Source organism: Mycobacterium sp. NGS69 (assembly GCF_059812165.1).
In genome coordinates, this window is record NZ_JCALCD010000001.1 from 1 (window position 1) to 111,554 (window position 111,554).

Consider the following 111,554-nt stretch of genomic DNA (forward strand, 5'->3'; position numbering starts at 1 on the left):
TTCTAAAACAGCACGGTGCCGAAGCGCGGCGAAGAAGGCGCGGACCTGCCGATCGGGAGACTTCCGATCCCTCATAACGGTGTAGCGGCAGACATCGGCGAGGACAATGCCGGCCACGTCGATCGCGCGCACCATGACATGCGCGACATCAGCGCGGATCCTCATCGCTTAGCGTGCTTCCCATACGGGTGCACGCTTCTCGGCGAACGCGCGCGGCCCCTCCTTCGCGTCCTCGCTGGCAAGGAGTGCCTCGCCCTCCCGTGCGACTCTCGCCCACTTTGGTTCCTCGGCTTCGATGATGCGGTCATCGGCTCCGTAGGCCACGCGCTTGCTCGCCTGTACGGATAGCGGTGCATTCACGGCGATCTGCTCGGCGAGCTGCAGCGCATACTCCACCACCGTGCCGTCGGGCACGACCCTGTTCACCAATCCCCAACGTGCCGCCTCGGCAGCCGAAATCGGGTTGCCCGTATACAGCAGTTCGAGTGCGACCTTGCGCGGCAGCTGCTCGACGATACGGAAGACGCCACCCGCACCGGCAATCAAACCGCGCTTCACCTCCGGCAGGCCGAATACGGCCCGCTCCTCCGCCACGACCAGGTCGCTCGCAAGCGCCAGCTCTGTGCCGCCGCCGAGCGCTGACCCGTTGACGGCGGCGATGACCGGCTTGTCGATGAAGTGATGGACGAGTCCGGCGAACCCCCATTCTGGATGGTCCGGATGCAACACGCTCTCGCCGCGCGACAACGCCTTGAGGTCGGCCCCTGCGCAGAACGACTTGTCACCGGCACCGGTCACCACGACCGCCCAGACTGTCGGATCCTGCTGCGCCGCCTCGAGCGCATCACCGACGGCCGTACTAACCGCTTGGTTCACCGCATTGCGGGCGTCGGGTCTGTTGATGGTGATGACGAGGACCCGTCCGGACCTCCGGATGAGTGCCGCATTCGTGGTCACGGCCTCCGACGTTGTCACACCAGCTCCACGATGGTCGCGTTGGCCTGCCCGCCACCTTCGCACATCGATTGCAGCCCATACCTGATGTTGTTCGCCCTCATGTGATGGATCATGGTCGTCAGCAGTCGGGCACCTGAGCCCCCGAGGGGATGGCCGAGCGCGATCGCGCCGCCGTTCGGGTTCAACAGCTTCTCGTCCGCGCCGATCTCGAGCTGCCATGCCATCGGCACCGGTGCAAACGCCTCGTTGATCTCGAACACCCCGATGTCGCCGACGTTAAGTCCAGACTTGCGCAGCGCCTTCTGGGTGGCAGGAATAGGTGCGGTGAGCATCAGGACCGGATCGGCGCCCGCGAGCACGGCGGTGTGCACGCGAGCGATCGGCGTGCAGCCGAGCTCCCGGGCCTTCTCCCCCGACATGATCAGCAGCGCCGCCGAGCCATCCGAGATTTGTGAGGCGTTGCCCGCGTGAATGACGCCGTCCTCCTTGAAGGCCGGCTTGAGACCAGCGAGCGTTTCTACCGAAGTTCCGCGCCGAATACCTTCATCGGCTGTCACGACGGAACCGTCGGCGCGTCGAATGGGCACAATCTGGTCATCGAAAACGTGCGAATCCTGTGCGGCCGCGGCCTTCTGGTGGGATTGGGCGGAGAACTCGTCGAGTTGTGTTCGGCTCAGTCCCCAACGCTCGGCGACCAGCTCCGCTCCCACACCTTGATTTGGGATTCCGTAGCGTGCTTGAAACCGCTCGGGGAAAGGGCCGGCGCCGAATTCGGCCGCAGAACCGATGGTCACCTGGGACATCGACTCCACTCCCCCGGCGACCACGACGTCGTACTGCCCGGCGATCACGCCGGCGGCGGCGAAGTGCAAACTCTGCTGACTCGATCCGCATTGCCGATCGACCGTCACGCCGGTGACCGTGTCCGGCCATCCGGCAGTCAGCGCCGCGGTGCGTGCGATGTCACTGGACTGTTCGCCGATCTGGCCAACACAACCCCAGATCACGTCGTCGACGACGGCGGGATCGACGCCGGCTCGGTCCACCAGCGCGGCGAGTACTTGGGCGGATAGCTCCGCGGGGTGGACGTCGGCCAGCCCGCCGTTGCGCTTACCGACGGGCGATCGAACAGCCTCTACGATGTATGCGTCGACCATGGAATGTGTTCCCTTCTTGCTTTGCGTTGAGGACGCGCCGATTCGATGTTTCTGCGAACGCCATTGCGTCACAGTTGCTTTGAGTGAGGCCAGTGCCCGAGAGCACTGGCAACTCGACGTGACAGGGAGTCAGAACTTATAGGCGCCCGACAGGAGATACTTGGCGATGGTGCGCCGCTGAACTTCTGGCGGACCCTCGCTGATTCTCGACACGCGTGTCGTGTGCCAGCCATGGATCATCGCCGCTTCGTTGCTCAGGCCGATCCCGCCCAGGATCTGCATTGACCGGTCGTACACGCGGTACATCGCCTCGGCGACGAGCGCGTGGCTCATCGCGGACTCAAATCGTGCCTGATCCCCGGCGTCGTGCTTGCGCGCCACGTCGAGCGACGCCAAACGCGAGGTGTAAATGTCAATGCAGTTGTCGGCAAGCATGTTTTGGATCGACTGATGCTCACTCAGGGTCTTGCCGAATGTCTTGCGTACCTTCGCATAGTCGACCGCCTTATCGTTCGCCCACCGGCCCAAACCGATCAGCCGCGCGAGCTTCGTCATCTTCAGCAGGCCAGAGCCCTCCATCGCGACACGGAAGCCCTCGCCAACTTCACCGAGCCTGTACTCATCCGGGATACGGACGTCGTTGAAGGTGAGAATTGCTTCTTCGCCGCCGATTTCGTCGAACACCTTGACGATCGAGTACAGGTCGTATCCCGGAACATCGGTGGGCACGTAGAAGCCCGTCAACCCTCCCTTTCGCGCCGCAAAGCGCTCGCGGTCGGTGATGGCGAACGTGATCAAGAAGTCAGCGGTCGGCGCCCACGAGGCCCATTGCTTGGTGCCGTTGAGCACCCAGTGGCCTCCGTCACGGACAGCGGTGGTGGTCATCATCCAGGCGTCGGAGCCTGCGTCGGGCTCCGACATCGCAAATGATCCCTGTACCTCGCCGCGCAGGAGCTTGGGCACCAGATCAGCCTTAAGAGCGTCGGATGCGTAGGTCCACAACGCCGTCGGACCTGTGCTCGCGTGTGCGAGGACCTGGAAGGCCAGCTGCGTCTGGGGTGAGCCATACCGGTGACAGAGAGCCTCGAATACTTCGAAGTACAGTTCGGCACTCAGCCCGCCGCCGCCGAGTTCGGTAGGGCAGAACATCGTGTAGAAGCCGGCCTCGGCCGAAGCCATCCGTGCAGCCCTACGGGCCTGAACTACCTCGTCGGCGATGCGCCCGTCCTCGCGCCAGTACAGTCGCGGATCATGCAGAGCCGCCTCGATGGGTTGCTGAATTTTCGCGACTTCTCTGTCGATGAAGGCGAATAGCGCGTCACACACCTCCTTGGCGCCCGGAGCGGCGGGCTCGATGTCGTGATTTGTTGCGACGGCCACCTAATCACTCCCTTGGAACCTCGGTCTGGCCCATTTCGGACCAGACCGAGGCAAGTCGCTAATTCTGAAGACAGGCTTCTACGTCGATGTGATACAGGCGGGCGGCATTTTCGTAGAAGATCTTGCGGCACGCGTCCATGGGTAATTCGTTGAGCGTCTCGTCGACCACTTCCCGCGGAGACATCGCGGTCGAGGCCGGCCCGGGAGACAGGCTCGTCGGATGGGGGAAGTCCGTCTCGAACATCAGGTTGTCGGCGTACGCCGCCCCCATGTAGCGCACGGTTTCGCGTTCGAACCAGTAAGTGGTGTAGATCTGGTTGCGGAAGTAGTGGCTGGGAAGTTCGCGGTCCGGATAAGCCTTCGCAGCACCGGAGTTCTTCCAGTTCCAGTCGGCACTCTCGACCAGATAGGGGATCCACCCGAAGCCGCTTTCGACATTGACAAAGTTCAGGCCGGGGTATTTGTGACACACTCCGGACAGCAACAGCTCGGACACGTTCTCGCACAGTCCCATCAAGGACATCGTGGTCTCCTGCGCGTAGTCGGCCGGGCCCTGCACGTCCTTGATCATGCGAACCCAGTCCTCTTCGGTCTGAGACTGGTATCCGACATGGAAGTTAACGGAGAGCTGACGTTCCTCGGCCGCCTTCAGGATCGGGGCCCAGTGGTCTTCCCGCAGGCGCGGCAGGCCCAACTTGTAGGGCTTGGCTATGAAGTTGATTCCGCGGTGCCCATTGTCGTGGCACCGGTTCATCTCCTTGACCGCCTCGTCCAGGTCCCAGAAGGGCAGCGTCGTAAGGCAAACGAACCGCTCCGGAGCAATGGAAGCGAACTCGGTCAGGAAGTCGTTGTAGGCGCGGATGCAATCCAAGACGAGTTCGGGCTCGTTGTAACCCATGAAGGCGTCCATGGAAAACGCCAGCAGGTTGGGGTATGGGATCTCGGCAGCGATCTTGAGTGAGTCCATCCGCTTCACCCGCTCTTTGGCATCGAACGCGGCGGGGTCCGCCGTCTCCGCGGACGGCGGGTGCTTGGGCGGATACTCATGCCACCCCGCCATCGCATAGCCGGACACCCCGGACAGTCGGCGCCCTCCGATGATCCAGATATCTTCCCCCCGACGCTCGTCGAAGACCACCTTGGGAGCAAGCTCGCTCCACTTCGAGGGCAGCCGCGATGTCCACAGATCGGGCGGTTCGCTCAGATGTGTATCGGTATCGATGATCGGGACCACTGGGGCGCTCAATTGAGCAACCTCCTCTTCAGGCAAGGCCAACTGCAGCAGCCAGACGACTTTCTACTATCTAGTCGAAAGTAGCATTTTGAGAAGACCAAGCGCAACAAGCATCCGACGCTGCCGTCGATCCCGGCCGAGCAGCCTCGCTTCAGGGTCCTTGGCCGTGGGTCGCGGCCTACTGCCGCCGCATGCATTCGAGCGGCTGCCGGAGCCCGGTAAGCGACCCATCACGACCGAACACGCCAGCCTCACTATTCTACCCTGTGCTAGATTCTGTTGCCGTACCGAATATTGCCGAAGGCTGCCGTGACTGCTCCGTCGTTCGACCACACACTGCTGCGAGACGTATTCGCCTGTCATCCCACGGGAATCGTGTTCGTCGGCGCCATGGTCGATTCCGCTCCGTGCGGAATGGCTCTCAGTACGTTTGTGCCCGTATCGCTTGCCCCACCCTTGGTTTCGGTGTGCGTGCAGAACAGTTCGTCGACCTGGCCTCGCCTTCACACGTGCGGCCACCTTGGCATCAGCGTGCTGAGCTACGGTCACAGCGGCGCCGTCCCGTCGCTGTCAGCGAAGACCGGCAACCGCTTTTCCGGCGTCACGGCCGTCTCCTCTCCGAGTGGCGCCGTTTTCCTTGGCGGATGCAGTGTGTGGATCGAGGCCGGCCTTTTCCAGGTCGTCGAAGCCGGGGATCACAGCATCGTCATATTGCAAATCACCGACATCACTCGACATGCCGATGTACAACCAGTCGTTTTCTATCGCAGCCGGTGCCATGCGCTGGCCGTCGTCGAAGTGTGAACCACCATCAAATCCGCCGTTCGGCATCAGCAGGAAGGAACATTCATGTCAGGAGTGCAGGACCGGGTCATCGTCGTCACCGGAGCCGGGGGCGGCTTGGGACGCGAGTATGCATTGACGCTTGCGCGAGAGGGTGCCAGCGTGGTGGTCAATGATCTCGGCGGGGCGCGCGACGGCACGGGCGCCGGGCAGAACATGGCCGACGATGTGGTCAAGGAGATCCTGGACGCCGGCGGCCGCGCAGTGGCCAACTACGACAGCGTGGCCGAGCCAGCGGGTGCCGAAAACATCATCAAGACCGCGCTCGATGAATTCGGCAAGATCGACGGCGTCGTCAGCAACGCGGGCATTCTGCGTGACGGCACTTTCCACAAGATGACGTTCGAGAACTGGGACGCGGTGCAGAAGGTGCATCTCTACGGCGGGTACAACGTCATCCGCGCCGCGTGGCCGCACTTTCGCGGGCAGCACTTCGGCCGCGTCGTCGTCGCCACCTCGACCAGCGGGCTGTTCGGCAACTTCGGCCAGGCCAACTACGGCGCGGCCAAACTCGGACTTGTCGGACTGATCAATACGCTTGCGCAGGAGGGCGCAAAATACGACATCATGGCCAACGCGGTGGCGCCCATCGCCGCGACGCGCATGACGCAGGACATCATGACACCGGAGATCTTCGAGCGCTTGACGCCCGAGTATGTCGCGCCCGTGGTGGGCTACCTGATGACGGAGGAGAACTCCGACAGCGCTTCGGTATTCATCGTTGGCGGCGGCAAGGTGCAGCGCGCCGTGTTGTTCCAGACCGACGGCGTGACCTTCTCCGGGGCGGCGCCGAGCATCGACGATGTTGCGGCGAAGTGGGACGAGATCACTGACGTCTCAGCCGCCAAGCTGGCCACCTTCGACGTCGACGCGCTCTAGCTGGACGCCCGAGAGGGCCACCACGGGTCCGACGCGGCGGCCCTCTCGGGCGTTACGCCTCGTAGCCGTCGGTGCCTGCCCGCGCTATCACGACCCGACCGATGACCGAGCGCGCCGACATCCTCAGCAGGAACTCGACCAAGGTCGCCACGTCTTCGGCCGGGATCATTTCCTCGGGCGCGATGCGGCCACGTACCCACTCCGACATGTCGGTGTCGACGTAGGCAGGCGCGATCGCGGTAGCAGATATGCCGGTGCCCGACTCTTCGGCGTTCAGCGTGTCCACCAGCGAGGCAATCGCGGCCTTCGAGGCGCCGTACGCAGCCAGTTGGGCCTCGGCGTAGATGGCGGTGATCGAGGAAAGCACGATGATCTTGGCCCCCTCAGACGAATGCCGAGCGACCGCCGCGCGGAGCATCGGCAAGGCTTCCTGGATCAGGACGAAGGGGTTCCGGAAGTTGACCGCCATGGTCTTGTCGAGTCGCTTCAGCGGGTAGTCGGCGATCAACCCTGCCGTACCGACGCCGGCATTGAGTATCAATGCCGACATGTCGCCGTATTCGTCACGGTGCCGCCGGATCAGACCGACCGGGGCATCCGGATCAGCGATGTCCGCGGCGACGGAAAGTACTGCAGGCGCGCCTAATTCGCGGAGTTCGTCGCGCACCGCCACCAGGGCTTCTTCGTTGCGAGCGGTGATGGTAAGCGCCATGTTCCGCTCGGCCAGGCGCCGTGCGATAGCCAATCCGATCCCGCGAGAGGCGCCGGTGATGAGGGCAGAACGCGCATGCGTGCCGTCGGCCATCACGCTCGACTCGGGGACGTCTCGAACGCGGCGTCGATCTTTCGGAATCGGCGCGCGATCGGCTCGCGGCACTCCTGGTGAGTGAACAAGTACAGCTCGTTGGAACCGATTGCGTCGACGACGATCTTCGCGGCGTCGTGGGGCGACACGATGCGGCCCGCAAATCCAGGGTCGTCGAAGTCAACATCGGAGGCGGCATTCGGACCGCCGAGGTGAGCCGGGCGATTGCGATGCGAGTGCTCGATGTTCGTCCCGACCTTCATCGGGCAGAGCACGCTGACCTTTACCAGCGATTCGCGCAGTTCACGATGCAGCGTCTCGGCGAGCGCCACAACACCGTACTTGGTGACCGAGTAGGGACCCAGTCCTGCATTGGCGACGAGGCCCGCGAACGATGCCGTGAAGATGATGTGCGCACTCCGGGCGGCCCGCACGATCGATGGGAGAAACACCTCGACACCATGAATGGGACCCCAGAGATTGACGCCGATCATCCACTCCCAGTCCTCGTGCGTTGCGTCGACCAGCGGCCCCGTGGCTCCCACGCCGGCGTTGAGGAACAAGATGTCGACGGGGCCGAAGTGCTGACTTGTGCGCGCTGCAAGGCTCTCGACGTCCGCACGCTTGGAGACGTCAGTACGGACTGGCAACACCTCGGTGCCGGCAGGCAGTTCCGCTGCAGCTGAGTTCAAAGCCGCCTGTTCGATGTCGGCCAGCACGAGCTTGCAACCCCGATCCGCCAGACTTCGTGCCGTAGCCACACCGATCCCGCTGGCGCCGCCGGTGATGACGGCGACTTTGCCCCTCAATGATTCACTCGAGCCCATGTGCTGACACCGTCCTTTGCTGGCACCGTGCGTGAACGCTGGGCGATCGGTATCGCGAGACACGCATCGAGAGATCGGTCGTGACCATACTTTCTATATATCAGTAGATTCTAGCTTAGGCTGGTGCGTAGCGACAACGAACTCTCAGGCGAGCGACACTACCGAGACCGTGTTCTTCTGGGCGTCGCTGGGTGGGATGCCGAAAGAGTGGGCGCTGAGACATGTTCAGACGATCGGCACAAAGCTCGCTTCCTTGCTGAAAGACTAAGCGGCGCCCAGACCGCGCAGCACGAAACCCAGCAGATAGTCGACCTCGTCGGTGACGTCTGTCGTCGACTTCTGGTGAAACCGGTCGAGAAGTGCGGCCTCGAAAGCCGCCCGAATCGACCGAGCATCCACCTCCGGACTGCACGCGGTGAAGATTCCTTCTGCTTTGCCTCGGTGAAGTATGGCGGCGATCGATGCCTGATCGGCCGCCATCCCGATTTCGAGTTCGCGCGCATAACCTGGAGTGCGCCGCAGTTCCTCGGAGTAGAAAATCGCCACCCTCTTGCGCTTGCGCGGATTCGACACCAGCTCGAACATGTGCGTCATCCACGACCGCAGGGCCTCCACCGGGGTTTCCGCGCGCGCCACTACCTCGCGCAGTTGCTCCTGCACCGCCTTGCGATCCCTCCGAAACATCTCCAACAGAAGATCGTGTTTGGTGCTGAAGTTCCGGTAGAAGGCCCGCGTGCCGAGACCGGCTTCATCGAGTATCTCGGTGATGGAAGTCAGCGACTCGCCACCGCGATCCAAGCACCGGTAGGCAGCGTCGATGATGTGCTGTCGCTCCGATGAGCGATTGATCGTCCGAGTCTCAGCCACAATGGATTACACCGGCGTCCTGCCATTTCGCGATGGTCGCGTCATCGTAGCCGAACTCCCGCAGTACCGAGGCAGTGTCTGCCCGGCCAGACATCCGCCGGGCGCCCTGATCTCCGACCGACCCGGCCCGACCCGCGACGAAAACCGCGGGGGCGCCTCGAGCGTCAAAACCTCTGCCCCGCGGTCCGCCAGGAACTGCGTGCAGAACGCGCCGGGCGGCGTGGTGGACAGGTCGACGACGCGGATGCCAGCCAGCGTTGTCGTCGGTTCGGGGGCGGCAAGGGCGTCGGAGGGAGAGGGCATTTGACGCGACTCCTTTGAAATGTCGTTTTTCAACCCTGCATCGCATTCTGCACAACGCATGTGGCTTGTGTCGCACACTAACTTGCCCGAGCTGGGGATTCAATCCATCGATCGGTGGAATCGCCGTTGACATGTGGTACCCAGCCTCCTAGCCTAGTGAAAAATGCTTTTTCAAAGCCAGTACCCGGTTGGAGGCAGGCATGACCAAGATCTGGACGAATTCTGGTGATTCACACTTTCTGGAACCCGACGATCTGTGGCAATCCCGGCTGCCGAAGCGGTTGGCCGAGTTGTGTCCGCGTTCGGAGAAGGATCCCGACGGTGAGTACGAGACGGTTTACGTCGACGGTCAGATCTTTCGGCGGAAGTTGCCGTCGTCGGCGATGGTGGCCTTCGTTGAGTTGGCCTCGAGGCCCCAGGGTGTGCGAGATGCCCGGGCGCGGCTCGGCGACTTGGATCAGGAGGGCGTGTGGGGTGAGGTGATCTTTCCGTCGCTGGGTATGTGGGCCTCATCGTTCCGGACGCCGGAGCTACTGAAGGCGTGCATGCGCGCGAGCAACGAGTGGGCGCTTGCGGAGATCTGTGCGGTGTCACCGCGCTATGTGGTCACCGCGCAGGTCTCCACGCTCGTGGTCAACGATGCGGTGGAGGAACTGCAGTGGGCGGCCGGCAAGGGGTTCAAGGCGGTGTTCCTGCCGACGTCGCCGCACCCGAGTGCCCCGGACTGGCACCGCGACGACTGGGAGCCCTTGTGGGCGGCTGCGGAGGAGGCCGGGATGGTGCTCGCGTTCCATATCGGCACCGATCCGGTGCCCGTGGAGGCCGGCAACAGTGTGACCGGCGGCGCGGGTCAGGTATATCGCGGCCCGGGTGGGGCCATCATGAACTACGCCGAGACGACGTTCTCCGGGCAGCGGGCCACCATGAAGCTGGTGGCTTGCGGTGCACTGGACCGGCATCCGAACTTGAAGGTGTTGATCTCTGAGGGCGGCGCGACGTGGGTTCCGTTTTTGGGTGACCGGCTGCTGGAGGGGTATCGCCAGCATCATATGGCGGTGCGGCCCAAGCTGAGCCGCAGCCCGAAGGAGATCCTCTACAGCCAGGTTTACGCGTCGTTCCAGCACGACGAGACCGCGGTGGCGGCCTTCGACCACATGGGATATCGCAACGTGATGTTCGGTAGCGACTATCCGCACATGGAGGGCACGTTCGGCCACACCCAGGACACGCTTAAGACGCTGTTCGACGGGATCAGCGACGAGACACGGCTGCGCATCACCCAGGGCGCGTTCTTCGAGCTGTTCCCCGACGTCCCGCCCGTACCAGCCGAAAGCATCTGAGCTGGTGGGCAATTCGGACGGCCTGCGTGACGTCGCCATCGTCGGAATCGGTGCGACGCCCTACTACAAGCGGGGCGGGTCGTTGCCGAAGACCGTCACCGAACTCGCCGGTGAGGCGATCCTCGCCGCGTGCGCCGACGCCGGATTGTCGGTGCGCGACATCGACGGTTTCGCCTATTACTCAGGTGCCAGTGCCGGGTACGCCGAGAAGATGGACACCGGCGATTTCGTGGAAACTCTCGGCATACCGGAGGTCCGGTTCACCGCGGCGCTGACCTCGGGCGGCGGTGGTTCGGCCGGGGCGATCGGGCTGGCGCGTGCGGCGATTGTCGCCGGCGATGCTTCCGTGGTCGTCACTGTGATGGCGTTGCAGCAGTCCAAACAGCGTCTGGGAGCGGTGTTCTCGGCGATGGAGCCCGACGCGATCAACTCGTTCCTGCAGCCGTCGGGGCTGTTCGGTCCGGGTCAGCTGATGTCGGTGTTGGCGCGTCGGCATATGCATCTGTACGGCACGCGGCGCGAGGCTTTCGCCGAGATCGCGATCTCGACGCGGGCCAATGCGCTGAACCGGCCCAAGGCGATTCACCGGGAGCCACTGACGCTCGACGACTATTTCAACGCGCGGATGATCGCAGAACCGTTGTGCCTCTACGACTTCTGTCAGGAGACTGACGGTGCCGTCGCGGTGATCACGACGAGCGCCGACCGTGCCCGCGATCTGCGCCAGCCACCGGTCCCGGTGGTCGCCGCCGCCCATGGTGGAGTCAAGGAGTGGGGTCGCGCGTTCGCGTGGATGGGTATGCCCGACGAGTACTTCGCTTCCTCGGGTAACAAGCCGATCGCCGAGCGGCTCTACCGCCAAGCCGGGATCACCGCCGACGACATCGATGTGGCGCTGCTCTACGACCACTTCACCCCGATGGTGCTGATGCAACTCGAGGACTACGGATTCTGCGAGAAGGGTGAGGGTGGCGAGTTCGTGGAGAGCGGGGCGATTCGCTATGACGGCGGCTCGATCCCGCTCAACCCGCACGGCGGTCAACTATCGGAGGCCTACATCGTCGGCATGACCCAGATCATGGAAGGAGTCGAGCAGATGCGCGGCACCGCCATCAACCAGGTGACCGACGCCGAACTCGCGTTGATCACCGGGGGGCCGGCCAGTCTGCCGGTCAGCGGGCTGATCCTGGGGCGCGCCGCATGAGCGCGCCCCCCGCCACGCTGGCGACAACCCTTCCCGGCGAGCACGTCCGGATCGCGGTCAACAAACACACCGAACCGTTCTGGCAAGCAGCCAAAGCAGGGCGGCTTGTCGCGCCGCAGTGCGCCGACTGCGGAACCTTCCGGCTGCCACCCACACCGTTCTGCCCGGGATGCCAGTCCACGTCCGTCAACTGGGTTCAACTGAGTGGCGATGCGACCGTCTACAGCTTCGCGGTCGTGCACGGCATTCCCGGCATGCCCGAATTGACGTTGGTACCAGCGGTCATCGACCTGCCCGACGCACCGGGTGCGCGACTGGTGAGCAACGTCGTCGACATCGCGCCGACCGACGTGACGATCGGAATGGCGCTGCGCGTGGACTTTTCGCCCATTGCCGATGGCTGGATGCTTCCAATTTTCCGGCCGTACACCGGAGCCAGTGATGGCTGACGACGAGAACGCCCTGCACGAGAAACCGCTCGAATTTTTCGCCAGTATCGCCAACACCGGCGGTGACTGTGACGGGCAGGCGATCCTGCCCGAGAACGGACACTTCCGAGCCTGGTGCTCGTGCGGCAACTGGAGCGTCGAGGTCGACGACTCCCAAGAGGGTTTGAGATTGGCACGCATCCACACCGGCAGCCCGTCGGACTGACAGGAGAGACAATTCATGGGAAACCTCGAAGGCAGAGTCGCTTTCATCACCGGCGCAGCTCGAGGGCAAGGTCGCGCGCACGCCGTCCGCCTGGCTAGTGAAGGCACCGACATCGTCGGCCTGGACATATGTGCCGACATCGACTCGATGGACTATCCCAACGCGACCCCCGCCGACCTCGAAGAGACGGTCAAGCTCGTGGAGGATCGTGGCCGACGAATTGTGGCCCGCCAAGCCGACGTTCGCGACGCCGACGCCGTCAACGCTGTTGTCCGCGAAGGTGTCGCCGAATTCGGCCGCCTGGACATCGTGGTGGCCAACGCCGGAATCGTGCGACTCAGTGAAGGCTCGAAGCGACGCGAGATCTTCCGGGACATCATCGACGTGAACTTGGTCGGTGTGTGGAACACCGTCGAGGCGGCCATCCCCGCTCTGATCGACGGCGGCCGCGGCGGGTCGATCGTGATCACCAGTTCGAGCGCTGGTTTGAAGGCTACCGGCACCGACCGTGCCGGTGGCCAGGCCTACGCCGCCGCCAAACGCGGTCTCGTAGGTTTGATGCAGGTGTGGGCTAATCATCTTGGCCCGCATTCGATCCGGGTCAACACCATCCACCCAACTGGGGTGGCGACCGGCATGGTGATGAACGAGACGATGGCCAAGCTATTCGAAGGCAACGACGCGGCGCTGGCAGCCATGCAGAACGTCCTTCCGATACAGATCCTGCAACCGGAGGACATCGCGGAAGCTGTCGCATGGCTGGTTTCCGACGCGGCCAAATTCATCACAGGCACCGCTTGGCCCCTCGACGCCGGCTTCGCGGTTCGATAACACACAACGGGAGAGCCAATGATTACGTCGACACTTGCAATGCAGCGCCCGGAAGTCTCGCTGAGGATCGGCGGCGACAAACGGTATACCGCCTCTGGAGGCACCCACCAACACATCAACCCGTGCGATGGGACACCCGACGCCGAGATCCCCATGGCAGGCGCCGCCGAGATCGACGAGGCTGTCGAGGCCGCCCACGGCGCGTTTCTTGGTTGGCGGCAGACCAATCCGGCCGAGCGCAGGCGTATTCTGATGCGCTTTGCAGACCTGATCGAGCAAAACACCGACGACTTCACCCGCCTCGGTACCTTTGACAACGGCACGCCGTCGGGGTTGGTGGGCGGGCTCGTCGCGATGTCGGTCGAGTGGACGCGTTACTACGCGGGTTGGGCCGACAAGATCAGCAGTGACATCGCGTCCTCGTTCCGAACCCACGGTGAGTTCAGCTATACACTCAGTCAGCCTTACGGGGTGATCGGCGTGATCATCACCTGGAACGGCCCCCTCATCTCCTTGGCGATGAAAGTGCCTGCGGCACTTGCCGCGGGCAACACCGTGGTGATCAAGCCGTCCGAGCTCACCCCTTTCAGCGCCAATCTGTACGCCGATCTCGCTGCAGAGGCCGGTATTCCCGCCGGCGTCATCAACGTGGTTCCCGGATCCGCTGAAGCCGGGGCGAGGCTGGTCGCCCATCCGCTCGTCAAAAAAGTCACCTTTACCGGCGGCCCGGATACGGCGCGCAAGATCCTCTCGACCTGTGCCGAGCAGATCAAGCCGGCGGTCATGGAGCTCGGCGGCAAATCCGGCAACATCATCTTCGAGGACGCTGATCTTGACCTCGCCTGCGGCTACGGAACGATGATGTCGGTGGGCTTGATGAGCGGCCAGGGCTGCGCCCTTCCGACCCGAATGATCGTGGCAAGACCGCTCTATGACGACGTCATCGCGCGAGTCTCGGCGATCGCGTCGATGATCAAAGTGGGTGACCCGTTCGATCTGGACACCCTGAGCGGTCCTGTCGTGAATGAAGCAGCACTGGAGCGGATCGTGGGCATGATCGACCGCGCCAAACAGGACGGCGCACGATTGATCACGGGCGGTGAGCGCATCGGCGGTGACCTCGCGGACGGATACTTCCTGCAGCCCACGGTGTTCGCAGACGTCGACCCCAATTCCGAACTGGCGCAAAAAGAGGTCTTCGGACCGGTGCTGTCGATCATGCAGTTCGACACCGAAGACGAAGCCATCGAGATCGCGAACAGCACCCCCTACGGGCTGTCCGGGTGCCTGTTCACGAACAATCTCAAACGCGCCCACCGTGTCGTTGAAGCGCTCGAGACTGGAGAAGTCCTGATCAACGGCGCCATTAACCTGGGGGTGCACCGACCCTTCGGGGGTATCGGCATCAGCGGTATGGGCAAGGAAGGCGGTCGGCAAGGGCTGGACGAGTTCCTGTGGACCAAGAGCGTGAGTATCGCCTAACTAGCCCAAGTATGAGCGGAGACGACTTAGGCACGCCACGTTTCGGCCTGCACCCGTTGCATGGAATTCACGAGCCGACCCAAGGGACGCCGCGACTACTGCCTGGCTCAGTGCGGCGAACCAGCTCCATCGATATGACGCGCAAAACCGGCTCCATAGATCCGGTCTACTTGTCGGGCCGAGCACGCGACGTCAAGACGGCGTGCGACGGCACCACGACGGAGGTGGGCCACGCCCGCCTGGAAGCGACGGTCGAGACTTTCGCTCGGGTCGTTCAGCACCTCGAGGTCGAACCGATCGTTGCCAACATGAATCTCAGTGGGGCGCCGGCGATGAGCGGCTTTCGCGCTGCGGTTGACAAGGCCGCGCCCGATCTGCGGCGACGCCGCGACTTGCGCTATACGTTGCTCGATGATGTCCCCGTCGCCACACTCATCTCCGGTCATGCGCTGTCGGCGTCGGGAGTGCTCGGAGTCGCAGCGAAGTCAGGTTATCTGCCGATCGCCGACCGGTGCGCCGGCTTCGTCACCGGCGGTCTGCTGATGACCTCGTTCGAGGGCGGTGACCCCGCCGTCGTGACCGGCCCGCCGGCCCCTGCGCTCGAGGACCCGGCCGATCCACTCGCCTGGCACGCCATGGCCCCGCTGCCTGTTCACGGCATGCGACGACGGCGCCGACTTGACGTTCAACCCTGCTCGGATAGTTCAAAGGTGTCGATCAGTGCGATGTTTCGCGACAGCTATGTCCGCGCCGACAGCACCGAGACCATCATCCACGAATACACGCTCGATGCATCGGTAGATGCAGACACGGGGGTCATACTGCACTCGCAGGCGATACCCAGAGTTCTGCCTTGGCAGGAATGTCCAGGCGCCGTTGCGAGCGCAACTCGCATCACCGGAATGAGGCTGGACGAGCTGCACTTCCGGGTCCGCCAGGAGCTGGCCGGCACGTCGACGTGCACGCACCTGAACGATCTGCTGCGCAGCGTCGCCGATACCGCGGCGCTGATCCCGCTGCTGAGCACCCCCTGAGAACAACCGGCGAATGGACCATCAATGCCCCTACCTTGAATTTCGACGTCTCCGACGTCATCGGCAGCGAACGGCTCACACAAGCGGCGTGAGCCTTCCTCCCGGCCCAACCACTGGAGGCACCGGCGATCCGGGCACGTCTGGCGGGAGGGTTGTACGACAAGCACTACTGACACATGGAGATTCCCGGTCACACCCGACGTCCAATGGTGAAGTGCCGGTGTAGTTTCTGCGAGACTTGGCGTCCGTGTAGCGGTTCGGGTCGTCGCCGAACTCACCGAGCAGCCACTGATCCATTAGATTGTCGCCAGGCGTCCTCGTGCCCGATAGTGGTTGCACCACAAGATAAGTCGAAGACGGTCCGCCAACAGGTCCCCGACAGCGATGTCTTCGACGTGCGCACCCTCGCCGCGCATCTGGGTTGGGTCGATGGCGCTGCCTCGGGCGCCGGAGAGGCTCGCTAGTAATGTCTTGACAGTTCATCAAATGTTTTGACATTTAACCGTTTCGGGTGTCATCCTGGCGTTACACACGTCACACCATGCGTCTTTCCCCATGAGGAGCGTTTATGGCAGCAGTAACTCCGGCACCGGGCCGGCCGCCCCTCGCTGATTTGCTGGTTGTCGATATGTCCACCACCCTGGCGGGCGCATACACCTCGCAGTTCCTCGCCGATTGCGGCGCCAACGTGATCCTGGTTGAACCGCCCGACGGCAGCTCCCTCCGACAGCTCCCGGGATGGCCCGCGCTGCTACGCGGCAGACGTTCGGTCACCCTCGATGTCCACGAACCTGACGACCGTCAACGACTCTGGCAGCTGCTAGAAAACGCCGATGTGCTCGTGACGACCGCGCGGCCGGCGGACGGGAGCCGCCTCGGACTCACGCCCGAATTGGTGACACAGCGCTGCCCCAGACTTGTGCACGCGTCGATTACCGGGTGGGGGTCGAAAGGCCCGTGGCGAAACTACAAGGGCTGGGAAGCGTTGGTCCTGGCCAAGATCGGCATCATGCACGAGAAGCGTGGCGTCACCCCACGAAGCGGGCCTGCCTACGTCTCGGCCCCCTATGCGTCTTGGGGCGCGGCCCACGCCGCCGTGCAAGGAATCCTGGCAGCATTGATCGAGCGGGATTCGAGCGGTCGCGGTCAAGTCGTCGAATCCAATCTCGTAACGGGCGTGGGGGCGAACGATACCTGGAACTGGTTCCACGAATTAGTGCTCGACCGGTATCCGGGCGCCTTCGAACCAGCGGGCGCGGTGTACGACGAACAGAGCCGCCCGCTGATCCCCCTGGTGTATTCGGTCTTGGCGGCCCCCACCAAAGACGGTCGCTGGTTGCAGTTCGCCCAGGTATCGCCGCGATTGATGCATGCCTGGCTAACAGAGCTCGACTTGTTGACCGAACTTGCGAACCCAAAATGGGAGGGTTTTCCCACGCTACCCACGCAAGAACTGCGCACGGAATTCTGGGACCTGATGATCGAGCGGGTCAGGGCGCGCACTCTCGCGGAATGGCAGCAGGCATTCGATGCAAACGAAAATCTAAGTGCCGAGATTTTCCGCACACCCAGCGAGTCACTGAACCATCCCCAGACTCTTCATCAAGGCCGAGCTGTGACTGTGGACGACCCCGAGCTTGGCCCGGTGCACCAGCCGTCGACGTTGATCCACTCCGATGGCCAGCCACTCACGGCGTTGCATCCAGCTCCGGGCGTAGGACAGCACAATGCGTCGGTGTGGGGGTTGCGCCGGGAGCCGCCCAACCTCCCTGCGGCCGGTGAGGTCGCTGCGGGACTTCCTCTACATGGGACGACGATCCTCGAATTCGGTTCGATGTTCGCCGGGCCCTACGGCGCCACGCTGCTCACCGACCTCGGTGCGCGGGTAATCAAAGTCGAACCGCTCGACGGCGACAACATCCGAAACATGCTTCCGTTCCCGGAGGCTGGTGGTGCAAAGGTGCTGCAAGGCAAGGAAAGCTGCGCGGTCGACTTCACCAAACCAGAGGGGCTCAGCCTGATATACGAGCTGGTAAAGCGTTGCGACATCGTCGTTCAGTGCTTCCGCGGGCAAGCAGCTGAACGAGCCAAGATCGACGAAGCTACGCTCAAGGCGATAAACCCCGATTTGGTAGTCCTGAGCACCTCCGGCTACGGCCTCGATGGGCCATTCGGACATCGACCCGCGTACGCACCGTCCATCGCCGCGGCGTCCGGTCTGGCCGTTCTCGACAGCGGCGACGCAATGCACCCGCCGACCGACTTGGATGACCTGCACCGCACGGCCGCCACGCTGTTCTCCGGCGGAACGATTTCTGCGGTGCAGGCCGACGGTATCGCCGCGCTGGGTGTCGCCTCCGCGTTGCTCGTGTGCCTTTACGCGAAGCGGCGCGGCATCGATATGCACCACACCGAAACCACCATGCTGGGCACGGTTCAGAACGCCCTCATCTGGTCGAACGTCAGCTATCGCGACCAGCCGCCGGTGCCGACAGCCGACGCGGAGTTCCTCGGCCTCACGGCCCTCTACCGGCTGTACCGCGCCGCCGACGGTTGGGTGTTTCTCGCCGCTCCCCTGGCGCGAGAATGGGAACCTTTCGCGAAGGCTATGCAGGCCTACGTCGACCTGCTGGGCGACGAGCGCTTCGTCGATACCGCATCACGGGCACGCAACGACGATGTCTTGGCACGCGTCTTGGAACAGGTCTTCCTGACGAAGACCAAACTCGAGTGGGAGTACGAGCTGACCGCACAGGACGTCGGATGCGTCGAAGTCGCCGACCGCAATTCGGGCATCGTCCTGCAAAGCGACACGTGCCGCGATGCTGGGTACTCGGTGGAAGCTGACAGTCCCATCTTCGACAAACATCTTCGGCTGGCACCGCTTTACCGGTTCTCCCGGTCGTTGACAAAGGCCAGCGGAGGCTGCACCGTGGGTCAGCACACGGCCGCAATTCTGAGCGAGATCGGCATCGACGACAACCAGATCGCTGATCTGCGGTCACGAGGCATCATCGCATGCGGTTAAAGGTGTCGACGGGCTTGCTGCGTTGCCGCGTGAGGCGCTAAGCCGGCGACATCGGCCATGATAGTTGCTCACGCTCGGCTAGCTGTGTGACTGACGGTGGCCGGTGACAGGCTGAGCCTTGGTCTTTTGTAGCAGTCTTTCGTACGGGGTTTGGCCTCCAAGCCCTCCGTGGGGTCGGTGGTAGTTGTAGTAGTCCTCCCACTCTTTGAGTTTTTGGTTAAACAGGCCGGCGTCGTCCTCGACGACACCGTCGAGTAGTCGGTAGAACTCCTCGGCGTCGATGCGGTGTGAACGCTCCACCTTGCCATTCAGCCGGGGTGTGCCCGGGCGGATGTAGATATGGCCGATGCCCTGGTCAAGCACGTGCCAATGGAAGCTGGATTGGAATTCGGCGCCGTTGTCAGTCTGGATCTTCTCGACCTGGAAAGGCAGTCGTGAGAGGACGTAGTCGAGGAACTGGATCGCAGTCTTCTGGTCTGATCGGGGGTAGGCGCGAAGTAGGCGCAGCCGGGTGCAGTCGTCGATTGCGGTGTATTGGTAGTAACGCTTGCGGCGGCCCGCTCCGGTGGTGATCGGCTCGATGAACTTGACATCGATTTGCACATAATGGCCTGGACGCTGCTTCTCGTAGCGCTTCCACCGCCCGGTGTGGCGCTTATAGCGCTGTGAGGCTGGCAGTCGATTCATCCCGAGCCGCTTGAGGATTCGCCACACCCCAGACGCGCTGATATCCACGTCGTGGTAGCGCTTGAGGTACATGCGGATCTTCATTGGCCCGAAGTGGTAGTGCTGACGCAAGTGGATGATCTTCTCGACAACGTCGGGATGAGTGATCGTCGGACACAACAGCGGCGCACTAGATCGATCCTTGAGTCCATCGAGACCTTCGTCCTCGTACCGACGCTTCCACCGGTAAAAGACATTGCGGCTGATGCCGTAATAGCGGCAAGTAGCCGCCACGTTCCCGCTGACCTCGTCAGCGTGCTGTATTACCGCCAGGCGCCGGTTCGCCCGTCTGATCAGATCCCTCTCACTCCAAACACGGTCAGCCATGCAGCTCCTTCCATCAGGAGCTCAGACTGTCAACAACCTCAGTCAGTTTTAGAGCTAGCGCAGCAACGAAGACGCCAATCGTGCTCTGCAGCAGTACTTCTCGAACAAGACCACCCTGAACGCGTATTAGGCACCTCAAATCTCGCCTAGGGCAGCAGCTCTCGCGCACTCGATTTTGGCTCGCCTGAGACAAGGACGACAGACAGACTCGGCGCCGCGCCGACGGTACGCGCGCTCACCGGCGCTATTGATAAGTTTCTAGTAAATGGTAGATTCTAACTCTCGGACGTTTATGCGCGATAACGCAAGGAGGCGTTGCATGGCTGCGGTCGAAGTTGAACCGTCGCGTGGGTGGTCTGTTGCCGCCAAGACGAAGAGGGCGCCGCAGGTCCGCACCATCCCCCCGATCATTGTGTGGGCGACAGTCGGTGCGGCGTTTGTCGGCCTGGCCATCTATGTCGCGGCGAGCTGGATCCTGGGGGGGCGCGCGACGCCGACACCGATCGGTGACCACAACCCCGACCTGGGTAAGGACCTTAGATTCTGCATTGCGTTCCAGGTGTTCACGGTGATCACGGTCGTCGGCACCCTGGTTTACGTAGGACGTCAGTGTATTCGCGAAAGGCGCTTGACGTTTGACGCCATCCTTATCATCGCCTATCTGCTGCTAATCCAATGGGATCCGATCCTCAACTACATCCTGCCGCAGTTCTCATACTCGTCGTTGATGGTGAACTTTGGCTCGTGGACAACCGACATGCCCGGGTGGGTGTCCCCGCGTGGCAACCTCATGCCCGAGCCCACCATCCTCATCGGGGTCGGCTTCATCTGGAGCGCTGCGCTGTGCATGATCGGGTGCGCGTTCCTGCGCAAATTTGTGATGAGGCGGTGGCCACAGACAGGCAAGCTGGGCGTTATTGCGTGGTCGATTGCCTTCATGGCAGTCATGGATCTCAACGAGGTGGCCCTCACCAGTTTGCACGTCATTGCATATCCAGACACCGTCGGCTGGTTGACGCTGTTGAAGGGCACGACGCATCAGTTCCCTCTTTACGAACCGATCGTGTGGGGCGCCCTTGGCTGGGCGCCGTTGATGGTGCTGCGGTTCTACCGCGATGATCGCGGTCAGTCGGTGGTCGAGCGGGGCGTGGAGCGGCTCAATGTATCCAGCAAGACCAAGGCCGCCCTGCAGATCCTGGCCGTCGCCGCCGTGACCAACATCGGGTACTTCGCCTACAACATCGTGTTCATTTGGATTGGCCTGCAAAACGATAACGACAACTGGGAGATGTACCCCTCCCATCTGAGAAATGGGATGTGCGGTCAGGGAACGCCTTATCTCTGCCCGGACCCGGCGCATGGGCGGCCGATACCGACCGGCGGTCAGCCAGGTTCGCCGAACGACATTCCTGGCGACGGCAGCACGTGGGTCGATCTCTACCTAGGCCGATAGCGCCATCGGGTAGAGGGCTACTCCAGCCCTTGGGCAGTCATCGAAGGGGAATAGGACCTCGCGGACGAGTCCAGGATTGCTTCTATGCAAACAACAACGAATCGGTCAACGGCTCCTACGTCGTCGGTTGATAAACATCCTGCCGGAGACGAGCTCGAGGCAGTGCTCGGCGCCTGGCGTCCCGGTTACCTGGGCTGACTAAGCGGCCGACCACTTCCGCGATCATGCGGCGCTCGAAGCTGTCGACCTGACCGGGTCGCCGACGAGTTGACCGTGGCTTGGCGCGGTGTCGGCTCCGGTCGAATCCTGCGCAGTTTCTTCCGGTGGAAAAGTGAGCAGGTTTACGGGGTTGAGTCTCCAATCGTTGAAGGGTGCTCACTTTTCGACCGGAACTACCTGCTCAATTTTCGACCGGAACCGACACGCGGGCGGCCCTGGAGGTGGGCCGCCACGGTCGTCGCGCTACGGAGATGCCTTTCCAGGTTCTCACCGAGCGCGAGTAAACCGCCAACGTCGCCATCGCGAGCACAACTCCTTCTCGAGCTGGACCAAGACCTTCGCCGATCTGCGGCTGTGCGCGGCGATCGTGGACCGTTTGACGTTCGCCAGCAACATCATTGAGACCGGCACCGAGTCCTACTGACTAGCGAATGTCAATGTAAAGGTTCAAGACATGTTGGACGACAAGGGTTCTAGACATCCTTGACGGGTTCAGCAGATGGTTGACGGTCTGGTTTGATGCTCGTTCTGTGAGTGATGAGACTGCCGGCGGTTCGGCCGATTGGGTGACGGAGCACAGGTATCGCGCGGTCCTTCAGGTACTCGACGGCGTTTCCAAGAGCCAGGTGGCACGGGAGTTTGGTGCATCGCGGCAGTCCGTGCACTCATGGGTCGTCCGCTACGAGGCCCTGGGCTTGCCGGGCCTGGCCGATCGATCGCGTCGGCCGTTGACGTCGCCGAACGAGCTTCCGCCGACGGTGGTGGCGATGGTTTGCGAATTGCGGCGAACCTATCCACGCTGGGGCGCTCAACGCATCGCCCACGAACTGACACTGCGCGGTGTGGAAGCGCCACCGTCGCGGTCGAGCGTGTATCGGATTCTGGTTCGACATTGCCTGGTGGCCGCCCAGCAGCAGAACCACAAACGCAAGTACCGGCGCTGGCAGCGGGATGCCCCGATGCAGCTGTGGCAGATCGACATAATGGGCGGGGTGTTTTTGGCCGATGGCCGTGAGTGCAAGTTGGTCACCGGCATCGACGACCATGCCCGGTTTGTCGTGATGACTACCGTCGTCGCTGAACCTGGAGCACGCGCAGTGTGCGCAGCCTTCACCGCAGCCATGGCCGCCTACGGTGTGCCGTCAGAAGTGTTGACAGACAACGGTAAACAGTTCACGGGACGGTTCACCAAGCCGTATCCGGCCGAGGTGCTGTTCGAACGGATTTGCCGGGAGAACGGCATCACCACGCGGTTGACCAAACCCCGCTCGCCGACGACGACTGGCAAGATCGAACGTTTCCATAAGACGCTGCGCCGCGAGCTGCTGGATGCCGCTGGCCCGTTTGCGAGCATCGAGGCGGCCCAGGAGGCGATCGATGCCTGGGTGCACGGCTACAACTACAGTCGCCCGCACCAGTCGTTGGGGATGGCGATGCCGGCGACGGTGTTTCGCCCAGCGCCCATCGACGTGGTCCCTCCGATGCCGGTGGTTACCGACCCGCTGGTTCCCGACGTCGTCGAAGTCATCGTTCCGCCGCGTCCCAAGCAACCCCTCGTGCCGGCGGCAGAACTCTCGCTTGGCGGCTCCATTCACGCCGTCGAGTGGGAGACCGTACTGACGCCACGAGCGCGCCTCCTGCTGCCGGGTGATCAGCAGTTCAAGTTCACCGCTGCGCTGGCCCGACGCGAGGTCACGGTGTGGGCCAGTGACCGCAGCATCCACATCGTGCTCGACAGTGCGGTGATACGCACGCGACCGTCACGGCTGTCCGAACACGACCTGCGGGATCTACTACGGCGCGGTGCACGCATAGCGGGACCAGAGCCAGCGCGCGGCGCCGTCACCGTCGACATGCTGACGACCAGCGCGGTGATCGAAGTCTCGCGCACCGTCTCCCGCGACGGCTGCATCGGGCTCGGCGGCCACAAAGTGCTGTTGGAGTCGATGTTGGTCGGCCAGCGCGTCACCGTGCGCTTTGAGGGCACTCTGATGCACGTGGTGGCCAACGGCAGATTGGTCAAGACGCTGCCCGCGCCGCTGCCGGCGGATCAGCGTGCGGCTCTCCGTGGAGCACGGCCCACCTCTGAGCCCTTGCCGCCGCCAGCGCCCCCGCACCGTGCCATGCGACGCGTGGCAGCCAATGGGACGGTCACCGTCGCCGGCCAACGGCTACGCGTCGGACGCAGCTACCAAGGGCAAACGGTCGCTATCGCCATTGAGGACACCGTCTTTCGCGTCTTCATCGACGGCAACGAGATCTGCACCCACGCAAGAAATCCCGACACCGACATCGCCATCTTCAAGGCTTACCCTCGCCGCCATAGCATCTAGCCGCTACAGACAGATACGCAGACCGAATCCGTCAAGAATGTCCTGAAGCACAAGTGTCAAGCAAGTCCTGAAACCGCACATGGACAAGCGAACGCCCGCGCGGTGCGGGATAAGGCGTGGCAGCAGAATTGTTCGCAGGGTTCGATCAGTTCGGTGGTGAATCCGTTCGGGTGCAGCACCGTAATGGTCAGTGCAACGAAGGAGCGAAGCGGCTCATGTCAGGGCGAAGGCCTAGGTATGTCGAGTCCTGATCCGGGATTAGCTCGTCGGGTCCTTCCGGGGTCTGGGAGCGGCGCACTCACAGTCTGGTTCGGAAGGCGAGAGACCCGCCTACCTGTCTGCGTGGTTATATGCGGGATTGCGGCCGGCGATCGCGGCAAGGATGTCCCCTGGATCGATGCCCCACCGCTGCGGGGCGCGGGGGCTCCACGCCAGCGAAAGGACGTAGGGCGGCGGTGGTTCGCCGAACGGGCGCACCGCGAACGCTGGGTCGTCGAATACCCGCCACGGCCCGCCGGCCTCTAGGCTCAGCGACGGAATCACGGTGCGATGAGTGCGGATCCGGCTTGCCATCGCGGCCACGTCGAGGCTGTCAATGCGGTCGAACCGTGTCACGCTGTGGCAGACCATGAAGTCGTGCAGGTTGTTGAGCACCGAGGGGAACGGCGTATCGGGCGGCAGTGTCACTTCACGTCGGGCGAGGTCCCCCCAGTCGATGTGGTCACGCGCGGCGAGCGGGTCGTCGCCGCGCATGACGAGCACGTAGTCGAAAACGGCCACCTGCTGGTACGGCAGCCCGGCGCAGTCGGACGTCGGGTTCACCAATGCGAAATCCAGCGTGCCGGCCGCAAGCCGGCGCGGCAGCTGGTCCGGTTCAACGAGTTGAACCTCGACATTCGACGTTGTTAGGTCGCGCAGCGCATCCACCGTGCGGTCTAAGACCGTCGGTGGCGAAAGATGAAATGCGCCAACCGTTATCGCGAGCGCTTCATACCCTAACGATCGCGCGTAGTCGCCCAGCGAGTCAGCATGACGCACGACTTCAGCAGCTCGTTCGCAAAGCGCTAAACCCGCGGCCGTCAGGCGCACGTCATGGTGTTCGCGAATGAACAAGTCCACCCCGAGTTCGGTCTCCAGCGCCCGCACGGCGCGGCTGACCGGTGCCGGGGTCAGATGCAAACGCTGGGCTGCCCGGCCGAAGTGCCGCTCTTCAGCGACCGCGACAAAACAACGCAGGTGGCGCAGTTCCATGGCGCCAGTTTGACACTCGACACTCGTCGCGCGCTGCGGTTTACGCAACGTTGGGATGCACAAAACGCACTGGACATCGGTGGCTGCGGTTTGAACAATTTGTGCCATGCCAACGCCATTGACGTTCGAAGTGACGGCCAGTATCGAGACCGGTGAGCGGCTGACCCAGACGGCATGGGCCTTCCTGCCGCCGCGGCCGGCTGGTGCGGTCGCGGCGCTCTTGTGTCTGGCCGGCGGGCTCTACGACAAGCGCTATTGGCACATGCAGATTGACGGGCACCCCGGCTACAGCTTCGGAGAGCACCTGGCCGCCGCTGGCTATATCGTCCTCGCCCTGGACCACCTCGCCGTCGGCGAGAGCACTGACCCAATCGCATCCGGCCAGCTAGGGCTGGAGTTGCTGGCTGCCGGCGACGCGGAGGTGGCCCGGCAGGTCCGTGAAGGCCTGCGCAATGGCGATCTCATCGACGGCGTTTCGCCGCTGGCCGGCCCTCTGGTCGGTGTAGGCCACTCAATGGGCGCATGCCTGACCACGATGGTGCAGGCCAACACCGGTATCTACGACGCGGTGGTGTTGCTCGGGTACGGGGTACAAGTCACCAACATTTACCAAGAAACAACAGATGCCGCCGATCTCGAAAGCCGGGTCCAGCAATCAATGTCGCTGGCTTGCCAGCTCTCGGGTGCCAGTCCGCAGGACAGCCACATGACCGTTCCGCGGTCATATCTTGAGGGCCTGTTCTATGCCGGAGAGGTACCACAGCAGGTGATCGACGCCGACACCGCCGCGCAAAGTCGGGTGCCGGTGCGCGCGGGCGCCGAGGTCGCCACGCCGGGATTCGTCGAGCGCTACGCGCCACAGGTGAATGTTCCAGTGTTCCTAGGATTCGGCGCAGCGATTGACGTGTCGCCCAATTCGTACGCCGAACCTGCCAACTATACGGGCTCTGCTGACGTGACACTGCACCTCGTGCCGAAGTCAGGTCACTGCCACAACTTCGCCAGCCACCGTTACGAGCTGTGGGATCGCATCGCCGCGTGGGTTCCGACGGTGACTTGACGATCTGCTCATGCCGCCGACCGCCGGCCGACGTAAGTGTGCTGCTGGAAGAAAGCGCGGATACAAACAGAGTCCTCCCGCGGGACCTTCTTGCGCATCGAGGAATCGCACGCCGCGCCCGCCATATCGAGCAGTTCGGCCTTGCCCGTGGTACGGCGTCCGTCGGGCCGACTGCGACGATGGCGGGTGCGTCCGGATCTAGGAGCGATCCCTCAAGCACGAGCATCCTCGGATAGGAGCGTCGTCGATCGCCGCGTCGGATGCGCCGTAGCCGGTCCCGTCGGCGTCTTCGGAGGTCTTTGCATTCGCTGTTTCGGCTGCGTCGACTATTATCTGTGGCTCCTCCAATTATCTTGGCAAGAACTAAAAGTCATGAGTTACCACTCTCGAACCAGACCCACCTGGGTCACAGAGGCCACGTGATTGCCGCCCACCGAAGAGCCGGCCCATACAGAACGCCCTGCCTTCCGAGGCACTGGGCGACACCTGCTCGAGGAGCAGCCACTCATCAATGCGGAAGGGGCGATGAAACCATAGACAATGATCGAGGGTGAACGTCTTGATATCGCGATGGGGCTTGATTTGGTGGGGCGTAAAGGCGCTCATCAACAATGTCAGGTCAGCGACACATGTGGCGATGGCACTGTGGACCGCTTGGGGAGCGTCGAAGGGTGCCGATGTCCGCACCCATTGGCGCGACAGCGTGCCCCGGCCGGTTGTCGTGAGAGGTCCGCGCACGTGCGAATCCGGGTACCAGTCGACTTCCAGAGATGACCATCGTCGATAGAATTCCGGCCAGTCCTCGGGAAATGGACGCAGGCCCGCGCCGGCCGACGGAGGACCGTCGACAGCCTCGGCAGCCAGTTGATGCTCTGGTCCATTTTCTGGAGCGTGGAACGCGGCCTGCAGGGAAAGCAGCTGTCGACCCTGCTGCTCGGCTACAACCCGCCGGTTGGACAGCGAGCCGGAGTCGCGCAACCGCTCGACGTGAAATTCAATCGGCGGCCCGATTAGCCCCGTGGAGAGGAAGTGGGTCTGAACAGAGTGCGGGACACGTTTTTCCTCGACGGTCTTGGCCGCTGCCAATAGCGCCTGACCTGCCGCCTGTCCGCCGAAGACCCGAGGCATACCAATGTCGGGCGTGATCCCTACGTAGGAATCGCTTGCGACGAGTCGGACGTCAAGCAGGTCGATCAAGGAGGCGACAGTGGCGACCACTTAACTGCCCTCTCGCAGCTCGGATTTCCGAGTGGCGTGCGCGATGCCCGCTGCGCGTGTACAAGTCACAACACGCCTCCGAGATGTCCGCCCGCTTGCCTTGCAACCTTTTCACGGAGCCCGAATCTACTACAGAGCAGAAAATTACGGTATACCGGCGCAGACGAGATAATCCAACCCTTCCGAATTCGCGTCACCCGGGACTGATCGCCTGCAGCGGCCGATAGCGCAGTTCGCGATGGCGGCAACATGTTTGAGCGTCAAAGGTGGTACCCAGCCTGTCGCCGCCAAGCGTACGCGGGCCTCCATGCGCATCCAGAGATCGAGTGAATACTTTCACGAGGTCGGCGCGTTGCCCATAAGACAGATATATAGTTGGATGATCTAGATGCTGGGCGTGACGGGGTGACCGCGGTATCAGTAGATTCCAACTCAGGCTAGTACAGCGCGACAACGAACTCTCAGAGGCGAGCGGCCACCTTAAGCGATGACGCCTTCCATCTTGAGCTCGCCGAACGTGACATCGTCAACCCCGATCTCGCGCAGGATGGCGTCGGTGTGTTCGGCGAATTGCGGCGCCCGCTTCGACGGAACGGTCGCAACGTCGAACTGAACCGGATTCGCCACCAGCTTGCGCCGAACACCCTGCGCGTCAACGACTTCGATGATCCCACCGTTGGCGACCAGGTCCTCGTCGTTGGCGAGGTCCCAGCTGTCCTGCCACACCGTCCACGCGCCACTACATCCGTTGAGCCGTCGCTCGCATTCGTCGAGGGGATACCGGCCGATCAACTCCGCGACGATCCGACATGCGGAGTGGATATTCTCGGCGATACCGTCGATTGTCGCAAAGCGCTTGTCCGCGGCGGCTTCCGGGCTGCCCATGCACATGCAGAACTCCGACCAATAAGACAACGGGTCGAGCATTGTCAACTGAATGAACCGGCCGTCGCGCGTGCGGTAGCTCGCGACCAGCGGATTGCCTGCCATGGGCGTGTCGAGTTCCACCTTTGGCAGGTGCCCGCCGCTCATCAGCGCCATGTTGACATCGAACTGCGTCGCCCATGCCCCGACGCCCAGCAGTGACACATCGATCACCGACGGTTGTCCGGACATGCGACGCCGGTAGAGCGCGGCGGCCACGCCGCCCGCGATAGCCAGCCCGCCGATGTTGTCGCCATACGCACCGCACGGCATATAGGTCGGCCGATCGGCGAGGCACGGCGTCGCCCCGTCTGCACTTCCTCCCCTCGCCCAAAATGCGGTGGAGTCATAACCCGGCCGGTCCCTGCCAGGACCACGACCGCCGAATCCACTACCCACCACGTAGATGATGTCGGGATTGATGCTCCGAACATCATCGACATCGATACGCAACTTGGACCGGACAACAGGCAGGTGGTTGGTGAGGACGACGTCGCTGCGCCGGAGCAGCGCCTCCAAGATTGGCCGCGCCAACGGGGATGTCAGACCCAGCCCGATACTCCGCTTACCTCGATTGGGTGCCTCGATGTGGGGTGTGAACTGGCTCGATTGCTCTGACGACTCGCCGTGCGACGCCATGAAAAGCTGACGCTGAGCATCGCCCGTCAGCGGATTCTCCACCTTGATGACGTCAGCACCCCAGTCGGCGAGTATGGCACCTGCCGACGGCACGAAGGTGAACTGCGCTATTTCCAGGACTCGTACGCCCGCCAGTGGTTTATCCATATCGACACCCTCTTGATCTCGATCAATTGGTCGCAGATGTTTAGCGACGTCATGTCGTCTGCTGCGAAGTCAAAGCCCGAGGTCACGCCCGATCAGGTCCTTCATGATCTCGGTCGTCCCCCCGAGGATGGTCTGGATGCGTATGTCCGCGTAGTCGTTGGTCACCCGATACTCCCTCATGTAGCCGTAGCCGCCGTGAAGCTGCACGCAGCCGTCGACGACCTTCTTCGCAACTTCCGTGCACCACCACTTGGCCTTCGCCGCCTCGACCGCCGATAGGTCGCCCTCGACGACGGCAGCCAGGCATCGGTCGATGTACTGCTCGGAGACTTCGAGTTCGGTATCCATCTCGGCCAGCAAGAATCTGTTGTGCTGGAAGCTGCCGATCGACTGACCGAACGCTTTGCGATCCTTCGCATATTGCAGCGTCTGACGCCAGGTCTCGCGGGCGCCGGCGATCGCGGAGATAGCAATCGACAGTCGCTCAGAGGGAAGGTTGTGCATCAGATGGTAGAACCCGCGGCCTTCTTCGCCCAAGACATTCGCCACCGGCACCCGAACGTTCTCAAAATGCAATTCGGCAGTGTCGTGTGTTTGCAGACCGAGCTTGTCGAGCTTGCGACCGCGGATGAAGCCCGGCATGTCACGCTCCACCACAAGGAGCGAGAACCCCCGGTGGCCGGCAGAGGGATCGGTTCGCGTCACGACGACGACGAGATCTGCGTTGATTCCCGAGGAGATGAAGGTCTTCGACCCGTTCAGGACCCATTCGTCGCCCTCCCGCACCGCGGTGGTGCGGATCCCGGCAAGGTCGCTACCCGCACCCGGCTCGGTCATCGCAATCGCGACGATGGTTTGTCCGCTAATGATACCCGGCAGCCAACGGCGCTTCTGCTCATCAGTCGCCAACGACTTGAAATACGGGCCAACAACGTCGTTTTGAAGCGTGAGAGCGGGGACGCGGGTTCCGAACTTCGACAGCTCCTCGTTGATCACCGCGTTGAAGCGGAAGTCGTCGCTGCCGCCACCGCCATACTCCTCAGGCATATTGAAGCCGATCAGACCGTATTTGCCTGCGGCGATGAACGCTGATCGGTCAACGATGCGCCGCATCTCCCATTCGTCGGCGTAAGGGGCGACCTCACGTTCGATGAAGTTCTTAGTCGTCGCACGGAGTTGCTCGTGCTCGGCACTGAAAATGAGACGTCTCATCCGATATCCTCTGCGCTTCGTCAGCGGTCCGTCATGCGGCTGTCGCGTAGTTCGTCGGCATGGCCGCCGGCCAGATTTTTGGTTTCTAAACAGATTAGACTAGAGAGTCGAATTTGCCTACGTCCCTCTTCCCTCTTATTCGGCATCCCGCGATCACAAACCACGCCGACGTGCGGCATGCGATGCTCGTGCCTCTCCGCCAACTGTCTCGAGGGGTCCGTGGACCGATGATGAACGTACCGAGTTGGAAGGTCGGGTCCGGCGTCGCAACAGCGCGGCCGGGCCCGCTCTGCGGGCCAGGATCGTGCCGGCGTGCGCCGACGGTGGCAGCAATGTCGAGGTCGCCGATCGCTTGGAGTTGGATCGAAAATTGTTCCAAGTCGCGCAACCGTTTCGCCACCAAGCGCTGCGAAGGGCTGCTCGACGACCCGCGGCCGGGCGGCCCGCTTGGTAGGCGATGAACAGATCGAGGCATTGATCACCGCGAAGCTGGCACCCACTCCACCGGATGCCACGCATTGGTCGACACGGTTGATGACCGATCACCTGGTCCTGTCACAGGCGATGGTGTCGCTGGTGTGGCGGGCCGTCGGATTGGCCCCGCACAAACAAGATTCGTGGAAACTGTCCAAGGATCCGCTGTGTGCGGCCAAGGCGGATTGCACCGTAGGCATCGATCACCTCCACAAACCAGATAATCATTTAGTTATATAGAGGGAGGTAGCCCCATCCTGTCGCTTATAAGATGAGCCCTACACGCGCGTACAGGGACGGAGATGACGATGACAGACCCCTTCAAGAGAACGGCGCAAATGCCGACGGACCGCGACAGGTTGGATGAGGACGATCACGACCTGCTGACGTTCGTGGAGGTCGGTGAACGGCTACGAATCGAAATTGCCTCCGCCCAACGCCACCTTGAACAATGCCGGCGGCTCGGCACTCCGCAAGAGGTTGATTCGGCGCAGACGCGTCTGGATGCGTTACGCGCAGCCGCTCAACGCAACTCCGCGCAACCCATCAACGACGCGAACTTCGAGAAATTCTTCGGCTACCCGGGTAAGGCGCGGCGGAATACGTGCGCCGGCGATGAACCGAACTAATGGCTGGCAGCGGCGAGAACTCACCCGCGCTCGGGCGGCGGGCAGGCTGCACGGCATCGGCAAATTTGATTATGGCCCGACGCGGCGCAAGAACGCGGGAGCTCATCGAGGCAGGAGCTTGACCGCAACGCAAGTCGCGCTGGCGCCAAGGTGCGACTAGCTCACACCGAGCACTCATCGTGACGCGCACTCAGTCGCTGGCCGGCAACGGTTTGGCCGCCTTGAGCGACAGCGGGGTTCCGCCGATGCTGAGCGTGCCCACCCCAGCCTTGGTGACCAACACCTCGGCGCCACCCTCATCGACATAGCGCTTACCCATCGTGCTGCCGCCGGCCAGCGCGGGATCGAGCTCCGCGTGCGATGACTTCTCGGTGTCGAGTAGCACCATCGGCGCACCGCCGCAGCGCAGGTCGTCGATGCTGTCCGTGGCCCGCACGACGATCACCTGGGTGTCGCAGACCTGGCTCTGCAGGCGGGTTCCGTTCTTGATCATGTTGCGCTCCTGGCGTTTTCGGACAATTGTCGGATGATCTCGCGGCGCAGTACCTTGCCAGTGTCCGTCGTGGGCAGTTGGTCGATGATCTCGATGCGGTCCGGGGTGCGTGAGCCCCGTAGCGTTTTACGTACGAACTCGCGCAGTTCTTCGACATCCGGTTCGGCGCCCCGCTCGGGTACGACGACCGCGACTATGATCTGCCCCCACTGCGGGTCGTCCGAGCCGACCACCACGACCTCGTGGACGTCGGGATGCTCGACGAGCACATCCTCCACCTCCGCAGGGGCGATGTTCTCACCACCACGGATGATTGTGTCGTCAGATCGACCACCGATGAATAGGTAGCCGTCGTCGTCGAGCATCGCGGTGTCCCTGGTTGGGAACCACCCGTCGGCGTCGAGAACCGAACCTAATCCTGTGTACCGCGCGGACACCTGTGGTCCCCTTACGAACAACTCCCCAGTCTGGCCGGGCGCCAGAACTGTGCCGTTCTCGTCACGGATCTGAATTTCGATCCCCGGCACCGGCCTGCCAACCGACCCGAGCCGGCGCGCCACGGCCTCCTCGGCCGCGCCGTGTGCCGTACGGTGGTCCTCCGGCGTGAGAACAGCGATGGTAGAGCTTGTTTCGGTGAGTCCATAAGCGTTCACGAGGCCTACGTGAGGCAGCATCGCGATGGTCCTGCGGACCAGCGGCAGGCCCACTTTCGATCCTCCGTACGCGAGAGTGCGCAACGTCGGGAGATCCGTGGGCCGGGCCTTCAGTTCGGTAATGATGCGGTCGAGCATCGTCGGTACCACCGTCGCATTAGTCACCCGCTCGTCGCGCACCAACTGCGCCCACTCTCGCGGGTCAAACTTGCGCAAGTAGACAGTCCGTCGGCCCGCGTAGAGATTCGACAGCGGCGCACCGACGCCGGCGATGTGATAGGGCGGCACACACACCAACGCCGCATCCTCGGCGTCGGCGGAACCAAATTCGACCGTGCCCGTGACGTAACCGGTCAGATTGTTGTGCGTCAGCTCGACGGCCTTGGGCGCAGATGTGGTGCCTGAGGTGAACAAGACGATCGCCACGTCATCAGGATCGGCGAACTCCTCGACCGGTTCCCTCGCCCGAGCGGCTTCGATGAACTCCTCGGACGTCATCACTTGAGTGACCGCGCCGGCGACCAGCTCCACGTATTCTGGGTCCGCGACCACAAGCGGCGCCGGCAGACGCCCGATCAACTGCTGCAAACCCCCAGCGCTCAGACGGTAATTCAGCGGCGTGAACGGGATCGCGGCCCGCGCGGACGAGAACATCAGCAATGGCAGCATGAGCCCGCCGGTGCCGACATAGGCCACGTGCTGAACGCCGGTGGCGCCGATGGCTCCGGCTCCGCCACTCGCGAGCCGGCTCAGTTCCGACGTGGTCAGCCGTGTGTGACGGTCGACCACGGCAAGGCGATCGGGATCGCCGGACACGGCCATCTCGAGTAGCAGTGCAATGCTCAAATGCTTCGACCCTTCGCAAATTAGATATATAGTTATATACTTAGGAGCCGCCAGAGTCCAACCGGCCACCGGTCAAGGGTGCGTGGTAACGCCGCCGCATGGATACCGGGTCTCGGCCGCCGGTTTCGACCATTTGCCGCATCGACCGGCGAAGGCGTCATTGGCGCTCCGTCTCCAGCGATTGCGGCAGCCACTCGACGGACTGTAGCCGCGAGCTAGCGCACCTCGTACCTGAAGTGGCGGACCTCCGAAGTACAGAGGGAGATCATGGGCCGGTGCCCCAGATTCATGGCGGCTACGGCTACATCAACGAATGCGAGGTAGCGAGGCTGTGGCGCGACTTTCGTGTGCGGCGGCCCTGCGCGAGTACCACCGAAATCATGAAGGACCTGGCGGTCGGGCCAATGGGCTATCGACGATGAGCTTGCTCACTGTGTACGGGGCGCAGCGGCTTCGCGCACCACCGTTCAGCTATCCTACAAACAATTAGTTGATTACTACTATCGGTGGAGGATCGATATGGAGGTTACCAACCTTCGCGAGCCGAAGATGGCTGATCGTGTGGCCACCGTGCTGCGCAGGATGTTCATCCGCGGCGAAATCGCAGAAGGAACGATGCTCCCCCCGGAATCAGAACTCATGGAGCGGTTCGGTGTGTCCCGGCCGACGTTGCGCGAGGCGTTCCGTGTGCTCGAATCGGAATCGCTTATCGTCGTCCAGCGTGGGGTACGTGGCGGCGCCCGGGTTACCCGACCGCGACGCGAGACGCTTGCCCGTTATGCGGGGCTGATCCTCGAGTACGAAGGCGTGACGCTCAAAGATGTCTACGACGCGCGAATGGCTCTCGAGGCGCCGATGGTCGTGCAGCTGGCCAAAGGCCGCAACGCGAAAGTGATCGCGGAGTTAGAGCAGATCGTCGAAGCCGAGGAGCAGTTGACACCAGGCAGCGATGCCGCGGTCCGACTGACAGAGTTCCACGCCGCGATCGCACGGCTATCGGGCAACAAGACCTTGCAGATCGTTAGCGACATGCTTCATCACATCGTAGTGAAGGCGAATCGCTCGTTGCAGGCAACCGAAGGTTCTCGCGCAGAGCAGGCGGTCCGTCGATCGGCCAAGACGCATCGGATGGTTCTCGACCTGATCAAGGCTGGGGAGGCTGAGAAAGCCGGCGAGCTGTGGAAAAAGCACCTGCAGAAGGCCGGGGAATTCGCGTTGTCGGGTTCCGAACTTTCCAGTGCGGTCGACCTTCTCGAATGACGGAGGTGAGCCGGGACGCCGACTAACGACATCGCGATCCCGGTCCACCTGCTTCGTCGGTTCGGGATCGAGGTATTGATCGCCGATCAGGACTCCGCCGTTGTTGAGACGTCGATGCCGCTCGCGGGCATGCGCAACTCCTTCACCCAACCGCGGACGATTGCCCCGCTCGGCGTGCTCATCGATGCGGTCAGCGGAATGTGCAGACCGCGATCGGCGCTTCCCCCGTGGTCGCATCCGGACGCCCCCTGAGCACAAGCGGTCGGGGACGACGGCAAACCTGCGCTGACGGCGCGCATCACCGCCTGCGCTAGCGGCTACTTCTGCCCTTTGACCTTGCTGAGGGCGTCGCGGCCGCGTTGAACTTTGGTGATGATGTCGTCGGCGGTGGCCTTCCACCCGAATGGCGAGGCGTCGCGGTTCCGATGCTGACTCCCAACGGTGATCGGCGCGGTGAGCTTGGCAACGCTGCCGAAGGCACTCCAGCGCAGGCGTCTGCTAGTGAACTCCTTCGGTCGGATATGCGCCGTGGTGGGGCACCCGAGTGCGCAGCCGAACGCGCGCAAACACATCTCGGTGAGCTCAGCCCGCGAGATACGCCGCGACTGAGCCCATTTCACACTGGCTGCCCGAACAAACGCCAACCAACCCTCCACCGCAATCTCGGTGGCATCGCGCGCATGTCCCTGCGCGACTAGTTGATCGATCAAGCGCTGGCCCACAACATTGAGCTCTTCGGAGATGATCGCCTGAATTGCCGGGTCATATGAAAGTACGCCGCGGTTGATCGCGACTGCCTCAAAGGGATGATCGAGAATTGATTGGATGTGGGCCTCGAGTCCGATCGCAAGCTGTTCCATCAGCGGCAGCTTTGGATCGGGGCTCACGCGTGCCAGGAACCGGTTGCTGGCGCGCTTTAATATTTCTACGTACAACTCTCGCTTGCTCGGAAAATGGTGATACATCAGCGCTCTAGAGACACCCGCGCGCGCGGCGATGTCCTCCATTAAGACGGCTTCGTACGGCATTTCCGCGAACATCGCGGCAGCGGTGTCGAGCAGCTCTTCACGCCGCTGCTGCGGTTCTAGCCGACGTCGTGTCATGCGACAGCCTCCGCCAGATCAGGCCGCTGACGGCTACCTCTTGACTTCGGAGTAGGCCATCGGCACCACGTCCGTGATGCCGAGTTCGAGATGCTCGGCGAACGGGATCATGCCACCTACGATGGCGACGTTTCTCATGCCCGAACTCCTTCTCGCTAAGGCCAGGCAAGAACGCGCAGGCGTAGTCGAAGATGCCCGCGTGGCCATTCGTCGCAATACCACCGCACCGGACTTGTCCGATCGCCCCGTGCACCACGGCGGCGCGTCCGTGCCGATCGAGATGACGTCGGTCATGGTTGCCTCGCTCCTGTGCGACGAAACCGCCGCGGTCGTCCGCTAAATGGGATATATAGTTATAGCATTTAAGGAACGTTCGGGGCCCGCGGGGCGAGAGGAGCTCAAAACGGTGGACAGGCCGGGTTCTCGCATCCTCAGGACCGCGCGCTGGTGGTGACCGGTGCAAGCCGAGGCATTGGTCGGGCGGTGCCGGTGCGGGCCGAACATGGGTTCAGTTGTCCCGAAACCGAGTTCGCGGTTGCCGTCGCGCGCGTAGCCGTTGGACGGGCCGTCACGCCGGTCACGACGATCGCCCACCAACTTCACGGCGCGATCGGCGTCACCGCCAAAACATCTGTTGTAATCCGCGGCACTGCGCGCACAGGGCTGGAGCAACGATTATGGAACGACCGTCGGCTACGCGCGTCGGCTCGGACGGATGGCCCTGAATGCCGCCGAGCCGTGAGACCTGGTAATCGGCAATTTTTGACCGGTGCAACTCGGAAGGAGAGCAGTGACAGTCGAGAAATTCAACGGTGCGTCCGCGATCGTCAGTGGAGGCGCGGGCGGCCTCGGTGAGGCCACGGTGCGGCGATTGCACGCCGAAGGCCTCGGCGTAGTGATCGCCGACCTGGCCACAGACAAGGGCAAGGCGCTAGCTGACGAGTTGGGCAGCCGTGCGACCTTCGTCAGTACGGACGTGACGAGCGAAGACTCCGTCAAGGAAGCGATCGAACAGGCCAACCAACTCGGCCAGCTGCGGTATGCCGTGGTCGCGCATGGTGGATTCGGCGTTGCACAACGCATCGTGCAACGCGACGGCAGCCCGGCCGATATGGCCGGCTTTACTAAAACCATCGATCTTTATCTCAACGGGACCTACAACGTCGCTCGGCTCGTCGCCGCGGCCATAGCGGCCGCGGAACCGCAGGCCGACGGCGAGCGAGGCGCGTTGGTGCTCACGGCGTCCATCGCTGGTTACGAGGGACAGATCGGTCAAACCGCTTACGCAGCAGCGAAAGCCGGTGTGATCGGATTGACGATCGCCGCTGCGCGCGACCTCAGCTCCGCCGCCATTCGGGTGAACACAATCGCTCCGGGGACGATGAAGACGCCGATCATGGAGTCGATCGGAGAAGAGGCAATCGCGAAGTTCGCCGCGAACGTGCCCTTCCCCAAACGCCTCGGGGCTCCTGGTGAGTTCGCCGACGCTGCGGTCTTCCTGCTGACCAACGGGTACGTCAACGGTGAAGTGATGCGCCTTGACGGCGCACAACGCTTCACTCCGCGTTGACTTCTCGCGGAGCCGACGCTTCCCGATTGCGCCCGAGTCAATGAATTATCGATATAGTTGGATGTTTCGTGGCTTGGCGCGCAGCATCCATTCGTGGCGCGCCTCACACCGTGCCCGCCCGCGCGGCACCTTCGGGTTAACAGAGACCTGCTACCAAGCGGCTCAAAGCGAGATCGCCAACACTTTCCTATGGTCGGTGCTTGGTCGGTGGAGCCGCGACACGCCGTGGTTTCGCTTAGCGTTTACTGGCACTAAATGGCCACTTCAAATGCCCTTTCGGTGCCTCAACCATACGGGCTTGCAGGCTCTCCTAAAGCCGGTGTCGCAGGTTCGAATCCTGCCGGGGGCACTTTTGCCGGGGGCACTCTTGTCGTGTATGACCTCGGTTGATGCGTGACAGTTCGTCTTCGGCTGATGCTTGACAGTTACTTCGGCTGATCCTTGACACTCCCAGAATGAGGGAGGTCGATTCATGGGCGATCTGGACCAGAAACGCGAACCACCCCGTCTTGCCTGGCTTTCCAGTCGATGACCCTGCTCCTGAAATTAAGCTGAAGAAACGTCCCTGCCGTGCAGGTTTTCAGGTTGGCTTCAGATTCGCTTCCTATGGTCACCGCGTCCAGCGGTTCATGCATCAAATCGATCTGAGGGGCCCATCTTGACGATCGCTGTAGTCGACCCTGCACGCACTGCAGCGTCAGATGAGGCTCCCGCGGCAACGGGGCCGGCAATGGCACGTCGCCGATGAGTTTCTTGGTTTCGCCGCCGGAGGTCATTTCATTGTTGCTGCATGCGGGTGCGGGCTCGGCGCCCATGCTGGCGGCTTCGGCGGCGTGGGATGGGCTCGCCACCGAGTTGGGTTATGCGGCGGAATCGTTCTCGGCGGTGACGTCGGGGTTGACGTCAGAGATCTGGCAGGGGCCCACGTCAGAGGCGATGCTCGCGACCACGGCACAGTACACGGGGGCGTTATCCGCAGCGGCAACTCAAGCCCAAACCGCTGCCACGCAGGCCCAATCAGCGGCCAGCGCTTTCGAATCCGCCCTGGCCGCCACTGTGCACCCAGCGTTGGTGGCCGCCAACCGAATCGCGTTGTTGCAGCTGGTGGTGTCGAATCTGTTGGGGCAGAACGCGCCCCTGATCGCTGCCCTGGAAGCCGACTATGAGCAGATGTGGGCCCAGAACGTCACCGCGATGGTCGGCTACTACGGCGGAGCATCCGCAGCGACCGCGCAGCTCACGGCGTGGTCGGAAGTACAGGACTTGCTGGCTCAGGTATCAAGCGCAATCGCCGACGGCCCCATCGGTGCGGTGCTCAGTTCGGTCGACTCGGCGATCAGCAGCAGCCCGGTGGGTGGGCTACTCGGCGACGCTGCGCAGACCGTCAATAACGATGTCGGCCAAGCCGAGCAAGCGGTCATCGATGTCGTGAACGAAACCAGCGAGACCTTGATCGGGCGTCCGTTGCTCAGCACAGGGTCGTCGGGCTCGACCGGTAGTGCGGCCACGACCAGCACGACGACCGCGGTCACCACCACATCCACGAGTGCCACGGTTCCCTTGACGGTCAACGGATCCGAGGCGATCGTCTACGCCTCCGTCGGCAACGGATCGAGCGTGCCTTTGCTGGTCGACACCGGGTCGACGGGCCTGGTTATCCCCTACCAGGACATTGGGGGAATCCTCGGCCTGTTCAGCTACGGCCTCCCTACGGGCTTTGGTATCGGGGGTTATAGCGGGGGGTTGGACTATCTCTACGTCACGTTGAACATGCCAATCAATTTTGGGGGCGGACTGGTGACCAACGCGACCCCTGTCGACGTCGAGCTCTTCGCGTGGCCCACGTCTCTTGCAGCCCTGGAGACCAACGGTTTCTCGTTCCAGACGTACTTCGCCCACGACGGCGTGACCGGCGTTCTGGGAATCGGAGCAAACGCGAGCGGCCCGAGCACCAGCGTCCCGACCCAGTCGTTTTCCAACTCGTCTTACAACGAGGGTGTGCTGATCAACGAATCCGCCGGCACGCTGACATTCGGTCCCGCCCCGACAACTTTGACCTCCATCGCCACGGTCACCGGTGCGCCGATCACCACCCTGGAAGTATCGGTCAACGGCGGCGCACTCCAAACCGTTTCCGCAATCATCGATTCCGGCGGTGTGGAAGGAACCATCCCGTCATCACTACTCGGCAGCGCGGGAACCGGATCAACCATCGCGGTCTACACCAGCAGTGGCCAGGAGCTGTACTCCTACGCCTTGGACTCGACCTACTACCCGACAGTGACCTCGGGAGGGTCGATGAATACCGGGTATCTACCCTTCGCCGACTACGCGGTGTACATCGATTACGCCGCTGACACGATGACCTTCTACGAGTGAGGGCGGGGTGATTCGAATTATCGAATTACCAAGTGCTGGACGGTATTAGTAGGCACCGGCGAGTGCAGGCTGTAGCCTTCGCCGACCTCACTGCTGGCCCGGGAGCGGCGGCAGGCCATCCCGGATGTCCTGCAAATTGCCATTGATGCCCTGCAGATCACGTTCGATGGCCTGCAGTCCGGACAGGGCGTTTTGGAACCCGGTCTGTAGGTGCTCCGAGCCGGCAGGTTGGTACTGAGGGCAATACGCGACGATGGCACCGGCCGCGACACTCGCGCTTTGATTGGCATCCCACACCGACGATTGCTGTAGGACGCGGACGGCCTCGGTGAAGTCGGGTTGGTTCGCCAGGAACTCGCAGACCGCATGGCCGTGGGTCGTGACGTACTCGTTGCTGGGGACCGGCACGCCATCCTGTTTGAGCGCGCCGATGAACGCCCGGTCGACGATCTCCAGCGACGGAGCGTGCACCACCGGCGCGGCCGGGCTGGGTGCAGCGGCCGGCGGCGGCGGGACGGCCGCCGGCGACGGGTCGGCCGATGGCAGCGCTGGTTGCGATTTGTGCGCGCCGAACATGACCGCCACCACGGCGGCGACGACGGCCAGCAACGTTAGCGGCAACGCCGCGAGGGGACCGAACCGGCGCCGCACCCGCCTACGCCCGTGAAGCGCGTTGCGCGGCGACGATGTCTCGGTGAGTACCGCAACCTCGTCAACCGCCTCGGGTTCGACGACCTCGACGGGGTGGCCTAGGCGCTCGTCGAGCAGCGCGTCGATGTCCCGGATCGACGGCCGACCACCCTGCTCGCGCATGGATTGGCGCCCCAGAGCTATGCGCCGCAGCTCTTGGTCGATCGCCTCCCGATCGCGCATATCAACCAGTCTGAGGGTGTCACGACGTTGCGGCAAGCCCCGGTGACCGCTGACAACGCGTGTGCGCTCAGGGCAGAACGGTGTGCATCAGCATCACGTCGTATGCCGACCAAAGCGACAGGTTGAAGTACAGATCGCGCCCCGACGACCACGGGTGGATCATCGGCGCGTAGATGCCGCCGGGCATCTGGAACGACGACACGAGCGGTTGCTCCCCGCTCCACGGTCCGGTCGGCGTAGGCGCGGTCCGCGCCACGACGTCATTGCTGCCGCCGTTGGTGTAGAGCACCAGGTACTGCTTCAGGTAGCTGTTGTATTGGGCCGACATCTCGCCGACCGGGCCGGGCCACAGCGGCGTCGCCGCCCCGGGATTGGCCGCGACCCAATGTCCGCCGTTGTCGCCGTTCCAGTACTGGTACTTGCTCAGGTCCGGCAGATAGTTCGGCGGGACCCGCGACAGGAAGGCCGCGCCGCCGCGCCCCGACGGGGTACCGAACTGGTAGATGTAGCCGTCGTTCCCCTTCATGAACGCGCCCATCTGGAAGTTTTCATTGCCCGGCGTGAATGGGACACCGGGGATGGCGTCCGCCGAGGCCGTGCGAATGCTGCTGGGGAAGATCCCCCAGTTCTGGCCGTTGTCAACGGATCTCGCGATCGCCGAGTAGTTCGTCTGCCATTCCCCGTCGCGGCCCCACTGCCGGATGGACATGTAGCTCATGTACTGGGTTCGCCCGAGGGACATGGCGGTGGTCGGGATGATGCCCGTCTCGTGCGGCGCCTTGTGGATGGTGTTGACGACCTGCTTGGACAGGTTGGACGCCCACACCGGCGAGCCGGAGTACCGGTCGTTGGGCACGCCATCGGCGATGTGGATGCCGTGCGACAGATCGCGGTCCGAACTGCGGAACAGCGTGTTGTACCGCCATTGCTGGCCGCGGACCTTGCAATAGCCGAACGTGTCACCGAAGGCCATGAGGACCTGGCGGTTGGTGGGATCGCCGTTGTCCCAGATGATCCCGAGGTCGGTTCCCGAGATGCTGAATCGTTGGAGGGTCTTGTTCGGGCCCTCCGGCCCGGTCACCCAGTCGACCAGCGACGTGGGGGCCCCCGCGATGTTGGCGGGCGGCGGGGGCGCCGGCTGCGCCGCCGGCTGGGGGGCCGGCTGTGGCTGAATAGGGGCCGCGTTCGGCACTTGCGGGACGCCCGGCGCCGGCGGATTGGGCCCGGGCGGAACGACGCCCGCCTGGGGCTGTATCGGCGCGGAGTAGCGCTGGCCGCCCGTCGTTCCCGGCTTGAGCAGCGAGGAGATCAGCGGACCCAACTTCGGCAACGGCGCCTGGTCGTTCGTGTGGGAAGGCCTACGACCGGTCGGCGGTTGGACCACCGGTTGCGGCGCGGGCATCGCGGGGGGCGCGGCCGGCGGCTCGATGTTCGCTTCGGGCGCGCCGCAAGGTGTGGCGTTCGCCGACGGCGCGGGGCCGACCACGACGAAGAAACCGATGGCGGTCGCCGACGCCATCGATAACGACAGGATCCGGGGAATCGCCGTCAATGTCACACCTTTCCCGGGAGCGGGCCGTCGCAATTGACGTCCGCAGCTGGCTCATGTGACGATAGTGATTCACGGGGCCAATGTGACTAGCCAGCAGCGGATAGGTATGCATCCGTGACCGTGTCGCAACGCATCGGTTTTGCCGGCGCAGCGCTTTCCGCCGACCAGACGCAGAATCGCACTGTACGAGCCTCGCGCGTGCGATTCTGCGTCTGCTCGCCGTATGGGATCCGTAACCCGGGCCGGGTACGCTGCCATCCGCGATAAGCCCCGCGGTCAGCCAGGAGGACATCCGAATGAGTGTCCGTAACGAATTGCAGCCGGACCCATTCCAAGACCGGACGTTTCTGCGCCGAGTGGTCGCCGCGTCCATGGCCGGCACCGTCGTGGAGTGGTACGAATTCTTCCTCTACGGCACCGCGGCCACGCTGGTGTTCAGCAAGGTGTTCTTTCCGTCCGGCGGAAATGAGCTCGACGCGATCCTGGCCTCCTTCGTGACCTATGCCGTCGGATTCGCCGCCCGCCCGCTCGGCGGCCTCGTCTTCGGGCAACTGGGCGATCGTTACGGACGCAAGAAGCTGCTGCAGTTCAGCCTGCTGCTGGTCGGCGCCGCGACCGTGCTGATGGGCTGCCTGCCCACCTTCGCGCAGGTCGGTTACTGGGCGCCGGCGTTGTTGGTGGTGCTGCGGTTCATCCAGGGCTTCGCGGTCGGCGGCGAGTGGGGCGGCGCCGTTCTGCTGGTGGCCGAGCACAGCCCGAAGGACAGTCGCGGCTTTTGGGCGAGCTGGCCCCAGGCGGCGGTGCCGGGAGGCAACATGCTCGCCACCGTCGTGTTGCTGTGCCTGACCTGGACGCTGTCGGACGCGGCGTTCCTGAGCTGGGGCTGGCGGGTGGCCTTCTGGCTGTCCGCGGTCGTCGTGCTGATCGGCTACTACATCCGCACCAAGGTGACCGACGCCCCCATCTTCCTCGAAGCACAACAGGAGGCCGACCGGTCCAAGGCCAGGCAGCTGGGCGCCCTCGAGGTCCTGAAGCGTTACCCGCGTGGCGTTTTCACCGCCATGGGCTTGCGCTTCGGCGAGAACACGATGTACTACCTCGTCGTCACCTTCTCCATCACCTACCTCAAGGTGCACGTGCACACCAACACCAAGGCGATCCTGTCCTGGTTGCTGGTCGCGCACGCCGTGCACTTCGTGGTCATCCCGCTGGCCGGGCGCCTCAGTGACCGGTTCGGCAGGCGCCCAATCTATTTCGTCGGCGCCGTCTGCGCGTGCACGTGGGGGTTCTTCGCCTTCCCCATGATGGACAGCCGGCGCAACGCGATCATCCTGGCGGCGGTCATCATCGGGCTGGTCTTCCACGGTGTCATGTACGCGGTCCAGCCGGCGGCCATGGCGGAGATGTTCCCGACCCGGATGCGCTACTCGGGGGTGTCGCTCGGCTACCAGGTCACCTCGATCGTCGCCGGCTCGCTGGCCCCGATCATCGCCGTTCGCCTGCTCGAGACCTACAAATCCTCCGTGCCCATTGCCTGGTACCTGGCGGCCACCGCGGCGGTGAGCGCGGTAGCCGCCCTGGCCGCCCGCGAGACCAAGGGCATCGACTTGGCGGCGGTCGACCGTGCCGACGCGCAGGCAATCCGGACGCAAACAACCGTGGCCGCACGGGACCCCGCGGCGCCCTGCGCAGCGCAAAGGTGAATTGCCCAGGTCAGCGCCGATTCTTACCGTCCGCTGTCAGGTTGAGCCAATTTGTTTGTCGATCACGCTTGGCGGCAATGTTCCATCAGAGGCGAGCGCGTCGGCCGGCCTTCGCGCCCGTCTAGGTCCCGTCGGTTCAGCCCGAGAGCCGACGGGGCCGCCTTTTGGCCAGTCGGCCCAACCGCTCAGGAGTAGCGTTCCGCATATGGACGGCTCGACTGGCGTGTGGATACTGGGCGGCTATCAAAGCGATTTCGCGCGCAACCTCACCAGGGAAGGCCGCGACTTCGCGTCGTTGACCGCCGAGGTGGTCGAGGGAACGCTCGCCACCGCGAAAGTGGACGCCGCCGATATCGGCGTCGTGCACGTCGGCAACGCCTTCGGCGAGATGTTCGCGAGCCAGGGTCACCTCGGGGCGATGCCGGCCACGGTTTGCGACCAACTCTGGGACACCCCGGCCTCGCGGCACGAGGCCGCGTGCGCGTCGGGCAGCGTTGCGGCACTCTCGGCGATGGCCGATTTGCGGTCGGGCGCCTACGACACCGCGCTGGTGGTGGGCATCGAGCTGGAGAAGACCGTCCCGGGTGACACCGCGGCCCAGCACCTCGGCGCCGCCGCGTGGACCGGACACGAAGGCGCCGGCGCTCGCTACCTGTGGCCGTCGATGTTCGCCGAGATCGCCGACGAGTACGACCGGCGCTACGGCCTGGACGACGCGCACCTGCGCGCGATCGCGCAACTGAACTTCGCCAACGCGCGGCGCAACCCCAACGCCCAAACCCGCGGGTGGACGGTTCCCCAGCCGATCACCGACGACGACGCGACCAACCCGATCACCGAAGGCCGGTTACGGCGATTCGACTGCAGCCAGATGACCGACGGCGGCTCGGGAGTGGTTTTGGTCAACGACGCATACCTGCGCGACCACCCGGACGCGCGCCCGATCGGCCGCATCGACGGCTGGGGGCACCGCACCGTCGGGCTGGGTCTGCGGCAGAAGCTCGACCGCGCGGTCGACGACCCTTACGTAGTGCCCCATGTGCGGGCGGCGGTTCTCGACGCCCTCCGAAGGGCCCGGCTGACGCTCGACGACCTCGACGGGTACGAGGTGCACGACTGCTTCACGCCCAGCGAGTACCTCGCCATCGACCACATCGGGCTGACCGGGCCGGGCGAGTCGTGGAAGGCCATCGAAAACGGCGAGATCGACATCGGCGGGCGGCTGCCCATCAACCCCAGCGGCGGACTCATCGGCGGTGGCCACCCCGTCGGGGCGTCCGGCATCCGGATGCTGCTCGACGCGGCCAAACAGGTCAGCGGCGCGGCCGGCGACTACCAGGTCGAGGGCGCCAACACCTTCGGCACCCTCAACTTCGGCGGCAGTACCGCCACCACGGTCAGTTTCGTTGTCAGCAAAGGGATTTGATCATGGATGTAGAGATCGTCGGCAAGTACCTGTCGACCCTGCCCGAAGACGACGACCACCCCTACCGGACGGGTCCCTGGCGGCCGCAGACGACGGAGTGGGACGCCGATGACCTCACGGCGGTCGAGGGTGAGATCCCCCGCGACCTGGACGGCGTCTACCTGCGAAACACCGAGAACCCACTGCACCCGGCGCTGAAGACCTATCACCCGTTCGACGGCGACGGCATGCTGCATGTGGTCGGATTCCGCGACGGAAAAGCCTTCTACCGCAACCGCTTTGTCCGCACGGATGGTTTCCTGGCGGAGAACGAGGCCGGCGAGCCGCTGTGGCCCGGCCTGGCCGAGGCGGTGCAATTGACCAAGCGGGAGGACGGCTGGGGCGCTCGCACCCGGATGAAGGACGCGTCGAGCACCGACGTGATCGTGCACCGGGGAATCGCGCTGACCAGTTTCTACCAGTGCGGCGATCTGTACCGGGTCGACCCGTACTCGGCGAACACGATCGGCAAGGAGTCCTGGAACGGGCGCTTCCCCACCGACTGGGGGGTGTCGGCGCATCCCAAGGTCGACGGCAAAACCGGCGAGCTGCTGTTCTTCAACTACAGCAAGCAGGAGCCGTACATGCGTTACGGCGTGGTCGACGAGAGCGACGAACTGGTCCACTACGTGGACATCCCGCTGCCCGGGCCGCGGCTGCCGCACGACATGGCGTTCACCGAGAACTACGTGATACTCAACGATTTCCCGTTGTTCTGGGATCCGCGGCTGCTCGAGCACGACGTGCACCTGCCGCACTTCTACCCCGACATCCCGTCGCGCTTCGCCGTGCTCCCCCGCCGCGGCTCGACGGCCGACATCCGATGGTTCGAGGCGGACCCGACCTTCGTCCTGCATTTCGTCAACGCCTATGAGGACGGCGACGAGATCGTGCTCGACGGCTTCTTCGAGGGCGATCCACAGCCGCTCGACACCGGGGGAACCAAGTGGGAGAAGCTCTTTCGGTTCCTGGCGCTGGATCGGCTGCAGGCCCGGCTGCACCGGTGGCGGTTCAACCTGGTCACCGGCGCGGTGACCGAAGAGCCACTGTCGGACTCGATCACCGAGTTCGGGACGATCAACCCCGACTACGCCACGACCGGCTATCGGTACACCTATGCCGCCACCGGCAAACCGGGCTGGTTCCTGTTCGACGGCCTGGTCAAACACGACGTCCTGACCGGCAACGAGGAGGGCATCTCCTTCGGCGACGGTGTGTACGGAAGCGAGACCGCGATGGCCCCGCGGGTCGGCTCGACCGGTGAGGACGACGGCTACCTGGTCACCCTGACCACCGACATGAATGCCGACGCCTCCTACTGCGTGGTCTTCGACGCCGCCCGCATCGGCGACGGCCCGGTGTGCAAACTCCAACTCCCCGAACGTATTTCCAGCGGCACGCATTCGACGTGGGCGCCCGGCGATCAGCTGCGGCGCTGGCATACCGCGGAGTCGGCCGCAAGCGGTGTGGGGCTGTGACCCACGGATCCCGCCGCCGGCACACGCATTGGCCGCCGGAGTTGGCACCGCTCGGCGGCATCCGCTTTGCCCGGCGCTCGTCGAACTTCGAAGAGACGGTGCGGTTTTACCGTGAGCTGGTGGGGCTGCCGCTCTACGAAACGTTCGAGGCCAGCTACGGCAGCAACGGCGCCATCTTCGGCCTGCCCAGCTGGAACCTGACCCTGGAGATCGTCGAGTCGGTCGAGCCCGTCGCCGTGGATCCTCATGAGCAGCTGTGCCTGTACTTCCCCGACCGGGAGGCCCAGCGGGCCGCGATCGCGCGCCTGCAGGCGGCGGGCCTGGCGCCGGTGGAGCAGCACCCGTACTGGGAGGCGACGGGCGCGATCACCTACCGCGACCCGGACGGTCGCGAAGTCGTGTTCGCGCCCTTCGTGTTCGGCGTCAACGAGCCCGAAGGCAGCGCCACGTCGGGCAAGCACGAGTTCCCGTCGGGCTGAAACCTCAGCGGGTTGGCCGGCGGGAGGCCAACGCCATGATCACCGCCATCAGGGAGCACGCCACCGCGAAGGCCGCGGCGACCGCCCCGACGTAGAGGCCGTATTCCGCCGACACCGGCGGGTTGACATTGAGCTTGTAGTACCACACCGTGAGAGCAACGATCAGCAGCGAAATAACCAGCGCCGCAACGGAAGCGATCTTTGCCGACAGTCCCCGGCCCACCATCGCCCCGGCCACCAGCAGCGTCGAGGACAGCAACACGATGAGCTGTCCCGCACCGAAGCCCTTCGGCAGTATCAGGTTGCCGTGGGTGCCGCCGATGGCGTTGGCCCAGCCCCCGCCGCCCGCCGCCGTCGTCAGCCATGGCATCCAGGCGCTGGCCGAGATGAGCAGTGCGAAGAATGCCACCAGCCAACCAGGGCGCAGGCGGCGAGTCATGGTTGGGAGATTAGCTGACTCGCCGCTGCGCCGGTGCGACCAACTCCCGCTAGCTCTGCAGCGAGGACAGGTTGAAGATGACCCCCGTCGGATCGGTCGCCGCGGCCAACCGGCCGTACGGGGTGTCCTCGGCGGCCTGCACCACGGCGCCGCCGTTGTCGGCGATCACCCGCAGCGTCTTGTCGACGTCCTCGGCGCCGAAGAAGATCGTCCAGTTCGACGGGACGCCCTCGGGCAGGCAGCCGGCGCCGTCCATCACGCCGAGCAACTGTTGCCCATCGAATGATGCGGTGATGTAACGGAATTCGTCGGTGTCGGACACCACCTCGGTGCGCCAGCCGAATACCTGCTGGTAAAAGTCCACGGCGGCACGGAAGTCGCGCGTAGTCAGCTGGTGCCACACCGGGGAACCGGCCTCGCCGATCACCTCGAAGCCGCGGTGCTCCAGCGGCTGCCATAAACCGAAGAGCGCTCCGGTCGGGTCGGCCGCCAGGGCCATGACGCCCTTGGCCGGCACCTCGTGGGGTCCCATGAACACCGAGCCACCCGCCGCCGTCACCGCCGACACCGTCGCGTTGATGTCGGCGGTGTCGAAGTAGGTGGTCCAGCCGTCGGGCAGCTGAGACTCGGAGTGGTTGGCCATCAGGCCGGCGACCCGGTGGCCGTCCTTCGCGGCGTTGACGTATCCGCCGTATTCGGGCCCGGCGGATTCGAACGTCCAGCCGAATAGCGTGCCGTAGAACTCCTGGGCGCCGTCCAGGTCCGACGTCGCCAAATCGATCCAGCAGGGAGCGCCCAGCGGCGCGCCGTCACGGGTGGGCACGATGACCCCCTCCTCGTTTGTCGTGGTGTGCCCCGTCGTCATCGGGGTTCACCCGTATCGACTGGAGCCGGGGCGAAAACTCATCGGCCGCGACGAGTCAGCGGCGGACGCCGCCGTCCCCGTTCGTGTGGGGGTCGGCGGCGGTGAACACCCGAACGAAGTTCCGCAGCGACTGGTTGATGTCGCTGCGCAGTGCGGCGGCCACGATCATGCCGATCGGCCCGAACAGCGCGGGACCACCGAGGTGCACGTCGAAGCCGACGGTGGAGCCCTCGGCCGCCGGCTGCACCTTGGCCATCAGCTTCACCTTGACGCCGCCGACGCCATCGCCGTTGAGCGTCATACCCTCCGGTGGCTTGTAGCGCACGACCGTCCACTTGATCCGGTTGTACATGCCCTTGACCTCGACGATCGATTCGACGACCGTCCCCTTGTCGATGTCGTCGGGCAGCGTGCTGCGCCACACCCGGTGGATGGTCAGCCATTCCTTGTAGCGGGACAGGTCGGAGGCGTGCTTCCAGGCCACCTCGGGGGCCAGCGGGACGTCGATCGATCCGGAGAGTTTCGCCATGCGCTTAGTTCTGCTGGTCGCCGGAGGCAGCGGAATCGGCGGCCTTTTTCGCCTCTTCGGCCACCTTGTGGATGGTGTCGGAGTACTTGCCCTGCGTCTTGTCGTCGACGAATTCGCCGGCCTTGTCGATCGCCATCTCGACCCTGTCGGCGTTCTGCGCCAACAGGTCCTTCGCCTTGTCCAGGAATCCCATCTTCATGCCCCTTCCCCGAGGATTCGCCTGGAATTTTACTTGGCGGCCGTCACCGGTTCCCGCCACAGCCGCGGTTGCACCCCCAGCATCCGGGCCCGGATCCACCACGTTGCCTCGATCGCGGCGGCACCCACCACGCCGATCCCCAGCGCGGTCGACGTCAACGCCAGATTGGACGGGTCGAGCAGGAACTTCTCCTGCGCCAGCGGGATGCTGAAGATCACCACGTAGGCCAGGCCGGAGAACACCACCAACGCCAGCCGCCACCACTGGTATGGCCGCGCCGCGACCGCGAGCACCCACACCGCGGTCACCAGCAACGTGATCAGCGCCGCGGTCGACGCCTGCTCCTGCTGGCGGAACGTGGCGTGACGCCCGTGGTAGGCCACCAGGTAGGAGGCGAACGTCGCCGCGCCGACGACGAGCCCGGACGGCAGTGCCGACGACACCACCCGGCGCACGAAGCCCGGGTACGCGCGTTCGTTGTTGGGCGCCAGCGACAGGATGAACGACGGGATCCCGATGGTGAACCATGCCGCGATGGTGACGTGGATCGGCTGGAACGGGTACAGCAGCGGGTCGGCGTGGAGCGGCTTGGCGAGCAGGCATTCGATGCCCACGAACAGCGCCAGCAGCACCGAATACACCGTCTTGGTCAAGAACAGGCTGGCGACCCGCTCGATGTTGCCGATCACCCGCCGGCCCTCGCCGACGACGTACGGCAGCGTGGCAAACCTGTTGTCCAGCAAGACGATCTGCGCGACCGCGCGCGACGCCGGGCTACCCGCACCCATCGCGACGCCGATGTCGGCGTCCTTGAGCGCCAGCACGTCGTTGACGCCGTCGCCGGTCATCGCCACGCTGTGGCCGCGGGACTGCAGCGCGTGCACGATGGCCCGCTTCTGGTCGGGCCGCACCCGCCCGAAGGTGGTGTAGCTGTCCAGCGTGTCGGCCAGCTCGGCCGGGTCGGTGGGCAGTTGGCGGGCATCCATCGCGTCGCCGCGCAGCCCGAGCTTGCCGGCGACGGCCCCGACCGACACCGCGTTGTCACCCGAGATCACTTTGACCGAAACATCCTGGGCGGCAAAATAATCCAGCGTCTCGCGAGCGTCGGGGCGGACCTTCTGTTCGAGTACCACCAGCGCGACCGGGGTGACCCGGCCCGGCGCGTCGGGGTGGTCCACGGCCACGTCGCCGCGACCCAGCAGCAGGACCCGCAGCCCCTGGGCGCCGATGCCCTCCGCCCGTTCGGCGGCGTCCGACGCGGGATCCAGCAGCACGTCGGGCGCGCCGATCACCCAGTCGCCGCGGTCACCGAAGGACACGCCGCTCCATTTGGTGGCCGACTTGAAAGGCGCAGTGGCGGTGGGGATCCACCCCGGCGGCTGGTCGTAGGTTTCCGCGATCGCGCGCATGCTGGCGTTGGGGCGCGGGTCGGTCGCGGCCAGGGAGGCCAGCGCCTCGGCGACGGGCTGGGACTGCGCGATCTCGACTACCTCAGCGACCCGCATGCCGCTTTCGGTCAGGGTGCCGGTCTTGTCGGCGCACACCACGTCGACGCGCGCCAATCCCTCGATGGCGGGCAATTCCTGCACCAGGCACTGGCGCTGGCCGAGCCGAACCACCCCAACCGCGAACGCGACCGACGTCAGCAAGACCAGTCCCTCGGGCACCATCGGCACCAGCGCGCCTACCGTGCGCAGCACCGATTGGCGCCAGCCGGCGTGCGTGGTGAAGAACTGGGTGTAGATCGTCAACAGACCGGCCGGCACCAACAAATAGGTGACGAACTGAAGGATCCGGTTGATGCCGTTGCGCAGTTCGGATTTCACCAGGCTGAACTTGCTGGCCTCCTCGGCGAGCTTGGCGGCGTAGGCCTCCGGGCCGACCTTGGTCGCGCGGTACGCGCCGACGCCGGTGACGACGAAGCTGCCGGACATCACCGCCGCACCCGGGGCCTTGGTGATCGGGTCCGCCTCGCCGGTCAATAGCGATTCGTCGACCTCGAGGTTCTCCTCCTCCATGACCTCGCCGTCGACGACGACCTGGTCGCCGGGGCAGAGCTCGATGATGTCGTCGAGCACGACCTCGCCCGGCATCAGCGTGGTGGTCCCGGACTGCCTGCGCACCAACGGTTTCGCCTGCCCGATGATCGCCAACTTGTCCAGCGTCTGCTTGGCCCGGATCTCCTGCACCATGCCGATGACGCTGTTGGCGATGATGAGCAGGCCGAACAGCCCGTTGATCACCGAGCCCGTCGCCAGCACGATCAGCAGCAGAACGCCGAGGATCGCGTTGATCCGGGTGAAGACGTTGGCGCGAACGATGGCCGCGACGCTGCGGGTGGCGCGTTCCGGGACGGCGTTGGACTTGCCCTCGGCTACCCGCTGGGCCACTTCGGCATCGGTGAGGCCCGCGATCATCGGGTGAAGGTTCCCAACTTGTCCGAGTCGAAGTACTCCAGGTTGACGGTATTGCCGGTGAAGACGGCTTTGGAAATCGTTCCGGGCGGGGCGTTTTCGTCGGTCACGGTGAACGTGAAGGTGTCCCCGTCCCAGTGCGTCAGTGGGAACGTCCGATTCTTCGGCCCCAGCGACAGCTGCAGCGCGCCGTCGCGCTCGGTGACGACGGCCGGGCCCCAGTAGTCGCTGGCGTAGATGCCGGCGTAGTCGCGCGCCGGCCGCGCGGGCGCGGGGTTGGCCGGGGGCCGCTTGCCGACCAGCGATCCTTCCGGGTTGTTCATCCAGCCGATCGCCTGCTTGTACTTCTCGGCCCAGTTTTCGCGAATCTGTCCGTATTGCAACAGATCCATGAATTCGGCGGTCAAAGTCTCCGGCACGCCGATGGGCGCGGCGTTGGTGAGCGCGATGATGCCCAGATCCTCGGACGGCATCACCACGAAGTTCGTCGCCGCCCCCAACGAGAACGCGCCGGAATGGCTGTACTCGGTGCGGGCCGACGAGGTCACCGACACGTTGAAGCCGTAACCGTAGAATCCGGAGCGCGCATTGGGCGTCGTCGCGGGAGCCGAGACGACCTGCGCGGTGGTGGCGGGTAGCAGGGCTTCCGGGGGCGCGATGCGCCGACCCTGGTAAGTCCCGTTGCCCAGCAACATGTTCAGCCAGTGCGCCATGTCGTTGACCGACGAGCTCACCCCGCCCGCGGCCGACTGCGGATCCGGATCGCGCTGGAAGCGCGGCTCCCACTTGTCGCCGACCTTGACGTGGTTGACCGCGCGGTCGGGCCGCGCGACGAAGTCGGCGAAACGCGAGCTGGTGGCCGTCATCCCGAGCGGGCGGTACAGCACGTCGTCCGACAGCTCCTCCCACGGCTTGCCGGCCGCGGCCGCGACCGCCTCGGCGGCCGCGGTAACCCCGAAGTTGGTGTAGGCATAGCTGTTTCGGAAGGCCGCCAGGGGCAGGTACTTGAGGCGTTCGAGCACCTGCCGGCGGTCGTAGCCCAGGTCCTCCAGCTTGTCACCGGCGTGGTCGGGCAGCCCGGAACGATGCGAGTACAGGTCGGCAACGGTCACGTGGCTGGTGACGTACGGGTCGCCCAGCGCGAACCACGGCAGTTTGGACACCGCGGGCGTGTCCCAGGTGACCACGTTGTCACCCACTTCGTGCGCCACCACCGTCGCACCGACGGATTTCGACACCGACGCCAATTGGAAGACGGTGTCGGCGTCCACCTTGTTGTCCTGCGCATCGCCTTTGCTTGCGTCCCTGACACCGAATCCCTTGGCGTATATGGTCTTTCCGCCGTGCACGATGGCTACGGCCATTCCGGGGATGCCGGTGCTTTTCATCAGGTCGCGGACCAGGCCGTCGACCTTTGCCACGGCCTCGTCGACGCGGCCGGCGGGGATCGCCAGGCCCGACACCTCGTTGGGCGGCGCGTCGGACAGCGCGGGCGGGGGCCCGGAGACCGGCTGCGCGGGGCCGCATCCCGTCAACGCGAGCAAAGCCACCATCGCCGCGGTCGCCGCGCGTCTCGTCATGGCCGCACACTTTAGCCTGACAACAACGTCCGGCGACGAACACGTGCACGCCGACAGGACGCTGTTCCTGTCGTGGCCGCCCCACGGCCAGGACGTCGGCGCGCGGATTCTAAAGGCCTACAGGGGAAATCGCGTCATCTACATCGGCGACCGCCACGGCAGCGCCACCGGCGACGACCGGATGCACCGGATACTCGACACCCACTAGACCGAGAGCGATGCCCGCCAGCCGGTGCAATGTTGGGGCCAACACGATCGGGTGACGGTCTATGAGCGGGTCAAAGCCGCCACCACGGGTTGAACCTGCGCGGCGCGGCGGGATCGATGCGCTGCCCGGGCAGCGGCACGGCCACGTCGACCTTGGCGGGGGTCGCCGCCGCCAGCAGGCGCTCGACGGGCTCGGCCCACGGGTGAGGGGCCAGCCGGAAGGTCCCCCAGTGGACGGGCACCAGCAGCCCCGAACCGGAGTTGGTGACGTCCAGGTGGGCGCGAACCGCCTCCTCGGGGTTCATGTGGATGTCCGGCCACGCGGTGTTGTAGGCGCCGATCGGCAGCAGGGTCAGGTCGAACGGGCCGTGGTCGGCGCCGATCTGCGTGAAGCTCTTGGTGTAGCCGGTGTCGCCACCGAAGTAGGCGCGGTGGCGGGGACCGATGAACGCCCATGACGCCCACAGCGTGGTGTTGCGGTCGAAGAAGCGGCCCGAAAAGTGCCGCGCCGGCATGCAAATCACCGTCAGCTCGTCGAGCTTGGCGCCCTGATGCCAGTCGAGTTCGACGATGCGGTGCTCGGGAATCCCCCACGCGCGCAGGTGGGCGCCCACCCCGAGCGGCACGAAGAACGGGGCCCGCTGCGTGTGCGCCAGCGCCATGACGGTGTCGATGTCGAGGTGGTCGTAGTGGTCATGGCTGATCACCACCGCGTCGACGGCGGGCAGCCCCTCCAGTTGCACCGGCGGGGGATGCAGCCGCTGGGGCCCGACGGTGTCCGACGGCGAGCATCGATTGCTCCAGACCGGGTCGGTGAGCACGCGGTAGCCGTCGATTTCCAGCAACGCCGTCGAGTGACCGAACCAGCTGACGGCCAGCCGTGCGGCGTCCCCGTCGAAGATTTCCGGAGTGGCGAGCGGGATCGGCGCCTTCGGGCGGCTGCCGCCGCGGTTACCCAGGAACTCCCACACGATGAGCCGCAGCTCCTCGCGATCCATCTGGTAGATCGACGCGGGGTCGAGGTTGACGAACTCGCCGCCGGAATAGTGCGGCGACCCCTGGGCCACCGCGCGGATCGAGGCGGGCGACGCACCGAGGGCGGCCGGCGCGCCGTGCAGCGCACGCACCAGCCAACTGCCGACCGCCAGCGAGGCCGTGCCGGCGGCCAGTCGCAGCGCCCCCCGCGGCATACCTGTCAGGCTCCCTGGAACTTCGGTGGCCGCTTCTCGATCCGCGCGATCTGCGCCTCGATCACGTCCTGGCTGCCCCAGGCTCTGTCGAAGAGCTCCTTGTGCTCCGGCCACTGTTCTTCGTAGGCGCCGTCGTCGTTGAGCACCCGCTTGGCGTGCTGGATCGCCAAGGGCGCCAGGTGTGATACCTCGGCGGCCCAGGCCTGCGCGTCGGCCAGGGACCCGATGTGGTTGACCATGCCGGTCTGCAGCGCCGCCTCCGCGGTCAGCTTCTCCGCGGCCAGCAGCATCGCGCGGGCCCGCCCGTGCCCGACCAGCGAAGACAGCCGACGAATGCTCCAGTTGTCAAGGGCCAGGCCGTATTTCGCAGTCGGAAACTGAAAGAACGCGTCCGGCTCGGCGACCCGCAGGTCGCATCGCATGGCCAGCTGCAGGCCGGCGCCGATCGCGGGGCCGTTGATCGCCCCGATCACCGGTACCGGGGCCGCGTCCATGACCTTGTGCAGCTCGATGAGCCGGTCGGGATAGTCGGCGGCGAACACGTCCCCCGACAGATCCGCGCCCGCGCAGAACACCGTGCCCTGGCCCGTCAGCACGATCGCGCGGATCGACTCGTCGCCGCCGGCCTTCTGGATGGCCTCCCGCAACTCGTCGACGAGCTGGGAATTCAGGGCATTGCGGCGCTCGGGACGCTGCAGCTCGATGGTCATAACGGCTTCGGTCTGGGTGATGCCGATCATTCACCCAGCCTATATAGCCTCGTCTGGTGACTCGTATCACGACCGAACAACTGCGGGATGCCGTCCTCGACGAGGGCTCTTTCGTGAGCTGGGACAGCGATCCGATGGCCGTGCCGGTGTCGGAGTCCTATGCGCGCGAGCTCGCCGACGCCCGGGCCGCCACCGGCCGGGATGAAGCCGTGCTGACCGGCGAGGGCCGTATACGCGGGCGCCGCGTCGCGGTCGTGGTGTGCGAGTTCGACTTCCTCGGCGGGTCGATCGGCGTCGCCGCGGCCGAACGGATCACCGCCGCGGTGGAACGCGCGACCGCCGAGCGGCTGCCGCTGCTGGCCTCTCCGAGCTCCGGCGGCACCCGCATGCAGGAGGGCACGGTCGCGTTTCTGCAAATGGTGAAGATCGCCGCCGCCGTCACGCTGCACAAACGAGAACACCTGCCCTACCTGGTCTACCTGCGCCACCCGACCACCGGCGGGGTGTTCGCCTCGTGGGGCTCGCTGGGCCATATCACGGTCGCCGAGCCGGGCGCCCTGATCGGCTTCCTCGGGCCTCGCGTCTACCAACAGCTCTACGGCGAACCGTTCCCGGCCGGCGTCCAAACCGCGGAGAACCTGCAGCGGCACGGGGTGATCGACGGTGTGGTTGCGCTCGACGAGCTGCGCGCGATGCTGGATCGCGCGCTGAGGGTGATCGCCGATCCGCCCGGCGCGCTGCCCGAGGCGTCGCCACCCGAGCCGACGCCCGACGTGCCGGCGTGGGACTCCGTCGTGGCGTCCCGACGGCCGGACCGGCCGGGCGTCGGCCATCTGCTGCGACACGGCGCCACCGACTGCGTGCTGCTGTCCGAAAATCGCGGGGTGGGGGTACCGCCCGCTAGCGGGGGAGCGGCGACCACCCTGCTGGCGCTGGCCCGCTTCAACGGCCAGCCGGCGGTCGTGCTGGGCCAGCAGCGGATCAGCGGCGGGCTCGTCGGGCCCGCGTCGCTGCGCGAGGCCCGGCGCGGCATGGCCTTGGCCGCCGAGCTGCAACTGCCGCTGGTGCTGCTCATCGACGCGGCCGGACCCGCGTTGTCGGCCGAGGCCGAGGAGGGCGGGCTGGCCGGCCAGATCGCCCGGTGCCTGGCCGAGCTCGTCACCCTGGAGACGCCGACGGTGTCGGTGCTGTTGGGCCAGGGCAGCGGCGGGCCGGCGCTGGCGATGGTGCCCGCCGACCGGGTGCTGGCCACGCTGCACGGCTGGCTGGCGCCGCTGCCGCCCGAGGGGGCGAGCGCGATCGTGTACCGCGACACCGTCCACGCCCCGGAACTTGCTGGGGCGCAAGGCATTCGGTCGCGTGACCTTTTGGAGTCCGGGATTGTCGACGTCGTCATCCCCGAGCATCCCGACGCCGCCGACGAACCGGTCGAGTTTTCCCAACGGCTTTCCCGCGTCATCGCGGCCGAGGTATCCGCGCTGCGGGAGGTGCCGCCCGCCGAGCGGCTGTCCGCGCGGCTGCGGCGCTACCGCCGCATCGGCCTGCCCCGCGCGGCCCGCCATAGCGACACTTAACTCACGCACACGACTCGCCGACGCGCGTCGCAGCCAGTTAAGTCTCGGCGTCCTCCGCCACCCCGAGATAGCGCTGGATCGTCGGCCCCAGCCAGTCCACGATCTCGTCGCGGCTCATCGCGACGACCGGCGGCAGCCGTAACACGAAGCGGCACAACGCCATACCCAAGATCTGGGTGGCGATCAGACCGGCCCGCACCCCCGATTCCCCGGCCGGCACCAGCGTGGCGACCAGCGGCTGCAGTTGGGTCCCGAAAATCTCTTGCATCCGTTGCGCGGCTTCACCATTGGTGGCGCTGGAACGCAGCAGGATGACCAGCGCCTCGTCGCCCTCCCAGCGCTCCAGAAAGTGCCGCACCACCGCCCGCCCGACCTGCGCTCGGTCACCCTCGGCGAACTCGGGGAATCGGAGGTCGAAGTCCGCCGCGGCCGCGAACAGCTTGTCCTTGCTGCCGTAATAGCGCATCACCATCGCGGGGTCCACCCCGGCGTCCGCGGCGATCGCCCGAATGGTGGCGGCCTGGAAACCCGACGCACCGAACCGCTCGCGGGCCGCCGCCAGGATCGCGGCCTTGGTCCGCTCCGAAGACCTCTTCATGTCAACAATTGTAGGCCAACAACTGTTGACATAGTGAGCTCGGCGCGCCAGCATGAAGTTATGCCAACAAGCGTTGACTTAAGCACCAGAGAGGAGCCAACCATGAACGACACCGACGTCCTGGTGGTAGGCGCCGGCCCCACCGGCCTCGCATTGGGCGCTTCCCTGATCGCCAAGGGGGTCCACGCGGTCGTGGTGGACGCGCTGGCCGAGGGGCAGAACACCACCCGCGCGGCCGTGGTGAACGCCCGCACGCTCGAGGTGCTCGAAGAGCTCGACGTGGCCCGGCGGATGGTCAAAGCGGGGCTGATCGCGCCGCGATTCACCATGCGCGCGGGCCGGCAGATCCTGATCCCGGTCGACTTCAGCGAGCTGCCGACGAAGTATCCGTACAGCTTGATGCTCTCCCAGGCCGACACCGAACGGCTGCTGCTGGAGCGGCTGCACGAACTGGGCGGCGCGGTCCTGAGGCCCAAGACCCTGCGCCGCCTCACCCCGGACGAACACGGCGTCACCGCGACCTTCGACGACGGCGACACCCTTCGGGCCGGCTACGTCGTCGGCGCCGACGGCATGCACAGCACGGTGCGCGAACAGGCCGGAATCGGTTTCACGGGAAGCGAATTCGCCGAGTCCTTCGCACTCGCCGACGTCCGGCTGGCGGGCAGGGTGCCCCGCGACGAGGTGATCCTGTTCTACGCCAAGGAAGGCCTGACCGTGGTGGCGCCGCTGCCCGGCGACATCTTCCGCATCGTCGCGCCGGCCGCGGACGCACCGAAGACGCCGTCGACGGAATTCGTGCAGGCGCTGCTGGACTCCCGCGCCTTCGGACCTGGCGAGTTGGAGGTCACCGAGCTGCTCTGGGGCACGCGGTTCCACATCCACCACCGCGTGGCGGACACCTACCGGGCCGGTCGGCTGTTGCTGGCCGGCGACGCCGCCCACGTGCACAGCCCCGCCGGGGGCCAGGGCATGAACCTCGGCATCACCGACGCGATCTCAGTGGCCGGCGCGCTCACCGAGGTTCTGACCGGCGGTCCCGAGACCGCGTTGGACGCCTACGCCGCCACCCAGCGCCGATGGGCCGAGCAGGTGCTGAGACTGACCGGGCGCCTGACCCGGATGGCCACCCTGCCCCGCCCGCTGCGCCCGATCCGCAACTCCGGAATCCGCCTGGCCGGAAGCGTCCCCGCCGTGCGTCGGCAGCTCGCGGTCCAGCTCAGCGGCCTGAGTCGCCGGTGAGTGCGTCTGCTGGCGCCCGAGCCGCGCCTCCCACCGCCACCGCCGACAATCAGGCAAGATGGGCGGCATGGACACTGGTGCCACCTCGCCTCGGGTATTGGTCGTCGACGACGACTCCGACGTACTCGCCTCGCTGGAACGTGGCCTGCGGCTGTCCGGATTCGAGGTGTCCACGGCGGTCGACGGCGCCGAGGCCTTGCGCAGCGCCACCGAGACGCGCCCCGACGCGATCGTGCTCGACATCAACATGCCCGTGCTGGACGGCGTCAGCGTCGTCACGGCGCTGCGGGCCATGGACAACGACGTGCCGGTCTGCGTGCTGTCCGCCCGCAGCTCGGTCGACGACCGGGTGGCCGGACTGGAGGCCGGCGCCGACGATTACCTGGTCAAGCCGTTCGTGCTGGCCGAGCTGGTCGCACGGGTGAAGGCGCTGCTGCGCCGCCGCGGCTCCACCGCGACCTCGTCCTCCGAAACCATCACGGTCGGGCCGCTGGAGGTGGACATCCCCGGCCGGCGCGCACGGGTCAACGGCGTCGACGTCGACCTGACCAAGCGCGAATTCGACCTGCTCGCCGTGCTGGCCGAACACAAGACCGCGGTGCTGTCCCGCGCGCAGCTGCTCGAGCTGGTGTGGGGCTACGACTTCGCGGCCGACACCAACGTCGTCGACGTGTTCATCGGGTACCTGCGTCGCAAGCTGGAAGCCAACGGCGGTCCCCGGCTGCTGCACACCGTCCGCGGAGTCGGGTTCGTGCTGCGAATGCAGTAGCCATGCTGTGAACAGGTGACACAGTCATGAACATCCTGTCCCGGATCTTTGCCCGTACGCCCTCGCTGCGCACCCGGGTGGTGCTCGCGACGGCCATCGGCGCGGCGATTCCGGTGCTCATCGTCGGCGCCGTCGTCTGGGTCGGAATCACCAACGACCGCAAGGAACGGCTGGATCGCCGGCTCGACGAGGCCGCGGGTTTCGCTATCCCGTTCCTGCCGCGCGGTCTCGACGAAATCCCGCGGTCACCGAACGACCGCGACGCGATCATGACGATCCGCCGCGGCAACCTGGTCAAGTCCAATTCCGACGTCACGCTGCCCAAACTCGACGTCGACTACGGCGACGCCTACGTCAACGGCGTGCGCTACCGGGTCCGGACGGTGGAGATACCCGGCCCGGGACCAAGTTCGCTCGCCGTCGGCGCCACCTACGACGCCACCCTCGCCGAGACCAACAACCTGCACCGGCGGGTGATGCTGATCTGCGGATTCGCCATCGGCGCGGCGGCCGTGTTCGCCTGGCTGCTCGCCGTATTCGCGGTGCGCCCGTTCAAACAGCTGGCCCAGCAGACCCGATCGATCGATGCGGGGGACGAGGCGCCGCGAGTCGAAGTGCACGGCGCCAGCGAGGCCGTCGAGATCGCCGAGGCGATGCGCGGGATGCTCCAACGCATCTGGGACGAGCAGAACCGGACCAAGGAGGCGCTCGAATCCGCCCGCGACTTCGCGGCGGTGTCCTCCCACGAGCTGCGCACCCCGCTGACGGCGATGCGCACCAACCTCGAGGTGCTGTCCACCCTGGACCTGGCCGACGATCAACGCAAAGAAGTGCTCAACGACGTCATCCGCACCCAGTCGCGGATCGAGTCCACCCTGAGCGCGCTGGAGCGGTTGGCCCAGGGCCAGCTGTCCACGTCGGACGATCAGGTTCCGGTCGACATCACCGAGTTGCTCGACCGGGCCGCGCACGATGCCATGCGGGTCTACCCCGACCTCGACGTGTCGCTGGTGCCCTCGCCGACGTGCATCATCGTCGGCCTGCCCGCCGGGTTACGCCTCGCCGTCGACAACGCGATCGCCAACGCCGTTAAACACGGCGGCGCCACCCGGGTCCGGCTGTCGGCGGTCAGCTCGCGCGCCGGGGTGGAAATCGCCGTCGACGACAACGGCTGCGGGGTACCGGAGTCCGAGCGCCAGGTGGTGTTCGAACGGTTCTCGCGCGGGTCGACGGCCTCGCATTCGGGATCGGGCCTGGGGCTGGCGTTGGTGGCCCAGCAGGCGCACTTGCACGGTGGGACGGCCTCGCTCGAAGACAGCCCGCTGGGCGGCGCGCGGCTTCTGCTGCGCATCCCCGCACCGACCTAAACGGCTACTTCCTCGAGCTCTTGCACCACGGGGTAAAACAGGCTCGCGCGGCGGCTTCCTCGTCCTTGAACCACACCTGCGCGACGGTCGGGTCGTAGGTCGGATCATCGGGCGTGTAGTAGAGCCGGGTATCCGAACGCCCCTTCACCAGCCATCCCGCCGGCCCGCCGCCATCCGGCGTGGCGCGCGCGGAGCCCGGGCCGTAGGGCTCGTACGGCAACACGGGGATCCACTTGGTGGGCGACTCGTGCGGCTTGGCGACGGGGGCCTGCTTCGCGGGCCGCGCCTTGGCGCCCGGCGGCCGCTTGCCCGGCGGAACCTTGCGCGGCGGCGGCCTCTTGCCGGCCGGTGTCTTCTTCGTCGGCGATCCCTTGGCGGGCGGACGGGCCTTCTTCGCGGGGGCCTTTTTCGCGGCCGGCCGCTTGCCCGTAGGCGGCTTTTCGGGGGCAGGTTCCCGCTTTGGGAAAAATCTCCGAAGGAACGAAAACCCGGTCGTCGCTGACTCTTCCGCGGCGGGGGCCGGCGGCTCGGGGGCGACGGGAATCTCCGTGGTCGCGGGTTCCGGCTCGACGGGAATCATGGTCGTCGTCTCGGGCTCCGGCTCGACGGGAATCTGCGTCGTCTCGGGCTCCGGCTCGACCGGGATCATGACGGTCGGCTGTTGGTCGGCGGGAATCTCCGTCGCCGTCGACTCCGGCTCGACGGGGTGCTCCGCGAGCGCAGCCAGTCGCTCGATCGGGATGATTTCCGTCGGCGGGTCTTCGACGGTCCGCGCCCGCCTTGGCAGGAACCTCCGCCGGAAGGACCGGCCCGGCTCGGGCGATTCCTGCGCGGTCGGGGCTGTGGTCGGCGGCTCGTCCGCGGGCGGATCCTCTGGCGCGCCCGACGGCTGCTCGACGGGAACCATCGCGGTCGGCGGCTCTTCCGCGGCCGGAATGTTCGTCGTCTCAGGCTCTTCCGCGGCGGGCGGCTTCGTCATCAACAAGTCGTGCGGGACGGAGATCGTCGTCGGCCGCTCTTGCGCAACCGGAATCACCTCTTGCTCGGCGGCGAGCACGGTCGTGGGCCGCTCGGGCTCGGCCTCCGGCGTCGGCTCGTGGTCAATCGGCAGCACCACCGGCACTTGACGTTTGACGGGGCGCACCGCCAACGCGAGCGTCAACACCAAGCCCATCACGAACGCCAGGGCGAACATCCACCAGTGCACGTGGGTCATCCCTCGTCGCCGATCTCGTGCCGGTTCGCGGCGACGGGAACTTCCTCAACGACGACGCGCTTGTTCAAGATGTTGGCGATCACGCGGGCGACAGCCGAGCCCGCCAGGAAAGCGAGCAGGTACCACAACCACTGGATCACGAAATCCATGCCCGGTCTCCTTAGCTCACAACGATTTCGACGCGGCGGTTCTTGGTGCGACCGTCGACCGTGTCGTTGGAGGCGACGGGATTGACCGAACCGAGACCCTTGACGACCAGCACCGCGCCCGCGACGCCATTCGCAACCAGGAAGTCGGCCACCCGTTGGGCCCGCTGGCTGCTCAAGGCGACGTTGATCGACTCGACGCCGGAATTGTCGCTGAAGCCGTTGATCGTCGCATGCGCGGCCGGGCATGCCTTGAGCCGGCCCGACACCTGGATCAGGATCTGGTTGTCGGCCGGGGTCAGGCTGAACCCGTCGTTCGCAAACACAATCGGCCCGCCCGTCAGGGCATTGATCGCCGATTGCAGGTCGGCGCATTGCGCCGCGGGCGGTGGCGGAATCGGCCCGTTGACCGCAAGCTTGTCAACGACGTTCAAGGAGGACCAGGTGCGCATCGCCTCCTGGCTGACGGCGTTCTTCTGGTCTTGCGACGCCGCGGTGCCCGCCACGGTGATCGTGTCCCCGCTGACCACGAGACTGAAATCGGGAATCGAGGCGCCGGCTTTGAATATCGGTGCGGCCTTGGAGAAATCGAGCGCGTCGATGCTGGGGTTGATGCGGATCTGGTCGACGATGTTGACGCCCGGCGGGAGGGAGCCACTGACCGCCTTCAGCAGGGCCGCCTTGGCGGAGTCGTCGGGAAAGTCGCCGACGAGCGTGAAGTCGTTGCCGTTGCGGGTGATTGACAGCGGCGCCAGGGACAATTTGGGGGCGGCGGTCGTGCTCGACGGCGCCGGACCGCCCGGTCCGTGGGCGGGCCGCGGTTGATCGAACGCGCCGTAGCCGATCGCAGCTATCAGCAACGGAATTACCGCCGCCGCGATCAGCCAGGGAAGGCCGGCCGAAGGCCGGTGAATCTCCGGCGCCGGCACCGAGTCGGTGCTTGCGGACGGATGCCGCAAACCCGTGCCTACCCCCACTTTTGCTTCTCCCCTCGGTTCGCTCCCCCGGACGTTTCCATCTTGCAGGCGATATGCAGCCTACCCATTCGGCGCGGCAACGCCGGTCAAGTCGGGCACACTGGTGCCATGGCCAACGGCAACAAACCGACCGACAGCGAAACGCTGGCACACATCCGCGGGCTGGTCGCCGAGGAGAAGACCCTGCGGGCGCAGCTGCAGCACGGCGAGATCAGCACGTCGGAGGAGCACGATCGCCTGCGCCGGCTGGAGGTCGAACTCGACCAGTGCTGGGACCTGCTGCGGCAACGCCGGGCGCTGCGCGAGACGGGCGGTGACCCGCGCGAGGCGCAGGTGCGCCCGCCCGACGAGGTCGAGGGCTACCTGGGCTGAGCGTGCCCCCTACGGAGGTCGACGCCGTCATCGTCGGCGGGGGCCACAACGGGCTGGTCGCGGCCGGTTACCTGGCCCGGGCCGGCCTTCGGGTGCGGTTGCTGGAACGGCTGGCGCAGGTCGGCGGGGCGACGGTGTCCGTGCGGGCCTTCGATGGTGTCGACGTTCGGCTGTCTCGCTATTCGTATCTGGTCAGCCTGTTGCCGCCCCGGATCGTCGAGGACCTCGGGCTCGGCGTGCGGTTGGCCGGCCGGCGGTTCTCGTCGTACACCCCCGACCCCGCCACCGACAGCCGCCGCGGGCTGCTGGTCGGGCGCCCCGGCCAGTTCGCCGCCGTCGGCGCCGCCGAAGACGAGCCCCGTTTCGCCGCGTTCTACCAACGCTGCCGGCTGGTCACCCAGCGGCTGTGGCCGACGCTGCTCGACCCGCTGCGCACCCGCGAACAGGCCCGCCGGCACGTGACCGACGCCGGCGACCCCGGCGCGGCGGCCGCGTGGCGCGCCATGGTCGACGAGCCGATCGGCCACGCCATCGCCGAGGCGGTCGGCAGCGACCTGGTGCGCGGCGTGATCGCGACCGACGCGCTGATCGGCACCTTCGCCCGCCTCGACGACCCGTCGCTGCGGCAGAACGTCTGCTTCCTCTATCACGTGCTCGGCGGCGGCACCGGCGACTGGGACGTCCCCGTCGGCGGGATGGGCGCACTGACGGCGGCACTGGTGGCAGCGGCCACTGGCCACGGCGCCGAAATCATCACCGGCGCCGAGGTTTTCGGCGTCGAACCGGACGGCCTGGTGCGCTACCGCCGCGCCGAGAAAGAGCACGCGGTGCGGGGTCGGTTCGTTCTGGCCGGCGTCACACCGACGGTCCTGGCCCGCCTGCTCGGCGAACGGCCGGCGGCCCCGGGCCAGGGCGCGCAGGTCAAGGTCAACATGGTGCTACGCCGCCTGCCCCGGTTGCGCGACGCCGCCGTCACCCCCGAGCAGGCGTTCGCCGGGACGTTCCACGTCAACGAGACCTGGACCCAGCTGGCCGCCGCCTATGAACGCGCGGCCGGCGGGCAGATCCCGAATCCGCTGCCGTGCGAGGCCTATTGCCATTCACTGACGGACCCCAGCATCTTGTCGGCCGCCCTGCGCGACTCGGGCGCCCACACGATGACGGTCTTCGGCCTACACACCCCGCACGCGCTGTTCGACGGCAACTACTCCGGCGCACTGCGCGACCGGCTGACCGAATCGGTGCTGGACTCGCTGAATTCCGTTCTGGGCGAACCAATTCAGGACGTCCTCATGAGCGACGCCCACGGTCGCCCCTGCATCGAGACCACCACCACCCTGGACCTGCACCGCACGCTGGGCATGACGGCGGGCAACATCTTTCACGGCGGGCTGTCGTGGCCGTTCGCCGACGACGACGACCCGCTGGACACCCCCGCGCGGCAATGGGGCGTCGCAACGGCTCACGAACGAATCATGTTGTGCGGCTCGGGCTCCCGCCGCGGAGGGGCGGTGTCGGGCATCGGCGGCCACAACGCCGCGATGGCCGTGCTGGCTACCGGTCGTTGATAGTCGCGTAGTCGCGCTCGGTGTACCCGGTGTAGATCTGGCGCGGACGCCCGATCTTGCTGTCGCCCTCGTCGTGCATCTCGCGCCAGTGCGCGATCCACCCGGGCAGCCGGCCCAACGCGAACAGCACGGTGAACATCCGGGTCGGGAACCCGAGCGCCCGGTAGATCAGGCCGGTGTAGAAGTCGACGTTGGGGTAGAGCTTGCGCTCGATGAAGTAGTCATCGGTCAGCGCCGCCTCTTCGAGTTCCTTGGCGATGCTGAGCAGGTCGTCGTCGCCGCCGAGCTTGGACAGGATCTTGTCGGCCTGTTCCTTGACGATGCGCGCCCGCGGGTCGTAGTTCTTGTAGACGCGGTGGCCGAAGCCCATCAGCTTGACGCCGGCCTCGCGGTTCTTCACCTTGCGGACGAATTCGGTGACGTCGTCGTCGCTCTGGCGGATCTCTTCGAGCATCTCCAGCACCGCCTGGTTGGCGCCGCCGTGCAGCGGCCCCCACAGCGCATTGATGCCGCCGGAGATCGAGGTGAACAGGTTGGCCCGCGACGAGCCCACCAGCCGCACCGTCGACGTCGAGCAGTTCTGCTCGTGGTCGGCGTGCAGGATGAACAGCATGTCCAGCGCCCGGACGATTTCGGGATCGGCGTGGTAGGGCTCGGCCGGCAGCCCGAACGTCATGCGCAGGAAGTTCTCCACCAGGGAAAGCGAGTTGTCCGGGTAGAGGAACGGTTGCCCGATCGACTTCTTGTAGGCGTACGCGGCGATCGTGGGCAGCTTCGCCAGCAGGCGGGTGGTCGACAGTTCGACCTGGCCGTTGTCCACCGGGTCCAGGGCATCGGGGTAGTAGGAGCTCAGGGCGTTCACCACGCTCGACAGCACCGGCATCGGGTGGGCGTTGGGCGGGAAGCCGTCGAAGAAGCGCTTCAGGTCCTCGTGCAGCATGGTGTGCCGTTGGATCCGGTTGGTGAATTCGTCCAGCTGCTGCTTGTTCGGCAGCTCGCCGTAGATGAGCAGATAGCTGACCTCGATGAAGGTCGACTTCTCCGCAAGCTGCTCGATCGGGTAGCCGCGATAGCGCAGAATCCCGGCGTCGCCGTCGATGTAGGTGATGGAGCTCTTGCAAGAGGCGGTGTTGACGAAGCCGTTGTCGAACGTCGTGTATCCGGTCTTGGACAACAGCGGGCCAAGCGCGATGCCGTCAGCTCCTTCGGTGGCGTGAACGACCTCTAGGTCGATCTCGCCCCCCGGGTACTTCAGAGTTGCGGTGTCGTCGGTGTCGGCCACGAGAACCCCTTTGCGCTCTGGCTGGTATGGCTGCCCTGACTAGGTGCTTACTGCTGAAGGTAGTCGTTGCGGCGGCGGCGCGCCTGCCCGGGGTCGAGTCCGCTGGTCGTGCGGCCATCGGCCGGTCAAGCCGGGGTGAATTTGGGATGTGACGGGCCTCATAGCCAGTGTCGGCGTTCAGGGCTGTAGGCGCTCGACCCGCCCGTCCACGACGCGAATCCGGTTGTGCACCCGGTTTTCCCGGCCCTGCCAGAATTCGACCACCTCGGGCGCGAGGAGGTATCCACCCCAATTGGGCGGAACCGGGACGGACCCCGCGTCGGCGAAGCGCGCCGTGACCTCGCTCAGCTGCTCGAGCAGCGCCGCGCGCGAGGCGATCGGCCGCGATTGGTGCGACGCCCACGCGCCCAGTTGCGAACCGCGCGGCCGCTGGGCCCAGTAGTCATGCGTGACCTGCGGGTCGACCTTGCTTACCGGGCCGCGGATGTGCACCTGCCGGCCCAGCAGGTACCAGGGGAAAGTGGCCGACGCGTGGGGCGTGGCCGCCAACTCGAAGCCCTTGGCCGAGTCGTAGTTGGTGAAAAAAGTGATTCCGGTCTCGTCGGCGCTCTTGCACAACACCGATCGGCTGACCGGCCTGCCTTCGGCGACGGTGGCCAACACGAACGCGTTGGGCTCGGCCACCCCGGCGCGCTCGGCGTCCTCAATCCACTTGCGGAACAAGGCAAGCCAGCCGTCGGCCAGCCAATCCGCATCCAGGTCCGGGCTGCCGTCCTTCTCGACCGACCCGTATTCCACGCGCATCCTCTGCAGGTGTTCCTCTGCTGGCCCAGCCATTGCGCCCACGCTACCGGCGGTTGCTACCGGCCGGTAGCGTCCGCCGGGACGGGGGGTGCAAGAATTTCTCCCATGACTGTTGTCCCCGAAAACTTTGTCCCCGGCCTGGAAGGCGTGGTGGCCTTCACCACCGAAATTGCCGAACCGGATAAAGACGGCGGCGCGCTGCGCTACCGCGGCGTCGACATCGAAGATCTGGTCACTCAGCAGGTCACCTTCGGCGACGTCTGGGCGTTGCTGGTCGACGGAAAGTTCGGCCACGGGCTGCCGCCCGCCGAACCGTTCCCGCTGCCCATCCACACCGGCGACGTGCGGGTCGACGTGCAGGCGGGCCTGGCGATGCTGGCCCCCATCTGGGGCTACAAGCCGCTGCTGGATACCGACGACGCCACCGCCCGCGACCAGCTGGCCCGGGCCTCGGTGATGGCCCTGTCCTACGTCGCGCAGTCGGCGCGCGGCATCTATCAGCCGGCCGTTCCGCAGCGAGTCATCGATGAATGCCCCACCGTCACAGCCCGATTCATGACCCGATGGCAGGGCGAGCCGGATCCGCGGCACGTCGAGGCCATCGACGCCTACTGGGTGTCGGCCGCCGAGCACGGCATGAACGCCTCGACGTTCACCGCGCGCGTGATCGCCTCGACCGGCGCCGACGTCGCGGCGTCGCTGTCGGGCGCGATCGGGGCGATGAGCGGCCCGCTGCATGGTGGCGCGCCGGCTCGGGTGCTGCCGATGCTCGAGGAGGTCGAGCGCACCGGCGACGCCCGCGGCCTGGTCAAGTCGATCCTGGATCGCGGCGACAAGTTGATGGGCTTCGGCCACCGCGTTTACCGCGCCGAGGACCCCCGGGCCCGCGTGCTGCGGGCGGCCGCGGAGCGGCTCGGCGCCCCGCGACACGAGGTCGCGGTCGCGCTGGAGCAGGCCGCGCTGGCCGAACTGCGGGAGCGGCGTCCGGACCGGGCCATCGAGACCAACGTCGAGTTCTGGGCCGCCGTCATCCTGGACTTCGCCCGCGTGCCGGCCAACATGATGCCGGCGATGTTCACCTGTGGACGCACCGCGGGGTGGTGCGCCCACATCCTCGAGCAGAAGCGGCTCGGCAAGCTGGTCCGCCCGTCGGCCATCTATGTGGGACCGGGCCCGCGCACCCCGGAACAAGTCGAGGGCTGGGACCGGGTCCTCACCCACGCCTGATTCCGCACGGTCGATTAGTTGTCGGTGCCCGGCGGTTGAATGGTCCCGGCCGCGATGAGTTTGGGTCGCGAGCCGAGTCAGTAACCGTGAGCCGGCCCGCGCCTGGGCAGGCATCCGAGACCGACAACAAGGAGAACACCATGGCGATCAACGTCGAACCCGCACTGTCCCCGCACCTCGTGGTTGATAACGCCGCCGCGGCGATCGACTTCTACGTCAAGGCTTTTGGCGCCGAGGAGCTTGGCCGCGTGCCCGGTCCCGATGGCAGGCTGATCCACGCCGCGCTGCGCATCAACGGCTTTACGGTGATGCTCAACGACGACTTCCCGGAAACCTGTGGCGGCAAGTCGATGACGCCCAAGTCGCTGGGCGGCACCCCGGTCACCATTCACCTGACGGTCACCGACGTCGACGCCAAGTTCCAGCGGGCGCTGGACGCGGGCGCCACGGTGGTGGCCCCGTTGACCGACCAGTTCTGGGGGGACCGCTACGGCGTGGTCGCCGACCCCTTCGGCCACCACTGGTCGCTGGGACAGCCGGTGCGTGAGGTCAGCATCGAGGAGATCCAGGCGGCGATGGCCGGGCAGGGCGCCGGCTAACCGCGCAACCGCTCCACCAGCCGGCGTCGCAGCGGCGGCGCCGGCGGTGCGCTGGCCGCCGCGGCAAGCATGTCGGCGACGGCGGTGAACTTGTTGCGTGGCCGCCCGTCGTGGCCGCCGCGCTCGATCTCCGCGGCGTCGATCGCGCGCCATCCCGCGGAATCGACGACGGCGGGCCGGCGCGCGCGCACGAGCCTGCCCAGCGCCTCCGGCTTGGCCACCGGATCGGTGAGTCGGCCGGCGTTGAAATCGGCCACCAGGGCGTGGACGGTTTGAACCGAGCACGACTTGTTGGTGCCGATGAACCCCGTCGGTCCGCGCTTGATCCAGCCCGCCACGTATGCGCCGGGCACCGGCCGGCCGGAGCCGGGGTCGACGACTCGACCGTCCTCGTTGGGCACCACGGCCGCCGACTCGTCGAACGGGAGATCGCGAATCGCCTTGCCGCGGTAGCCGATCGACGTCAGCACCAGGCCCGCCTCGAGCCGGCGTGCCTCCTCGGTACCGGTGACGGAGAACTCCACGCCGGCCGCGCGCCGCTCGCCCAGCACGCGCTCGGGCGTGAGCTGATAGGCCAGCCGGATTCGCGGTCGCGACAGCGGCGCCGAACCGTCACCCAGCTTGCTCAGGATCTCCAGCTTGGTCTTGGTCAGCGCATCCGAAACGTCCGCCAGATCGCTCGCCACCCGCTGATGGTCCGCGGCGTCGAGCACGACCTCGGAGGCGCCGGTCAGCCCGATCAATTCGGGCAGGGTGAACGCCGAATGGGCGGGGCCGCGGCGGGCGGCGATCACCACCTCCCGCACGGCCGAGCGGCGAAGCGCCTCGAGCGCGTGGTCGGAGATGTCGGTGCGGGCGAGGTCCTCGGGATCCGCCGTCAGCACCCGGGCCACATCGAGGGCGACATTGCCGTTGCCGATGATCACCGCGCGTTCGTGACCGAGATCGACTGGCAGATCGGTGAAGTCGGGATGCCCGTTGATCCACGCGACCAACTCGGTGGCGGTACCGGTCCCCGGCAGGCCCATGCCGTCGATGTCCAGCCTGCGATCGTCGGGCGCGCCCACCGCGTACAGCACGGCGTGATGGTGGGCCAACAGATCGGCGTGGCTGAGGTGCTCGCCGACCTCGACGTTGAGGTAGAACCGGAAGTGGCGGTGGCCGGACACCCGGTCGAACAGCCGCGTGACCCTCTTGGTGTTCTGGTGGTCCGGCGCCACGCCGGCGCGCACCAATCCGTAGGGCGCGGGCAGCTTCTCGAAGACGTTGACCCGCACGCCGTGCTGGGTGAGCAGTTCGTCGGCGGCGTACATCGCGGCCGGGCCGGATCCCACGATGGCCACGGTCAACGGCCGCCGGCGCGCGCGCACCTCGGCGGCCGGGATCACCGGGGCCAGCTTCGAGGTCGGCGGCAGCTTCACACCGGCGGGCCGCTCGGGATAAAAGGAGGCGTTGATCTCGACGAAGGGCAGCTGCTTGGGCTCCAGCCGGGTGTCGGGCGCGATCGCGCCGACCGGGCACGCGCTCACGCAGGCACCACAGTCCACGCAGGCCACCGGGTCGATGTAGAGCATCTCCGACGTCGCGAAGCCCGGCTCGTCCGGCGTGGGGTGAATGCAATTCACCGGGCACGCGAAAACACAGGACCCGTCGTTGCAGCACGACTGGGTAATAACGTGCGGCATATGACTCCGAAAAGTCCTACGCGGCCGGCGCGGTGGCCAGGTGCCGGCGCTGCGGCTCGCTGCGGTAGCGCGACGGCTTGCCGTTGATCTTGCAGAGCCGCCACATCAGCCGCGCGGAACGCGCTTCCATCAGACCGGTGTCGTGGGCGAGCATCCGGACGTCGGCGAACATGTCGCTCAACCACTTTCGCGATTCCGGCGACCGGAAGAAGAGTTCCTTCTTCACCTCGCGCGGGATGTCGAACTCCCGCCAGAACGACTTGGGCGGCACCGTGATCGCCTGGCACAGCACCCGCATCGTCAACGGCAGGTACAACGCCGTCCAAAAGCGCTGGCGCTTGGTCAACTCCGGCAGCCGCTTACGCAGGAATTCGTGCGCGAACGAGATGTGCCGGGCCTCCTCGGCGACGTGAATGGCCATCACCCGCTCCATGATCGGGTGCAGCGACTTGCCTTCGCGCAGAACGTTTTTCTGCGTGTGGTCGATGGGCTCCTCACCGGCCAGCACCCCGATGAAGAACGCGACCGGCAGCGGGCCGGCGACCAGCGGCACCAGCGGGGAGACCCAGCGCAGCATCCGGGGCATGCCCGGAACGTCGGCGCCGACGCGATTCACCATCTCCTGGAACATCATGGTGTGGTTGCATTCTTCGACCGATTCGTGCAGGCAATACCGGTATTCCGGCGACCCGTTGGGCACCCAGAACGTGTAGTTCATCAGTCCGCGGATCAGGATCGACTCGAAGTGCAGGCCGACCTTTGCGACGTTGGCCTGGCGCCACATGCCGATCTTGATCTTGCGCTCCTCGGACTGCGCCTGATACCAGGGATGACGCCCCAGCGGGTCGGTCGACGGCAAAATCCACCGGGGATCGTTCTCGGTGACGGCGAATTCCGGTGATTCCCAGTCGATGTCGGTATACGGGTTGAAGTTACGCCGCACCGACCCCTCGGACAGTGTGGCAAGCATGTTCACGTACTCGGCGTCGTCGCGGACTTCCATGTTGCGCCGCCAACGCCGGACCGTTCGCGTCCTGTCCATTCCAAGCCTCCCCGCCGAGGTTTACATTCGGACGTGCAATGTCCAGACAGTACCGCAGGTACCGGGTATTTTCTAGACCGCCCGAACGCGCTGTGGGCTGACCGGTGGTCACGCGGGTGGTGTGGCGTGGCTCACATCTCGCGCGGTCCCACCCGGGCTAGCTCGGCCCACGACATTGGCGCCCCCGGCGGCTCACTAGGCTGGCTGACATGGCTGACCAGCTCGAGATCCCCTCCGACATCAAACCCCGCGACGGCCGCTTCGGGTCCGGTCCCTCGAAGGTCCGGCCCGAACAACTGAAGGCGTTGACCACCACCGCAGCGCCCCTGTTCGGGACGTCGCACCGGCAAGCGCCCGTCAAAGATCTGGTGGGCCGGGTCCGGTCCGGGGTCAGAGAGCTCTTCTCGGTGCCGGACGGCTACGAGGTCATCCTGGGCAACGGCGGCGCGACGGCGTTCTGGGACGCCGCCGCCTTCGGGCTGATCGACAAGCGCTCGCTGCACCTGTCATTCGGCGAGTTCAGCTCGAAGTTCGCCTCCTGCGTCGCCAAGAACCCGTTCGTCGGCGACCCCATCATCATCAAGTCGGACGCCGGCAGCGCCCCCGAGCCGCAGAGCGACCCGTCGGTCGACGCGATCGGATGGGCACACAACGAGACCTCGACCGGGGTCGCGGTCGCGGTCCGCCGCCCCGCCGACGCGGACGACGCGCTGATCCTCATCGACGCGACCTCGGGCGCCGGCGGTCTGCCGGTCGACATCACCCAGGCCGACGTCTACTACTTCTCGCCGCAGAAAAACTTCGCCAGCGACGGCGGGCTGTGGCTGGCCATCATGAGCCCCGCCGCGCTGGCGCGCGTCGAGTCGATCGCCGCGTCCGGCCGCTGGGTGCCCGACTTCCTGTCGCTGCCCATCGCGGTGGAGAACAGCCTGAAGAACCAGACGTACAACACCCCGGCGATCGGCACCCTGGCGCTGATGGCCGAACAGCTGGACTGGATGCTGGGCAACGGCGGGCTCGACTGGGCGGTCAAGCGGACGGCGGACTCGTCGCAGCGGTTGTACTCCTGGGCGGAGGAGCGGCCGTACACCACGCCGTTCGTCGCCGACCCCGCGTTGCGCTCCCAGGTGGTGGGCACGATCGACCTCGCCGACGACGTCGACGCCGCGGCCGTCGCCAAGACTTTGCGGGCGAACGGGATCGTCGACACCGAGCCCTACCGCAAGCTGGGCCGCAACCAGTTGCGGGTCGCGATGTTCCCTGCGGTCGACCCCGAGGACGTCAGCGCCCTGACCCGGTGCGTGGACTGGGTGGTCGAGCGGCTTTAACCGGACTGTCATCGGCCGGCAACCCGCCAGCGTGTCAGAGCGGGTTACAGGGGTTAGCTGCATTAGAGTGCGCACCTGACGGGTCCGTTGCGCAACGGGACGGAGCCTGCGAGGAGAAGCCATGCGGGTACTCAAAGTGGTTGGTCTCGACGACGACGGCAAATACATCATCTGTGAGGGTGATGACCCCGCAGACCGTTTCAAGCTGGCGGCCGACGACAGGCTCCGGGCCGCCCTGCGCGGCGAGGCGCCACCGCTCGAGCAGCCGCCGCTCGACATACAAGTCACCAACATGCTGAGCCCCAAGGAGATTCAGGCCAGGATCCGCGCCGGCGCGTCCGTCGAGCAGGTGGCCGCCGCCTCCGGCTCGGATATCGTGCGCGTGCGCCGGTTCGCACACCCGGTGTTGCTGGAACGCGCCCGCGCCGCGGAGCTGGCAACGGCCGCGCACCCGATGCTCGCCGACGGGCCGTCGGTACTGACGCTGCTGGAGACGATCAGCACCGCGCTGGTGGCGCGCGGCCTCGAACCCGACCGGCTCAGCTGGGACGCCTGGCGCAACGAGGACAGCCGCTGGACCGTGCAGCTCGCCTGGAAGGCCGGCCGCACCGACAACATCGCGCACTTCTGCTTCACCCCCGGCGCGCACGGCGGCACGGTCACGGCGACCGACGACTCGGCCAGCGAGCTGATCGACCCGACCTTCGAGCGCCCCCTGCGGCCGCTCGCGCGGGTGGCCCCCATCGATCGCGAAGAAGAGCCGAAGCCGGCGCCGCCTGCCCCGCCCGAACAGCCGGTGCACACCCGGCGTGGCAAGCCGGTCATCCCGGCCTGGGAAGACGTGCTGCTCGGGGTGCGCTCAGGCGGCCACCGCTAGCCGGTATGGGGGGACCGAAGTGCATTCAGCGCTTTGACTGTGCGCTCAGGGCTTTCGGTATGAAGTGGCGGCGGGATTTGGCCGATTTTTGCGCCCAGGGCTCACACACAAGGCCCACGATTCACACTCGACGCCCGAGCAGCGCCCGCTAGCCCGAAACCGTCAGCGCCAGCAGCGTCACCCAGGCGCCCGCCACACCCACCGCCGCGCCGAGCACAAACCAGCGCAGCACCAAGGTGCGCCGCCATCCCCACAGCGTCGGCGCCAAACCCCCCGCCGCCACCGCATTCAGGCCGACCGCCAACAGCGGATGCACCCGGATCAGCCCCAGACTGAGCACGACGATGGCGATCCCGGTCACGGCGGCGACGAACGCGGACACAGTCAAACCCGTTGCCCAGGGGACGGACTCGTCGCTCACCATGTGAGCCTAGCCCGCTCGTAGAAGGCCAGGGCCGCCGCCGTCGCGACGTTGAGCGAGTCGGTACCCCGCGACATCGGGATGCGGACCCACACGTCGCTGAGCCGCAGGGTGGCCCTCGTCAGCCCCGGCCCCTCGGCGCCCGCCACCACCGCGACGCGTTCGTCGACCATCGCGGCCATCGCCTCGGCCAGCGCGGAGGCCTCGCGCTGCGGGGTCATGGCCAGCAGCCGAAATCCGCTCTCTTTCAACAACATAAGGTCGTTGGGCCACTCGAAGGCTCGCGCATACGGCACCAGCAGGGCGTGGCCCATGGACACCCGCACGGCGCGGCGGTACAGCGGGTCCGCGCAGCCGGCGCCGAACACCACCGCGTCCACGCCCAGCCCCGCGGCGTTGCGAAAGATCGAGCCGAGGTTCTCGTGGTCGTTGACGCCCTCGAGCACCGCGACGGTGCGGGCGCTCTCCACCACCTCCACGACGCTGGGCTCCGGCACCCGGCGCGCGGCCGCGAGCACGCCGCGATTCAGGTGGAAGCCGACCACTTTGGCCATCACCTCGGCCGAGGCCCGGTAGTACGGTGCCGCGGCGCCGGCCAGATCGTCCGCGAGTTCGGCCAGCCTGCGTTCGGTGCCCAGCAGGGCGTGCGGGGTGAATCGCGACGCCAGCATGCGCTGTACCACCAGCACGCCTTCGGCGATCACCAGCCCTTTGCCGGTCGGCAGATCGGGACGGCGATCGACACTGTTCAGGTTGCGGAAATCGTCGAGGCGGGGGTCGTCGGGATCGGTGACGTCCTGAACGTCCGGGCCGTCGGTCACGGGCCTTCGTCGACGAGGGCCAACATCATGTCGGCGGCCTCGCGCAGGGTGTCGCGTTGCTCGACGTCCAGGGTCGCCAGCCGCTTTGCCAACCACTCCTGCCGGGCCCGACGGTTCGCCTTGACCAGCTCCGCGCCGGCCTCGGACACCGAGACCAGCACCTGGCGGCCATCGACGGGGTGCGGGGTGCGATCGACCAGACCCATCTCGGCCAGCGAAGCGATCACCCGGGTCATCGACGGCGGCCGGACGCGCTCGCGAATCGCCAACGCGCCGGGGGTCATCGCGCCCTCGTTGGCCAGCGTGGCCAGCGCCGACAGCTGAGACAGCGACACCGGCGACGATGGATTGCGGAACCGCAGTTGGCGGGCCAGCCGCATGACCGCCAGCGACAAGTCGCTGGCCAGCCGCGCATCGCTGTCAGGCATGGCGCGAGGGTACACGCAACGCAAGAAGCACGGGACACGAAACGGCCAACGACGGACTTTGGTCCTTTGCTCGCGCGGGCTATGTTGATCGCGATGACTGTCGAACCCGGCCAGGGCCGCGAGGCACCGCCGCTGCCGGCCGCGCTGCTCCAGGTGTGGCCCGTCATCGCGGTCGGCTTCGCGGGTTGGCTGATCGGCGCCGTCCTCGCGTTCGTCGTGCCCGCCCTTCAGAGTTGGCGCCCGGTGACGCTGGGCGGGCTGGGCGTCTCGCTGATCGGCACCAGCATCTTCGTGTTGCAGCTCGCCGCCGCGCGCCGCGGCGCACGCGGCGCACAGACCGGCCTCGAAACCTACCTGGACCGCAAGTAAATTCGCCGAACCGGGAGAAGCAATGGTCGCCCCGCTACTGCAAGCACAAATCGACATCGACGCGCCGGCCTCGAAGGTCTGGGCCCTGATCTCCGACTTCCGGAGGATGCCGCAGTGGAGTCCCCAGTGTCGCTGGATGCGGCCCATCGGCCCGGTTCGCCCCGGCACCCGCACGGTCAACCTCAACCGCCGCAACCGCATGTTCTGGCCCACCACGAGCACGGTGGTCGAGGTGGTTCCTGAGAAGAAGCTGGCGTTCCGGGTCAACACCAACCACACAGTTTGGAGCTACGAACTCGAGCCCAACGGTGAGGGCACCCGCGTGGTGGAGAGCCGCCACGCCGAGAACGGCGTCACCGCGTTCTCGAACCTGTCGGTCAACGCGCTCATGGGCGGCACCGCGAACTTCGAGCGCGAGTTGCTCGAGGGAATGAACACCTCGCTGGCGCGGATCAAGGCCGCCGCCGAGGAAGGCTAGGCCTCCGGTTCGACGGGCTCGAGCGGGGACTCCGGCTCTTCCGGCGGGGACTCCGGCGCTTCGAGCGGCGACTCCACCGCCTCCACCGCCTCGGCCTGGGCCGGCGGCGGGTTCTCCGCCACGTCGAGCACGCCGTCGTCGTAGGGGTCGTACATGGGCGAGCCGGCGCCGGCCGGGGCCGGGGTGTCCGAATGGGCGCCGCAGCCGTACTGCTTGTCGACAATGTGCCCGTCGGCGGACAGCTCGTTGCCGCACACCCCGAACATCGCACCCAGTGCTCCGGACAGCGGCAGGAAAAAGCCGCAGTCGCGGCACACCCGCTTGGTCGAACGCGCCATCGCCGAATCGGGACCGTAGTCGCCGGTGTGCCATCGCTCGGCCGCCTCGGCGCGGCCCACGGGACCCATCACCCAGCGCCGGCCCAACCCGACCTCGGCGGCGGTCTCGTCGACCTGCGGATCACCGCTGGCGGCGTAGCCCGGGACCAATCGAGGATCGTCCGCCGCGGGCGCCAGCAGGTCGCCGGGTCCCAGATCCCCCGGTCGCACCCGCTCCTCCCAGGGCACCCATTCCGGGGCCAGCAACGCCGTCGGACCCGGGATCAGCGCGACTTCGCTGATCGTGGCGTGGTCCGCTCCGCGGTAGGCGGCGACGACGGCCGCCCACTGCCAGCCCTGGTAGCCGGGCAAATGCGCCAGGAACCGGTGGGTCGCGGCGTTCGGGTCCTCGAAGCTGACGCCCAGATAGTCCCCGACGGCCTCGAGGCCGGCGAACTCCTCGACAGCGGCCCTGGCCTGGTCAGCCGCACCGGAGAGCAGCGCCGCCAACTCGTCGGGCCACTCGGCCACGCTCGTCGCGGCGGGCTCCACTGACTCTTCAGTGGGTCCGGTCACGCTGCCCCCTCTCTACTGTCGATCGGACTACAGTGCGTCTCCATACTAGGTTGGCGAGCCACGCCCTGTTGCCTGCCGGCATAGGACAGAATTGACCTGTGTCTGGACGCCGGCGTGATGCTCGGGGCCGGGTGGCCTCTAACCCGGGGCGCCGGCCTCGCCCCGACGCCAAGGGTTCGGCCCACCAGCATCCCGGCATGGCCAACTACCCGGCCGACGGCTCCGACGATCGCCGGTCGCGTCGGCCGCCGCCGATGCCGAGCGCGAACCGCTACCTCCCGCCGCTGGGCGAGCAGTCCGAGCCGGACCGCACCAGCGGTCCGCCCCCACGGGGTGCCGCCGCCAGCGAACGCATCACCGTTACCCGCGCGGCCGCGATGCGCAGCCGCGAAATGGGGTCCCGCATGTACTGGATGGTGCAGCGGGCCGCCACCGCCGACGGCGCCGACAAGTCGGGCCTGACCGCGCTGACGTGGCCGGTGGTCGCCAACTTCGCGGTCGACTCGGCGATGGCCGTCGCGCTGGCCAACACCCTGTTCTTCGCCGCGGCCAGCGGGGAGAGCAAGTCCAAAGTGGCTCTGTACCTGTTGATTACGATCGCGCCGTTCGCGGTGATCGCGCCGCTGATCGGCCCCGCGCTGGACCGCCTGCAGCACGGCCGGCGCGTCGCACTGGCGCTGTCGTTCGCACTGCGCACCCTGCTGGCGGTGCTGCTGATCATGAACTACGACGGTGCCACCGGCAGCTTCCCGTCGATGGTGCTCTATCCGTGCGCGCTGGCGATGATGGTGCTGTCGAAGTCGTTCAGCGTGCTGCGCAGCGCGGTGACGCCCAGGGTGATGCCGCCGTCCATCGACCTGGTGCGGGTCAATTCCCGGCTGACCGTGTTCGGACTCCTCGGCGGCACCATCGCCGGCGGCGCCATCGCGGGCGGCGTCGAGTTCGTCTGCACCCACCTCTTCAAGCTCCCCGGCGCGCTGTTCGTCGTTGTCGCGGTCACGATCGCGGGCGCTTTCCTGTCGATGCGGATCCCGCGCTGGGTCGAGGTGACCGCGGGTGAAGTCCCGGCCACCCTGAGCTACCGGCGCGACAGCGACCAACCGCGCCGATGGCCCGACGAGGTCAAAAGGGTCGGGGGAACACTTCGACAACCGTTGGGCCGCAACATCATCACCTCGCTGTGGGGTAACTGCACCATCAAGGTGATGGTCGGCTTCCTGTTCTTGTACCCGGCGTTCGTCGCCAAGGCGCATCAGGCCAACGGATGGGCCCAGCTGGCGATGCTGGGCATGATCGGGGCCGCGGCCGCGATCGGCAACTTCGCCGGAAACTTCACCAGCGCACGCCTGCAGCTGGGCCGGCCCGCCGTGCTGGTGGTGCGCTGCGCGGTGGCGGTGTGCTCCGTCGCCCTGGCGGCCGCCGTGGCGGGAACCCTGATGGTGACGGTGATCGCCACCCTTGTCACCTCGGGCTCCAGCGCCATCGCGAAGGCCTCGCTGGACGCCTCCCTGCAACACGACCTACCCGAGGAGTCGCGGGCCTCGGGGTTCGGGCGATCGGAATCGACCCTGCAGCTGGCCTGGGTGCTGGGTGGGGCGCTCGGCGTCCTGGTGTACACCGAATTGTGGGTCGGCTTCACCGCCGTCAGCGCCCTGCTTATCCTCGGCCTGGCCCAGACCCTGGTCAGCTTCCGCGGCGACTCCTTGATCCCCGGCCTCGGGGGCAATCGGCCCGTCATGGTCGAGCAGGAGGGCACGCGCCGGCGCGCCGGCAGGCCGGCGGCGGTGCCGGAGTGAAACGCGGCGTGGCCGCGCTCGTCGCGGTCGTGGTGGCACTGGCGTGCCTCGGGGCTGGACTCACAACGTGGCTGCTAGTGCGCCGCACGGGCCCCCAGCAACCCGAGATCAGCGCCTACACGCACGGGCACCTGATCCGGGTGGGGCCCTACCTGTACTGCGATGTGCTCAACCTCAACAACTGCCAGACGCCGCAGACCCAGGGCGAGCTGCCGCTCAACGAGCACTACCCGGTGCAACTTTCGGTTCCCGACGCCATCGCACGGGCACCCTGGCGGCTGCTGCAGGTCTATGAGGATCCCGCCAACACGACCGCGACCGTGTTTCGGCCGCGAGCGCGTCTGGCGGTCACCATCCCAGCGGTGGACCCGCAACGCGGGAAGCTGACCGGGATCGTCGTGCAACTACTGACGTTGGTGGTCGACGACGGCCAACTCAACGACATCACCACCGTTCGGGCCGTCCCGCACGCGGAATGGTCAGTGCGACTGACCTAACCCGGCCGAGCGTCGACTTGTTGCGCCAAAGCGGGCAGATTTCGCACCACAACTCGACGTTGGGCCGAACGTGTCAGTGTGGACCGGCACCGTGTGCGCATGGAAATCCTGGACTGGCCATTCAAGGGCACCGACGCTCTCGCCGCCGGCGTCATCACCCGGCATCGGTTGCGGACCGATTTCGAGATGGTTCATCGCGACGTCTACATCCCGCGCGGCCAGAAGTTGACGCCCGTGACGAGGGCAGTGGCCGCGTGGCTGTGGTCTGGACGGACCGCTACGGTGGCAGGTCTGTCCGCCGCGGCGTTGCACCGCACGGCGTGGATCGACAACTGGCTGCCAGCCGAGCTGAACCGGCCCAGCCGCGATAAGGCGCGCGGCATCATTTTGCACAGCGACACCCTCGGCGACGACGAAACATGTGTGCGCGACGAGATGCGCATGACCACGCCCGCCCGCACGGCATTCGACCTGGGCAGGCGAAAGGGCTTGACTACGGCGGTGATTCGGCTCGATGCACTCATGCGTGCGACCGAGCTGAAGGCGGCTGACATCGAGCTGCTCGTCGACCGCCATCGAGGTGCGCGCGGGTTGGTCCAGTTGCGGCAGGTTCTGCATCTGGCCGACGGCGGCTCGGAGTCACCGCAGGAGACTAGGACCCGCCTGGTCCTCGTCGGCGGCGGTTTGCCGCGACCCCAGACCCAGAGCGTGGTGCTCAACGAATGGGGTGCGGTGCTGGCACGGATCGACATGGGGTGGGAGGAGTGGAAGGTCGGCGTCGAATTCGACGGCGCACAACATTGGACCGATCCCGTGCGCCGCACCTGGGATATCGATCGACTGGCGGAACTCGAAGCACGCGGCTGGGCGATCATCCGGGTCAGCGCCGACCTGCTCCGATGCCGACCCCACGTCGTGGTTGCACGCACCCGAAGTGCGCTGTTGGCGGCCGGTTGCCCACTATGACCGCCGAGCGTCGAGTTGTTGCGCGAAAACTCCGCAGTTTCGCGTAACAACTCGACGCTCGGCAGAAACGATTACGCGCCGTGGCCGGCCGGCACCCGCTCGCCGTCGACCGGCGGCCCCGGGGGCGTTCCATCCCCGAAAGGACTGCCGCCCAAGGTTTCCCGGCTATGTGGGGCAAGCCAGCCGGCCAGGTCCGGGCCCTTGGGCACGATGCGGGTCGGGTTGATGTCGGCGTGCACGATGTAGTAGTGCTGCTTGATCTGGACGAAGTCGACGGTGTCGCCGAAGCCCGGAGTCTGGAACAGGTCGCGCGCGTAGGCCCACAGCACCGGCATTTCGCTGAGCTTGGATCGGTTGCACTTGAAGTGCCCGTGGTAGACCGGGTCGAAGCGGGCCAGGGTGGTGAACAGCCGGACGTCGGCCTCGGTGATGTTGTCGCCCACCAGGTATCGCTGGTTGGCCAGGCGATCAGTCACCCAATCCAACGCGGTGAACAGCCGGTCGTAGGCCGCCTCGTAGGCCTCCTGCGAGCCGGCGAAGCCGCAACGATAGACACCGTTGTTGATCTCGGTGTAGATCCTCCGGCTCACCTCGTCGATCTCGGCGCGCAGCGGCTCCGGATATAGCTGCGGCGCGCCGTCGCGGTGGTACGCGGTCCACTCGGTGGAGAGATCCAGCGTCATCTGCGCGAAATCGTTGGTGACCACCGCGCCGGTCGGGACGTCGACGATCGCCGGGACCGTGATGCCCTTGGGGTAGTCCGGGAAGCGTTTGAAGTAGGCGTCCTGCAGCCGCGGGATTTTCAGCACGGGGTCCACGCCGCCGGGGTCCAGATCGAAGGTCCAGCTGCGCTCGTCGTGGGTGGGCCCGCAAAATCCAATGGAGAGAACACTTTCCAGGCCCAGCAACCGCCGGACGATGATCGCGCGGTTGGCCCACGGGCAAGCGCGGGCCACGATGAGCCGATACCGGCCGGGCTCCACCGGGTAGCCGTCGCGTCCGTCGGCGGTGATGCGGGTGTTGATGTAGTTGGTGTCCCGGGTGAATTCACCCGCGGGGGCGACGTAAGAGGCCATGACGCCAATTCTGCCCCTTCGCCCGGCCTCAACTAATCGGCGATGCCGCCCATCGCATCGGCCTTCGCGCCCGTCTGGAACCGGCGGGCCAGGTTGGCCTCGGTCGATTCGGCCGGCTCCCAGTGCGCGATCCACGGTCCGGTGCCCTCGGACTGATCGACGATCCCGTCCTCGAGCCAGGTGTACCGGCCGTCCAGCACGTCGTGGGTCAGCCGCACGTCGCTGCTGTCGGTGTTGGTCCACAACGCCTGGAACAACGCCTCGACGCGCAGGGTCGCTTGTTGGCAGAACGTGTCGGCCAGCTCGTATGCCTGCCGGCCGACGGCCGGGTCCGCCGCCCGTTGCCCCTCGGCGCGCACGCACGCCGCGGACATCGCGAACAGCTCCGCGCCGATGTCGACGACGCGCCCGAGGAATCCTTGCCGCTGCTCGAGCTTGGCCTGCCAGCGCGCCATCCCGTAGAAGGTGTTGCGGGCCAGCTTGCGGGTGGAGCGTTCGACGAACCGCAGGTGCGACGCGAGCGGGCCGAACTCGCTAAACGCCCGGGGCCGCTGTCCCTCACCGAATACCAACTGCGGCAACCACTTTGCGTAGAACCCGCTCGCGCCGACGGCCGCGGCGGCCTTTTCCCGCAAACCGGTGTCGGGCTTGGCGAGGTCACCGGCCGCGGTCAGGTGGGCGTCGACCGCCTCGCGCGCGATGAGCAGCCGCATGATCTCGCTGGATCCCTCGAAGATGCGGTTGATCCGCAGGTCGCGCACCACCTGCTCGGCCGGCACCGCGCGCTCCCCGCGCGCGGCCAGCGACTCGGCGGTCTCGTAGCCCCGCCCACCGCGGATCTGCAGGAGTTCGTCGGCGATCAGGCAGGCCATCTCGCTGGACCACAACTTGGCCAGCGCCGCCTCGATCCTGATGTCGTTGCGCCCTTCGTCGGCCATCTGAGCGGACAGCTCCAGCACCGCGTCAAGCGCGTAAGTGGTGGCGGCGATGAACGAGATCTTGCTCGCGACCGCTTCGTGTTTGGCGAGCGGCTTACCCCACTGCACGCGCTCCCCCGACCATTCGCGGGCTATCTTCAGCGCCCACTTCGACGACCCCGTCGCGCTCGCGGGAATCGAGAGCCGCCCGGCGTTGAGCGTGGTCAGCGCGATCTTCAGACCGTCGCCTTCCCGGCCGACCAGGTTTTCGGCGGGCACCCGCACCCGGTGCAGCCGGGTGACGCCGTTCTCGATGCCGCGCAGCCCCATGAACTTGTTGCGCCGCTCCACGGTGATCCCGGGCGAATCGGCCTCGACGACGAAGGCGCTGATTCCGCCGCGGTGCCCCTCACTCTTGGGCACCCGAGCCATCACCACCAGCAGTTCGGCGACCACGCCGTTGGTGGTCCACAACTTCACGCCCTCGAGTTCGTACGCCTTGCCGTCCTCGACCGGTGTCGCCGTCGACGCCAGGCGCGCCGGATCCGAGCCCACGTCCGGTTCGGTGAGCAGGAACGCCGATATGGCGCCGGCGGCGCAGCGTGGCAAGAACTTCCGCTTCTGTTCGGGCGTCCCGGCCAGTTTGAGCGGCTCGGGTACCCCGATCGACTGGTGGGCCGACAGCAGCGCGCCGAGGCTGGGATGAACCGACGAGATCATCACCAGCGCCCGGTTGTAGGCCACCTGCGACATGCCCAGGCCGCCGTATTCGGTGGGTATCTTCATGCCGAAGCAGCCCAGCGCGGCCAGGCCCTTTACGTATTCGTCGGGGATTACCGAGTCCCGCTCGATGACGCTGCCGTCGACGGTGTCGAGGAACTCGCGCACCTTGCCGAGAAAGGCGCGGGTGCGCGCCTCGTCGTCATCGGACGGCTTGGGGAACGGGTGGATGAGCTCCAACGGAAAGTGACCGAGAAAGAGCTCCTTGGCGAATGACGGTTTGTCCCAACCGCTTTCGCGGGATTCCTCGGCGAGGGCCCTCGCTTGCTCCTCGGTGACCTGCGCTTGCTGTGCCATCGCCGCCTCCTCGCTAACGACTCACATCGAGGCCGGAGTACCCGCTGGTGGGCGGAATATCACGACCTACGAATGTCGAAGTTACCACCGAGTAGCTTCCCGGCGCACCGGTTCGTCGCGAGCAATCGCGCGGTTAGGAGTCGAGCTCCCTGGCCACCGCCTTGACCACCTCGGAGACCCGACGGGCGGTCTTGCGGTCCGGGTATCGCCCCTTGCGCAACTCGGGCTGCACGGCGCCTTCCAGCAGGGTGATCATGTCCTCGACCATCCCGTGCAGCTCGTCGGGGCTGTGCTTGTGCTCGACCGGCGCGGCCTCGCGACGCGTCTTGGCAAGGCTGGGCGGGGGATCGATCAGCTTGAGGCTCAACGCCTGCGGACCGCGCCGGCCGGAGGCGACGCCGAATTCCACCCGCTGCCCCGACTTGAGCCCCTCGACCCCTTCGGGCAACGCCGACGAGCGGACGTAGACGTCCTCCCCGTCCTCCTGTGACAGAAAGCCAAACCCCTTTTCGGCGTCGTACCACTTAACCTTGCCGGTCGGCACTGGTCTCACCTGCTTGTCTGACGGATCACTAGGATGGGTAACGCAAGAAGCGTCCCGCCTGCGCAGGACGCATGTTGGATTCTGATCCTACTCGGATGCCCGCCCGACGAGCACCCCCGTTAAGCGCTACTCGGTAGTCTGGGCGGTACCGCTGGAGGAGATATGCGCCTGATCCTGAACGTCATCTGGCTCGCATTCGGTGGCCTGTGGACGGCCACCTTGAACCCGTCCACCTCGCCGACCCGCTTCGTGCCGGTGGCCGCATGACTCTGACCGCATTGGGCTTACCAACGGTGCGAGGCCGCGCCGGCGACCCCGTCGCCCAGAACGTTCCCGGCAGCGGCCCGTTGCTGGACACCTACGGGCGCGCCGCGACCGACCTGCGGGTGTCGCTGACCGATCGGTGCAATCTGCGGTGCAGCTACTGCATGCCGGCCGAGGGCCTGGACTGGCTGCCCGGCGAACAATTGCTGAGCCCCGACGAGCTGGCCAGGCTGATGCATATCGCCGTCACCCGGCTGGGCATCACCAGCGTGCGGTTCACGGGTGGGGAACCCCTACTGTCCCGCCATCTCGAAGAGGTGATCGCCGCGGCGGCCGGCCTGCAGCCCCGCCCCGAGATCTCGTTGACCACCAATGGCGTTGGGCTGGCGCGCCGGGCCGCCGCTCTTGCCGAGGCGGGCCTGAATCGGGTCAACGTGTCGATGGACAGCGTGGACCGCGACCACTTCGCGGCCATCACCCGCCGGGACCGGCTCGCCGACGTGCTGGAGGGCCTGGCGGCCGCCAAAGCGGCCGGCCTGACTCCGGTCAAGGTCAACGCCGTGCTCGATCCCGCGACCGGGCGTGACGACGTCGTCGGCCTGCTGCGGTTCTGCCTCGAGCACGGCTATCAGTTGCGGGTCATCGAGCAGATGCCGCTGGACGCCGGACATCAATGGCGCCGTGGCGCCGCACTGACGGCGGACGACGTGCTGGGGGTGCTGCGCGCGCACTTCCGGTTGCGCCCGGACCCGGCGCCCCGCGGTTCGGCTCCGGCGGAGCTCTGGCTGGTCGACACGGGCCCGGGCACTCCGAGCGCGAAGTTCGGGGTCATCGCGTCGGTGTCGCACGCATTCTGCTCGACCTGCGACCGCACCCGCCTCACCGCCGACGGCCAGGTCCGCAGCTGCCTCTTCTCGACCGAGGAGACCGACCTTCGGGGACTGCTGCGCGGCGGGGCCGACGACGACGCGATCGAGGCGGCGTGGCGCGCCGCAATGTGGGGCAAGCCCGCCGGCCATGGCATCAACGATCCCGACTTCATCCAGCCCGCCCGCCCGATGAGCGCGATCGGTGGCTAGCCCGACGGGTCAGGCCCCGGCCGACGGGGAGGGAATCCAGGTGACGGTCCGCTACTTCGCCGCCGCGCGCGCCGCGGCCGGTGCCGAATCGGAGGCCTTGGTGGTACGCCCGGGCACCACGGTGGCCGAATTGGTGGAGCGGCTCGCCGGTCGTGGATCTCGGCTCGCGACCGTGTTGGAGCGATGCTCCTACCTGTGCGACGGCATCGCCGTGCGCGACGAAACCACGCCGTTACGCACCGGTGACACGATCGACGTTCTGCCGCCTTTCGCCGGCGGCTGAAATTGTGAGATACCTCACGTAACGGAACGATAACGGCGAAATCACGCTCCGATATCGGTCGAATGACCAGCGGGAATCCCTAGCGTTCCTGGGCTTTTCGCACATGGCCGTGAGGGAAACGCCGGGTTTCACAAGACGTGACGGGACGAACAGAACCCGCTAGCGTCACCGACGGTTCGTCAATCTACCGAACGGCGTTCCACCCCGCCTATCGCGCCGAGCTCCATCCAATGGGCGGGGGTGACCGAAGCGGATGGAGGCGGGGGACCCACCGGTCCACCGTGATCGGATTGGAGTCGCTTGCGACTCCTTGGGGTGAAGCCGACGCCGGCTCCCATGCGGAGTATGGCGGCGGCCGGGTGGCCTCTCCAACCCGAACCCGACAGCTGACCTCGTAGGCGCGTCACACGAGAGGAATATTTCGGCGCGTATGAGTGGACGTCACCGCAAGCCCACAACATCCAGCATCAGCGTCGCCAAGATCGCCTTCACGGGGGCAGTTCTTGGTGGCGGCAGCATCGCCATGGCCGCCCAGGCCGCCGCGGCCACCGACGGCGAATGGGATCAGGTAGCCCGTTGCGAGTCCGGCGGCAACTGGGGCATCAACACGGGCAACGGCTATCACGGCGGTGTCCAGTTCAGTTCGAGCACCTGGGCCGCGCACGGCGGCGGCGAATTCGCCCCGTCGGCCGAGATGGCAACCAAGGAACAGCAGATCGCGGTTGCCGAGCGCGTGCTCGCGACCCAGGGCCGGGGCGCCTGGCCGGTCTGCGGCGGTCCGCTCTCGGGCCCCACTCCGCGCGAGGTTCCCGCGCCCGCTCCCGTGGGTATGGACGCCCCGCTGGACGCGCCCGGGCTCAACGGCCTGCCGCCGCTGGCGCCACCGCCGGCGGACGCTCCGCCACCGGACGCCCCGCCGCCGCCTCCCCCGCCGCCCGCCGACCCGGCCCCGCCGGTGACGCTGACGGCGGCCGAGCAACCTGCGCCGGACATGGTGCCGCCCGCGCCTCCCGCGGACGCCCTGCCGCCCGCGCCTCCCGCGGATGCGCCGACCGAACCGCAGCACGCTTCGACCGTGGGCTACACCCGAAAACTCTGGGACGCGATCCAGAGTGCGGACATCCACGGGAACGACGCGCTGGATGCCCTGGGGCAGCCGCCGCAGGCCGGCTGACGCCTCCACTTATCTCAGGCGCGCGGTGCGCCCGTCTTTAGGCGGAGCCCACCCATTCTTCGGTTCCGTCGTCGAAGAACTGGTGCTTCCACACCGGTAACCGTGCCTTGATGGTGTCCACCAGCCGGGCGCAGGTGTCGAAGGCCGCCTGCCGATGGTCGGCGGCCACCGCGGCCACCAGCGCCGCCTCGCCGATGTGCAGCGCGCCGATGCGGTGGCTGGCCGCGATCGCGCGGACCCCGCTGGACGACTCGGCGACCTCGCCGACGACTTGGGCCAGGACCTGCTCGGCCGAGGGGTGCGCGGAGTACTCCAACCGCACCACCCGCCGGCCGCCGTCGTGGTCGCGGATCATGCCGACGAATCCGACGACCGCCCCGGCCGACTGATGACCCACCAGCTCTTCGTGCTCCGCCAAAACGATCGGCTCTTCGGTCATGGCGGCGCGCAGAACGCGGGTCATCCCTGGTGATCTCCGCCGGCGAGTTGGTCGAGCGCGTGATCGAGCACGTCGGCAAGCACGCCGAGCCCGTCGCGCACCCCGCCGGGTGATCCCGGCAGATTCACGATCAGCGTGCGGCCCGCCACACCGCAGACGCCGCGCGACAGCACCGACGTCGGCACCTTAGGCAGCCCGGAGCGGCGGATCGCGTCGGCCAGCCCGGGGATCATGTAGTCCAGCACGGCCACGGTCTGGTCCGGGGTGGCGTCGCTGGGCGAGATGCCGGTGCCACCCGAGGTGATGATCAGGTCGACGTCGGCGTCGAGCGCCCCACGCAGCGCCTGGCCCACGGGCTCCCCGTCGGCCACCACCTCGGGCTGCACGGGCGAAAACCCATGCTGTTCAAGCCATTCCGCAATGATCGGCCCGCTTCGGTCGTCGTACACGCCGGACGACGCACGGGTCGACGCGATAATTATTCGTGCGGATCGCTCGCCCATCACCGCTCCCAGGTTCCGGTTTTGCCGCCCTGCTTGCGCAGCACCCGAATGTCATCGAGGCGAGCGGCCGGGTCGACGGCTTTGATCATGTCGTACAGCGTGAGCCCGGCCACGCTGACGGCGGTCAGCGCCTCCATCTCCACGCCCGTGCGGTCCGTGCTGCGCACGGTCGCGGTGATCTCGATGTCCGAATCGCCGACGGCGAAGTCGACGTCGACCCCGGTGAGCGCGAGCTGATGACAAAGCGGGATCAGGTCGCTGGTGCGCTTTGCCGCCAGGATTCCGGCCACCCGCGCGGTGGCCAGCGCGTCCCCCTTGGGCAGGCCGCCGGTCGAGACGAGCGCGACCACCTCCGGCGAGGTGCGCAACGCACCCGCCGCGACGGCGGTGCGCCGGGTGGCGCTCTTTTCCGTGACGTCGACCATGTGCGCCGCACCCCGCTCGTCCAGGTGCGAGAGCGTGCCTGCCGAGGCCTTGGCGGCCTCTGGGGCCCTAGCCATCGGTTAGCGGTTGACGACCGTGACCGGGTGGACGTAGGGCAGGTCGGTCGCGGGCAACGGGAAGACCAGCTCACCGAAGGGCGACAGCGCACCCGTCCGATCACTGACCAGTTCGCTCACAGCGTGGTCATCCGGGTCCGTCGTCGGCCAGCCGTTGTCGACGTAGTTGGTCTTGCGCGCCTTGCCTTCAGCAGAGTCAGCCACGGGGTCCATTCTGACAGGTCGCGCCCGCGCCCGTGGCGCAAGCCCGGGCTGACCGTGGGCTTTGCGTACGGGCCGGTCGGGAAGACTGCTTTACGCTGGTCAGCAATGACCGACAACACCCCGGACATCCCGCTGGGGTCCTGGCTGGCCGACTTGCCCGACGAGCGGCTGATCCGACTGCTGGAACTACGGCCGGACCTCGCCCAGCCCCCGCCTGGCAGCATCGCGGCGCTGGCCGCGCGCGCCCAGGCGCGTCAGTCGGTCAAGGCGGCCACCGACGACCTCGACTTCCTGCGGCTGGCGGTGCTCGACGCGCTGCTGGTGCTGCAGGCCGATTCCGCCCCGGTGCAGGTCGCCAAGCTGCTCGCGCTCATCGCTGACCGCGCCCCCGAGGCCGACGTGCTCGGCGCGCTGGACGACCTGCGGCAGCGCGCGCTGGTCTGGGGCGACGCCGCGATCCGGGTGGCCGCCGACGCCGGCACGGCTTTGCCGTGGCACCCGGGGCAGGTCACGCTCGAGGACAGCTCCCGCACGGGCGAGGAGATCGCCGGCCTGATCGACGGTCTCGACCCATCCCAGCTCGATGTGCTGAACAAACTGCTCGAGGGTTCGCCGATGGGCCGCACCCGCGACGCCGCTCCCGGCGCCCCGGCGGATCGGCCGGTGCCGCAGCTGCTGGCGCTGGGCCTGCTGCGGCGCATCGATGCCGAGACCGTGATCCTGCCCCGGCACGTCGGGCAGGTGCTGCGGGGCGAGGACCCCGGTCCCATGCAGCTGACGGCCCCCGACCCGGTGGTGTCGGTCACCACCGCCGACGACGTGGATGCGGTGGCGGCGGGAGCCGTCATCGACCTGCTCCGCGAGTTCGACGTGCTGCTTCAAACCCTGGGCGCCGCACCGGTTTCCGAGCTGCGCAGCGGCGGGCTGGGGATTCGCGACCTCAAGCGGCTGGCCAAGACGACCGGCATCGACGAGACACGGCTGGGCCTGATCCTCGAAATCGCCGCCGCGGCCGGATTGATCGCCAGCGGCATGCCCGACCCGGAACCCGTCCAGGGTGAGGGACCGTATTGGGCGCCGACGGCGGCGATTGAGCGGTTCGCCGCGATGTCCTCGGCCGAGCGTTGGCACCTGCTGGCCGGCGCCTGGCTTGACCTGCCCGGCCGCCCGGCGTTGATCGGCACCCGGGGTCCTGACGCCAAACCCTATGGCGCCCTGACCGATTCGCTGTACTCGACGGCCGCACCGCTGGACCGCCGACTGCTGCTGGGCATGCTGTCCGGGCTGGCGCCCGGGGCGGGTGTCGATGCCGTCACCGCCTCGGCGGCGTTGATCTGGCGGCGCCCCCGCTGGTCCAGGCGGCTGCAGCCGCAACCCGTCTCCGATCTGCTGGCCGAATGCCATGCGCTGGGTCTGGTCGGTCGCGGGGCGATCAGCACTCCCGGGCGAGCGCTGCTGGACGACGGCGGCGATCCGGAGGCCGCCGTGCACGCGATGACGCGGGCGATGCCCGCCCCCATCGACCACTTCCTGCTGCAGGCCGACCTCACCGTCGTGGTGCCGGGCCCCCTGCGACGCGAACTCGCCGAGGATCTGGCCGCCGTCGCCACCGTCGAATCGGCCGGCACGGCGATGGTGTACCGCATCAGCGAGCAGTCCATCCGGCACGCCCTCGACATCGGCAAGACTCGTGACTGGATGCATGAGCTGTTCACCAAGCACTCCAAAACCCCGGTGCCGCAAGGGCTCACATACCTCATCGACGACGTCGCCCGTCGCCATGGCCAGCTCCGGATCGGCATGGCCGCGTCGTTCGTGCGGTGCGAGGACCCGGTGCTGCTGGCGCAGGCGGTGGCGGCCGCGGAGGACCTGCAGTTGCGCGCGCTGGCGCCGACGGTGGCGGTGTCGCCGGCGCCGATCGCCGAGGTGCTCGTCAGGCTGCGCCACGCGGGTTTCGCCCCGGCCGCCGAGGACTCCTCCGGTTCGATCGTCGACGTCCGGCCCCGCGGGGCCAGGGTGCCCACCCCGCAGCAGCGCCGGCCCTACCGGCCCGCGCCGCACCCCAGCGGCGAGACGCTGAACGCCGTCGTCTCGGTGCTGCGCAAGGTGACCGCCGCTCCGTTCGGGAATATTCGCGTGGACCCCGCTGTCACCATGTCGATGTTGCAGCGCGCGGCCAGGGACCAGGACACGCTGGTGATCGGCTACCTCGACGCCGCCGGCGTGGCGACCCAGCGGGTTGTGTCGCCGATCTCCGTGCGGGGCGGGCAGCTGGTGGCGTTCGATTCGGCGTCCGGGCGCCTGCGTGACTTCGCCATCCACCGCATCACGTCGGTGGTGTCGGCGGAGTCCGGATAATGGGTCAGATGCGCGCCAACGACGATGCAGAGCGTAGCGATGAGGAGGAGTGGCGCTAGATGTCCGACGGACCGTTGATCGTGCAGTCCGATAAGACGGTGCTGCTCGAAGTGGATCACGAGCTGGCCGGCGCGGCGCGCGCCGCCATCGCGCCGTTCGCCGAGCTGGAACGCGCTCCCGAGCACGTGCACACCTACCGCATCACGCCGCTGGCGCTGTGGAATGCCCGCGCCGCCGGCCACGACGCCGAGCAGGTTGTCGACGCGCTGGTCAGCTTCTCCCGCTACGCGGTGCCGCAGCCGCTGCTCGTCGACATCGTCGACACCATGGCCCGCTACGGCCGGCTGCAGCTCGTCAAGCACCCCGCGCACGGCCTGACGTTGGTGAGCTTCGACCGGGCGGTGCTCGAGGAAGTGCTGCGCAACAAGAAGATCGCGCCGATGCTGGGCGCGCGGATCGACGACGACACCGTCGTCGTGCACCCCAGCGAGCGGGGGCGGGTCAAGCAGATGCTCCTCAAGATCGGCTGGCCCGCGGAGGATCTCGCCGGTTACGTCGACGGTGAGGCGCACCCGATCAGCCTCGAGCAGGGCGGCTGGCACCTGCGCGATTACCAGCAGCTGGCCGCCGACTCGTTCTGGGCGGGCGGCTCCGGGGTGGTGGTGCTTCCGTGCGGCGCCGGCAAGACGCTCGTCGGCGCGGCCGCGATGGCCAAAGCCGGTGCGACGACGCTGATTCTGGTCACCAACATCGTCGCCGCCCGGCAGTGGAAGCGCGAGCTGGTCGCACGCACCTCGCTGACCGAGGACGAGATCGGCGAATACTCCGGTGAGCGCAAGGAGATCCGGCCGGTGACCATCTCGACGTACCAGATGATCACCCGCCGCACCAAGGGCGAATACCGGCACCTGGAGCTCTTCGACAGCCGCGACTGGGGCCTGATCATCTACGACGAGGTGCACCTGCTGCCGGCGCCGGTGTTCCGGATGACCGCCGACCTGCAGTCCAAACGGCGACTTGGCTTGACCGCCACCTTGATTCGTGAAGACGGCCGCGAGGGCGACGTGTTCTCCCTGATCGGCCCGAAGCGTTACGACGCGCCGTGGAAGGACATCGAGGCGCAGGGCTGGATCGCGCCGGCGGAGTGCGTCGAGGTGCGGGTCACCATGACCGACAACGAGCGGATGATGTACGCCACCGCCGAACCCGAGGAGCGATACCGGCTCTGCTCGACGGTGCACACCAAAATCGCTGTGGTGAAGTCGATCCTGGAAAAACATCCCGGCGAGCAGACGCTGGTGATCGGCGCCTACCTGGATCAGCTCGACGAGCTCGGCGCCGAGCTGAACGCCCCGGTGATCCAGGGCTCGACGCGAACCAAGGAGCGGGAGGCGCTGTTCGACGCCTTCCGCCGCGGCGAGGTGTCGACCCTGGTGGTGTCCAAGGTGGCCAACTTCTCCATCGACCTGCCGGAAGCGTCTGTGGCCGTGCAGGTTTCGGGAACATTCGGCTCGCGCCAGGAAGAGGCCCAGCGGCTGGGCCGGCTGCTGCGGCCCAAGCACGACGGCGGCGGCGCGATGTTCTACTCGGTGGTGGCCCGCGACAGCCTGGACGCCGACTACGCCGCGCACCGGCAGCGCTTCCTGGCCGAGCAGGGCTACGGCTACATCATCCGCGACGCCGACGACCTCCTGGGCCCGGCGATCTAAGGGTCATCACCCCTCGCGACTACAGCGACAGGATCGTCGCCGACGCGGTACCCGGTGCCCCGTACACCTGGGCCAGTCCGACACGCGGGTTGCCGGGCACCTGACGTTCGCCCGCCTCGCCGCGCAGCTGGCGCACCAGCTCGTGCATCTGCCGAAGGCCCGACGCGCCGATCGGTTCGCCGTTGGCGATCAACCCACCGTCGGTGTTGACCGGCATCGACCCGTGGATCTCGGTTGCGCCGTCGGCCAGCAGCTTCTCCTGCTCACCGTCGGCGCACAAGCCGGTCTCGGCCATGTGGATGACCTCGTTGCCGGCGTCGGTGTCCTGCAGCTGGGCCACGTCGACGTCCTCGGGCCCGATGCCGGCGGCCTCGTAGGCCGCCTTGGCCGCGTACACCGTCGGGGAGACATCCTCGTCCAGCGGAGCGAAGGTGGCGTGCACCTCGTAGGCGCCGTAGCGGCGGGTACGGATCTCGCAGGCCCGCACGTACACCGGCTTGTCGGTGTACGTGTGCGCGATGTCGGCCCGGCACATGACGACGGCCGCGGCGCCCTCGTCGGGCGCGCAGAACATGTATTGCGTCAGCGGGTAGTTGAGCACCGGCGAGTTGAGGATCTCCTCCTCGGGAATCGGCTTGCGGCGGAACGCGTTCGGGTTCAGCGCCCCGTTGCGGAAGTTTTTGGCCGCGACCTTGGCCAGCGTGGCCTGGGAGATGTTGTGGTCGTGGATGTACTTGTTCGCCTTCATGCCGAAGAACTTGGTGGTGACGAACTGCCCGTTCTGCGCGTACCACTGCGGCAGCGCCAGCTTGGCGGGGTCGTCGGTGAACGCGCCGCGCGGGTGCTTGTCCAAGCCGATGGCGATGCCGATGTCGTACTTGCCCAGCCGAATGGTGTCGGCGGTCTGCTGAATCGCGCTGGCGGCGGTGGCGCAGGCGTTGAACACGTTGGTGAACGTGATGCCGGTCAGGCCGACCAGGCGGGTCACCGCGTCGGGGTTGGACACCTCGTGGCTGCCGCCGAAGCCGAACTGAATGTCCTTCCACTCCACGTGGGCGTCGGCCAGCGCGGACTGGATGGCCTCCGCCCCCATCTGCATCGCGGTCTTGTCGAACCTGCCGAACGGGTGCAGGCCCACGCCGATGATGGCCACATCATTGGTCATCTCAGGCTCCCTTCTCGACCGGCTGGAAAGCGAATGTCATAACCTCGGCGCCCTCGTCGTCGGTGGTCAGCGGCACCATGGTCAGCTCGACCTCTTGGCCGAATTGCAGCTTGGCCGGGTCGTTTTCGGTCAGCCGCGCCTCGACCCGGATGACGTCGCCCAGCTGCACCAGGCCGACGCCGAACGGCACGAAATCGTCGCCGGTCGGGCCGGCGTAGGGGGCGCCGGGCGGGAAGCCCTGGGTGGTCCACGCCACCAGGGTTCCGCGGCGCGGCAACAACGACTCGGTCATCTCGCCCCCGCTGCAGCGCGGACACCACTGCTGCACCGGGAACGTCGTGGCACCGCAGTTGCCGCAGCGACTCCCGATCAGCTGCGGGCTCTCGTCGGGCCAGGTGGAGATTTCGGGGGCGAGCGCCTTCTGCATTAAGGATCCTCCAGCGTCCGAACAGAACAATGCTCACCGAACCGTATAACAGCTTTCCGAAAAGTGGAAACTGCATTCTCATTGTCGCTTATCCGCATCTCGTTCGGTAACACCGCCCCACAGATCCCTGGCGGAGGCGGTCGACGTTTTGCCCGCCTCCGAGCGACGGCCTGGCCGCGGTCCGCCGCCTCCCCTGGCACAGTCGCTATGAGGCGGGCACATTGGACATCCCCTCGGCGAGAGACTGGTGTGGCGGGTGCGACCGTCGCCGTCACGTTATGGTGTCGGAGCCCCGAGTCGACGATAAGGAGACGACTATGCCGGTCACGGTGCTGCTCGAACTCAGGTTGAAGCCCGAGTCGGTGTCCGCGGCGCGCGAGGTCATGGGCCGGGCGCTGCAAGTCACCCGGGCTTTCGACGGGAACCTCGTAACCGACGTGCTCGTCGACGAGGATGACGACGCGCACTGGGTGGTCTACGAACTTTGGGACACGGTCGAGCACGACGAGGCCTACCGCGCCTTCCGAGCCGGCGAGGGCAAGATTGCCGAGCTGCCGCCGCTGCTCGCCGCGCCCCCCGTCAAGACGCGGTACGCGACCACCGACATCTAGCTCAGCGCGGGGATGACTTCCCGTTCGAACAGCTCGATGCCCGACCGGTCGTACGCGGCCTCCGGGAAATAGCAGATCGCGTACTCACATCCGAGGTCGCGGATCTTCGTCAGCCGCTCGATCGCCTGTTCCGGGGTGCCCACCGCCGAGTCCGGCCCGGTGGTGCCGGCGATCATAGCGTCGGCGGCGGCCTCGGGCACATAGCCGACCAACCGGTCGCGCACGCGGCGCAGCCGGTCCTTGACGTCGTCGTCCGACGTCCCGACGATCGCGTTGACGTTGACCGAACGCACTATCGCCCCGAAGTCGGTGCCCACCTCGCGGCAATGCCCTTCGAGCACCTCGGACTTGTGGGCGAACGCCTCGAGCTCCGGGGTGAAGTTGGTGTACTGCGCGAATTTCGCGGCGATGCGCAGGGTCACCTTCTCCCCGCCCCCGGCGATCCACAGCGGTATGCCGTTGTCCTGCAACGGCTTCGGGGCGACGATCGCGCCGTCGACCTGGTAGTACTCGCCGTCGAAGCTGACCTTGCCGTCGCGCCAGGCGTCGCGCATGATCTGGACCCCCTCGTCCAGCCGGGCCAACCGCACCTTGGCCGACGGGAACCCGTAACCGTAAGCGCGCCACTCGTGTTCGTACCAGCCGCCGCCGATTCCCATCTGAATGCGGCCGCCCGAGATGATGTCGGCGGTCGCGGCGACCTTGGCCAGATATACCGGGTTGCGGTAGCTCATCGCCGTGCACATCTGGCCGAGTTTGATCCGCGACGTTGTCGCCGCGTAGGCCGCCATCAGCGACCACGCCTCGTGGGTCGCCTCGCCCGTCGGCATCGGGACCGTGTGGAAGTGGTCGTAGACCCACAGCGAGTCCCATGCGCCGTTGTCGGCGTAGCCGGCCAACTCGCGCATCACCGCCCAGTGTTTCTCGGGTTCGATGCCGACGAGATCCATCCGCCAGCCTTGCGGAATAAAGAGACCGAAGCGCATAGCAAGGGACTTTAGCCCGGTGACGATGCGGCCCGGAACGGGCTGAGGAGGAACCGGGCAATCAAACCCAGCCCGGCTCACAGCGGATCAATAGCTAGGCCAAAGCGGCCACCGACAAGGACGCCTTAAACAGAATCCATGACAAACCTCGGGGACCAGACCACCGACGCTCGCCGTCGAACCATCCGCGCGGCGCAACTGTTCTTTGCGGGGGCCGCGGCCGTCGTGGCGCTGGCAGTGTTCAACGCCTCGCCGCCGTCTGACACCGCGACGAGCGTCACCACGCCGTTCGCCACCGACGACACCAATTTCGTCAACGACAACGGCCAGACCTCCGGCGACATCTTCACCCAGAACGCGCAGGACCAGAACTAGCGCTGCTTCCGCGCCGAAACCGGCGGTTAGGCTTACCCGCTATGCGGGTTCTGATCTCCGGCGCCAGCATCGCCGGGCCGGTACTGGCGTACTGGATCACGCGACACGGCTTCGACGTCACCGTCGTCGAGCGCGCGCCGACGCTCCGCAAGACCGGGGGCCACGCCGTGGACCTGTTCCGCCCGGCGATGGAAATCTCGGAGCAGATGGGCGTCTTGCCGCGCATCGAGGCACTGAGCACCCAAACCGACCGCATGACAATGCATCGCGAGGGCCGGGAGCAGCCCATCGAGGTCGACCTCACCAAGATCTACGGCGCCGCCTCCGACCGCCACGTGGAGATCATGCGGGACGACCTCAGCGAGATCTACTACGACGCCGGGCGCGACGACGTCGAGTACGTGTTCGGCGACTCGATCACGGAGATCGACCACGACGGCGAGGTGACATTCGAGAGTGCCCCACCGCGCCGTTTCGACGTCATCGTGGGCGCCGACGGGCTGCACTCCAACGTCCGACGCCTGACCTTCGGCGCCGAGGACAGCCTGACCCGTTTCCTCGGCGGATATCTGGCGGTGGTGTCCGCGCCCAAGTCGCTGACCAAGCCCGGCGAGACCGTCGGCTACATCGGCGTCGGGCGCCTCGCGGCGATTTACAGCGCAGCGCATTTGGACGATGCCCGCGCGGTATTTCTGTTCGGTAGCAAGCAGGAGCTCGACTACGACTATCGGGATTCATTGCGGCAGAAGGAATTACTGCGGGACGCCTTCGCGGGCATGCATCCCCAGGTGGACGACTGGCTGAGCGAAATCGACCGGACCCCGGCGTTCTACTTCGATGCGATCACCCAACTACGGATGAACATCTGGTCGCGCCGACGGGTCACCCTCGTCGGCGACGCCGGGTATTGCCCCGGCCCCGCGGTCGGCGGCAGCACCAGCCTGGCCGTGCTCGGTGCCTATGTGCTGGCCGGGGAGCTGGCCCGGGCGGGCGGCGATCACCTGCGCGCGTTCGCCGCCTACGAGCTACAGATGCACGAGCCCGTGCATCTGAGCCGGACCTTCGCGCGGGGCGCCGCCAGGACCCTCATTCCCGGTTCGCGGGCGGGCGTTTGGGCGTTGACCCGTGGGGTTCAGCTAGTCTCGTTGATGCCCGGCTCGCTCTCCAGGGCGCTCGCGAAGCTGAACACCAAGGGCGTTCGCGTGTACGACTCGATGCGGGTGCCGGACTACAGCGAAGCCGAAGTCTGACGCGAAGGGGATGACCGCCCGTGGACCTCGCCGGCGTGGGTATCTGGAGCAGCCAACTGCGCTACGGCGATGCGTCCGAAATCGCCGATGCCGCAGCGGAATTGGACGATCTTGGCTTCACGGCGCTGTGGATACCGGACGTGGGCGGGCCGGTGTTCGACGCGGTGGGGCAGCTGCTCGCCGCGACGACAAAGACCGTGATCGCCACGGGGATCCTCAACCTCTGGATGCACTCGGCCGGTGACGTCGCCGAATCGTATGCCGCCCTGATCGCCGAGCACGGCGACCGGTTCCTGTTGGGGATCGGCGTCAGCCACGCCCCACTGATCGATGCCGGCCAGCCCGGGCGATACCGCAAGCCGCTGGCCGCGACGGCGTCGTTCCTGGACGGGCTGGACGCCGCGCCACGGCCCGTGCCCGCCGAAGCCCGCGTCCTTGCCGCGCTCGGCCCCAAGATGCTCGAACTGTCGGCGACGCGCGCCCGCGGTGCCCACCCCTACCTCGTCACCCCCGAGCACACCGCTTCTGCCCGTTCGACTTTGGGTGAGGGCCCGTTGCTGCTGCCGGAGCAGACCGTGATCCTGTGTGACAGCGCCGACGAGGCGCGCCGCATCGGAACCGATTGGCTGCGCGCGTATTTGGCGCTGCCCAACTACGCGAACAACCTGCTGCGCAGCGGGTTCTCCGAGGACGACCTGGCACAGGTCAGCGATCGGCTGCTCAACGCGATCATTGCGTGGGGCGACGAAGCGGCCGTGCTGCGCCGGGTCGCCGAGCATCAAGCGGCCGGCGCCGACCACGTCTGCATCCAGGTGCTGACGGCCGACCCGACGGAATTCCCGCGCGAGCAATGGCGCCGAATCGCCGCCGCCCTCTAACCGCAAGCAGACGCAGAATCGCACGCGGGGGCCCCGCGTTACGCGATTCTGCGTCTGGTGGCCGGAACTAGGTCAGCGAGGCCGGCGGCAGGAAGCGGTCGCCGTACTTGGCGGCCAGCTCCCGGGCCCGGGCCACGAAGGCGTCCTTGCCCGTCCCGCCGGCACCGGAGTAGCCGACGATGAACTGCGCGCTACCACCGGTGTACGGCGGGAACCCGATGCCCATGATCGAGCCGATGTTGGCGTCGGCCGTCGACGTCAGCACGCCCTCGTCCAGGCACTTCTGGGTTTCCAGGGCCTCGGCGAACAGCATCCGGTCGATCATGTCCTGCAGCGGCGGCTGCGACGAACCGGACTTGAACGTCTCGCGCAGGCCCGGCCACAGCTGGGTGCGCTTGCCGTCGACGTACTCGTAGAAGCCCGCGCCCTTCAACCGCGACGGGCGGCCGAGCTCGATCATCTTCTCCACCACGGCTTCCGCGGGGTGCGGCTCGTAGGTGCCGCCGGCGTCTTCGACGCCCTTACGGGTGGCGGTCGCGATCTTGTGCATCAGCTCCAGGTTGAGCTCGTCGGACAGCTGCAGCGGCGGCGCCGGGTAGCCGGCCTGGGTACCGGCGTGCTCGATCGAGGCCGGCTCCACGCCCTCACCGAGCATCGCCAACGCCTCGTTCACGAACGTGCCGATGACGCGGCTAGTGAAGAACCCGCGGCTGTCGTTGACGACGATCGGGGTCTTGCCGATCGCCAGCGTGTAGTCGAACACCCGGGCCAGGGCTTCGTCGGAAGTCTTCTCGCCCTTAATGATTTCCACCAGCGGCATTTTGTCGACCGGGCTGAAGAAGTGGATCCCGATGAAGTCCTCCTGCCGCTTCACGCCGGTCGCCAGACCGGTGATCGGCAGGGTGGACGTGTTCGACCCGAGCAGCGCGTTGGGCTCGACGATGTCCTCGATCTCCTGGAACACCTTGTGCTTGAGGTCCTGGTTCTCGAAGACGGCCTCGATCACGAAGTCGACGCCCTTGAAGTCCGCGGGGTCGGCCGTCGGCGTGATGCGGTCCAGCAGCGCCTTGCTCTTCTCCTCGGTGGTCTTGCCCCGCTGAAGTGCTTTGGCCTCAAGCTTTTCCGAGTAGTTCTTGCCCTTCTCGGCGGCCTCGATGCTGATGTCCTTGAGCACCACGTCGTACCCGGCCTTGGCCGAAACGTAGGCGATGCCGGCGCCCATCATCCCCGCGCCCAGCACGCCGATCTTGTTGATCTTGACCGGCTCGATGCCGTCCGGGCGCGAGCCGCCGCCGTTGATGTGCTGCAGGTCGAAGAAGAACGCCTGGATCATGTTCTTGGCGACCTGGCCGGTGACCAGCTCGGTGAAGTAGCGGCTCTCGATGCGGGTGGCGGTGTCGAAGTCCACCTGCGTGCCCTCGACGGCCGCCGCCAGGATGGCCCGCGGCGCCGGCATCGGCGCGCCCTTGAGCTGCTTGCGCAGCAGCGACGGGAACGACGGCAGGATGGCCGCCAGCGCCGGTGACGACGGCGTGCCGCCGGGAATCTTGTAGCCCTTGACGTCCCACGGCTGGGTGTGCGACTCGGGGTTGGCCTTGATCCACGCCTTCGCCGCCGGCACCAACTCGTCGACGCTCGAGACGATCTCGTCGACGAGGCCGTTGTCCTTGGCCGCGGCCGGCTTGAAGCGGGTGCCCTGGCTCAGCACGTTGACGAAGGCGTTCTGGATGCCCAGCATCCGGACGGTGCGGGTGACGCCACCGCCGCCGGGCAGCAGGCCCAACGTGACCTCGGGCAGCCCGATCTGGACGCCCTTGACGTCGGCGACGATGCGGTGATGACAGGCGAGCGCGATCTCCAGACCGCCGCCGAGCGCCGCGCCGTTGATGGCGGCCACCACCGGCTTGCCCAGGGTCTCCAGGGTGCGCAGGTCCCGCTTGACCGCCTCGACGGTGTCGAACGCCTCGCCGGCGTTCTCGGGGCCGAGGTTGATCATGCCCTTCAGGTCACCACCGGCGAAGAACGTCTTCTTGGCGCTGGTGATCACCACTCCGGTGATCGAATCCTGTTCGGCGACAAGGCGTTCGACGGCGTTGTGCATCGACTCCTTGTAGTGCTCGTTCATCACGTTGGCCGACCCGGTCGGGTCGTCCAGCGTCAGCGTGACGATGCCGTCGGCGTCCTTGTCCCACTGAATGGTGTTCTCTGCCATGGTCTTAAACCCTCTCGATGATGGTGGCGACACCCATGCCGCCGCCGATGCACAGCGTGATCAGCGCACGCCGGGCGCCGCGGCGCTCGAGCTCGTCGACCATGGTGCCCAGGATCATGGCGCCGGTGGCGCCCAGCGGGTGGCCCATCGCGATGGCGCCACCGTTGACGTTGAGCTTCTCGTCCGGAATGTTCAGGTCCTTCTGGAACTTCAGGACGACCGACGCGAACGCCTCGTTGAGCTCAAAGAGGTCGATGTCGTCGACGGTCAGCCCGGCCCGGTCGAGCGCCTTGCGGGTGGCCGGCGTCGGGCCGGTGAGCATGATCGTCGGGTCGGCGCCGGTGGTGGCGGTGGCGACGATGCGGGCCCGGGGCGTCAGGCCCTGCGAGGTGCCGGCCTTCTCGTTGCCGATGAGCACCAGCGCCGAGCCGTCCACGATGCCCGAGCTGTTGCCGCCGGTGTGAACGTGGTTGATCTTCTCGACCCAGTGGTACTTCTGCAGCGCCACGTCGTCGAAGCCGGCCATCGCCGCCAGACCCTCGAAGGCGGGCTTCAGCTTGGCGAGGCCCTCCATCGTGGTGCCGGGCCGCATGTGCTCGTCGTGATCGAGGATCAGCAGCCCATTCTGGTCGCGGACCGGAACCACCGACTTGGCGAAGTAGCCGCCCGACCACGCCGCGGCCGCCAGCTCCTGCGAGCGCAGCGCGTAGGCGTCGACGTCCTCGCGGGAGAAGCCCTCCATGGTGGCGATCAGGTCCGCCCCAATGCCCTGCGGGACAATGTAGGCGTCGTACGAGGTGGCCGGGTCGGCCATCATCGCGCCGCCGTCGGAGCCCATCGGGACGCGGCTCATCGACTCCACACCACCGGCGAGCACCAGGTCGTCCCAGCCGGAGCGGACCTTCTGCGCGGCGGTGTTGACGGCCTCCAGCCCCGAGGCGCAGAACCGGTTGAGCTGCACGCCGCCGACGGTGTCGGGCATGCCGGCCGCGATCACGGCGGTGCGGGCGATGTCACCGCCCTGGTCACCCACGGGTGAAACGCACCCCAGGATGACGTCGCTGATCAGGTTCTCATCCAGATCGGGGTGGCGCCTGCGCAGCTCCTCGATCAGGCCGACGACCAGGTTCAGCGGTTTGACCTCGTTCAACGAGCCGTTGCGCTGCTTGCCGCGGGGCGTGCGGATCGCCTCGTAGATGAAGGCTTCTTCGGACATGTCGGCTTCCTCTTCACAAATGGGGGTTCGGATCCGTCTAAAACACTAGGTCCAGTACCGGCCACCCTAACAGGGCGCCCATCCAACCTGTTGGTTGGGCGGATTCCGCTGATCAGAATGCCGAATGTGCGGCCAGCCGCACGCTCGGTGGGAGCGCCGGCCTTAAGCTCGACGACCATGACGGTGTCGCGGCTGCGGCCCTACGCGACGACGGTGTTCGCCGAGATGTCGGCGCTGGCCGCGCGGATCGGCGCGGTGAACCTGGGCCAGGGCTTCCCCGACGAGGACGGGCCCGCGGCGTTGCTGAAGGCCGCCCAAGATGCGATCGCCGCGGGCGCCAACCAATATCCGCCCGGCATCGGCATCGCGCCGCTGCGCCAGGCCATCGCGTCCCAGCGCCGGCGGCACTTCAGCATCGACTACGACCCCGACACCGAGATATTGGTGACGGTCGGGGCCACCGAGGCCATCGCCGCGGCGGTGCTCGGGCTGGTCGAGCCGGGCTCGGAGGTAATCCTCATCGAACCCTTCTACGACTCCTACTCGCCGGTGGTGGCGATGGCCGGCGCACACCGGGTGGCGGTGCCGCTGGTGCCCGACGGCCGTGGCTTCGCGCTGGACGCCGACGCCCTTCGGCGGGCGGTGACGCCGCGGACCCGCGCGCTGATCGTCAACTCGCCGCACAACCCCACCGGAACGGTGCTGAGCGCGGCGGATCTCACCGCCATCGCCGAGATCGCGGTGGCCGCCGACCTTTTGGTGATCACCGACGAGGTGTACGAGCACCTGGTGTTTGACGGCAACCGCCATGTCCCGCTGGCCGGCTTCGACGGCATGGCCGAGCGCACGATCACCATCTCGAGCGCGGCCAAGATGTTCAACTGCACCGGATGGAAGATCGGATGGGCCTGCGGCCCAGCGCAGCTCATCGCCGGGGTGCGGGCGGCCAAGCAGTATCTGAGCTACGTCGGCGGCGCACCGTTCCAGCCCGCGGTGGCTCTCGCGCTGGACACCGAGGACGCCTGGGTCGCCGAACTCCGCCGCTCCCTGCAGGCCCGGCGGGACCGGCTGTCCGCCGGGCTGACCGAGATCGGCTTTGCCGTGCACGACAGCAACGGCACCTACTTCCTGTGTGCCGACCCCCGCCCGCTCGGGTACGACGACAGCACCGCCTTCTGCGCGGCACTGCCCGAGAAGGTCGGCGTGGCCGCCATCCCGATGTCGGCGTTCTGCGATCCGGCCGCCCCTCACGCCGACGTGTGGAATCACTTGGTGCGCTTCACATTCTGCAAACGCGACGAGACCCTCGACGAGGCGATCAGGCGACTGGCGGCGCTGGGGGGCCCATAACCCGCTTGCGGAGTCCCTCCAGCGCGGCATGCAGGATCTTCTTGCGGACCCGGCTGATGAAGAACTCAGGCAGTGGCGCCGACGGTTCGAGCGTGATGCCAAATCGCACGCGGGTCTTGTCGTCGCCCTCACGGGTCAGGTTGTACTCGCCGTGCTGGCCGTGTTGGTGGATGGTCTTCTCGGCGTCCCACACCATCCATCCAATCCGGACCCCAGTGGTACTCCAGCAACTGCGTGTCGAAGATGCCCATCACCCTGATCGTCATCTTCACGTGGCACGGTCGCCCGTCGGGATAGGTGTCGATCACGTCGGCCTTCTTGTGCACCGCGGACCATGACGGCACGTTGTCCATGTCGGCGAGCGCGTCCATGATGACTTCCGGCGGCGCGTCGATGACGATCTCCGACGATGCTTGTACGGCCACTGGCTAAGTCGCACCGCCCGATTCCCGGCCGCCCGTCAACAGCTCGCTGAGCCCCTTCACCGAGGCGTCGAGAACCTTTTCGGTAGCGCGCTTGACGACGAACGCCGGGATGGGCCCGGCCGGTTCGACGGTGATGTCGAAACGCACGCGCGTCTTGTCGAGGCCCTCGGGCTTGAGGTTGTACTCGATGTGCTGGCCGTGTTGTTGGGCGGTCCGCTTGGCGTCGTAGACGACCCAGTCGGGGCCCCAGTGATATTCCAGGATCTCTTTGTCGACGATCCCGAGAATCTTGATCTTGGTCTTGACGTGATGGGGCCGGCCGTCGGGATAACGGTCGATCACCTCGATGTGTTTGTGCAGCGGCGACCACGATGAAAGGACGCCGACATCTGTCAGCGCCTCCATGACCACTTCCGGCGGCGCGTCAACGACAAATTCCCGTGATGCTTTTACGGCCACTGAAGAACAAACTAACCCCAGCGCCCCGCGCGTGGGTGGGGTTCGCCGTAAATCGATACTTACCAGCCGATTTCGTCGAGCGGTGTGGTGGTCGCGGGCGGCGGCCCCACCGGGCCGGCCGGTGTCCGGGAGAAGCGCGGCGCGGGAGCGGCCTGCTCGACGCCGTGCGCGGTGATCACCGTCGACCGGGCGTTCAAATGGTCATTGGCAGCGGCCTCACTCCAGGTCAGCACCGGGGTGACGCACGCGTCGGTGCCCGCGAAAACTTCCGTCCATTCGTCGCGGGTCCGGCTGGCGAAGCGCTTCGCGAAGGTGTCGTACATCCGTGGATACGAAGCGATGTCGAGCTGGCCGGGCACCTCATCGGCGGACAGCCCGAGCCCGCTCAGCAGGGCCGCGAAAAATTGCGGCTCGATGGCGCCGACGGCGACGTACTTCCCGTCGGAGGTCTCGTAGCACCGGTAGAACGGGGCGCCGCCGTCGAGCAGGAACGACTCGCGCTCGTCGCGCAGCGAACCGGTGGACTTCATGGTCCACATCATCTGGGCGAGCAGGCTGACCCCGTCGACCATCGCGGCGTCGATCACCTGGCCCTGGCCCGACCGCTCCCGCTCGTAAAGCGCGACCGCGATGCCCAGCAGCACCAGCATCGAGCCGCCACCGAAGTCGGCGACCAGGTTCAGCGGCGGCATCGGCGGCCGGTCGGCATAGCCGAGCGCCGAAAGCGCACCGGTCTGCGACAGATAGTTGATGTCGTGGCCGGCCGTCTGGGCCACCGGGCCGTGCTGTCCCCAGCCGGTGATCCGCGCGAAGATCAGCCGCGGGTTGACCGCCGCGCAGTCGTCGGGCCCGATGCCGAGTCGCTCGCAGGTGCCGGGCCGGAAGCAGTCGAGCAGCACGTCGGCCTTGGCGGCCAGCTCCAGCAGCGCCTGAGGCTGCGACTTGACGTCGAGGTCGACGATCCGCTTTCCGCGGTGCAGCAAGTCGCGGTCCTCGGGCGGCATCGTCAGTCCGCCGGGCCGCCGGACGCGCACCACGTCGGCGCCGAGGTCGGCGAGCATCATCCCGGCGTGCGGGCCCGGCCCGATGCCGCCGAGTTCGATCACCCGCACCCCGGCCAGGGGACCCGCGCTCGTCACCGGGACTAGCTGCCCTTCTTCACCGCAAGCACCCGCTCGCGCAGGGCCTTGGTCGCGGAATCGATCGTCCCCTTGACGGCCCGTTTCAGCACGAAGCCGGGCAGCGGCACGTTGGGGTCGATGCTGATCTCCATCTTGACCAGGGTCGCGTCACCTTGGGGGACCAAGGTGTACTTGCCGTCCTGCGATTTCTGCTGACCCGAGCTGACCAGCGTCCAGGTCACGTCGTTGCCGCTCCAGGTGTAGGCCACCACCTGTTCGTCGGTGATGCCCGCGGTCCTGACCCTCATCTTCACCTTGCTCGGCCGCCCGTCGTCCCCGGTCTCGAGGATCTCCGCGCTCTGGTGGGGCTCCGACCATTCGGGCATCGCTTCGAAGTCGGCGATGACGTCCAGAATCTCCTCGGGGGTGGCTTCGATGACGATGTCGCGGGATTCTTTGATTGCCATGCCCGCACAATAGGCGAACCGGCGTGTCGGCCGGAATGGTTTGGACCGGGCGTACCGTCGTGCTTGTGACTGATCCCCTCGTCTACACCGTCGGTGACTACCTGTTGGACCGCCTCGCCGAACTCGGTGTCTCCGAGATCTTCGGCGTCCCCGGCGACTACAACCTGGAATTCCTGGACCACGTCGTCGCCCATCCGACCATTCGGTGGGTGGGCAGCGCCAACGAGCTCAACGCCGGCTACGCCGCCGATGGGTACGGGCGGCTGCGCGGAATGTCGGCCGTGGTAACGACATTCGGGGTGGGCGAGCTCTCGGCGACCAATGCGATCGCGGGCAGCTACGCCGAGCACGTGCCCGTCGTGCACATCGTCGGCGGACCCTCGAAGGACGCGCAGGGCACCAGGCGGGCGCTGCACCATTCGCTCGGCGACGGCGACTTTGAGCACTTCTTTCGGATCAGCCGCGAAATCACTTGCGCCCAAGCCAATCTCATGCCGGCCACCGCGTGCAGAGAGATCGATCGGGTGCTGTCGGAGGTGCGCGAACAAAAGCGGCCCGGCTACCTCCTGCTGTCCACCGACGTGGCCCGCTTCCCCACCGAACCGCCCGACGCGCCGCTGCCGCGCTACACCGGCGGGACCAGCCCCCGCGCGCTGTCGCTGTTCATCGACGCCGCGGCCGAACTCATCGGCGATCATCAGCTGACCGTGCTCGCCGACCTGCTGGTCCACCGCCTGCAGGCGGTCAAGGAGCTCGAGGCGTTGCTGGCGGCGGACGTGGTGCCGCACGCCACCTTGATGTGGGGAAAGAGCCTGCTCGACGAGAGCTCCCCCAATTTCCTTGGCATCTACGCCGGTTCGGCCAGCGCCGCACGGGTGCGCACCGCGATCGAGGAGGCGCCCGTGCTGGTGACGGCGGGGGTGGTCTTCACCGACATGGTCAGCGGCTTCTTCAGCCAGCGCATCGATCCGGCGCGGACCATCGACGTCGGGCAGTACCAAAGCAGCGTGGCCGGTGAGGTTTTCGCGCCGATGGAGATGGGCGCCGCGCTGGAGGCGCTGGCCGACATCCTGGTCCGGCGCGGGATCGCTTCGCCCCCGGTTGAGTCCCCGCCGGCCGAGCCCCTGCCGCCGCCCCCGCCGCGCGATCAACCACTCACCCAGCAGATGGTCTGGGACCGGCTGTGTGTCGCGCTCACGCCGGGGAACGTGGTGCTGGCCGATCAGGGCACCTCGTTTTACGGAATGGCGGATCACCGGTTGCCGCACGGCGTCACCTTCATCGGCCAACCGCTTTGGGGTTCAATCGGTTACACGCTGCCCGCGGCGGTCGGGGCCGCGGTGGCGCATCCGGACCGCCGGACGGTGCTGCTGATCGGCGATGGCGCCGCACAGCTGACCGTGCAGGAACTCGGCATCTTCTCCCGCGAAGGGCTGTCCCCGGTGATCGTGGTGGTCAACAACGACGGCTACACCGTCGAGCGGGCCATTCACGGAAAGACGGCCCCGTACAACGACATCGTGAGCTGGAGTTGGACCGACGTCCCGCGCGCGCTGGGGGTGGCCAACCACCTGGCGTTCCGGGCGCAAACCTACGGCGAACTCGACGACGCGTTCACCGCGGCGGCGAAGCATCAGGACCGCATGGTCTTCGTCGAGGTGGTCCTGCCGCGCCTCGAGATCCCGCACCTGCTCGGCCAGCTCGTCGGACCCATGTCGCCGGAGGGCAACGCGCGCCGCTGAAAATCCAAGTGGCGATCGCAAGCGCGGCGCAGCCGGGCGAAGCGGGTCGCCACCATTTGCCTAGAGCGAGCGGCCCGGCCGGTCCGGGATTGACGTGCGCAGCATCGCCTGCACGGTGCGCCGGCAGCGCCCGCAATCGGCGCCGGCCCCACACGCCTGGGCGACCTCCTTGGTCGTGGACGCCCCGGCGGCGACGCATTCGGCGACGGTGTGGCTGGTGACGCCGTTGCACAGGCAGACGAACATGAGCCGCGCTCAGTCGCCCTCGATGCGCATCGTGTCGTAAAGCCGGCCGACGAACAGCGGCGGGTGGGCGCCGACGCCGACGCCCGACATCCATTGCGCCGCGGCGTCGGGATGGTCGATCCAACGCTGCGCGGCGAGCTCGTCGGGAAACTCCGACAGGATCAGCACCTCGTGGTCGTCGTCGAAAGCCTGGAAGACCGAGGCCTTTCGGACACCGGCCGCGGTGAGGCCGTCCATGGCCGAGCGAAATCCCGCGGTGAGGGTCGCCACGTCATCGACGGACGCGATCGCGCACACCACCACGCCGGGCGCAGCCGGTTTGGGCAAGGGGCGCGGCACAAACCTGTCGATGATCTCGCCGGCGAAGACGGCCGGTATGTCCTCGACGCCGGCGGCGTCGAACCAGTCGAAGAACACCCGCGAGCGCAGCAGCTCCACGATCGGCTCGCGGCTGTGCAACCCGATCATCACCAGCACGCGCCCGTGGTCGTGGGTGGACGTGTACACCAGCACATGGTGGGCACCGATGTCGGCGAGCGCGGCCTTGTTGCGCTCGAGCAGCGGCCACACTCGGGTCGGGTCCGGGATGTGATAGTCCGATGCGATCACCATCGAGTGAATGTCGCCGGTGCTCAATGTGGTTGTCCTAGACCGGGTTGAAGGACGAGATGAGCCACTTCCCGCTGGCTTTCGTCAGCGTCACGGTCACGCTGCTGTTGGTGAACGTCGGTTCCGGCCGATCCTTGCTCTGGGTGCTCTGGTTGACGAACAGCAGCACGACGGCCGAATCCGGATGCAGTTCCGACACCGCGGCGCGCAGCACCACGGCGGTGGTCTTCACCGACTTCTGTTTGGCGGCGGGGGCGACGATCTGCTGGGTGAATTGGTCGTAGTAGGACAAGAAGTCGCCGGTCAGGTGTGACTTCGCGGAAGAGAAGTCACGGTCGAGGGTGTCGGGCGAATACGACAGCACCGCCACCGTTCCGTCGCTGGCCGCCGAGATCGCCGACTTCGCTGCCGACGCGTCGGTCGCCCGGTCCGGCCGGTAGGAGAACCAGTAAAGCCCGCCCAGCAATGCCAGCGAGGCGACCACGAACAACGCCAGCACGGCCGGGACGACCTTGCCGGCCGACCGCTTCTTCGCCTGGGCGGCAAGGCGTTTCCACCGTCCCGGCGCTTTGCCGTGGGCGTCGATGTCCTCGGCGGGCTCGGCCTTCGCCGACTCTTCGGCCTTCGCCGACTCTTCGGCGTCCGCCGTCTCCTCGGCCTCCGTGGTCTCCTCGACCTCGGCGGTATCTTTGACCGATTTGTCGTCTGCGGTCACGGCACAAACTCGACTTTCGATATCTTGAGCTGGCCACCGTCGCGAGTGACCGTGACGATGAGCCGGTAGTTACGCGGATCCTGCTTGGCGCCGGCGGCATTGGTGACCTCGGACGTGGAGGCCACCAACACCACGGCCGAATCCTTCGTCATCGTGTCCAGTTCCACGGCCGCGGCCTGAACGGTGCCCTGCGAGACCACCTTCGACTGCTCCACCACCTTGGTGAAGTCGTCCGCCATCTTGAGGAAGTCGTCCTTGAAGCTGCCCGTGGAGTTCTCCACGATGCGCTGCACGCCCTGCTTGGCGTTGTTGAAGTCCAGCGACGTCAACGTGATGACGCCCTGGCGTGCCGCGGCGACGAACTCGGCGGCACGCTGTCGCTGCTGGACCGCATCGCGATGCTCCTTGATCATGTAGCCGCTGCCGGCCAGCGCGAGGAGGGTAACGATGATCGCCAGGGAGGCGGCGAGGGTGGACCATTTGGGGCGGCGAAGCCGCCCCGCAAGGCGGAGCCGCCGGCCGGCCGGCTTCGGCGCCTCGGCCTCGTCGCCGGCGGCGTCAGTTTCGGCGGCCGGCTCTTCGGCCTCCGCGTCTTCCAGGGCTTCCGTCTCGTCCGCCGTGACCTCGGGCGCCGAGTCGGCCGCATCGGTCTCCGCGGATTCCGTTGCCTCCGCTTCGTCTTCTGCCGCGACGGCTTCTTCGGTGGCCTGTTGCTTGGCTTCGGCGAGCTGGGCCTCGCGGCGCAACTGAATGGCGCGCGCCCGGGCGCGGGCGGCGGCGGCAAGGGCTTCCGCCTCTTGGGCTTCCGCCTCGGCCTGGTCGGCCAGCGCCCGGATTTCGGCGGCGCTGCTTGGGGTTTCGTCCTCGTTCACCGGAACCGATTTCGTGTCAGCGGCATTCTGGCGAGTGCCGCCACTCACCGCTCACCAGCCCGAGAACGAGGCTGCTCGTGACTCAATGCCAAACTCCTCTACCGCTCGCCCAAGCTGGTTTGCCCCGACGCGCCACGGCGTCCCAGCGGGGGCGTCGTCGCCGTTGGGCCACCCTACTCGGGATGCGCATTAGCGGCGAGCATCTGCGCCGATATCTTCCGCCGTGAATGTCGCGACGACCAGGAGAGCCACGTTATCACCCTCATCTGAGAGGACCGCCCGCCCCGCCGTGCCGTCGCTGTACAAACGCATAACAAGCTGTGGAAATCGGGTTCTCTTATCGAGCATACGGTTCGGACGCGCCCGGCTAGTGCAGCAAGTCCTTGACCACCTTGCCGGTGGCGTTGAGGGGCAGCGCCTCCAGGAACTGCACGGAGCGGGGCACCTTGAAGCCCGCCATGCGTTCGCGGCACCAACCGATCAATTCTTCTGCGCTGACCGCGTCTTCGCGGTCTTTACAGACCACGAACGCCTTGCCCACCTGTCCGAGCCGCTCGTCGGGAACGCCGATCACGGCCGCCTGCGCGACGGCCGGGTGGTCCATCAGGAAGCCTTCGATCTCGGCCGGATACGCGTTGAATCCGCCGACGATGAACATGTCCTTCTTGCGCCCGACGATCCGCAGCCGGCGGGAGCCCTCGGTGAAGCTGCCCAGGTCTCCGGTGTGCAGCCAGCCGTCGGCATCGATCGCCTCCGCCGTGGCGACGGGATCGTCGAGGTAGCCCTGCATGACGCCGTAGCCGCGAACCAGCACCTCGCCGTCGTCGGCGATGCGCACCTCGACACCCGCGCAGGGCACGCCCGCGGTGGTGGCCACGTCCTCGAAGGAGTCGCCGGGCAGGGACAGCGTGACGTTGCCGGCCTCGGTGAGCCCGTAACCGGTCATCAGCGTCTGGAACGGCAATTCGTCGTGGATGCGACGAACCAGCTCGACGGGGATGTCGGCGGCACCGGTCACGCCGGCCCGCAGCGTCGACAGCTTCGACTTGTCTTGCACCGTCAGCAGCGAGTGGTACAGCGTCGGCGGGCCGGGCAGCATCGTGATGCGTTCCCGCTCAATGAGATCCACCACCGTGTCGACGTCGAAGACCGCGACGGGCAGCATCGTCGCCCCGCGCAGGAAGGACGTGATCAGTCCCGCCTTCAGGCCGAACGTGTGAAAGTACGGGTTGATCTGCAGGTAGCGGTCGCCTCGGCGCAGGTCCGCGAGCGTCGCCCATTCCTCGTACATGCGCAGCGTTTGGCGATGGTTCATCATCGCGCCCTTCGGGCGGCCGGTGGTGCCCGAGGTGAAAATGATGTCCGAGATGTCGGTGCCGCTCACGGCCCGCTCGAAAGGGGTACCGCTGGAAAGAAAGTCGGACTTCAGGTCGATGACGGGAGTCCCCGCGGGCGCGGCGTAGTCCTGGCCGAGAAACCCCTTCTGCACCAAGACCGCCTTGACGCCGCTGCGGGCGATGATGTCGCCAGCTTCG

Annotated in this window: 108 protein-coding genes, 1 tRNA gene, 6 pseudogenes and 1 riboswitch (1 of these 116 running past the window's edge); of the genes and pseudogenes, 54 read left to right on the forward strand and 61 right to left on the reverse strand. The window is 66.5% G+C overall.

Annotated elements, in window-relative coordinates; genetic code table 11:
• Window positions 1-168: 168 nt before the first annotated feature.
• From AC5Y2S_RS00005 to AC5Y2S_RS00020, 4 genes are all read right to left on the reverse strand, one after another.
• Window positions 169-975 carry a crotonase/enoyl-CoA hydratase family protein gene (locus AC5Y2S_RS00005; protein WP_499953048.1) on the reverse strand — a complete coding sequence of 269 codons (807 nt, stop codon included), beginning with the start codon at window positions 973-975 and terminating at the stop codon, window positions 169-171.
• Window positions 972-2,114, reverse strand: a complete 1,143-nt coding sequence (locus AC5Y2S_RS00010; protein WP_068052715.1) for a thiolase family protein — start codon at window positions 2,112-2,114, stop codon at window positions 972-974. Before AC5Y2S_RS00010 ends, AC5Y2S_RS00005 begins: the two co-directional genes overlap by 4 nt.
• A 129-nt stretch (window positions 2,115-2,243) precedes the next feature.
• Window positions 2,244-3,494 carry an acyl-CoA dehydrogenase family protein gene (locus AC5Y2S_RS00015; protein ID WP_499882138.1) on the reverse strand — a complete coding sequence of 417 codons (1,251 nt, stop codon included), beginning with the start codon at window positions 3,492-3,494 and terminating at the stop codon, window positions 2,244-2,246.
• Window positions 3,495-3,552: 58 nt separating this feature from the next.
• Window positions 3,553-4,740, reverse strand: a complete 1,188-nt coding sequence (locus tag AC5Y2S_RS00020; RefSeq protein WP_499882139.1) for an amidohydrolase family protein — start codon at window positions 4,738-4,740, stop codon at window positions 3,553-3,555.
• 402 nt (window positions 4,741-5,142) lie between these two features.
• On the opposite strand from AC5Y2S_RS00020, the gene AC5Y2S_RS00025 reads away from it, so the two are divergent.
• Window positions 5,143-5,532 (forward strand): flavin reductase family protein, encoded by a 390-nt coding sequence (locus tag AC5Y2S_RS00025; RefSeq protein WP_499882211.1) that lies wholly within the window; start codon window positions 5,143-5,145, stop codon window positions 5,530-5,532.
• A gap of 45 nt (window positions 5,533-5,577) precedes the next feature.
• A complete protein-coding gene (locus AC5Y2S_RS00030; RefSeq protein ID WP_499882140.1) occupies window positions 5,578-6,450 on the forward strand; it encodes an SDR family oxidoreductase in 873 nt (290 codons plus the stop codon).
• Between the two features lie 52 nt (window positions 6,451-6,502).
• Here AC5Y2S_RS00030 and AC5Y2S_RS00035 read toward each other — a convergent pair whose 3' ends face one another.
• The 4 genes from AC5Y2S_RS00035 to AC5Y2S_RS00050 form a co-directional block, all read right to left on the reverse strand.
• Window positions 6,503-7,255, reverse strand: a complete 753-nt coding sequence (locus tag AC5Y2S_RS00035) for an SDR family oxidoreductase (protein WP_499882141.1) — start codon at window positions 7,253-7,255, stop codon at window positions 6,503-6,505.
• Window positions 7,255-8,082, reverse strand: a complete 828-nt coding sequence (locus AC5Y2S_RS00040) for an SDR family NAD(P)-dependent oxidoreductase (protein WP_499882142.1) — start codon at window positions 8,080-8,082, stop codon at window positions 7,255-7,257. The genes AC5Y2S_RS00035 and AC5Y2S_RS00040 overlap by 1 nt, the downstream gene beginning before the upstream one ends.
• Window positions 8,083-8,346: 264 nt before the next feature.
• Window positions 8,347-8,949, reverse strand: a complete 603-nt coding sequence (locus AC5Y2S_RS00045) for a TetR/AcrR family transcriptional regulator (protein ID WP_499882143.1) — start codon at window positions 8,947-8,949, stop codon at window positions 8,347-8,349.
• A gap of 6 nt (window positions 8,950-8,955) precedes the next feature.
• Window positions 8,956-9,252: a CoA transferase gene (locus AC5Y2S_RS00050; protein WP_499882144.1), complete on the reverse strand. Its 297-nt coding sequence runs from the start codon at window positions 9,250-9,252 to the stop codon at window positions 8,956-8,958.
• A 200-nt stretch (window positions 9,253-9,452) separates the two neighbouring features.
• Here AC5Y2S_RS00050 and AC5Y2S_RS00055 point away from each other — a divergent pair, with 200 nt between their 5' ends.
• The 8 genes from AC5Y2S_RS00055 (at window position 9,453) to AC5Y2S_RS00090 (ending at window position 18,825) form a co-directional block, all read left to right on the forward strand.
• Complete coding sequence (locus AC5Y2S_RS00055) at window positions 9,453-10,592, forward strand: amidohydrolase family protein (RefSeq protein ID WP_499882145.1); 1,140 nt, start codon at window positions 9,453-9,455, stop codon at window positions 10,590-10,592.
• A 4-nt stretch (window positions 10,593-10,596) separates the two neighbouring features.
• A complete protein-coding gene (locus AC5Y2S_RS00060; protein WP_499882146.1) occupies window positions 10,597-11,796 on the forward strand; it encodes a thiolase C-terminal domain-containing protein in 1,200 nt (399 codons plus the stop codon).
• Window positions 11,793-12,245, forward strand: coding sequence for a Zn-ribbon domain-containing OB-fold protein (locus AC5Y2S_RS00065; RefSeq protein WP_499882147.1), 453 nt, complete (start codon window positions 11,793-11,795; stop codon window positions 12,243-12,245). The genes AC5Y2S_RS00060 and AC5Y2S_RS00065 overlap by 4 nt, the downstream gene beginning before the upstream one ends.
• Window positions 12,238-12,450, forward strand: a complete 213-nt coding sequence (locus AC5Y2S_RS00070) for a hypothetical protein (RefSeq protein WP_499882148.1) — start codon at window positions 12,238-12,240, stop codon at window positions 12,448-12,450. Before AC5Y2S_RS00065 ends, AC5Y2S_RS00070 begins: the two co-directional genes overlap by 8 nt.
• Before the next feature lie 15 nt (window positions 12,451-12,465).
• Window positions 12,466-13,281, forward strand: a complete 816-nt coding sequence (locus AC5Y2S_RS00075) for a mycofactocin-coupled SDR family oxidoreductase (protein ID WP_499882149.1) — start codon at window positions 12,466-12,468, stop codon at window positions 13,279-13,281.
• Between the two features lie 21 nt (window positions 13,282-13,302).
• Window positions 13,303-14,763 carry an aldehyde dehydrogenase family protein gene (locus AC5Y2S_RS00080; protein ID WP_499954274.1) on the forward strand — a complete coding sequence of 487 codons (1,461 nt, stop codon included), beginning with the start codon at window positions 13,303-13,305 and terminating at the stop codon, window positions 14,761-14,763.
• 11 nt (window positions 14,764-14,774) lie between these two features.
• On the forward strand, window positions 14,775-15,797 hold the full coding sequence (locus AC5Y2S_RS00085) for a DUF2889 domain-containing protein (protein WP_174813837.1): 1,023 nt from the start codon (window positions 14,775-14,777) through the stop codon (window positions 15,795-15,797).
• A 568-nt stretch (window positions 15,798-16,365) separates the two neighbouring features.
• A complete protein-coding gene (locus AC5Y2S_RS00090; protein ID WP_499882150.1) occupies window positions 16,366-18,825 on the forward strand; it encodes a CaiB/BaiF CoA transferase family protein in 2,460 nt (819 codons plus the stop codon).
• A 78-nt stretch (window positions 18,826-18,903) separates the two neighbouring features.
• On the opposite strand, the gene AC5Y2S_RS00095 is transcribed toward AC5Y2S_RS00090, so the two are convergent.
• Window positions 18,904-19,878, reverse strand: coding sequence for an IS481 family transposase (locus tag AC5Y2S_RS00095; protein WP_499882151.1), 975 nt, complete (start codon window positions 19,876-19,878; stop codon window positions 18,904-18,906).
• Window positions 19,879-20,197: 319 nt separating this feature from the next.
• Here AC5Y2S_RS00095 and AC5Y2S_RS00100 point away from each other — a divergent pair, with 319 nt between their 5' ends.
• The 3 genes and pseudogenes from AC5Y2S_RS00100 (at window position 20,198) to AC5Y2S_RS00110 (ending at window position 23,883) form a co-directional block, all read left to right on the forward strand.
• Window positions 20,198-21,331 (forward strand): spirocyclase AveC family protein, encoded by a 1,134-nt coding sequence (locus AC5Y2S_RS00100; RefSeq protein ID WP_499882152.1) that lies wholly within the window; start codon window positions 20,198-20,200, stop codon window positions 21,329-21,331.
• Window positions 21,332-21,786: 455 nt separating this feature from the next.
• Window positions 21,787-21,974: pseudogene (locus tag AC5Y2S_RS00105) on the forward strand (ATP-binding protein); the annotation flags it as partial.
• 106 nt (window positions 21,975-22,080) lie between these two features.
• Window positions 22,081-23,883 carry an IS481 family transposase gene (locus AC5Y2S_RS00110; RefSeq protein ID WP_499882153.1) on the forward strand — a complete coding sequence of 601 codons (1,803 nt, stop codon included), beginning with the start codon at window positions 22,081-22,083 and terminating at the stop codon, window positions 23,881-23,883.
• Between the two features lie 330 nt (window positions 23,884-24,213).
• Here the strand turns inward: AC5Y2S_RS00110 and AC5Y2S_RS00115 are convergent, their stop codons facing one another.
• Entirely contained in the window at window positions 24,214-25,134 is a 921-nt protein-coding gene (locus AC5Y2S_RS00115) for a LysR family transcriptional regulator (protein ID WP_499882154.1), read from the reverse strand.
• A gap of 106 nt (window positions 25,135-25,240) precedes the next feature.
• Here AC5Y2S_RS00115 and AC5Y2S_RS00120 point away from each other — a divergent pair, with 106 nt between their 5' ends.
• Window positions 25,241-26,194, forward strand: a complete 954-nt coding sequence (locus AC5Y2S_RS00120; protein ID WP_067923768.1) for an alpha/beta hydrolase — start codon at window positions 25,241-25,243, stop codon at window positions 26,192-26,194.
• Window positions 26,195-26,557: 363 nt separating this feature from the next.
• Here AC5Y2S_RS00120 and AC5Y2S_RS00125 read toward each other — a convergent pair whose 3' ends face one another.
• From AC5Y2S_RS00125 to AC5Y2S_RS00135, 3 genes are all read right to left on the reverse strand, one after another.
• Entirely contained in the window at window positions 26,558-27,391 is an 834-nt protein-coding gene (locus tag AC5Y2S_RS00125) for an acyl-CoA thioesterase (protein WP_499953050.1), read from the reverse strand.
• A 501-nt stretch (window positions 27,392-27,892) separates the two neighbouring features.
• Window positions 27,893-29,122 (reverse strand): CaiB/BaiF CoA transferase family protein, encoded by a 1,230-nt coding sequence (locus AC5Y2S_RS00130; RefSeq protein ID WP_499882156.1) that lies wholly within the window; start codon window positions 29,120-29,122, stop codon window positions 27,893-27,895.
• Between the two features lie 69 nt (window positions 29,123-29,191).
• Window positions 29,192-30,334: an acyl-CoA dehydrogenase family protein gene (locus AC5Y2S_RS00135; protein ID WP_499882157.1), complete on the reverse strand. Its 1,143-nt coding sequence runs from the start codon at window positions 30,332-30,334 to the stop codon at window positions 29,192-29,194.
• Between the two features lie 244 nt (window positions 30,335-30,578).
• On the opposite strand from AC5Y2S_RS00135, the pseudogene AC5Y2S_RS00140 reads away from it, so the two are divergent.
• A pseudogene (locus tag AC5Y2S_RS00140) lies at window positions 30,579-31,045 on the forward strand (helix-turn-helix domain-containing protein); the annotation flags it as partial.
• A 65-nt stretch (window positions 31,046-31,110) separates the two neighbouring features.
• Window positions 31,111-31,437, forward strand: a complete 327-nt coding sequence (locus AC5Y2S_RS00145) for an acyl-CoA synthetase (RefSeq protein WP_499953051.1) — start codon at window positions 31,111-31,113, stop codon at window positions 31,435-31,437.
• A gap of 190 nt (window positions 31,438-31,627) precedes the next feature.
• On the opposite strand, the gene AC5Y2S_RS00150 is transcribed toward AC5Y2S_RS00145, so the two are convergent.
• Both AC5Y2S_RS00150 and AC5Y2S_RS00155 read right to left on the reverse strand, forming a co-directional pair.
• Window positions 31,628-31,930, reverse strand: coding sequence for a hypothetical protein (locus tag AC5Y2S_RS00150; RefSeq protein WP_499882159.1), 303 nt, complete (start codon window positions 31,928-31,930; stop codon window positions 31,628-31,630).
• Window positions 31,927-33,405, reverse strand: coding sequence for a class I adenylate-forming enzyme family protein (locus tag AC5Y2S_RS00155; RefSeq protein WP_499954276.1), 1,479 nt, complete (start codon window positions 33,403-33,405; stop codon window positions 31,927-31,929). Before AC5Y2S_RS00155 ends, AC5Y2S_RS00150 begins: the two co-directional genes overlap by 4 nt.
• Window positions 33,406-33,527: 122 nt before the next feature.
• On the opposite strand from AC5Y2S_RS00155, the gene AC5Y2S_RS00160 reads away from it, so the two are divergent.
• Window positions 33,528-33,851: an acyl-CoA dehydrogenase family protein gene (locus AC5Y2S_RS00160; RefSeq protein ID WP_499882160.1), complete on the forward strand. Its 324-nt coding sequence runs from the start codon at window positions 33,528-33,530 to the stop codon at window positions 33,849-33,851.
• 97 nt (window positions 33,852-33,948) lie between these two features.
• Window positions 33,949-34,689 (forward strand): FadR/GntR family transcriptional regulator, encoded by a 741-nt coding sequence (locus AC5Y2S_RS00165; RefSeq protein WP_499882161.1) that lies wholly within the window; start codon window positions 33,949-33,951, stop codon window positions 34,687-34,689.
• Window positions 34,690-35,006: 317 nt separating this feature from the next.
• Here the strand turns inward: AC5Y2S_RS00165 and AC5Y2S_RS00170 are convergent, their stop codons facing one another.
• A complete protein-coding gene (locus AC5Y2S_RS00170; RefSeq protein WP_499882162.1) occupies window positions 35,007-35,792 on the reverse strand; it encodes a TetR/AcrR family transcriptional regulator in 786 nt (261 codons plus the stop codon).
• Window positions 35,793-35,928: 136 nt separating this feature from the next.
• Between AC5Y2S_RS00170 and AC5Y2S_RS00175 the strand changes: the two genes are divergently transcribed.
• The 3 genes from AC5Y2S_RS00175 to AC5Y2S_RS00185 all read left to right on the forward strand — a co-directional run bounded on the left by AC5Y2S_RS00175 (window position 35,929) and on the right by AC5Y2S_RS00185 (window position 37,711).
• On the forward strand, window positions 35,929-36,132 hold the full coding sequence (locus AC5Y2S_RS00175; protein WP_499882163.1) for a hypothetical protein: 204 nt from the start codon (window positions 35,929-35,931) through the stop codon (window positions 36,130-36,132).
• 450 nt (window positions 36,133-36,582) lie between these two features.
• Window positions 36,583-37,362 carry an SDR family oxidoreductase gene (locus AC5Y2S_RS00180; protein ID WP_499953053.1) on the forward strand — a complete coding sequence of 260 codons (780 nt, stop codon included), beginning with the start codon at window positions 36,583-36,585 and terminating at the stop codon, window positions 37,360-37,362.
• Window positions 37,363-37,584: 222 nt separating this feature from the next.
• Window positions 37,585-37,711: transfer RNA gene (locus tag AC5Y2S_RS00185), tRNA-Ser, on the forward strand.
• Window positions 37,712-37,832: 121 nt separating this feature from the next.
• Here AC5Y2S_RS00185 and AC5Y2S_RS00190 read toward each other — a convergent pair.
• Complete coding sequence (locus AC5Y2S_RS00190) at window positions 37,833-38,177, reverse strand: hypothetical protein (RefSeq protein WP_499954402.1); 345 nt, start codon at window positions 38,175-38,177, stop codon at window positions 37,833-37,835.
• On the opposite strand from AC5Y2S_RS00190, the pseudogene AC5Y2S_RS00195 reads away from it, so the two are divergent.
• Window positions 38,107-38,634, forward strand: a pseudogene (locus AC5Y2S_RS00195) (PPE family protein); the annotation flags it as partial. The gene AC5Y2S_RS00190 and the pseudogene AC5Y2S_RS00195 overlap by 71 nt on opposite strands.
• Before the next feature lie 39 nt (window positions 38,635-38,673).
• Window positions 38,674-39,741 carry a PecA family PE domain-processing aspartic protease gene (locus AC5Y2S_RS00200; protein WP_499954278.1) on the forward strand — a complete coding sequence of 356 codons (1,068 nt, stop codon included), beginning with the start codon at window positions 38,674-38,676 and terminating at the stop codon, window positions 39,739-39,741.
• An 87-nt stretch (window positions 39,742-39,828) separates the two neighbouring features.
• On the opposite strand, the gene AC5Y2S_RS00205 is transcribed toward AC5Y2S_RS00200, so the two are convergent.
• Entirely contained in the window at window positions 39,829-40,614 is a 786-nt protein-coding gene (locus AC5Y2S_RS00205; protein WP_499953054.1) for a DUF732 domain-containing protein, read from the reverse strand.
• Between the two features lie 67 nt (window positions 40,615-40,681).
• Complete coding sequence (locus AC5Y2S_RS00210; RefSeq protein ID WP_499954280.1) at window positions 40,682-42,133, reverse strand: glycoside hydrolase family 183 protein; 1,452 nt, start codon at window positions 42,131-42,133, stop codon at window positions 40,682-40,684.
• A gap of 329 nt (window positions 42,134-42,462) precedes the next feature.
• Between AC5Y2S_RS00210 and AC5Y2S_RS00215 the strand changes: the two genes are divergently transcribed.
• The 4 genes from AC5Y2S_RS00215 to AC5Y2S_RS00230 all read left to right on the forward strand — a co-directional run bounded on the left by AC5Y2S_RS00215 (window position 42,463) and on the right by AC5Y2S_RS00230 (window position 47,291).
• Window positions 42,463-43,869, forward strand: a complete 1,407-nt coding sequence (locus AC5Y2S_RS00215) for an MFS transporter (protein ID WP_499953056.1) — start codon at window positions 42,463-42,465, stop codon at window positions 43,867-43,869.
• Window positions 43,870-44,074: 205 nt separating this feature from the next.
• Entirely contained in the window at window positions 44,075-45,295 is a 1,221-nt protein-coding gene (locus AC5Y2S_RS00220; RefSeq protein ID WP_499953058.1) for an acetyl-CoA acetyltransferase, read from the forward strand.
• 2 nt (window positions 45,296-45,297) lie between these two features.
• Window positions 45,298-46,812 (forward strand): carotenoid oxygenase family protein, encoded by a 1,515-nt coding sequence (locus tag AC5Y2S_RS00225; RefSeq protein ID WP_499953060.1) that lies wholly within the window; start codon window positions 45,298-45,300, stop codon window positions 46,810-46,812.
• Window positions 46,809-47,291: a VOC family protein gene (locus AC5Y2S_RS00230; protein WP_499953062.1), complete on the forward strand. Its 483-nt coding sequence runs from the start codon at window positions 46,809-46,811 to the stop codon at window positions 47,289-47,291. The genes AC5Y2S_RS00225 and AC5Y2S_RS00230 overlap by 4 nt, the downstream gene beginning before the upstream one ends.
• 4 nt (window positions 47,292-47,295) lie before the next feature.
• On the opposite strand, the gene AC5Y2S_RS00235 is transcribed toward AC5Y2S_RS00230, so the two are convergent.
• The 6 genes from AC5Y2S_RS00235 to AC5Y2S_RS00260 form a co-directional block, all read right to left on the reverse strand.
• Complete coding sequence (locus AC5Y2S_RS00235) at window positions 47,296-47,730, reverse strand: hypothetical protein (protein WP_499953063.1); 435 nt, start codon at window positions 47,728-47,730, stop codon at window positions 47,296-47,298.
• 49 nt (window positions 47,731-47,779) lie between these two features.
• Window positions 47,780-48,553, reverse strand: coding sequence for a VOC family protein (locus AC5Y2S_RS00240; protein WP_499954282.1), 774 nt, complete (start codon window positions 48,551-48,553; stop codon window positions 47,780-47,782).
• A 97-nt stretch (window positions 48,554-48,650) separates the two neighbouring features.
• Complete coding sequence (locus tag AC5Y2S_RS00245; protein ID WP_499953065.1) at window positions 48,651-49,124, reverse strand: type II toxin-antitoxin system Rv0910 family toxin; 474 nt, start codon at window positions 49,122-49,124, stop codon at window positions 48,651-48,653.
• Between the two features lie 4 nt (window positions 49,125-49,128).
• The gene (locus tag AC5Y2S_RS00250; RefSeq protein WP_499954284.1) at window positions 49,129-49,317 is read right to left on the reverse strand and encodes an antitoxin; all 189 of its coding nucleotides are present in this window, start codon (window positions 49,315-49,317) and stop codon (window positions 49,129-49,131) included.
• Between the two features lie 35 nt (window positions 49,318-49,352).
• The gene (locus AC5Y2S_RS00255) at window positions 49,353-51,740 is read right to left on the reverse strand and encodes a cation-translocating P-type ATPase (protein ID WP_499953067.1); all 2,388 of its coding nucleotides are present in this window, start codon (window positions 51,738-51,740) and stop codon (window positions 49,353-49,355) included.
• The gene (locus tag AC5Y2S_RS00260) at window positions 51,737-53,317 is read right to left on the reverse strand and encodes a serine hydrolase (protein WP_499953068.1); all 1,581 of its coding nucleotides are present in this window, start codon (window positions 53,315-53,317) and stop codon (window positions 51,737-51,739) included. The genes AC5Y2S_RS00255 and AC5Y2S_RS00260 overlap by 4 nt, the downstream gene beginning before the upstream one ends.
• Here AC5Y2S_RS00260 and AC5Y2S_RS00265 point away from each other — a divergent pair.
• Window positions 53,316-53,525, forward strand: a complete 210-nt coding sequence (locus AC5Y2S_RS00265) for a hypothetical protein (protein WP_499953070.1) — start codon at window positions 53,316-53,318, stop codon at window positions 53,523-53,525. The two genes, AC5Y2S_RS00260 and AC5Y2S_RS00265, sit on opposite strands and share 2 nt — an antisense overlap.
• Before the next feature lie 70 nt (window positions 53,526-53,595).
• On the opposite strand, the gene AC5Y2S_RS00270 is transcribed toward AC5Y2S_RS00265, so the two are convergent.
• Together AC5Y2S_RS00270 and AC5Y2S_RS00275 are read right to left on the reverse strand one after the other, a co-directional pair.
• A complete protein-coding gene (locus AC5Y2S_RS00270) occupies window positions 53,596-54,714 on the reverse strand; it encodes an MBL fold metallo-hydrolase (protein ID WP_499953071.1) in 1,119 nt (372 codons plus the stop codon).
• Window positions 54,715-54,719: 5 nt separating this feature from the next.
• Window positions 54,720-55,454 (reverse strand): enoyl-CoA hydratase, encoded by a 735-nt coding sequence (locus AC5Y2S_RS00275; protein ID WP_499953073.1) that lies wholly within the window; start codon window positions 55,452-55,454, stop codon window positions 54,720-54,722.
• A gap of 26 nt (window positions 55,455-55,480) precedes the next feature.
• Here AC5Y2S_RS00275 and AC5Y2S_RS00280 point away from each other — a divergent pair, with 26 nt between their 5' ends.
• Window positions 55,481-56,998, forward strand: coding sequence for a carboxyl transferase domain-containing protein (locus AC5Y2S_RS00280; RefSeq protein ID WP_499953074.1), 1,518 nt, complete (start codon window positions 55,481-55,483; stop codon window positions 56,996-56,998).
• 37 nt (window positions 56,999-57,035) lie between these two features.
• On the opposite strand, the gene AC5Y2S_RS00285 is transcribed toward AC5Y2S_RS00280, so the two are convergent.
• Window positions 57,036-57,596 (reverse strand): TetR/AcrR family transcriptional regulator, encoded by a 561-nt coding sequence (locus AC5Y2S_RS00285; protein WP_499953076.1) that lies wholly within the window; start codon window positions 57,594-57,596, stop codon window positions 57,036-57,038.
• Window positions 57,597-57,698: 102 nt separating this feature from the next.
• Here AC5Y2S_RS00285 and AC5Y2S_RS00290 point away from each other — a divergent pair, with 102 nt between their 5' ends.
• From AC5Y2S_RS00290 to AC5Y2S_RS00300, 3 genes are read left to right on the forward strand one after another with little or no spacing between them, the layout of a single operon-like run.
• Window positions 57,699-58,838, forward strand: a complete 1,140-nt coding sequence (locus tag AC5Y2S_RS00290; protein WP_499953078.1) for an FAD-dependent monooxygenase — start codon at window positions 57,699-57,701, stop codon at window positions 58,836-58,838.
• Between the two features lie 58 nt (window positions 58,839-58,896).
• The gene (prrA, locus tag AC5Y2S_RS00295) at window positions 58,897-59,607 is read left to right on the forward strand and encodes a two-component system response regulator PrrA (protein WP_156764642.1); all 711 of its coding nucleotides are present in this window, start codon (window positions 58,897-58,899) and stop codon (window positions 59,605-59,607) included.
• Window positions 59,608-59,633: 26 nt separating this feature from the next.
• The gene (locus AC5Y2S_RS00300; RefSeq protein WP_499953080.1) at window positions 59,634-60,974 is read left to right on the forward strand and encodes a HAMP domain-containing sensor histidine kinase; all 1,341 of its coding nucleotides are present in this window, start codon (window positions 59,634-59,636) and stop codon (window positions 60,972-60,974) included.
• Window positions 60,975-60,978: 4 nt separating this feature from the next.
• On the opposite strand, the pseudogene arfC (AC5Y2S_RS00305) reads toward AC5Y2S_RS00300, so the two are convergent.
• The 4 genes and pseudogenes from arfC (AC5Y2S_RS00305) to arfA all read right to left on the reverse strand — a co-directional run.
• Window positions 60,979-61,422: pseudogene (arfC, locus tag AC5Y2S_RS00305) on the reverse strand (channel accessory protein ArfC, sunset domain variant); the annotation flags it as partial.
• 678 nt (window positions 61,423-62,100) lie between these two features.
• Window positions 62,101-62,190: pseudogene (gene arfC, locus AC5Y2S_RS00310) on the reverse strand (channel accessory protein ArfC); the annotation flags it as partial.
• Window positions 62,187-62,339, reverse strand: a complete 153-nt coding sequence (arfB, locus tag AC5Y2S_RS00315; RefSeq protein ID WP_499953081.1) for a channel accessory protein ArfB — start codon at window positions 62,337-62,339, stop codon at window positions 62,187-62,189. The pseudogene arfC (AC5Y2S_RS00310) and the gene arfB, both read right to left, overlap by 4 nt.
• Window positions 62,340-62,350: 11 nt before the next feature.
• A complete protein-coding gene (gene arfA / locus AC5Y2S_RS00320; RefSeq protein WP_499953083.1) occupies window positions 62,351-63,313 on the reverse strand; it encodes a channel-forming protein ArfA/OmpATb in 963 nt (320 codons plus the stop codon).
• Window positions 63,314-63,421: 108 nt separating this feature from the next.
• Here arfA and AC5Y2S_RS00325 point away from each other — a divergent pair, with 108 nt between their 5' ends.
• On the forward strand, window positions 63,422-63,685 hold the full coding sequence (locus AC5Y2S_RS00325) for a DUF2630 family protein (RefSeq protein ID WP_499903496.1): 264 nt from the start codon (window positions 63,422-63,424) through the stop codon (window positions 63,683-63,685).
• A 2-nt stretch (window positions 63,686-63,687) separates the two neighbouring features.
• Window positions 63,688-65,253: a phytoene desaturase family protein gene (locus AC5Y2S_RS00330; protein ID WP_499953085.1), complete on the forward strand. Its 1,566-nt coding sequence runs from the start codon at window positions 63,688-63,690 to the stop codon at window positions 65,251-65,253.
• On the opposite strand, the gene AC5Y2S_RS00335 is transcribed toward AC5Y2S_RS00330, so the two are convergent.
• Both AC5Y2S_RS00335 and pdxH read right to left on the reverse strand, forming a co-directional pair.
• Complete coding sequence (locus AC5Y2S_RS00335; protein WP_499953087.1) at window positions 65,240-66,535, reverse strand: citrate synthase; 1,296 nt, start codon at window positions 66,533-66,535, stop codon at window positions 65,240-65,242. The two genes, AC5Y2S_RS00330 and AC5Y2S_RS00335, sit on opposite strands and share 14 nt — an antisense overlap.
• A 177-nt stretch (window positions 66,536-66,712) precedes the next feature.
• Window positions 66,713-67,372: a pyridoxamine 5'-phosphate oxidase gene (pdxH, locus tag AC5Y2S_RS00340; RefSeq protein WP_499953089.1), complete on the reverse strand. Its 660-nt coding sequence runs from the start codon at window positions 67,370-67,372 to the stop codon at window positions 66,713-66,715.
• Between the two features lie 72 nt (window positions 67,373-67,444).
• On the opposite strand from pdxH, the gene AC5Y2S_RS00345 reads away from it, so the two are divergent.
• Window positions 67,445-68,566 (forward strand): citrate synthase 2, encoded by a 1,122-nt coding sequence (locus tag AC5Y2S_RS00345; RefSeq protein WP_499903500.1) that lies wholly within the window; start codon window positions 67,445-67,447, stop codon window positions 68,564-68,566.
• Between the two features lie 140 nt (window positions 68,567-68,706).
• Window positions 68,707-69,165 carry a VOC family protein gene (locus tag AC5Y2S_RS00350; protein WP_499953091.1) on the forward strand — a complete coding sequence of 153 codons (459 nt, stop codon included), beginning with the start codon at window positions 68,707-68,709 and terminating at the stop codon, window positions 69,163-69,165.
• Here AC5Y2S_RS00350 and AC5Y2S_RS00355 read toward each other — a convergent pair.
• Together AC5Y2S_RS00355 and AC5Y2S_RS00360 are read right to left on the reverse strand one after the other, a co-directional pair.
• Window positions 69,162-70,850, reverse strand: a complete 1,689-nt coding sequence (locus AC5Y2S_RS00355) for an FAD-dependent oxidoreductase (protein ID WP_499953093.1) — start codon at window positions 70,848-70,850, stop codon at window positions 69,162-69,164. The genes AC5Y2S_RS00350 and AC5Y2S_RS00355 overlap by 4 nt on opposite strands.
• 16 nt (window positions 70,851-70,866) lie before the next feature.
• Window positions 70,867-71,892 (reverse strand): AurF N-oxygenase family protein, encoded by a 1,026-nt coding sequence (locus AC5Y2S_RS00360; RefSeq protein ID WP_499953094.1) that lies wholly within the window; start codon window positions 71,890-71,892, stop codon window positions 70,867-70,869.
• Between the two features lie 209 nt (window positions 71,893-72,101).
• Between AC5Y2S_RS00360 and serC the strand changes: the two genes are divergently transcribed.
• Both serC and sepH read left to right on the forward strand, forming a co-directional pair.
• Window positions 72,102-73,220 (forward strand): phosphoserine transaminase, encoded by a 1,119-nt coding sequence (gene serC, locus AC5Y2S_RS00365; protein ID WP_499953096.1) that lies wholly within the window; start codon window positions 72,102-72,104, stop codon window positions 73,218-73,220.
• A 121-nt stretch (window positions 73,221-73,341) separates the two neighbouring features.
• Window positions 73,342-74,097 (forward strand): septation protein SepH, encoded by a 756-nt coding sequence (gene sepH, locus AC5Y2S_RS00370; RefSeq protein WP_499953098.1) that lies wholly within the window; start codon window positions 73,342-73,344, stop codon window positions 74,095-74,097.
• Between the two features lie 148 nt (window positions 74,098-74,245).
• Here the strand turns inward: sepH and AC5Y2S_RS00375 are convergent, their stop codons facing one another.
• Genes AC5Y2S_RS00375 through AC5Y2S_RS00385 form a run of 3 tightly spaced genes read right to left on the reverse strand, consistent with a single transcriptional unit; the run spans window position 74,246 to window position 75,767 of the window.
• A complete protein-coding gene (locus AC5Y2S_RS00375) occupies window positions 74,246-74,521 on the reverse strand; it encodes a DUF2537 domain-containing protein (RefSeq protein WP_499953100.1) in 276 nt (91 codons plus the stop codon).
• Window positions 74,515-75,339 carry a TrmH family RNA methyltransferase gene (locus AC5Y2S_RS00380; RefSeq protein ID WP_499953101.1) on the reverse strand — a complete coding sequence of 275 codons (825 nt, stop codon included), beginning with the start codon at window positions 75,337-75,339 and terminating at the stop codon, window positions 74,515-74,517. The genes AC5Y2S_RS00375 and AC5Y2S_RS00380 overlap by 7 nt, the downstream gene beginning before the upstream one ends.
• Entirely contained in the window at window positions 75,336-75,767 is a 432-nt protein-coding gene (locus tag AC5Y2S_RS00385) for an Rv0880 family HTH-type transcriptional regulator (protein ID WP_499882196.1), read from the reverse strand. The genes AC5Y2S_RS00380 and AC5Y2S_RS00385 overlap by 4 nt, the downstream gene beginning before the upstream one ends.
• Before the next feature lie 93 nt (window positions 75,768-75,860).
• Between AC5Y2S_RS00385 and AC5Y2S_RS00390 the strand changes: the two genes are divergently transcribed.
• Together AC5Y2S_RS00390 and AC5Y2S_RS00395 are read left to right on the forward strand one after the other, a co-directional pair.
• On the forward strand, window positions 75,861-76,136 hold the full coding sequence (locus AC5Y2S_RS00390; RefSeq protein ID WP_499953103.1) for a DUF2530 domain-containing protein: 276 nt from the start codon (window positions 75,861-75,863) through the stop codon (window positions 76,134-76,136).
• A gap of 22 nt (window positions 76,137-76,158) precedes the next feature.
• Window positions 76,159-76,614 (forward strand): SRPBCC family protein, encoded by a 456-nt coding sequence (locus tag AC5Y2S_RS00395; RefSeq protein WP_499953105.1) that lies wholly within the window; start codon window positions 76,159-76,161, stop codon window positions 76,612-76,614.
• On the opposite strand, the gene AC5Y2S_RS00400 is transcribed toward AC5Y2S_RS00395, so the two are convergent.
• A complete protein-coding gene (locus AC5Y2S_RS00400) occupies window positions 76,611-77,507 on the reverse strand; it encodes a DUF3027 domain-containing protein (protein ID WP_499953107.1) in 897 nt (298 codons plus the stop codon). The two genes, AC5Y2S_RS00395 and AC5Y2S_RS00400, sit on opposite strands and share 4 nt — an antisense overlap.
• A gap of 131 nt (window positions 77,508-77,638) precedes the next feature.
• Here AC5Y2S_RS00400 and AC5Y2S_RS00405 point away from each other — a divergent pair, with 131 nt between their 5' ends.
• The 3 genes from AC5Y2S_RS00405 to AC5Y2S_RS00415 all read left to right on the forward strand — a co-directional run bounded on the left by AC5Y2S_RS00405 (window position 77,639) and on the right by AC5Y2S_RS00415 (window position 80,766).
• The gene (locus AC5Y2S_RS00405) at window positions 77,639-79,303 is read left to right on the forward strand and encodes an MFS transporter (RefSeq protein ID WP_499953109.1); all 1,665 of its coding nucleotides are present in this window, start codon (window positions 77,639-77,641) and stop codon (window positions 79,301-79,303) included.
• The gene (locus tag AC5Y2S_RS00410) at window positions 79,300-79,800 is read left to right on the forward strand and encodes a DUF2771 domain-containing protein (RefSeq protein ID WP_499953111.1); all 501 of its coding nucleotides are present in this window, start codon (window positions 79,300-79,302) and stop codon (window positions 79,798-79,800) included. Before AC5Y2S_RS00405 ends, AC5Y2S_RS00410 begins: the two co-directional genes overlap by 4 nt.
• A 99-nt stretch (window positions 79,801-79,899) precedes the next feature.
• Entirely contained in the window at window positions 79,900-80,766 is an 867-nt protein-coding gene (locus AC5Y2S_RS00415; protein WP_499953113.1) for an endonuclease domain-containing protein, read from the forward strand.
• Window positions 80,767-80,837: 71 nt separating this feature from the next.
• On the opposite strand, the gene AC5Y2S_RS00420 is transcribed toward AC5Y2S_RS00415, so the two are convergent.
• From AC5Y2S_RS00420 to AC5Y2S_RS00430, 3 genes are all read right to left on the reverse strand, one after another.
• Entirely contained in the window at window positions 80,838-81,842 is a 1,005-nt protein-coding gene (locus AC5Y2S_RS00420; RefSeq protein ID WP_499953115.1) for a glutathione S-transferase family protein, read from the reverse strand.
• Window positions 81,843-81,874: 32 nt separating this feature from the next.
• On the reverse strand, window positions 81,875-83,836 hold the full coding sequence (locus AC5Y2S_RS00425; protein ID WP_499953117.1) for an acyl-CoA dehydrogenase family protein: 1,962 nt from the start codon (window positions 83,834-83,836) through the stop codon (window positions 81,875-81,877).
• A gap of 133 nt (window positions 83,837-83,969) precedes the next feature.
• Entirely contained in the window at window positions 83,970-84,380 is a 411-nt protein-coding gene (locus AC5Y2S_RS00430) for a cold-shock protein (protein WP_499882927.1), read from the reverse strand.
• Window positions 84,381-84,643: 263 nt separating this feature from the next.
• Here AC5Y2S_RS00430 and moaA point away from each other — a divergent pair, with 263 nt between their 5' ends.
• The 3 genes from moaA to AC5Y2S_RS00445 all read left to right on the forward strand — a co-directional run bounded on the left by moaA (window position 84,644) and on the right by AC5Y2S_RS00445 (window position 87,180).
• The gene (moaA, locus tag AC5Y2S_RS00435; RefSeq protein WP_499953119.1) at window positions 84,644-85,723 is read left to right on the forward strand and encodes a GTP 3',8-cyclase MoaA; all 1,080 of its coding nucleotides are present in this window, start codon (window positions 84,644-84,646) and stop codon (window positions 85,721-85,723) included.
• Window positions 85,716-86,006 (forward strand): MoaD/ThiS family protein, encoded by a 291-nt coding sequence (locus tag AC5Y2S_RS00440; RefSeq protein ID WP_499953121.1) that lies wholly within the window; start codon window positions 85,716-85,718, stop codon window positions 86,004-86,006. Before moaA ends, AC5Y2S_RS00440 begins: the two co-directional genes overlap by 8 nt.
• 209 nt (window positions 86,007-86,215) lie before the next feature.
• Window positions 86,216-86,425, forward strand: a riboswitch (cyclic di-AMP (ydaO/yuaA leader).
• An 11-nt stretch (window positions 86,426-86,436) separates the two neighbouring features.
• Window positions 86,437-87,180, forward strand: coding sequence for a transglycosylase family protein (locus AC5Y2S_RS00445; protein ID WP_499953123.1), 744 nt, complete (start codon window positions 86,437-86,439; stop codon window positions 87,178-87,180).
• 37 nt (window positions 87,181-87,217) lie between these two features.
• Here the strand turns inward: AC5Y2S_RS00445 and AC5Y2S_RS00450 are convergent, their stop codons facing one another.
• Genes AC5Y2S_RS00450 through AC5Y2S_RS00465 form a run of 4 tightly spaced genes read right to left on the reverse strand, consistent with a single transcriptional unit; the run spans window position 87,218 to window position 88,826 of the window.
• A complete protein-coding gene (locus tag AC5Y2S_RS00450) occupies window positions 87,218-87,643 on the reverse strand; it encodes a molybdenum cofactor biosynthesis protein MoaE (RefSeq protein ID WP_499882924.1) in 426 nt (141 codons plus the stop codon).
• Window positions 87,640-88,122 carry a MogA/MoaB family molybdenum cofactor biosynthesis protein gene (locus AC5Y2S_RS00455; protein WP_499903518.1) on the reverse strand — a complete coding sequence of 161 codons (483 nt, stop codon included), beginning with the start codon at window positions 88,120-88,122 and terminating at the stop codon, window positions 87,640-87,642. Before AC5Y2S_RS00455 ends, AC5Y2S_RS00450 begins: the two co-directional genes overlap by 4 nt.
• Window positions 88,122-88,622 carry a cyclic pyranopterin monophosphate synthase MoaC gene (gene moaC / locus AC5Y2S_RS00460; protein ID WP_499953124.1) on the reverse strand — a complete coding sequence of 167 codons (501 nt, stop codon included), beginning with the start codon at window positions 88,620-88,622 and terminating at the stop codon, window positions 88,122-88,124. The genes AC5Y2S_RS00455 and moaC overlap by 1 nt, the downstream gene beginning before the upstream one ends.
• Window positions 88,623-88,625: 3 nt before the next feature.
• Window positions 88,626-88,826, reverse strand: coding sequence for a hypothetical protein (locus tag AC5Y2S_RS00465; RefSeq protein WP_173817347.1), 201 nt, complete (start codon window positions 88,824-88,826; stop codon window positions 88,626-88,628).
• A 105-nt stretch (window positions 88,827-88,931) separates the two neighbouring features.
• Between AC5Y2S_RS00465 and AC5Y2S_RS00470 the strand changes: the two genes are divergently transcribed.
• Entirely contained in the window at window positions 88,932-91,184 is a 2,253-nt protein-coding gene (locus AC5Y2S_RS00470) for a helicase-associated domain-containing protein (RefSeq protein ID WP_499953126.1), read from the forward strand.
• Window positions 91,185-91,243: 59 nt separating this feature from the next.
• Window positions 91,244-92,893: a DNA repair helicase XPB gene (locus tag AC5Y2S_RS00475; protein ID WP_499953128.1), complete on the forward strand. Its 1,650-nt coding sequence runs from the start codon at window positions 91,244-91,246 to the stop codon at window positions 92,891-92,893.
• Window positions 92,894-92,912: 19 nt separating this feature from the next.
• On the opposite strand, the gene AC5Y2S_RS00480 is transcribed toward AC5Y2S_RS00475, so the two are convergent.
• Both AC5Y2S_RS00480 and AC5Y2S_RS00485 read right to left on the reverse strand, forming a co-directional pair.
• A complete protein-coding gene (locus tag AC5Y2S_RS00480) occupies window positions 92,913-94,058 on the reverse strand; it encodes a thiolase family protein (protein ID WP_499953129.1) in 1,146 nt (381 codons plus the stop codon).
• A 1-nt stretch (window position 94,059) separates the two neighbouring features.
• On the reverse strand, window positions 94,060-94,485 hold the full coding sequence (locus AC5Y2S_RS00485) for a Zn-ribbon domain-containing OB-fold protein (RefSeq protein ID WP_499953131.1): 426 nt from the start codon (window positions 94,483-94,485) through the stop codon (window positions 94,060-94,062).
• 317 nt (window positions 94,486-94,802) lie between these two features.
• On the opposite strand from AC5Y2S_RS00485, the gene AC5Y2S_RS00490 reads away from it, so the two are divergent.
• Entirely contained in the window at window positions 94,803-95,096 is a 294-nt protein-coding gene (locus AC5Y2S_RS00490) for a putative quinol monooxygenase (RefSeq protein ID WP_068187291.1), read from the forward strand.
• Here the strand turns inward: AC5Y2S_RS00490 and AC5Y2S_RS00495 are convergent.
• Window positions 95,093-96,082 (reverse strand): LLM class F420-dependent oxidoreductase, encoded by a 990-nt coding sequence (locus AC5Y2S_RS00495; protein ID WP_499953133.1) that lies wholly within the window; start codon window positions 96,080-96,082, stop codon window positions 95,093-95,095. The genes AC5Y2S_RS00490 and AC5Y2S_RS00495 overlap by 4 nt on opposite strands.
• Window positions 96,083-96,220: 138 nt before the next feature.
• On the opposite strand from AC5Y2S_RS00495, the gene AC5Y2S_RS00500 reads away from it, so the two are divergent.
• Genes AC5Y2S_RS00500 through AC5Y2S_RS00510 form a run of 3 tightly spaced genes read left to right on the forward strand, consistent with a single transcriptional unit; the run spans window position 96,221 to window position 98,585 of the window.
• A complete protein-coding gene (locus AC5Y2S_RS00500) occupies window positions 96,221-96,457 on the forward strand; it encodes a hypothetical protein (RefSeq protein ID WP_499953134.1) in 237 nt (78 codons plus the stop codon).
• 41 nt (window positions 96,458-96,498) lie between these two features.
• Window positions 96,499-97,707 carry an FAD-dependent monooxygenase gene (locus AC5Y2S_RS00505; protein ID WP_499953136.1) on the forward strand — a complete coding sequence of 403 codons (1,209 nt, stop codon included), beginning with the start codon at window positions 96,499-96,501 and terminating at the stop codon, window positions 97,705-97,707.
• Between the two features lie 20 nt (window positions 97,708-97,727).
• Window positions 97,728-98,585: an LLM class F420-dependent oxidoreductase gene (locus AC5Y2S_RS00510; RefSeq protein ID WP_499953138.1), complete on the forward strand. Its 858-nt coding sequence runs from the start codon at window positions 97,728-97,730 to the stop codon at window positions 98,583-98,585.
• Window positions 98,586-98,652: 67 nt separating this feature from the next.
• On the opposite strand, the gene AC5Y2S_RS00515 is transcribed toward AC5Y2S_RS00510, so the two are convergent.
• Window positions 98,653-100,797 carry a 3-hydroxyacyl-CoA dehydrogenase NAD-binding domain-containing protein gene (locus AC5Y2S_RS00515; RefSeq protein ID WP_499953139.1) on the reverse strand — a complete coding sequence of 715 codons (2,145 nt, stop codon included), beginning with the start codon at window positions 100,795-100,797 and terminating at the stop codon, window positions 98,653-98,655.
• Between the two features lie 4 nt (window positions 100,798-100,801).
• Window positions 100,802-102,013 carry an acetyl-CoA C-acetyltransferase gene (locus AC5Y2S_RS00520; RefSeq protein WP_499953141.1) on the reverse strand — a complete coding sequence of 404 codons (1,212 nt, stop codon included), beginning with the start codon at window positions 102,011-102,013 and terminating at the stop codon, window positions 100,802-100,804.
• A 177-nt stretch (window positions 102,014-102,190) separates the two neighbouring features.
• On the opposite strand from AC5Y2S_RS00520, the gene AC5Y2S_RS00525 reads away from it, so the two are divergent.
• Window positions 102,191-103,363: a pyridoxal phosphate-dependent aminotransferase gene (locus AC5Y2S_RS00525; protein WP_499953142.1), complete on the forward strand. Its 1,173-nt coding sequence runs from the start codon at window positions 102,191-102,193 to the stop codon at window positions 103,361-103,363.
• Here AC5Y2S_RS00525 and AC5Y2S_RS00530 read toward each other — a convergent pair.
• The 4 genes and pseudogenes from AC5Y2S_RS00530 to AC5Y2S_RS00545 all read right to left on the reverse strand — a co-directional run bounded on the left by AC5Y2S_RS00530 (window position 103,332) and on the right by AC5Y2S_RS00545 (window position 105,835).
• Window positions 103,332-103,788, reverse strand: a pseudogene (locus AC5Y2S_RS00530) (SRPBCC family protein). The gene AC5Y2S_RS00525 and the pseudogene AC5Y2S_RS00530 sit on opposite strands and share 32 nt — an antisense overlap.
• 3 nt (window positions 103,789-103,791) lie before the next feature.
• On the reverse strand, window positions 103,792-104,247 hold the full coding sequence (locus tag AC5Y2S_RS00535; RefSeq protein ID WP_499903532.1) for an SRPBCC family protein: 456 nt from the start codon (window positions 104,245-104,247) through the stop codon (window positions 103,792-103,794).
• A gap of 59 nt (window positions 104,248-104,306) precedes the next feature.
• Window positions 104,307-105,386, reverse strand: a complete 1,080-nt coding sequence (locus tag AC5Y2S_RS00540; RefSeq protein WP_499953144.1) for a CaiB/BaiF CoA transferase family protein — start codon at window positions 105,384-105,386, stop codon at window positions 104,307-104,309.
• A gap of 5 nt (window positions 105,387-105,391) precedes the next feature.
• Entirely contained in the window at window positions 105,392-105,835 is a 444-nt protein-coding gene (locus AC5Y2S_RS00545) for an SRPBCC family protein (RefSeq protein WP_499953146.1), read from the reverse strand.
• Window positions 105,836-105,870: 35 nt separating this feature from the next.
• On the opposite strand from AC5Y2S_RS00545, the gene AC5Y2S_RS00550 reads away from it, so the two are divergent.
• The gene (locus AC5Y2S_RS00550) at window positions 105,871-107,577 is read left to right on the forward strand and encodes an alpha-keto acid decarboxylase family protein (protein ID WP_499954286.1); all 1,707 of its coding nucleotides are present in this window, start codon (window positions 105,871-105,873) and stop codon (window positions 107,575-107,577) included.
• A gap of 60 nt (window positions 107,578-107,637) precedes the next feature.
• Here AC5Y2S_RS00550 and AC5Y2S_RS00555 read toward each other — a convergent pair whose 3' ends face one another.
• From AC5Y2S_RS00555 to AC5Y2S_RS00575, 5 genes are all read right to left on the reverse strand, one after another.
• A complete protein-coding gene (locus AC5Y2S_RS00555; protein ID WP_499953147.1) occupies window positions 107,638-107,823 on the reverse strand; it encodes a (2Fe-2S)-binding protein in 186 nt (61 codons plus the stop codon).
• A 9-nt stretch (window positions 107,824-107,832) separates the two neighbouring features.
• Window positions 107,833-108,459: a fatty-acid--CoA ligase gene (locus tag AC5Y2S_RS00560; RefSeq protein WP_499953149.1), complete on the reverse strand. Its 627-nt coding sequence runs from the start codon at window positions 108,457-108,459 to the stop codon at window positions 107,833-107,835.
• 10 nt (window positions 108,460-108,469) lie between these two features.
• On the reverse strand, window positions 108,470-109,147 hold the full coding sequence (locus AC5Y2S_RS00565; RefSeq protein ID WP_499953151.1) for a twin-arginine translocation pathway signal: 678 nt from the start codon (window positions 109,145-109,147) through the stop codon (window positions 108,470-108,472).
• A complete protein-coding gene (locus tag AC5Y2S_RS00570; protein WP_499953152.1) occupies window positions 109,144-110,019 on the reverse strand; it encodes an Rv1363c family protein in 876 nt (291 codons plus the stop codon). The genes AC5Y2S_RS00565 and AC5Y2S_RS00570 overlap by 4 nt, the downstream gene beginning before the upstream one ends.
• 367 nt (window positions 110,020-110,386) lie before the next feature.
• Window positions 110,387-111,554: the 3' portion of a FadD3 family acyl-CoA ligase gene (locus AC5Y2S_RS00575; RefSeq protein WP_499954288.1), read on the reverse strand. Its footprint extends 248 nt past the window's final position; the window shows 1,168 of its 1,416 coding nt (coding positions 249-1,416); its start codon lies off the right edge, out of view; the stop codon is at window positions 110,387-110,389.

Bases quoted from the DNA above. Each gene is read 5' to 3' on its own strand.
- AC5Y2S_RS00010 (WP_068052715.1), bottom strand. From the start codon at position 2,114: ATGGTCGACGCATACATCGTAGAGGCTGTTCGATCGCCCGTCGGTAAG.
- AC5Y2S_RS00025 (WP_499882211.1), top strand. From the start codon at position 5,143: ATGGCTCTCAGTACGTTTGTGCCCGTATCGCTTGCCCCACCCTTGGTT.
- AC5Y2S_RS00030 (WP_499882140.1), top strand. From the start codon at position 5,578: ATGTCAGGAGTGCAGGACCGGGTCATCGTCGTCACCGGAGCCGGGGGC.
- AC5Y2S_RS00035 (WP_499882141.1), bottom strand. From the start codon at position 7,255: ATGGCCGACGGCACGCATGCGCGTTCTGCCCTCATCACCGGCGCCTCT.
- AC5Y2S_RS00040 (WP_499882142.1), bottom strand. From the start codon at position 8,082: ATGGGCTCGAGTGAATCATTGAGGGGCAAAGTCGCCGTCATCACCGGC.
- AC5Y2S_RS00050 (WP_499882144.1), bottom strand. From the start codon at position 9,252: ATGCCCTCTCCCTCCGACGCCCTTGCCGCCCCCGAACCGACGACAACG.
- AC5Y2S_RS00055 (WP_499882145.1), top strand. From the start codon at position 9,453: ATGACCAAGATCTGGACGAATTCTGGTGATTCACACTTTCTGGAACCC.
- AC5Y2S_RS00065 (WP_499882147.1), top strand. From the start codon at position 11,793: ATGAGCGCGCCCCCCGCCACGCTGGCGACAACCCTTCCCGGCGAGCAC.
- AC5Y2S_RS00070 (WP_499882148.1), top strand. From the start codon at position 12,238: ATGGCTGACGACGAGAACGCCCTGCACGAGAAACCGCTCGAATTTTTC.
- AC5Y2S_RS00075 (WP_499882149.1), top strand. From the start codon at position 12,466: ATGGGAAACCTCGAAGGCAGAGTCGCTTTCATCACCGGCGCAGCTCGA.
- AC5Y2S_RS00085 (WP_174813837.1), top strand. From the start codon at position 14,775: ATGAGCGGAGACGACTTAGGCACGCCACGTTTCGGCCTGCACCCGTTG.
- AC5Y2S_RS00090 (WP_499882150.1), top strand. From the start codon at position 16,366: ATGGCAGCAGTAACTCCGGCACCGGGCCGGCCGCCCCTCGCTGATTTG.
- AC5Y2S_RS00095 (WP_499882151.1), bottom strand. From the start codon at position 19,878: ATGGCTGACCGTGTTTGGAGTGAGAGGGATCTGATCAGACGGGCGAAC.
- AC5Y2S_RS00100 (WP_499882152.1), top strand. From the start codon at position 20,198: ATGGCTGCGGTCGAAGTTGAACCGTCGCGTGGGTGGTCTGTTGCCGCC.
- AC5Y2S_RS00115 (WP_499882154.1), bottom strand. From the start codon at position 25,134: ATGGAACTGCGCCACCTGCGTTGTTTTGTCGCGGTCGCTGAAGAGCGG.
- AC5Y2S_RS00120 (WP_067923768.1), top strand. From the start codon at position 25,241: ATGCCAACGCCATTGACGTTCGAAGTGACGGCCAGTATCGAGACCGGT.
- AC5Y2S_RS00130 (WP_499882156.1), bottom strand. From the start codon at position 29,122: ATGGATAAACCACTGGCGGGCGTACGAGTCCTGGAAATAGCGCAGTTC.
- AC5Y2S_RS00135 (WP_499882157.1), bottom strand. From the start codon at position 30,334: ATGAGACGTCTCATTTTCAGTGCCGAGCACGAGCAACTCCGTGCGACG.
- AC5Y2S_RS00145 (WP_499953051.1), top strand. From the start codon at position 31,111: ATGACGATGACAGACCCCTTCAAGAGAACGGCGCAAATGCCGACGGAC.
- AC5Y2S_RS00150 (WP_499882159.1), bottom strand. From the start codon at position 31,930: ATGATCAAGAACGGAACCCGCCTGCAGAGCCAGGTCTGCGACACCCAG.
- AC5Y2S_RS00155 (WP_499954276.1), bottom strand. From the start codon at position 33,405: ATGGCCGTGTCCGGCGATCCCGATCGCCTTGCCGTGGTCGACCGTCAC.
- AC5Y2S_RS00160 (WP_499882160.1), top strand. From the start codon at position 33,528: ATGGATACCGGGTCTCGGCCGCCGGTTTCGACCATTTGCCGCATCGAC.
- AC5Y2S_RS00165 (WP_499882161.1), top strand. From the start codon at position 33,949: ATGGAGGTTACCAACCTTCGCGAGCCGAAGATGGCTGATCGTGTGGCC.
- AC5Y2S_RS00170 (WP_499882162.1), bottom strand. From the start codon at position 35,792: ATGACACGACGTCGGCTAGAACCGCAGCAGCGGCGTGAAGAGCTGCTC.
- AC5Y2S_RS00175 (WP_499882163.1), top strand. From the start codon at position 35,929: ATGCCCGAACTCCTTCTCGCTAAGGCCAGGCAAGAACGCGCAGGCGTA.
- AC5Y2S_RS00190 (WP_499954402.1), bottom strand. From the start codon at position 38,177: ATGGGCGCCGAGCCCGCACCCGCATGCAGCAACAATGAAATGACCTCC.
- AC5Y2S_RS00205 (WP_499953054.1), bottom strand. From the start codon at position 40,614: ATGCGCGATCGGGAGGCGATCGACCAAGAGCTGCGGCGCATAGCTCTG.
- AC5Y2S_RS00210 (WP_499954280.1), bottom strand. From the start codon at position 42,133: ATGGCGTCGGCGACCGCCATCGGTTTCTTCGTCGTGGTCGGCCCCGCG.
- AC5Y2S_RS00215 (WP_499953056.1), top strand. From the start codon at position 42,463: ATGAGTGTCCGTAACGAATTGCAGCCGGACCCATTCCAAGACCGGACG.
- AC5Y2S_RS00220 (WP_499953058.1), top strand. From the start codon at position 44,075: ATGGACGGCTCGACTGGCGTGTGGATACTGGGCGGCTATCAAAGCGAT.
- AC5Y2S_RS00225 (WP_499953060.1), top strand. From the start codon at position 45,298: ATGGATGTAGAGATCGTCGGCAAGTACCTGTCGACCCTGCCCGAAGAC.
- AC5Y2S_RS00235 (WP_499953063.1), bottom strand. From the start codon at position 47,730: ATGACTCGCCGCCTGCGCCCTGGTTGGCTGGTGGCATTCTTCGCACTG.
- AC5Y2S_RS00245 (WP_499953065.1), bottom strand. From the start codon at position 49,124: ATGGCGAAACTCTCCGGATCGATCGACGTCCCGCTGGCCCCCGAGGTG.
- AC5Y2S_RS00250 (WP_499954284.1), bottom strand. From the start codon at position 49,317: ATGGGATTCCTGGACAAGGCGAAGGACCTGTTGGCGCAGAACGCCGAC.
- AC5Y2S_RS00255 (WP_499953067.1), bottom strand. From the start codon at position 51,740: ATGATCGCGGGCCTCACCGATGCCGAAGTGGCCCAGCGGGTAGCCGAG.
- AC5Y2S_RS00265 (WP_499953070.1), top strand. From the start codon at position 53,316: ATGGCCGCACACTTTAGCCTGACAACAACGTCCGGCGACGAACACGTG.
- AC5Y2S_RS00260 (WP_499953068.1), bottom strand. From the start codon at position 53,317: ATGACGAGACGCGCGGCGACCGCGGCGATGGTGGCTTTGCTCGCGTTG.
- AC5Y2S_RS00270 (WP_499953071.1), bottom strand. From the start codon at position 54,714: ATGCCGCGGGGGGCGCTGCGACTGGCCGCCGGCACGGCCTCGCTGGCG.
- AC5Y2S_RS00275 (WP_499953073.1), bottom strand. From the start codon at position 55,454: ATGATCGGCATCACCCAGACCGAAGCCGTTATGACCATCGAGCTGCAG.
- AC5Y2S_RS00285 (WP_499953076.1), bottom strand. From the start codon at position 57,596: ATGAAGAGGTCTTCGGAGCGGACCAAGGCCGCGATCCTGGCGGCGGCC.
- AC5Y2S_RS00290 (WP_499953078.1), top strand. From the start codon at position 57,699: ATGAACGACACCGACGTCCTGGTGGTAGGCGCCGGCCCCACCGGCCTC.
- prrA (WP_156764642.1), top strand. From the start codon at position 58,897: ATGGGCGGCATGGACACTGGTGCCACCTCGCCTCGGGTATTGGTCGTC.
- AC5Y2S_RS00300 (WP_499953080.1), top strand. From the start codon at position 59,634: ATGAACATCCTGTCCCGGATCTTTGCCCGTACGCCCTCGCTGCGCACC.
- arfB (WP_499953081.1), bottom strand. From the start codon at position 62,339: ATGGATTTCGTGATCCAGTGGTTGTGGTACCTGCTCGCTTTCCTGGCG.
- AC5Y2S_RS00325 (WP_499903496.1), top strand. From the start codon at position 63,422: ATGGCCAACGGCAACAAACCGACCGACAGCGAAACGCTGGCACACATC.
- pdxH (WP_499953089.1), bottom strand. From the start codon at position 67,372: ATGGCTGGGCCAGCAGAGGAACACCTGCAGAGGATGCGCGTGGAATAC.
- AC5Y2S_RS00345 (WP_499903500.1), top strand. From the start codon at position 67,445: ATGACTGTTGTCCCCGAAAACTTTGTCCCCGGCCTGGAAGGCGTGGTG.
- AC5Y2S_RS00350 (WP_499953091.1), top strand. From the start codon at position 68,707: ATGGCGATCAACGTCGAACCCGCACTGTCCCCGCACCTCGTGGTTGAT.
- AC5Y2S_RS00355 (WP_499953093.1), bottom strand. From the start codon at position 70,850: ATGCCGCACGTTATTACCCAGTCGTGCTGCAACGACGGGTCCTGTGTT.
- AC5Y2S_RS00360 (WP_499953094.1), bottom strand. From the start codon at position 71,892: ATGGACAGGACGCGAACGGTCCGGCGTTGGCGGCGCAACATGGAAGTC.
- serC (WP_499953096.1), top strand. From the start codon at position 72,102: ATGGCTGACCAGCTCGAGATCCCCTCCGACATCAAACCCCGCGACGGC.
- sepH (WP_499953098.1), top strand. From the start codon at position 73,342: ATGCGGGTACTCAAAGTGGTTGGTCTCGACGACGACGGCAAATACATC.
- AC5Y2S_RS00375 (WP_499953100.1), bottom strand. From the start codon at position 74,521: ATGGTGAGCGACGAGTCCGTCCCCTGGGCAACGGGTTTGACTGTGTCC.
- AC5Y2S_RS00385 (WP_499882196.1), bottom strand. From the start codon at position 75,767: ATGCCTGACAGCGATGCGCGGCTGGCCAGCGACTTGTCGCTGGCGGTC.
- AC5Y2S_RS00390 (WP_499953103.1), top strand. From the start codon at position 75,861: ATGACTGTCGAACCCGGCCAGGGCCGCGAGGCACCGCCGCTGCCGGCC.
- AC5Y2S_RS00395 (WP_499953105.1), top strand. From the start codon at position 76,159: ATGGTCGCCCCGCTACTGCAAGCACAAATCGACATCGACGCGCCGGCC.
- AC5Y2S_RS00415 (WP_499953113.1), top strand. From the start codon at position 79,900: ATGGAAATCCTGGACTGGCCATTCAAGGGCACCGACGCTCTCGCCGCC.
- AC5Y2S_RS00420 (WP_499953115.1), bottom strand. From the start codon at position 81,842: ATGGCCTCTTACGTCGCCCCCGCGGGTGAATTCACCCGGGACACCAAC.
- AC5Y2S_RS00425 (WP_499953117.1), bottom strand. From the start codon at position 83,836: ATGGCACAGCAAGCGCAGGTCACCGAGGAGCAAGCGAGGGCCCTCGCC.
- moaA (WP_499953119.1), top strand. From the start codon at position 84,644: ATGACTCTGACCGCATTGGGCTTACCAACGGTGCGAGGCCGCGCCGGC.
- AC5Y2S_RS00445 (WP_499953123.1), top strand. From the start codon at position 86,437: ATGAGTGGACGTCACCGCAAGCCCACAACATCCAGCATCAGCGTCGCC.
- AC5Y2S_RS00450 (WP_499882924.1), bottom strand. From the start codon at position 87,643: ATGACCCGCGTTCTGCGCGCCGCCATGACCGAAGAGCCGATCGTTTTG.
- AC5Y2S_RS00455 (WP_499903518.1), bottom strand. From the start codon at position 88,122: ATGGGCGAGCGATCCGCACGAATAATTATCGCGTCGACCCGTGCGTCG.
- moaC (WP_499953124.1), bottom strand. From the start codon at position 88,622: ATGGCTAGGGCCCCAGAGGCCGCCAAGGCCTCGGCAGGCACGCTCTCG.
- AC5Y2S_RS00470 (WP_499953126.1), top strand. From the start codon at position 88,932: ATGACCGACAACACCCCGGACATCCCGCTGGGGTCCTGGCTGGCCGAC.
- AC5Y2S_RS00475 (WP_499953128.1), top strand. From the start codon at position 91,244: ATGTCCGACGGACCGTTGATCGTGCAGTCCGATAAGACGGTGCTGCTC.
- AC5Y2S_RS00480 (WP_499953129.1), bottom strand. From the start codon at position 94,058: ATGACCAATGATGTGGCCATCATCGGCGTGGGCCTGCACCCGTTCGGC.
- AC5Y2S_RS00485 (WP_499953131.1), bottom strand. From the start codon at position 94,485: ATGCAGAAGGCGCTCGCCCCCGAAATCTCCACCTGGCCCGACGAGAGC.
- AC5Y2S_RS00490 (WP_068187291.1), top strand. From the start codon at position 94,803: ATGCCGGTCACGGTGCTGCTCGAACTCAGGTTGAAGCCCGAGTCGGTG.
- AC5Y2S_RS00495 (WP_499953133.1), bottom strand. From the start codon at position 96,082: ATGCGCTTCGGTCTCTTTATTCCGCAAGGCTGGCGGATGGATCTCGTC.
- AC5Y2S_RS00500 (WP_499953134.1), top strand. From the start codon at position 96,221: ATGACAAACCTCGGGGACCAGACCACCGACGCTCGCCGTCGAACCATC.
- AC5Y2S_RS00505 (WP_499953136.1), top strand. From the start codon at position 96,499: ATGCGGGTTCTGATCTCCGGCGCCAGCATCGCCGGGCCGGTACTGGCG.
- AC5Y2S_RS00515 (WP_499953139.1), bottom strand. From the start codon at position 100,797: ATGGCAGAGAACACCATTCAGTGGGACAAGGACGCCGACGGCATCGTC.
- AC5Y2S_RS00520 (WP_499953141.1), bottom strand. From the start codon at position 102,013: ATGTCCGAAGAAGCCTTCATCTACGAGGCGATCCGCACGCCCCGCGGC.
- AC5Y2S_RS00525 (WP_499953142.1), top strand. From the start codon at position 102,191: ATGACGGTGTCGCGGCTGCGGCCCTACGCGACGACGGTGTTCGCCGAG.
- AC5Y2S_RS00545 (WP_499953146.1), bottom strand. From the start codon at position 105,835: ATGGCAATCAAAGAATCCCGCGACATCGTCATCGAAGCCACCCCCGAG.
- AC5Y2S_RS00550 (WP_499954286.1), top strand. From the start codon at position 105,871: ATGGTTTGGACCGGGCGTACCGTCGTGCTTGTGACTGATCCCCTCGTC.
- AC5Y2S_RS00555 (WP_499953147.1), bottom strand. From the start codon at position 107,823: ATGTTCGTCTGCCTGTGCAACGGCGTCACCAGCCACACCGTCGCCGAA.